Source organism: Sulfitobacter profundi (assembly GCF_042661425.1).
Lineage (GTDB): Bacteria > Pseudomonadota > Alphaproteobacteria > Rhodobacterales > Rhodobacteraceae > Sulfitobacter > Sulfitobacter profundi.
Map to the genome: position 1 here is coordinate 3,315,428 of NZ_JBHSWA010000001.1, position 103,704 is coordinate 3,419,131.

Genomic DNA, 103,704 nt, shown 5'->3' on the forward strand with positions numbered 1-103,704 from the left:
AAGAGATCAAGAAGATCGTGAACGAGAGCGCCGATTTCGCCAAGGAAAGCCCGGAGCCCGCGCTTGATGAGCTCTGGACCGATATCTACGCAACCGAAGTTCCGCAGGAGGCCTGAAGCAATGGCAACCGAAATTCTCATGCCCGCCCTCAGCCCCACCATGGAAGAAGGCACGCTGGCCAAATGGCTGGTCAAGGAGGGCGACGAAGTCTCCTCTGGAGACATTCTGGCTGAAATCGAGACCGACAAGGCCACGATGGAATTTGAAGCCGTCGATGAAGGCACCATCGGCAAGATCCTGATCAGCGAGGGCACCGAAGGCGTCAAGGTGAACACCGCCATCGCCGTGCTGCTGGAAGAAGGCGAAGATGCCTCCGACATCGACACGGCAAAATCCGCCCCCGCCGAGGCCAAAAGCAACGACGCCGAAGCCAAGTCGGGCTACAACGACGACAGCGACCGCGCCACCCCCGCCGAAGGCAAGAAACAGCCCGAGCCCGACACCAGCCCCGACTGGCCCGAAGGCACCGAGATGAAGCAGCAGACCGTCCGCGAAGCGCTGCGTGATGCCATGGCCGAAGAGATGCGCCGCGACGAAGATGTCTTCCTCATGGGCGAAGAAGTCGCGGAGTACCAAGGCGCCTATAAAATCACCCAAGGGATGTTGGACGAATTCGGCCCCAAACGGGTGATCGACACGCCGATCACCGAACATGGCTTTGCCGGGATCGGTGTTGGTGCGGCCTTCGGCGGTCTGCGCCCGATTGTTGAGTTCATGACCTTCAACTTCGCCATGCAAGCGATGGATCAGATCATCAACTCCGCGGCCAAGACGCTCTACATGTCCGGCGGCCAGATGGGCGCGCCCATGGTCTTCCGTGGCCCCAACGGTGCCGCCGCCCGCGTTGGCGCGCAGCACTCTCATGACTATGCCGCGTGGTTCATGCAGATCCCCGGCCTGAAGGTCGCGATGCCCTATTCGGCGAGCGATTATAAAGGCTTGATGAAAACCGCCATCCGTGACCCGAACCCGGTGATCTTCCTTGAAAACGAAATCCTCTATGGCCGCAGCTTCGACGTGCCGGATATTGAGGATTACACCGTGCCCTTCGGCAAGGCTCGCATCTGGCGCGAAGGGTCGGACGTGACCATCGTCAGCTTCGGCATTGGCATGACCTATGCGCTGGAAGCGGCTGAGAAACTGGCCGCAGAGGGCATCGAGGCCGAGGTCATCGACCTGCGCACCCTGCGCCCGATGGACACCGACACGATCCTGAAATCCGTGATGAAGACCAACCGCTGCGTGACGGTCGAAGAAGGCTGGCCGCAAGGCTCGGTCGGCGGCTACATCAGCGGCGTGATCATGCAAGAGGCATTCGATTATCTCGACGCGCCGGTCATCACCTGCACCGGCAAGGACGTGCCCATGCCCTATGCCGCCAACCTTGAAAAACACGCGCTGGTCACCACCGACGAGGTGATCGAAGCCGTGAAATCAGTCACCTACCGGTAAGGAGCGGATCATGCCCATAGAAATTCTCATGCCCGCCCTCAGCCCTACAATGGAAGAAGGCACGCTGGCCAAATGGATAGTCAAGGAAGGCGATACCGTCGCCTCCGGTGACATTCTGGCCGAAATCGAGACCGACAAAGCGACGATGGAGTTTGAAGCGGTAGACGAAGGCACCATTGGCAAAATTTTAATCGAGGAAGGCAGCGAGGGTGTGAAGGTCAACACCCCAATCGCCGTGTTGCTCGAAGAAGGCGAAAGCGCCGACGATATCGAAAGCTCCGGAGGCTCTGCGAAGGAAGAGAAACAGCAGGCTGAAGAAGCGCCCAAAGCCGCAGAGGCCGAGACGCCCGAAGCAGGCTATGGCCGTGGGGCAACGGAAGCGAATGAGGCGAAGGGCAATAGCGACAGCAAAGCCCCCGCCGCCCCGAAAAGCGATAAGGGCGAGCGTATCTTTGCCTCCCCCTCGCCCGCCGGATCGCAGCCGACAAAGGCTTGGACCTGTCGCAGATCGACGGCAGCGGCCCGCGTGGCCGGATCGTCAAAGCAGATGTCGAAAACGCCCAGCCGACAGCGGCAAAAACCGAGAGCTCCGCTCCTGCCAAAGATGCCGCACCGGTCGCCCAAGCGGCTGCCACCGGCCCTTCTGCCGATGTGGTCGCCAAAATGTATGAAGGCCGGGAGTACGAGGAAGTCACCCTCAACGGCATGCGCAAAACCATCGCCGCGCGCCTTACCGAGGCCAAACAAACCGTGCCGCATTTCTACCTGCGCCGCGACATTCAGATCGACGCGCTGCTTTCGTTCCGCAGCGATCTGAACAAGCAGTTGGAATCGCGGAGTGTAAAGCTCTCGGTCAACGACTTCATCATCAAAGCCTGCGCGCTGGCCCTGCAATCGGTGCCGGATGCCAATGCCGTCTGGGCCGGTGATCGCATCCTCAAGCTGAAACCCTCGGATGTGGCCGTGGCCGTGGCGATCGAAGGCGGTCTCTTCACCCCCGTGTTGCAGGACGCCGACACCAAGTCGCTCTCGACCCTCTCGGCGCAGATGAAAGACCTTGCCACCCGCGCCCGCGACCGCAAACTGGCGCCGCATGAGTATCAGGGCGGCAGCTTTGCGATTTCGAATTTGGGAATGTTCGGCATCGACAATTTCGATGCGGTCATCAACCCGCCGCATGGCGCGATCCTTGCCGTGGGCGCTGGTGTCAAAAAGCCGATCATCGGCAAGGATGGTGAGATCACTGCAGCGACGGTCATGTCCGTGACCCTGTCGGTCGACCACCGCGTGATCGACGGTGCCCTCGGTGCGCAGCTGTTGAATGCGATTGTCGAGAACCTCGAAAATCCGATGATCATGCTGGCCTAAAGCCCGCACCCTCGAAACGAAAAAGCCGGGGCATGCCCCGGCTTTTTTATTGCAACGCTGGCGTCTGCGCCTACTCGGCGTCTGGCCCAAAAAGATGGTTCATCGACATCGACGGCTGATCGCAGCCCGCCTCTCCCACGATCCGCGCCGGAATCCCGGCGACAGTTTTGCAGGCAGGCACAGGCTCCAGCACGACCGAGCCCGCGGCGATCCGGCTGCAATGGCCGATGGTGATGTTGCCCAACACCTTTGCGCCTGCGCCAATCAACACGCCGTTCCCGATTTTGGGGTGGCGGTCTTCTTCTTCCTTGCCGGTGCCGCCAAGGGTCACCGAATGCAGCATCGAGACGTTGTCGCCCACCACCGCCGTCTCACCGATGACGATGGAATGCGCGTGGTCGATCATAATGCCCTTGCCCATTTTGGCCGCCGGGTGGATATCCACGCCGAAAATCTCGCTCACCCGCATTTGGATGAAATAGGCCAAATCGCGTTTGCCCTTGGCATAGAGGTAATGACCAACCCGGTAGGCCTGCACGGCCTGATAGCCTTTGAAGTACAGGATCGGCTGCAACAGCCGATGGCAGGCCGGGTCACGGTCATAGATCGCCACCAGATCGGCGCGCGCCGCGGCGACGAGGTCCGGGTCTTCGGCATAGGCTTCCTCGACCATTTCGCGCACGACCATCATCGACATCTCATTCGACGACAGCTTCGCAGCGATGCGATAGGAAAGCGCGTTCTCGATGGATTTATGGTGCAGGATACAGGCGTGAACAAAGCCGCCGATCAGCGGCTCATCACGCACCGCATCCTCAGCTTCTTGCTGAATCTGATCCCAGACCGGGTCCACTTTCGAGATATTTCTGTGTGTCTGCGCCATGGCACGGGCTCCTTCACTCTGCCGCTAGGGTAGCTCATGCAATAGCGTAGGACCATTTGTAAATCCGCACATGCTCAAAATCGTGATAACGCGCGGGCCTATCCGGGCACCACCAAACCTGCGGCAAGCCCCGCGCCGTAGCTGGCAGAGACCTGCGCCACAGTTACCTCAAACGCCCCGGTCAGCGCATCGGCCGCCCGTGCCGCAGTGCTGTAGGTCCACCCGGGCGTATCGAGCAGTACGTCCCGCAGGTGCTGACCGCCTGCAAAAACGCGCAAAAGATACCGCTCACTTTCTTCGCCAAGCGGCACTTCTGGCCCGTCCCAAGCTTCCCCGTCGATCCGCGTGCGTCGGATCCAGCTAAAGGTAATATCACCACCGGGCAGCGCCTCGGCCCGCAGATGGCACGGGTTGTAGGGCCGCAGGCCATTCCCGTCAAACGCATGTACCTGATGCAGATAGGACGGATCATCCACGGGGCGCCGGGCTGGACCTATGCGGTAGTGCTGGGCCACGCGGCGCAGATGCGGGCTGAACTCGACCTGTTGCGGTGTCCCATTCATCAGCACAAAGCGCGACCCCACGGGCCAAACCTCCGGCATCAGCCCATCACTTCCCGCCTGCCCGCGCAGACGTCCCGTCAGCCAATAGGTCGCAGGGGCGACAAGCTGCGCCTCCTGAAATTGAAATAACTCCCATCGGTCCGCGCTTCCATCGCCGATCGCGGCAAGGTTCGCCCCATTCAAAAGCGCCTCTTTGCTGACCGATTCAAGGCTGCCGCTGCTGAGTTTGACTTCCAGCAACGGTCCTGCGTCGATCACCCCGGCCGCGCCGCGCGCAGGGCCGTTTGGGTGACCCCCATGATGGACCGACTGGAAACGACGCCGTTGAGCGCATAATCAGCATCAACCGTAGAGCGATAAGCGGCGACTGACCCCGGCCAAGGGGTTGCCGTCACCGCCAGATGCGGCGCATGGGGCACCTCATCCCCGCGCAAAAGCGGCAAGTCCATGAACTGGGGCAAGACCGGCAGCGGCGGCGCGAAAGGCCGCAGAGACGCCAGTTCTTCTTCAAGCGGCGCGGGGTCATAGACTTCGGGTTCAATCCGTACGGCATCGATCAGCTGGGAACCGGCCTGTTCGACGCGGTCAATGCGGTAGCGCCCAGGCCCCTCCGCGCCATCGCCCGGCAGTTCGATCACATCCCCCGCCCCGATAGCCATCTGCGATGGCGGCAGCGCCAGCCGCAGCGTCTCACGGGCGACACGCGCCTCGGTCAACCAGCGCTCGGCTACTTGCCGCCCCTCGCCCCGGGTCAGGGCCATGTTCAGTTCGGTCCCGGTGACCGCATGGGTCGCCTCATCCGGTAGAACCGCCTCTTCCGCGATTGCGTCGAAATCCGCATCAGCCTGAATGAACCGCAGCCGTACACGGCCCGAGACTTCGGCCTCAGCCTCGCGCTGCTGCTCTGTCAGCCCGCCGAGGTCGGGGTGAATGGCCAGCTTGCCGGGGTCAAGTGGTACCGCATCCGTCCCATCACGCATCCGAAACTGCAAAACCCCATCGCGTTCAATCGCGTCGAACCCATAGCGCAGCATCAAAGGTTGCAAGGCGGCGCGCGCCTCTCCGACCACGTCCACGGTGTAGCCGCGGACATAGCCGAAAAGCTGAGAGGTATCGAAATGCATCACACCCGCACGGCGGCAAATCTCCCCGACCACCGAGGCCAGCGAACGCGCCGAGACCCGTCCGTTCAGCCAATGACCCCGGCTGTAATTCTCCCCATCGCTCCATAGATCGACATTGTTGGGAAAGAAGGGAAAGGGCCGCGTGTCCCAAGCCCAAACGAAGGCGCGCGACATATCCAGCATTGGAGCGCTATATTCGTCCGAGATCGGGTTGCGCGCTGGATCACGCCAATATTCCGACAGCGCGCACAGATATTGCATCTGCATCAAATCGTCCCGTGCGCCGGAGGAATGATGCGGCAAGGCGCTTTCCGAGCTTTTCAGATCGAGGAACTTGTTGGGTTGGTTCGCGCCTTTGTCGATGGCGGCACAGCCGTATTCCGTGAACCAGATCGGCTTGGACATGGGCTGCCATTCCGTGGGTGCTGCCTGCCGCTCTCCACCGATGCGCGGATGGTGATGGTTCTGCCACCAACGGCGCAGGTCTTTGTAACGATAGACCCAAGGTTCATCATGGGCGCCATCAGTGATCGGCGTTCGGATCTGTGCCGCACGGGCTTCGGGCGAATGGTAGTACCAGTCATACCCCTCACCGCCTTCGATGTTGGATTTTAGATAGCCGACATCGTAAATCGCGGGCCAGTCTTCCCCATCGACATGCCCCTCCTCATCGCGCCAATCGGCCAGCGGCATGTAGTTGTCGATCCCGATGAAATCGATCTGCGGATCGGCCCACAGCGGATCGAGGTGAAAGTAAACATCACCACTGCCATCCTGCGGCTGATAGCCAAAATACTCTGACCAATCAGCGGCATAGCTGATCTTCGCATCCGGCCCGAGCAAGCCACGCACCTCTCCGGCCAAGGCCCGCAGCGCGGTGACCGCAGGGAAGCTATTCCCCGCCGCGCGTATCTGGGTCAGGCCTCGCATTTCAGAAGAGATGCAAAAGGCTTCGACCCCGCCCGCCGCGGCGCAGAGTGCGGCGTAGTGCAGGATGAACCGCGACAGGGTCCATTCCGCTGGGCCATCGTAGCTCACCGCGCCCTCGGTCACCGTGAAATCCGCCGCAGTGGCTGTGCCGAAAAACGCGGCAACTTCTGCCGCCGCCGCCGCTGACCCATCCGGGCTGCCCGGCTGCCCCGGTGCGACCGAAAGGGTGATTCGCCCGCGCCACGGCAAGCGGGGTTGATCCTCGGCATCGCTATAGGGGTCCGGCAAGCCGTTGCCTTCGGTCTGATCCATCAAGATGAACGGGTAGAACATCACCGCCTTGCCCGCCGCCTTCAGCGCGTGAATGGCCTCAACCACCGCGGCATCGGCTGGCGTGCCGCCATAGATCGGGCGCGCGCCGTGCTGGGTGATGACCTCGGCCGTGCCGCGCGTCACCCCAGACACCCGCCACGGCATGTTCTCCCCGTCAATGTCCGGATCTTCCACCTTGGGGCGCAGGCGGCAATCGCCACAGCGCAGATCGCTGCCGAACCATGACACAACGAGAGAGGCCGCTTCTAGCCGGGGCAGTTCCTCTGTCAGTGTCTCCAGCGACACCGAGAAATCAGTCTTGGCCGCCGGTGAATTCACATTCGCGCTCCAGCGGCTGCCGGGGCCATCGGTATAATGGACCGGCGTGGTCGCCAGCGCATATTCTCCCGTGCCGGGGATCAAGGCGACCCCCTGCACACCAAAGGCAGGCGCATGTTCCCACCCCGGGGCCTGCGGCTGTTCGGGGCGCATAACCTCGAAAGAGAACTGCGGCACGCGGTTGCCGAACTGCGCCAAGGCGAGGTCTTCCATCACCACATAAGCCGTGCCGCGATAGGCTGGCACCCGGTCCGCGCCCTCAATCGCGGCGATGGTCGGGTCGGGCTGCTGATCCGCCTCGCCCCTGTAGACGCGCATGTTCAGATCGTCCGGGGCAATCTCTTCCCCATCCGCCCAGATGCGCCCGACGCTGGTGATCTCCCCTTCGCAAAGCGCGATGGCAAGGCTGACGGTATAGCTGTACTCGGTCGTCTTTGGCGTCGGGGGACCGCCCTTGCCGCCCCCGCTGACATGGGTGACCTCTTGGAACTGCGACGCCCAGATGACATGCCCAGCCAGTCGCATCCGGCCATAAAGCTGCGAGATCGCCGCCCCCTCGCCCGAGCCCGTCAGCCGAAAGCGATCGACCTTGCCGGTCTCGACCGCCTGCCCACCTTGGCCCAGCAAGCGTTGATCGACCAGTCGCCCAAGGCTCGCCCCCACCGCCCGGCCCACTGCGACAGAAGACAGCCCCGCCAGCGTGCCCCCGATGGAGCCACCAACCGCGGCACCCGCTGCCGAAAGAACAATCGTCGCCATCAGGAGACCTCCTCAGGAAATATAAATCGCGCCACGATGCGCCGCTGCCATGGCAGGCTAAGGGGCTTTCAACGACCCCGTGCCGTGCATAGGCGTGAATAAAACTGGGACTGGCGCCGATGCGCGCCTGCAACCCAAGGTGTTTTGCCACAGCGCCGTGGCGCATTCGGAATAGCAGCACATCACCGGGCGCGGGCGCACCGCTGTTCTTCACCGCCATATGCCGCAGCGCCGCCGCCCAAAGCTGTTCCTCCCCCTGCGGCTCGGACCAGTCCATCGAATAGGGCGGCACCGCCTCGGGTTCAGCCCCCATCCGTTCACGCCAAAGCCCCCGGATGAGGCCGAGGCAGTCGCAGCCCGCCCCCTTCGCCGCAGCCTGATGCACATAAGGCGTGCCGATCCACCCGCGCGCCGCATGCAGCAACGGTTCCCCCCGGCGCTCATCTGCGCGACCCGCCCGCGTTCGCACCGTCTGAGCGCGGGACGGCCATCATCCAATCCTCACCCGGCAGATCCGGAAAACCTTGATAGTTCAGCAGGTTGTTGAATTTTAGCCGGCAGGTCTCCATCCGCTTGTCGCAGCCTGCCGTAAGCCGCACGCGGGTGCCCTCCGCCACCGCCCCACGGATCGGCTCCCAAAGCTCGATCACCCGCTGCCCGTCCTCATGGTAGTCACGTTTGACTATGCCCCAGAGCCCCGCCGCCGGGCCATCCAACACGTCAAGCCGCCCACGGGCGAACCAGCCCTCATCATATCCCGGGAATGCGGCCCAGCGGAAACACTGCGCCTCTGCCACAGTCTCAACCGCGCGTTCCTCGGCATAGCCCGGCGTGGTGAGATCGAAGCGGCAATCGCCATCCCCCAGAACCGCCGAACAGGGCTTTTGAAAGACCCGTCCCAAGGGGCGGTTCAGCGGCTCCGTCAGCCCGCGCAGTTCAGCACGAAAGCTGCCGCCCGTGCGGTGCAACTCGCCGATCGATCCACGAAACTGCAGCACCCGCTGCGCAGGCTCCGCCCAGTTCACCAACCACGCCTGAACCTCGGCCCCATCGAAACGTCCCTGCTCGATCTCATCCTCGCGGATCGCATCATCGCTTAGCGCGCCAAGCGCCTCGGTGTTGTCGACCGACAGCCCGCTGGTTTGGGCCAGCGCCCGCGCACTCAGCCCCGTATCAGCGCGAAACGCGACCCCCGCGAATGCCAGCGGCATATCGTGATCGGTAAAGGCAAACACCGCCCCATCCGCCCGCGTCACCTGCCAGCAATGGCAAAGCGTTGTCACACCGGGCGCAATATGGTTTGCAAACCCTGTATTGAGCCCCGCCATCAGACCCGCACCTCGATTACCGGCACGTCGGGCACCTGCCCGGCCTGAAAACTCTCGACCGAGATAAGAATGCGGTCCGTGTCAAAGCGCACGGGCACGTCGAACTCGAAGCCCGCGAAGATCTCCATCTCAGGGTCCGGCGGATGGGCAAATGTTACAATCCCCGTGCTTGCGTCGATCTCGTATTCGACACCCTCGCGCAGCTCGTCTTGCTCCACCCCCACACGCACCGTTCCGGCCACGGGTTTGGTGATCGGACGCCGGTAGGAATGCGCGCCGGAGCGGTAAGTCTTGGTCAGCTGAAACGCCGCCCGAACCCCGTCTCCATAACCGATGCTCTGGTCGTCAAAGGCCACCTGAAGCGCCGTCTTGCCCGTTTTATAGTCGGCCCAGTCCTTCCAGCGAAACCCGTACATCTGCCCCAGTCGCGCTTCGAAAAAAGCAATCAGCAACTGAAGGTCATCGATAGAGCGCATCCCCAGCCCCGCATCATAGACCCGCCGAGAATGGGCCCAAGGCGTGTTGCGTTCCTCATAACCGTTGGCCAGCGTGACCACATCCGTCTGCCGCTGCGGCCCCCGACTGATCCAAAGCTCAGCGAAGGCGGAAATCTGACATCGTGAAATTGCATGATCTGCTCCTTTAACCGCCGCGCGGCTTATCGGTTGCGGTTGCCCGTGCTGAGAGCGCGGCTTAGTTGAGCGGCAATCTGGCTTTGGCTGCGCTGAAACCCCTGCACATCGGGCGTGGTGATGTTCATCACGATGGTGGTCGCACCCCCGCCATTGCCGCGCACCCACAGCTTGCCATCCGCCCCCGGGCCAGCGGCATGATCGCCTCTGGCCCGGCCTCTCCCATCAGCCCCGTGCCGCCGCGCATCGGAAACGCGGTGGCCGAAGTCACCACCCCGCCCTGCGCAAACGGCATGACCTTGCCTTGGGAAAAGGGTGCGCCATTGGCGAAGGGCAAAATGCCTTCCACAACACTGCCCACCCCATCGCTGATCAGCCCGCCGAAGTGATCCGTCACCGGGCGCATCGCGGCGTTGTAGGTCGTACGGATCATCGATTGCGCCAAGTCGCTCAGCGCGTCCGACAGTTTGGCGCCGTCAAAAACTACCCCGTCGAACGCCCGGCGCAGCCCTCGGCTCAGCCCTTTTTCGAGGGTCGCCACATCTTTGCCCGTCGCGGAAAGCGCACTGCGCATGCGCCGCAACTCACCGTCGAACCCGGCAACCAAACCGCTGGTTTGAGCCAGCGTCTCATTCAGCCCGTCAGCGCGGCTCTCAAGGTTCTCGAAATCATCAAAGTCAGCCATCATCGGCCCCTTTCATCTCGTCTGGATAGGCGGCCATCAGCGCGGCGAGGCCCTCACTCAGCAGCGGCGCTGCCGCGGACGGTGGGCCCAGCATCAACTGCAACTCCGCCGGCGTCAGCGCCCAGAATTGATCCGGCGGCAGGCGCAATCGTGACAGGCCCATCCGCAGCAGGGCGGGCCAGTCAAAGCCCTGCGCCGTGCTCACGCCTGCACCGTAAAGGCCCGCGCCAGCAATTCCGCCGCCGCTCGTGCCGCCGCCATTGGCCCGCCCTCAATCTGCGCATGTTCAAGCGTTGCGGCGTCCATCACCGCTCCGCCCCCGCGCAGCCCGGCAAGCAGCAGGGCCAGCACATCGCGACTGGAAAAGCGATTGCTTTCAAACCGCTCCACCAAGGCCACAAGGCTGTCGGCCTCCAACGTCGCCTCCAACTCGGCCAAGGCGCCAAGGGTCAGCCGCGCCTGATGCCGCTTGCCATCGATCACCAGGCTCACCTCGCCGCGCCATGGGTTTGCCATGGTCACACCACCACGTCGGGGGTAAAGACCAGCTCTCCCGCAGATTGCAGGCTCAACTCAAACGTGGCCTCCCCATTCAGGGACCCCGCGTATTCAAGGGCAGAGACCTGAAACGGCCCCTGCACCACACCGAAATCCGGGATGATGACCTGAAAATCCGGCGTCAGCCCGTTAAAGAACAACTGCCGCGCCCGTTCATCCGTGCCCGCATCGCGAAACACCCCCGAGCCACTGATCGCGGCCGAGCGTACCCCCGCGCCCGCCAGCAACTCCCGCCAACCCCCGCTTGAATCGAGCGAGGTCACATCCACCGTTTCGGCGTTGAAACTCACCCGCTTGGCCCTCAGCCCGGCGATCGTCTCGAACTGACCATCGCTGGTCATATCCACTTTGACCAAAAGGTCTTTGCCCGCTTGCACTGCCATCTCTATCTCCTCGCACCAATCTAGAATCTGAAGTCTTACGCATCCGCGACCCGGGCGCGGAATTGCAGGTCGATCTGCCGCCCCGCGGCCCCGTCGATCCGCCGTGCCGTCGCTTTGAGAAAGGCCATATCCACCACATGCCCGCGGCTAAGCGCTGGCTGCGCCCCATGCAGCAAATCGCAGATCACAGCCGCGCAGCCCTTCGCCGTGCTGAACCCAGGCGCGCTGGTGATCACCGACAGGGTGAGGCGGTGGTCCGCGCCCGCGCCCTCGGGGTCAGACGCATCCTTCGCCATCTCCTGCCCAAGCAGAACGTAGGTCTCGGGCAAGCTCCCCCGGCACCGCGTCATAGACCGCATCGCCGATCATGGCCGTGAGCCCCGGATCACTCTGCAACAGGTCATAGACCGCCGCCTGCAAAGCCCCTGAAAGCGCGTAGGTCATACCGCCACCTCCTCATCGGCAAAGCAGGTCAGATACCGCCCGCCTGCATCGCTCTCGGCCACCGCCCGGATCACGAAAACCCGCGTGCCTTCCCGAAACCGCTGATCCGGCGTCGGCCTGTCGGGCGCGCCCTGCGGTGCCGCGCGGACCGTGATCTTGAGCCCCATCCGGCTGACGGCCACCCCGCCTGCGGTGGTTTCCCGCCCCGTCCGCGCGCGAACCTCTGCCCAAAGGGTGCCCAAAGTCTGCCAGACTTCGGTATGCCCCCCGCGCCATCGCTCACCCGTTCTGGGGCTTCCAAGACCAACGGGCGGTTCAAATTCGGGCGGCTCATGCCGCACCACCAAAGCCGACACGTACGCGGCGGTAGCGCTCAATCAGGCTGCTGACACCAAAGGGCATGCACCCTTCGCCAAGCGCCGTATCGTCGCGGTATTCATAATAATGTGCCGCCAGCAGCATCACCGCTTGGGCCAGATCATCCGGCAGTCCGGCCCAATCGGCGGCCATGCCTGCGTCGAAACTGATCAGCGCGGCCCCGGCACTCGGGATGCGGGGCAAGGCGGCTGTGCTGGCGCGCAACCGCGGCGCTTGCGCATCGCGCTCCAGCCAATAGCGGTCGGGGTCAACCAGCGTCTCTGCCCCATCACGCGCGACCAATGCCACCCGCGCGACCTCCTGCACGGGCGCCACCGGCAAAACCTGCGCCGCCGCATCGCGCCAAAAGGTCAGCGACAGGGCAAAACGCCGGGTGATCAACACCTTCCCCGTCCGCGCCTCCACCGCCGCGATTGCCGCGCGCAGGAAACTGCGCAACATCGGATCCTGAAGGCCGTCCTGCCCAAAACCGCTGCCAAGGCGCAGATGCATTCTGAAGGCCTCAACCGGCAAGACCGCATCCGGCACATTTGTCTCTTCGATCAACATCATCGAAAGTCTCCAAAATTCGCTCCCTCGCCCCATGGGGCCATGCGCTTATTCCCGGACGCGCACCGGTTGCATTGCTCGGTCGGAGGGGAGCAGCTAGACAACACAACCTTGCAGGCGCACGTCCGGACCGGGGCCAAGTTGCCCCGGCCCCGGCTTCGGCACCGGCTTACGCCAGGCCGAATTTCATCAGCTTGATCGCCGCGAAATCGCTCACGTCACCGCCGACACGTTTGGTCGCATAGAACAGCACATGCGGCTTGGCGCTGAAGGGATCGCGCAGGATCCGCAGATCGGGGCGCTCAGCCACCGTGTACCCGGCCGAGAAGTCACCAAATGCAATAGCCATCGCATCCGTCGCCGGGTCGGGCATATCCTCGGCCACCAGCACCGGATATCCCATCAACCGCGCAGGCTCTCCCGCGGCCAGCCCATCCGACCACAGAAAGCGCCCGTCGGTGTCTTTCAACTTGCGCACCTTGGCCGTGGTCTTGGAGTTCATCACGAAGACCGCGTTCTTGCGGTAAGCCGCGCCAAGGGCGTAGACCAATTCAATGATCGCATCCGCCTCGGGATTGGCGTTGGTGCCGCTGGGGACATAGCCCAGATTGCCCCAGCTCCAGACGTCGTTATCGACCGCCGGATGGCTCAAAAACCGGTCGGTTTGTCGATCCCATCACCGCTGACAAAGGCCGCCGCCTCGGCCCGTGCGAATTTGTCGGCGATGCGGCCCGCCAGCCAGCCTTCGATATCAAAGGCGCTGTCGTCCAGCAGCCGTTGGCTTGCCTTGGGCAGGGCGCTCAACTCATGCAGCGGCACGGTGATCCGGTCGATCTGCGGCGTGTCCGTCTCGGCCTGCGCACCACTTTCGGTGGCCCAGCCCGCCCCCACATCGGCATGATCGACCAGCACGTCATAAGACGTGGCCTCGACCTGCACCACCGCCGCAATCGCGCGGATCGATGCGCCGGAATTCAGCACCGATTGCACCCGCTCCGATGTCTGCGGATCCACCAGATAGCCGCCATCCGAGTTCACCGCCGTCGACATCGATTTGCCGTCCAGTTCCAGCCCCCGCAGCCCATCGTCATCGCCATTGCGCAGATAGGCGTCAAAGGCTTTCTTATGCGGTGCATCTTGCTCAATCGCGCCGCCCAAAGGGCTGCGGGCAGGCAGGGTCATCTTGCGGTCCATCATGGCAATTCGCTCTTCTGATTGTTGAAGTTTCGTATTGATCTCGGCCCGAAAGCCGTTGAAGTCACTGACAAAACCGCTCACGGCCTGCCGCACTTCCTCCGCCGGGGACAGGTCTTCGCCCGCCTTTGTGCTCATCTCGCTCTTGGTCATTGCTTTTCCTCTGATCTTGCTCAGTCAAACTCAGGCTCAGCCGCGCGCCATATCGCGCCGCGCCGCGTCAAAGGCCGCCGCCATGTCCCGCAGAACATCAACCACAGCCTTGAAATCCCCCTTGGACCCCACCCGCGCCGAGGGCAGCATCGGAAAGGTCACCAAAGACACCTCCCAAAGCTCCAACTCCGTCAGCAGCCGTTGCCCCTTGGTATTCTTGCCCGCCTTCACGGTGCGGTAGCCGATGCTGAGCCCGTCGATGGCTCCCGCCTCAATCAACGCGGCCGCTTCCCGCCCCTTGGCAACACTGCTCAGGATGCGCCCCTTGACCCACAGGCCCCGGCCATCTTCATGCACCTCGTCCCAGACCCCGATGGGCTGGCCGGGATCATGCTGCCACAGCATTTTGACGCTGCGCCCGGCTTTCGTGACTTGGGCAAGGCTCGCCGCATAGGCGCCGGCTTCCACCACGTCGCCCCCTGATCCACCGCACCAAAAAGGCTGGCGTATCCGCTGATCTCCAGCCCGCCTTCCACCTCAGCCACCGTGCCGAAACGGGCGAACTTATGTTCCAAAGCGGCCCCAGCACACAGACCTTCCCCGTTCTCCGGCAAAGCGCCGAAGTTCATCATCTGATAACCCATTGTTATTTCCTCTTTTTCAGCCCGCTACGGCGCCACCACCAGAAAAGATTGCACCGCCTGCGCCAAGATCACCGCGACCACGCCGTAAACCGTCAACCACAAGCGCCGTTCCAGCCGTTCCATCATCTGCTCGATCCGGTCGAGACGCTTTTGCATGTTCTCGCGGTGTACCGCGCTCAGCGTCTCATGCGCCTGAAGCCGCAATCCCGGCGCGCATTCGAACCGCTCGATCTCGCGCAATTCAGGCATCATTCGCCACCGCAGGCAGCCCCAACAGGGCGCGCTTTTCCGCATCGCTCAAGAACGCCGCTGCCGAGACCCGCGACCATTGCGCATCCCTCTCGGCCGCCAAGGCCGGCACTTGGTCCAAGTCCGGCTTCAAACTCACCGTCTCGCCCAGATACCCGCTTAACCACTCCGCCAGCGCAGCCGTCACCCGTGTCGCCAGCGGCAGAACGGTCAGACGATAGAATGCCCGGTGCGCCTCCTGATAATTGGCATAGGTCGCATCCCCCTGCACCCCGATCAGCATCGGCGGCACCCCAAAGGCGAGCGCAATTTCACGCGCCGCACTCTCCTTGGTTTTCTGAAACTCCATGTCCGAGGGCGAAAACCCCATCGGCTTCCAATCAAGCCCACCTTCCAGCAACATCGGTCGCCCCGCATTGCGCGCGCCCTGATGATGGCTTTCCATCTCGCTCACCAGCCGATCATACTGATCCTCACTCAGCTTGCCCTGCCCCTCGGCCCCGCAATAGACAATCGCCCCCGATGGCCGCGCCGCGTTATCGAGCAGCGCCTTCGACCAACGGCTCGCGGCGTTATGCACATCCATCGCCATCGCCGCCGCCTGCATCGGGCTAAAGCCATAGTGATCGTCCTGCGGGTGAAAATTCCGAATATGACAAACTGGCGTCACCGTCCCGCTGGCGTCAAAGCGATGCTTGCGCCCGCCCACCGCATATTCATAAGCCACCGGCCAACCATCCGCCCCCGGCACCACGCTCATCCGATCTGAGCGCAGCACATGCAGCTCGACCGCCCCCCCCTCGCCGCCCACCGCTTCGACATAGCCATCGCCGCTCAACAGCATCTGACCATACAGCGCCTCAAGCAACTCTGCCCGGCCTTGCCCCGCATTCGGGCGGCGCATCAATTCCATCAGCGGGTGTTCATCATAGCGCCGCGCCGCGTCCTGCACGACCAGCGGCAGCGCCGCCGCCGCCTCGGCAATCAACTTGACCGAGCGAAACCCCACCGGATTGCCGCAAAAGCCCGAGCGCGTCAGGCTCACACTGTCCCGCGGGCTCCAGGCGACACGACCAGAGGTTTGATAGGCCACGACCGGCCCGGTCGCCGAAGCTTTCTGCTCAACGGTCTCAGCCGCGCCGCGCCGTAGAAAATCGAATACCATCTGTCGCTCCTCATTCTGCTCGGCCTTGGCTGCGGCCTGTGCCCCATGCTGCTCGGCGTTGTCAGACTTTCTCAATTAAGTCTTAACGGCCGGGTAACCGACCGCACGCTCCCCTGCGCAACGCCCGCCTTACAGGCTCCGCACCCCCGGGCTGCGCCACTGCGATGCAGGCTCGATCATCAGCTCATGCAGTGCCCAGACCAGCGCATCGACCCGGTCCGGGCTGCCCTTGCCCTCATAGCCCCGCGCGGTCATCAGACACATCTGATCCTCCAATGCATCCAGACCCGGCAAATGGCTCACCCGCCCCTGCTCATAAAGCGCCGCCACCGGCTCTGCCCGCGCGACCTTGCCCCGCGCCGCATGCACCGTCTTAAGCGATACCAGCGGATCAACTTGCCGCAGCACCTCGGAAACCAACTGCCCCCTTGGTTTACCTCGGCCACCAAACGGTCCGCCCCATAGCGCGTCATCGCCGCAATCGCCGCCTGCGCCCAGCCATTGGGCGTGGCCCCCTGCACCGTGCAATCAGCCAAGACCACTGCCCGCCAATCCTGCGGCGGCCCCTTGGTCTGCGCGCCCACCGCAACGATCCCGCACTCATCCGAGCCCGCCCCACTCGTCGTCGCCGGGTCCAAACCCACCACGATCCGGTCCAGATCCGGCACCTCTCGCACCCGCCCCGCCTCCAGCAAAGAAGAGGTCCACAGCGCCCCCTCTGCATCCGCCAGCAAAACCCCATCCAACTCCTGCCGCCCCAGCCGCGTCCCGCGATAGCGCGCCCGCACTTCTTCAAGGAAAGACCCTGCCAAGTTCGCCGCATTCGCTTCGGTCGGCGCATGGGTCGTCACCGTCGAAGGCGCGGCCAAGAGCGCCTTCAACACATCCACATTGCGCGGCGTCGTCGTCACACAGACCTGAGGCCGATCGCCCAAACGCAGCGCAAACTGCAACTGGTCCCAAGCCTCCTGCCCGCGCTTCCATTTCGCCAGTTCATCCACCCAAGCCGCATCAAACTGCGGCCCGCGCAGCCCTTCGGGGTCATGCGCCGTATGCACCGTGGCAATCGCCCCGTTGGGCCAAATCAAGCGCTTGCGCGTCGCCTCCCAATCGGGCCGCCGATCCGGTGGGCTACAGGCCAGTATCCCGCTGTCGCCAAAAATCATCACCTCGCGCACCTGCTCAATGGTCTCCCCCACCAGCGCCACGCGGCTACACGCGCCCGCATCCAACGGACGGCTCCCCTCAACCTTGCTACGCACCCATTCCGCCCCGGCACGGGTCTTGCCCGCACCGCGCCCGCCCATGATCACCCATGTCCGCCAATCCCCCTCAGGCGGCATCTGATGGTCCAAGGCCCAGAACTCGAACAAAAAGGGAGAGCCAGAAGCTCTCCCTCATCTAGGTCATTCAGAAACTGCGCCTGGGTCAGAGCATCGGCGCAGGCGATCCAGCTTGCACCCGATGTCAGCCCGCGCTTTATCCATGTCGAGGGCATAGCCCCCGCGCGCGATTCCAGCTTGTCGGTTTCGACAGTCATTCAGCGTGTTCTCCGCTTTCAGGCAATGCGCCAGCAATCCCGCCACTTTGGACGTGTTGCCAGACACCGCAGTTTCCTTGAGTTCCCCCCGGACCGGGTCTGTTCCGTCAGACCTTCGATTTCCCGACGCAGTGCGCCGATTGCTTCTTGGAGACCGCGCAGAATTTCCGCGCTGTCTTCCGTTTCTTGCTCCGGGGTAATTATCGTCATCGCTTTACCTCTCGTTGGTTTTCCCCAACCGAGCAGGCACAAAAAAACGACCACCGGGTCACCCCGGGGCCGTTCGCCCATGTCTTCTAGCGTGTCATAAGTTCTACGTCAGGCCGTGCGCAAAGTCAAGAAAAACTGTGTTAACAAGACCTTACGCCGCCGCGCGGAGACCCCCATCGGCAAGCAAAAACCCCGCTGTCTCCAGCGGGGTCTCTAGTCGTTTCAGTTACCACCTGTTGAGGCATTCCCCGCCGCTTCCGCGCCGCGCTCCGCCTCGATCTGACGCCAACGCGCCACGTTGCGGTTATGCTCATCCAAGGTCTCGGCAAAAGCGTGCCCCCCGGTGCCATCCGCCACGAAGAAGACGAAATCCGTCTCCGCCGGTTGCGCCGCAGCCATCAAGCTTGCACGGCCTGGGTTGGCAATAGGGGTCGGCGGCAGACCGTTGATTACATAGGTGTTCCACGGCGTCTCTGCCCGCAGCTCAGAGCGGCGCAAACCGCGGCCCAACACGCCCTTACCCTCGGTCACACCATAGATTACCGTCGGGTCCGTTTGCAGACGCATGCCTTGGTTCAGACGGTTCACGAAAACGCTCGCCACCTGCTCACGCTCCGCCGCCACACCGGTTTCCTTTTCGATGATCGAGGCAAGGATCAACAGTTCCTCCGGCGTCTCAATGGGCAGATCAGGGTCGCGCGCTTCAAAGGCCTGCGCCAACAGCACCCGCTGCGCTGCCGTCATCCGCGCGATCACCTCGGCGCGGTCATCACCGGGACGCACTTCATAACTGTCTGGCGCAAGGCTGCCCTCAGCGGGGAGGTCTTCAACCTCACCGGTCAATTGCTCGACCTGTTTCAGCGCTTCGACAACCTGCCAGCTTGTCACGCCCTCGGCCAATGCCACCCGAAACCGCGTGTCGTTCTTGCTAGAGATTTCGGAGTATGCCTCAGGGGTCTCTTCCTCACCCGGCGTGAACTCCGCGCGCTCAACAAACCGGCTTGTGACCGGGTCCAACTCGCGGACCTGCACGCTTACGCGGTTCACGCCCACGCGGTACACAACCTCGGTGCCGCAGGTGCTGGCCCCGCCTTGGGTCACGATATCCACGATCCCCTGCATCGACGTGCCGGGCTGCACAAGAAAGCTGCCCGCTTTCAGGCTGCTCGACTTCTCCTCGTAATCCGCGCCCATGCGAAAGAGCGCGGGCGAAGAGACCGCGCCCTGTTCCTCAAGGCTCTGGCTGACCTGCCGCATGTTCGAGCCGCGCTCGACCTGCACACAGATCGCCTGCTCCAATGGCCCTTCGGAGACATAGGTCGTCTTGCCCCAGAGGATGATCCCCCCAAGCAGAAACAGGCCGACCAACAGAAACGTCACGGCGTTAGAAGCGATATGACGCCACATTTAGCGGACTTTCCCAAACAGTACCGATGCGTTTGTGCCGCCAAAGCCGAACGAATTGCTCAGCGCCACGTCGATCTTGCGCTCGACCTTTTTGTTCGGCGCCAGATCAATCGGTGTCTCAACCGCTGGGTTATCAAGGTTGATGGTCGGCGGTGCCACCTGATCGCGGATCGCGAGCATGCAGAAAATCGCCTCAATCGCGCCAGCAGCCCCCAAAAGGTGTCCTGTCGCGGATTTGGTAGAGGACATGGTGACCTTGTCCGCCGCATCGCCCATCAAACGCTCAACCGCTCCCAACTCGATGGTGTCGGCCATGGTCGAGGTGCCATGCGCGTTGATGTAATCCACATCCGCTGGCTCAAGACCCGCGTTCTTCAGCGCCGCACGCATGGAACGTTCGCCACCTTCGCCGTCTTCCGATGGAGCCGTGATGTGATGCGCGTCGCCCGACAGGCCATAGCCCAGCACTTCGGCATAGATTTTTGCACCGCGCGCCTTGGCGTGCTCATACTCTTCCAGCACCACGATGCCCGCGCCCTCGCCCATAACGAAACCGTCACGGTCTATGTCATAGGGGCGGCTGGCTTTCTTGGGGTCGTCGCCGCGTTTGGTCGACAGCGCCTTACAAGCGTTGAAACCCGCCATCCCAATCTCACAAATCGCCGCCTCTGCGCCGCCTGCAATCATCACATCCGCATCGCCGTATTTAATCAGACGCGCCGCATCACCGATGGCATGCGCCCCGGTGGAGCAGGCGGTCACGACCGAATGGTTCGGCCCCTTGAAACCGTAGCGGATCGAGACCTGACCCGAGATCAGGTTGATCAACGCGCCGGGCACGAAGAACGGGCTCACGCGGCGCGGACCCTTTTCGGCCATCATCACGGCGGTATTGGCAATGGAGTTCAACCCGCCGATGCCCGAGCCGATCAACACGCCGGTGCGCTCTTGATCTTCCTTCTCGGTTGGCAACCAACCCGAATCCTCAACCGCCTGCTGGGCGGCGGCCATGCCGAACAGAATGAAGGTATCTACCTTCCGCTGCTCTTTCGGCTCCATGTATTTGTTTGCGTCAAAGGTGCCATCGCTGCCATCGCCCAAAGGCACTTCGCAGGCGTATTGGGTCACCAATTTGCTGGGATCAAAGCCGGTGATCGGTCCGGCCCCGGATTGCCCATCAAGGATCCGTTTCCAGCTTTCTTCCACGCCGTCCGCGAGGGGGTAACCAAACCCAAACCCGTTACTACAACTCTGCGCATCTTAGTGCCCCTTGCCGATAATCTCTCGGCGAACCTCTTACCCTGCAAAAGCCTGTAGGCACAAGCATATCGGCGGTGGTCCGCAGGCATAGCACAAAAATGCCGATCCTCTGATTCACGCGGCTATTGCCCCGAATGACGGGATTGCGGCAGGCTCACCCCGGCGGGCCGCGCCGGGTTAACAAATGTACAGGGCCGCCCTCAGTGCTTGCCTCACGTAGCGGCTGATATCCAAGCGCGCCCGCGATCCGCAATGCCGCTTCGTTCTTGGCAGAGATCACACAAACCGTCCGCCCCGTGATGACCCGATCAAACCACTCATGCGCCGCCCGCGCTGCTTCAACCCCTAAACGCTGATCCTGTGCCTGTGGGGCCAAGACCAGTCGCGCTTCGGGGTAAGTATCGAAATCCTCACCAAAATTGCGCGAGCCAAAGACGAAACCGGTTTGGCCCAACATCTCTCTCTGCCGATGAAGTTGCACCGCCCACTGCCCAAATCCCGTGATCTGCCAATGGCCTGCATTGCGCAGGAAGGCGTCCCAAGATTGCGCCTTCGCCCGAGGCCGATCAAGTATCCGGTCCGCCACACCTGGCATCGCCCAGATCTCGGCGTAACGCTCAAAATCCTCGGCCCGCATGGCACGCAGGGTCAGTCTGGCTGTGTTGATGGTCGGGATCGTTCGGGACATGGGGTGAATTGCCTTCACACTTGAAACTTCTTGGCGAAGACATGCGGCCTCAGCACCAGAGGGACAAGCCCAGCCCGTTGCGGCAAATAAAAACGGCGTCATTCCGCTAGGAACAACGCCGCTTTCAAATCTCAATTCTGCCGGTTGCCCGGCAAAGCCTTAGGAGGCTTCTTTGATGAACTTGACCGCATCGCCAACGGTCTGGATGTTCTCAGCGGCGTCATCGGGGATCTCGATGCCGAACTCTTCTTCGAACGCCATCACCAGTTCCACTGTGTCAAGGCTGTCAGCGCCGAGATCGTCGATGAACGACGCATTCTCAGTCACTTTGTCCTCTTCCACGCTCAGGTGTTCTACAACGATCTTTTTCACGCGGTCTGCGACGTCGCTCATAATAAGTCCTCATGTCTTCGGGCCATTCAGGCCCCTTTTGGTTTCCGCCCGCCGATGATCAGCGTTTGGAGGATGCCCCAAAAGGGGCGGCTATTTTCCTTGTTCGCACAAGGCGGAGGGGGCAATCAAGCACCCTTCGTTTCGATTCTGCGCCCCCTTTAGCACATGCCGAAGGCTTGGCAAACGCTATTGCAGCGCAGGGTCACAACATGGCCATACCGCCGTTCACATGCAAGGTGGTCCCTGTCACATAAGCGGCCTCGGCACTGGAAAGATAGACCACGGCGGCGGCGATCTCATCCGGATCGCCCATGCGACCGGCGGGAATTTGCCCCATGATTCCAGACTTTTGCTCGTCCGTCAGCTTGTCTGTCATGGCGGTGGTGATAAAGCCCGGTGCCACGGCATTCACCGTGATCCCACGGCTTGCCACCTCATAGGCCAGCGACTTGGACATGCCCACAACACCCGCTTTGGAGGCCGCATAGTTTGCTTGACCGGGGTTGCCCGTGGCCCCCACCACGCTTGAGATATTCACGATCCGGCCCCAACGCGCCTTCATCATCCCGCGCATCACGCCTTTGCACAGCTTAAACGTCGCGGTCAGGTTCACATTCAGCACCGAATTCCATTCATCATCCGACATGCGCATGAACAAGTTATCGCGCGTGATCCCGGCGTTGTTCACCAGAATGTCGACCGAGCCCATCGCCTCAGCCGCTTGTTTCGGCAGGGCATCGACGGCTTCCATGTCGCTCAGGTTACAAGGCAGCACATGCGCCCGCTCGCCCAATTCGGCCTTCAGCGCCTCCAACGGTTCGGTCCGCGTGCCCGACAGCCCGACGGTCGCGCCTTGGGCATGCAATTTGCGGGCGATATCCGCGCCAATGCCGCCCGAAGCGCCAGTGATCAGGGCATTCTTTCCTGTAAGATCGAACATGTCTCTTCCTTTATTCTATCAGTCAGGGCCGCGTCAGCAGCCCGTAGCGGCGAATTTCATCCGCTGTCATCCTGTGTATCCCGTCAGATGGCGCGGCCTGCAAGGTAAACCAGTAAAAGCCGTCATTGCCTAGCATCTCGGCCATATAGCGCCGTGTCATCTGGTGTTTGGGCGATTGCCGTGGGTAGCTGCTGCCTTCGCGGTAACCATTGCGCCAGCTGTGCACGCGCAATGCCGCCGCCGGTGCCATACGCCGTTCAGCCCCGGCGATGAACAACTCAACACCCCCGGAATCAACCACACTATTCGCCCGCAGCTCAGTCGCCAGCCCCGCTGCGCGAATCTGACGCCCCATCCGGTGCGTCGCCTTGGCATCAATCGAGCCGTCGATCTGCCCCAGTACCACCGTATCAATTCGCCGGTTCTCGGCCAGATGGCGCGCGAAAGTCGCAGGCGTACGGCTAGTAATGGTGCCAGAAATTAGCAGATACGGCCCCTGAACCTGCATCCGCGTGCCATCACTGGCGTTTTCAATCGTGCCACAGGCCACGACCGAAAGCAGCAGCGCAAAGGCAGCGATCAGCCGCATCACGCCTCCGCTCCCAAAGGTGTCCGCTCTCCGGCGAGATAGCCCAGCACATCGACCACATCAAAGGCCAGCGAGATCAGCAAAGTCACCAAAATCACGCGAATGATCCAACGCGCGGCAATCGGCATGGCGTCTTTTGCCTGTTTGCGGAACAGATAGACCGCCAGCGGCCCCAGATCAGCAAATGCGGCAGGCCAAGCAGTTTGACGTATCCCATCTGCCGAAACATCCCGTAAACCGCAGCGCCGGTCAGGATGCTCGCCAAAACGGCAATCACCCCGACCCTGCGGCTTTGCGGCCAGATCAGCAGCGCCAGCGGCAAGACGGCCACAGCAAAGACCAACCAGTTGAACCACCAGATCAGCCATTCCGGCAGCAGCGTCAGGGTTTCTTGCATCGTCATCTCGGCCCTCCGGGGCGTTACGCCTCTTTCGCGGCTGTGACCTCATCCGGCGTGCCGATGCTGCGGGTGGCGACGGATTTGTCGATCCGGCGGATCATGCCCGACAGCGCCTTGCCCGCGCCGATCTCCCATGCTTCGGTCACGCCCTGCGCGGCCATCCACTCAACCGAAGACCGCCAGCGCACCCGGCCTGTGACCTGCTCGACCAGCAACTCGCAGATCTTCGCGGCATCGGTGACGGCCTGCGCAGTGACATTGGCGACCAGCGGCACGACGGGATCATTAAACGTAACCTCACCCAAAGCGCGCGCCATCTCATCCGCCGCAGGCCCCATCAACGGGCAATGGAAAGGCGCAGAGACCGGCAGCAGCAACGCGCGTTTGGCGCCAGCATCCTTGGCCATGGCCACGGCACGTTCCACTGCGGCTTTGTGGCCCGACAATACGTTCTGGCTGGGGTCGTTCTCATTGGCGACCTGACAGACCTCGCCTTCGGCGGCGGCTTCGGCCAGTTTCTCGGTCTCTTCGATGCCAAGGCCAAGGATCGCCGCCATGGCCCCCTCACCCACTGGGACAGCGGCCTGCATCGCCTTGCCGCGAATGCGGAGCAGCCGTGCGGTGTCGGCTAGCGACAGCGACCCTGCGGCGCAAAGCGCGGAATATTCGCCAAGACTATGGCCCGCCACAAAGGCCGCTTTGCCAACCTCGATCCCTTCGGCCTTCAGCGCGGCCATCGCCGCCATCGACGTGGCCATCAACGCAGGCTGGGCGTTCTGTGTGAGGGTCAGCGTCTCGATGTCCCCCTCCCAGATCAGGTCAGACAGTTTTTCGCCAAGGGCGTCATCGACTTCTTGGAAAACGGCGCGGGCTTCAGGATAGGCTTCGGCCAGATCGCGGCCCATGCCGATGGTCTGGGCACCCTGGCCCGGGAAAACGAATGCAATGCTCATGGTTGCGGCCTCTCTTATGCGTTTTGCCTGATGTATCCTCTGCGCCCCAGCCGAACAAGCCTTGCCGCAGGCGCTTGGGGCTTGCCGTGCGGCGCAAACCGTGTATACGGGCGCTTCCTTGCAAAGCATATGAACCGCGCAGACTCTCGTGGTGGGGTCGCAAGGATTTTGCCCCGCCTATGAAATGCGCCTTGATATAAATATAGGAGTGCACATGCCGCTATATGAGCATGTTATGATTGCGCGTCAGGACCTGTCCAACACGCAAGCAGAAGGCCTCATCGAACACTTTGGCACCGTCCTCGCGGACAACGACGGCAAGCTCGTCGACAGCGAGTACTGGGGCGTCAAAACGATGGCCTACAAGATCAACAAAAACCGCAAGGGCCACTATGCCTTCCTGCGTTCGGACGCCCCTGCGACCGCCGTGCAGGAAATGGAACGCCTGATGCGCCTGCATGATGACGTGATGCGCGTTCTGACCATCAAAGTTGATGAGCACAAAGAACTGCCGTCCGTACAGATGCAAAAGCGTGACGAGCGGCCCGACCGCCGCGAACGCCGTTGATCAACGCTTGAAGAAAAGGACTTAAATCATGGCTGCAAAACCATTTTTCCGTCGTCGTAAAGTGTGCCCTTTCTCGGGCGACAACGCACCTGCGATTGACTACAAGGACACACGTCTGCTGCAACGCTACATCTCTGAGCGTGGCAAGATCGTTCCTTCCCGTATCACCGCCGTATCGGCCAAGAAGCAACGCGAACTGGCCCGTGCCATCAAACGCGCTCGTTTCCTCGCCCTGCTGCCCTACGCCGTTAAGTAAGGAGAGAGCACATGCAAGTTATCCTTCTGGAACGTGTGGCCAAACTGGGCCAGATGGGCGAAGTCGTCGACGTGAAGTCGGGCTACGCTCGCAACTACCTTCTGCCCCAAGGCAAGGCGCTGTCGGCCTCCAAGGCCAACGTCGAAGCCTTCGAAGGTCAGAAAGCCCAACTTGAGGCGCAAAACCTCGAGACCAAAAAAGAAGCCGAAGCCATGTCGGAAAAGCTGAACGGTCAGCAATTCGTCGTGATTCGCTCTGCTTCCGACGCTGGCGCGCTTTATGGCTCTGTCACCACACGTGACGCCGCCGAAGCTGCAACAGCCGAAGGTTTCTCGGTCGATCGCAAGCAGGTTGTTCTGGGGCAGCCCATCAAAGATCTGGGTGTCCACGAAGTTCAGGTTGTTCTGCACCCCGAAGTGACCGCCACAATCGAGCTGAACGTTGCACGTTCGCCCGAAGAGGCCGAGCTTCAGGCGTCGGGCAAATCGATTCAGGAACTGGCCGCCGAAGAGGAAGCCGCAGCTGAATTCGAGATCTCCGAACTCTTCGACGACATCGGCTCTGCCGCTGACGAAGACGGCGACTCGGACGTGGTGCGCACCCCTGAGGGCGACGCGCAGGACGACAGCAACAGCTGATCCGACCCGATTTGACATGAAACGCCGCGCGGCTTTCCGCGCGGCGTTTTTTTATGCGCTAGCCTGTCGCAAGGCCCGTCTGCACCTCTCGCGCGAAATCCTGTAAAAACAGTCCATTCTGTGCTATGCTACCTCCATTCAGCATGGAGGATGACACATGCGTTACATCACCATCACCACCTGGGAGATCGCCGACGGGGCGGATTACGACGTGGCCCTACGCGCCATCGAAGAAAAGCGCCTGCCCGCCCTCAAAAGCTTTGGCGCTAGCCGCGTTACCGTGGTCCGCACCTCTGAGCGCACCAGTGCCGCAATCACCGAATGGCCCGACAAGGCCACGCGCGACGCTGCCGAACTCAAGATCGACGAGGTTCGCCGCTCGGTGAAGCGCGAAGATCAGACCCGCATGACCGGTGAAATGAAAGGCGAAATCGTCGCCGACGTCTAAGCGTGGCGGAAAGCCGCGCTTTGCGCCCCAACCGCTGGGCAAGGGGCCGCGTATGTTTTGCCGACCCGCTTGCCCGAAAGGCCCGCAGCGGTGATCTTCGCGCCGATATAACAAGCCTCGGTGCATCATGCCTCAGACAACACGCCGCATGTTTCTCTCTTTCATCGCTGCCAGTACGATCACCGCGTGCAGCGCTGCGCCCGAAGTCTCCCCCACGCCCCCGCAGCGCCCGGCCCTGCCCCTGCACCCGAATGAGACACCCGACCTGCGGCGCAAGATCAACCACTGGGCCGACTTCTACGATCTGCCGCGCCCTCTGGTTCATCGTCTGGCCATCCGCGAAAGCACCCATAACCCGCGCGCCCGCAACGGCCCATATTACGGCCTGCTGCAAATCCTGCCCGCCACCGCCCGCTCCATGGGGTTCCAAGGCAGCGCGTCTGACCTTTTGGACGCCGACACCAATCTGAAATACGCCCTGAAATACCTGCGCGGCGCTTGGCTTTTGTCCGACGGAGACCACGGCACCGCCATCAAGTGGTACGCCCGCGGCTATTATTACGAAGCCAAGAAACGCGGTATGCTGGTGGAAACCGGCCTGAGGGGCGGGTGATTAATTTTTAGGCTTGCGCGGCCTCTCGCTTCGCCGCAGGTAGGTGTTAATCACGTTAAGAAGGAACGCCGCATGACCCTCCGCCTCAACCGCCGTCACTTTCTCGCCGGCTCTGCCGGACTGCTGGCCCTTCACCCCTTCTCTCTCCGCGCTGCCGCCAATCAAGCGCACCTGCGACTGATGGAGACGACGGATCTGCATGTGCATGTCTTTCCCTATGACTATTACGCCGACAAAGAGGTCGACACCGTCGGGCTTTCCCGCACCGCCAGCATCGTCAAGTCGATCCGCGCCGAGGCGACCAATACGCTGATGCTCGACAACGGCGACTTCCTGCAGGGCAACCCGATGGGCGACTACATCGCCTATGAGCGCGGCATGAAAGAAGGCGACATGCATCCGGTGATCCAAGCGATGAATACGCTTGGCTTTGACGCCTCGACCTTGGGCAATCATGAATTCAACTACGGGCTTGATTTCTTGATGAAATCCCTCGCCGGGGCCGACTTCCCGGTGGTCAGCGCCAATGTCGTCAAAAAGGTCGGGGCCAAGCCCAGTGACGATGACACGCTGGTCAAACCCTATGTCTTACTGGACCGAATGTTGACCGATGGCGCGGGCGAGGCCCATCCAATCAAGATCGGCATCATCGGCTTTGTCCCGCCGCAGATCATGGCATGGGACCGCCGCCATCTCGAAGGCAAAGTGCAGGCGCGCGACATCCTCGAGACCGCCCGCGCTTGGGTGCCGCAGATGAAAGAGGCTGGCGCCGATATCATCATCGCGCTGTCGCATTCGGGCATTGGGGCCGCCAAAGAAGAAGACATGATGGAGAACGCTTCCGTCCCCCTCGCCGCCGTTGACGGGATCGACGCCATCATGACCGGGCACAGCCACCTCGTCTTCCCCTCGGGCAGCTATGCGGACTATCCCGGCGTGGATGTGAGCGCCGGCACGATCCACGGCAAGCCCGCCACCATGGGCGGCTTCTGGGGCAGCCATCTGGGCCTTATCGACCTGATGTTGGAACGCGACGCGGGCGGTTGGCGCATCGCCAGCCACAGCGCCGAGGCGCGGGCCATTTCGCAGCGCAACGAAGACCGCTCGGTCATGCCGCTGGTGGAAAGCGACGCAGAGGTTCTGGCCTCGGTTCAGCAAGACCACGACGAAACGCTCGCCTATGTCCGCCGCGCCGTGGGCAAGACCGACGCCAATCTACACAGCTATTTCGCGCTGGTGGCCGATGATCCGTCGGTGCAGGTCGTCTCAAACGCGCAGCGCTGGTACATCGCACAGATGCTGAAAGGGACCGAGCATGAGGGGCTGCCGATCCTGTCTGCCGCCGCCCCCTTCAAGGCCGGTGGCCGGGGCGGGCCAGAGTATTACACCGATGTCCCCAAGGGTGATGTGGCGATCAAGAATGTGGCTGACCTCTACCTCTATCCCAACACCGCCCGCGCCGTGCGCGTCACCGGTGCGCAGGTGAAGGATTGGCTTGAGCGGTCAGCGGGCATGTTCAACCAGATCACCCCCGGCGAGGCCAACCAGCCGCTGCTGAACCCAGAGTTCCCCAGCTACAACTTCGATGTGATCGACGGCGTAAGCTATCAGATCGACCTCAGCCAGCCGTCCAAATTCGGCCCCAAGGGAACCGTGGCGGACTCTGAGGCGAACCGGATCGTGAACCTTGAGTTCGAAGGGCAACCGCTTGATCCCAACGCCGAATTTATCATCGCCACCAACAACTACCGCGCCAGCGGTGGCGGCGCATTCCCCGGCGCGAAGGGCGATACCATCGTCTTTGAAGGCCCCGACACCAACCGCGACGTGATTGTGCGCTATATCGTCGAAAAAGGCACCATCAGCCCCCGCGCCGATGGCAACTGGCGCTTTGCCCCCATGGAGGGCACCAGCGTGATGTTCGAAACCGGACCGAAGGCCGCGGATTACGTGGATGAGGTGACCGGCGTGGCGATGGAACAGGTCGGCGATACGGAAAACGGCTTCGCCCAGTTCCGGATCACGTTGTAAGCTGTACGAGTTGGGGGGCGGACTATAGCAGGCCGCCTCTCTCCGCCGCCACTTAAGTTTCGATGTTGCCACAGAGGGCATCACCCTCCCCGTGGGGCGTTGCTACGCTTGGGTTCCCCGGTAATATGCCGAAACCGCTAACGCGCCAACCATCTGACGTTGCAAAATCGCCCTCCGGAGGGAAAGCGATGCCCGGTGTACCACCGGGGCGGGACATCTGTGATCCGTGGCTGATGTTCCTGCCAAGGTTCGGTAAACCTTCTGGCTCAGTCATTGGAGGCGGCAAGAAGGCCAGCAAACCGACTCTCACCACTGCCAAGTTTGGACATAGCGAAACCGCCCTCTGCAACTGAGGGTGATGCCCGCCATCCCGCCGGACGGCCCATTTCAACAACAACACCCCCAAACGAAACAAGGGCGACGGTCGCCCGTCGCCCCTGCCCCGTAATCCGATCCGGTAAGACTTATTCGTCTTCCAGTTCCTCAACAGCCTTCTGCAGCTCTTCTTTCGAGATTTCTTTCTCGGTCACTTTGGCCTGTTCGACCACGTGATCGACAACCTTGTCCTCAAAGATCGGCGCGCGCATCTGCTGCTGCATCTGTTGGTTTTGCTGAACGAATTCAAAGAACTGGCGCTCTTGACCCGGGTACTGACGCGCCTGGTTCATGATCGCTTGGGTCATCTCGGCGTCTGTCACCTGAACGTCGGCCTTCTGGCCCAGTTCGGCCAGCAGCAGGCCAAGACGCACACGGCGCTCGGCCAGTGTCTTGTGCTCGTCTGAGGGCTCGATCTCGGGGTGATCGTGGCCTTCTACGTCAGGGTTTTCCTCGTGCCACAGCTGATGTGCAATCTGCTTTGCTTCGGCGTCAACCAGCGAGGGCGGCAGGTCAAAGCTTACTTCTTTGTCCAGCGCGTCCAGCAGGTTACGCTTCATCACGGCGCGCGAGGCACCGGCGTATTCCGCTTCCAGACGCTCGGCGATCTGACCTTTCAGCGCGTCGAGATCCTCGGCACCGAATTTCTTTGCCATCTCGTCGTTCACTTCAGCAGCGACGGGCTCTTTCACTTCTTTGACGGTGCAAGCGAAGGTCGCTTCCTTACCGGCCAGATGCTCGGCCTGATACTCTTCGGGGAAGTTCACGACGACGGACTTTTCTTCGCCCGCCTTAACGCCGACCAGCTGCTCTTCGAAGCCGGGGATGAAGGAGTTAGAACCCAGAACCAGCGGGTAATCTTCGGCAGCGCCACCTTCGAATTCTTCACCGTCGACGGAGCCTTTGAAGTCGATCACAACCTGATCGCCATCTTCCGCCTTGGCGCCCTCTTTGCGGGCTTTGAAGTCTTGTGCGGTTTCGGCAAGGCTTGCCAGGGCTTCTTCGACGGCGGCGTCATCGGCCTTGACCACCATCTTTTCCAGTTCGATCTTGCTCAGATCAACCTCGGGAATTTCGGGCAGCTTTTCGTAAGCCATGGAGACTTCGACGTCGTCGCCTTCTTTCCAGTCCTCATTGGTCATTTTGACCTCGGGCTGCATCGCGGGGCGGTCGCCGGACGTCTCAAAATGCTCTGCCATGGCGCCATCGATGCTTTCCTGCATCGCTTCGCCCATGATCCGCTGGCCGAACTGCTTTTTCAACAGCGCCATGGGAACCTTGCCCTTGCGGAAGCCCTTCATCTCGACTTCGGGCTGCGCTTCGGCCAGCTTTTCGTTGACCTTGGCTTCGAGTTCGGCGGCAGTCACGGTGATGTTGTAACCGCGTTTCAGACCTTCGTTCAGCGTCTCGTTGACCTGCATGTGTGCTCCATAGGGTAAGGCCGCGCGGCGGGGGCGCGGGCGAAAATTTGTGCCCTTCTATGGGGGTTGAACCGCCTGCGCAAGGGGGTCCGCGGCCCATCGCACCACATCCGCAGAAAACGCCCCCGCCCCCACGGCGGAACCCGCCCAGACCTCAGACCAAGAGCACCGCAATATAGCCCGCATAGGCCAATGCAAAGGTCGCCCCCTGACCGCGCGTCACGCGCCCGCCAAAGGCCGCGCAGGCGATCAGCGCCACGCTGGCCCCCAGCATCACCCAGATGTCGAGTGTGGCGATCTGAGCGGCCACATTGACCGGCTGGATCACCGCCGTGACCCCCAGCACACCAAGGATGTTAAAGATATTGGAGCCGACCACGTTGCCCAAAGCCACATCGCTCTGCCCGCGCCGGGCGGCGATGACCGATGTGACCAATTCCGGCATCGAAGTCCCCACTGCCACGATGGTCAACCCGATCACCGCCTCAGAGAGCCCCACGGCCTGCGCCAAGGCGACCGATCCCGTGACCAAAAAGCGAGCCGAGACGATGGTTAGAACCAGCCCACCCAACAACCACAATAACGCCAGCCCGATCCGTGCTTGATCCGGCAAAGGCTCCGCCGCCTGCTGGCTGTTTCGATCACTGCGAAAGGTATAAATCAGATAGGTCGCCAACCCCACGAGGGCCAAAATCCCCGCCAGCCGGTCGATGCGGCCCAGCATCACGAGGCCCAGACAAAGCAAGCTTGCCGCCAGCATCACTGTCCCGTCGCGCGCAAAGCTGCGCCGCGCGATGCCAATCGGCGCGATCAGTGCGGCAAGGCCGAGAATCAGCAGAATATTCGCGATGTTCGACCCGACGACATTGCCAAGCGCGATGTCCGGTGCCCCCAGCAAAGCCGCCTGAACAGAAGTCACCAATTCAGGCGCCGAAGTGCCAAACCCCACGACCGTCAGACCGATCACCAGTGGCGATAGCCCAACCCGCTGCGCCAGCGCCACCGCACCGCGCACCAGATACTCACCACCGAGCACGAGCCCCAGCAAACCGCCAAGGACAAACAAAATGTTCACGAGAAAAACTCACCGGTCTCAGACCATCGGGCGTCGCGGAGACCGCGCAGACGCCCGATGCAAATGGGCACGGGTGACCGGCATTCAAGGCCGCGCGGAAAATTCAGTTCCGCTGCGGCCGGGCGCTCACATGCCCAAGGCTTCTTTATACATCTCCATCACCGCTTCTTCTTCGGCGATGTCGTCCTTGTCACGCTTGCGCAGGGCGATCACCTTGCGCAGCACTTTGGTGTCGTAGCCACGCGATTTCGCTTCGGACATCACCTCTTTTTGCTGCTCGGCGAGGTCTTTCTTTTCGGCGTCCAAACGCTCGATCCGCTCGACGAACTGGCGCAGCTCATTGGCGGTGACCCGGTAGGTCGCATCGCCTTGGGATTCGACGACATCGGGGTTGGTGCTGGTATCGCTCATGGAAAGTCCTCACGGATTGGCTGGCTCTGGCGGGTGTGACTACAGGCTGGATGCCCAGCCCGCAAGCGGGACTTGCCCCCTTGGCGGTTTGGCGTAGCTCTGCCGCCATGGAAAGCGCAAACACATCTATTTTCGATCTCATGGTCTGGGGCGGCGCGGGTCTGTCCCTTCTGGGATTGCTCGGTCTTGGCTGGTGCATCGTCAAAGTGAGCCGTGCCAAACGCGCGCAGCTGGACGATGAGGCGATGCGCGTTGTATTGCGCAAAGTGGTGCCGTTGAACATGGGCGCGCTGTTTCTATCCGTCATCGGCCTGATGATGGTGATTTTGGGCATCTCTCTGGGCTGATCGAGGCGGCTGATCGGCGGGCGGTCGCGGCGGGTCTTAGCCGTCTCTGGACAGGGCCGCTGCATCTGCTTAAATCGACGCATGGATATTCGCCAAATCACCCCCGCTATTTCGTCGCCCCGCAGATCGAGCCCGATGACATGGAAAACCTGCGCGCCCAAGGCATCACCCGCATTCTGTGCAACCGCCCCGATGCGGAAGTGCCGCCCAGCCACCAAGCCGCCGCCATGCGCGAGGCGGCCGAGGCCGCAGGCATCGCCTTTGCCGAACAGCCGCTGACCCATCAAACCATGACCCCCGATGTCATTGCCAACAACCGCGCGCTTGGGGTTGAAACGGATGACACCGTGCTGGCCTATTGCGCCTCTGGCACCCGTTCGACCATCGCTTGGGCGTTGGGTCAGGCCGGGGAGATGGACAGCGACGCGATCATCGAAGCGGCGCGTCAGGGGGCTATGACCTTGAGAACATGCGCCCGATGCTGGGCCAGAGCTACAGCTAAGACCGCGTATCGGCCCCGACCACGGGGCCGACTACTGGGCCGGTGTCCTTTGCAGGCGGTGTCAGGACGCTCTGCGGCAATTGCACCCGGAACGCCGTGCCGGGCACATTCCCCAAAAAGCTGATCTCGCCGCCCAAGCGGCACATGATCTCGCGACAGATGGCAAGGCCAAGCCCCGCGCCATCGCCCTCTCCGGTGATGCGCGAAAATTTCTCGAAAATCAGCGCCTCTGAGCCCGCGTCGATCCCGTGGCCGTTGTCGACGAAATCGATCACCAGCCCCTGCGCCGTGACCTGTGCCGAGATCACCAGTTGCGGCTGATCTGCAGCGCAGTATTTGCGCGCATTGGTAACAAGGTTGATGAACACCTGCACCAGCCGGTCGAGGTCGCTGGTCAGGGTGATATCCTCAGCCTGCGGATCGCGCAGCACTTTAAGCGGTCGCGTGGCCCCGGCCTGCGCAGTGGTCACCGCCAGATCAAGCAGATCGCGCAGCTTGCCCTCCCGCTGGTTCAGCGTCACCTGCCCGTTCTCCAGCACAGACAGGTCCAGCAGATCGTCCAAGAGCCGGGTCAGGCGGATCGTCTCGCTGTGGATGATCGTGGCGTAGCGATTCTTATCCGCGTCCGTGAGACCCGGCGCGTCGCGTAGAATCTCCGAAAATGATCGGATCGACGTCATCGGCGTGCGCAATTCATGGCTGATTTGGCTCAGAAAACTGTCCTTTTGCAGCGACAGTTGAGTGAGCTTTTCATTCGCCGCGCGCAGCTGCGCCGCCGTTTCGGTCAACTCGCGCGATTTGGTTTCAAGCTGGCTGGAATACTCCAACATCTGCGCGGATTCGTCGGCCACGGCGAGCAGGTCTTGCACCGAAACAGACGCCCCGCCGACGATCTGCGCCACCATCGCATGGGCCGTCGCCGCCCCGACCGAAGCCGCCAACTCCCGCTCCAACGCCTGCACGAATCGCGGTGTGGGTTCCGGCAAGCGTTGCCCCTGCCCCTGCCGCTCGGCCTCACGGGTGAAAAACGCCTGCGCCTCCCGCGCGCCCAAGATCCGCTGCGCCATGATCATCAGGTCTTCGCTGCCCGCGACCGATGCCGTCCACCCCCGCGCCGGGCCGGAGTGGTCAAAGACATTGACGAATTGCGCGCCCTGAAGCCGCTCCAGCGGCGCGGGGAAACTGAAAAGTGAGACGACCACAAAAACCAGCGTGTTCAGCGCAAGGCTCCAGACCACCGCATGCACGGTCGGATCGATCCCGGCGATGCCGAACAGCGCCTCGGGGCGCAGCCATGCCAGCCCCCAAAGCCCGCTCTCCAAGGTCGCGCTCGACAATGCCACATCCGCGCCGAAACTGGGCAGCAGCATGGTGAAAACCCAGAGCACAAAACCCGTGCCCAGCCCACAAAGCGCGCCTGCCCGCGTGGCACCGCGCCAGAGCACGCCGCCCAGCATCGCTGGCAAAAACTGCGCCACCCCGCCGAAAGAGATCGTGCCAATCGCCGCCAGCGCCCCACTGCCGCCCGAGGCGCGGTAGTAAAGATAGCCCAAGCCCACCACGCAAAAGATCGACAGCCGCCGCGCGAGGATCACGATGTTGCGCACATCTCCCGATTGCGTCGCCCCATCGCGCCGCAAGGCCAGCCAGATCGGCATGACGATATGGTTGCTGACCATCGTTGATAGCGCCAGCGTGGCGACGATCACCATCGACGTGGCCGAGGAAAAACCGCCCAAGAAGGACAGCATCGCCAGCCCGTTCTGCCCTTGGCTAAGCGGCAGACTGAGGACAAACAGATCGGGGTTCGCGCCTTCAGGCATCAAGTCCAGCCCCACAACCGCGATTGGCACGACGAAAAGGCTCATCAGCATCAGATAAAGCGGGAAGGCCCAACTGGCGATCTGCAACTGGCGCTCGTCGTCATTCTCAACGACCATCACCTGAAACATGCGCGGCAGGCACAAAAGCGCGGCCCCCGAAAGGACCGTCAGCGCGGCCCAACGGCTGCCCTGCACCTCCCACTGGCCAATGGCCGAGGCATCGATCCGCGCCAAGGTCTCACCCAAGCCTCCGGCAAGACCCCAGATCACGTAGATACCGACCGCCACCAGCGCCAGCAGCTTGACCACAGCCTCCACCGCGATGGCGATGACAACGCCGTGGTGCCGCTCGTTCACGTTCAGGTTCCGTGTGCCGAAAAGCACCGTAAACAGCGTCAGCCCCGCCGCCACCCACAGGGCGGCCTGCCCGCGGTTGATGACATCGCCCCCGCCTCGGCCAGCGGCACATCGGGGGCGGCAAAAATCGACAGAGACAAGATAACTGATTGCAATTGCAGCGCAATATAGGGCGTTACGCCGATCACGGCCATGACCGTCACCACGATCGCCAGCGTGTTGGATTTGCCGTAGCGCGAAGAAATCAGGTCGGCGATAGAGGTCACACGATGGCTTCGTCCGATGCGCACCAAACGCCGCAGCCCCCACCACCAACCGATCATCACCAGCGACGGGCCAAGGTAGATCGTCACATATTCCAATCCCGACCGCGCGGCATAGCCGACCGCGCCATAAAAGGTCCAAGCGGTGCAATAGATCGACAGCGACAGGGTATAGACCAACGGCGAGCGCAGCAGCCAGCCGCCCTGCCCGCGCAGGGCCGCGCGTTCGGCGGCAAAGGCCACGATGAACAGCCCCGCGACATACATCAGACAGACCGCGACCAACTGGTTGAGCGACACCATCAGCGCGGCCCGTCTTTGGTATCGGCACCCCCGTCCGACGCCACATCGCGCGTGCGCCGCCAGAGCGCCCATGTCGCCAAGATCAGCAACGCCCAAACCCCAAAGAGATAGCGCAGCGCCACGCTCATCGCGATTGTCGGCTCACTGGGTTCGAGGGTGGCGTCAGGCAGGATCTCTGGCACGGGCCACAGCAACGGCACCATCCAAAGCATCAGCCCCAGAAACGGCAGCAACCGCACCGCATCCATCATGCGCCGCTGGCGGTAGCCGCGTTTTTCCAAAAAGATCGGAGGGCGTGGCATGGTGGGTTAACTGGCGATCAGGTCGCGCACCGCGTCCAGCATCTCTGAGTTCGAAAACGGCTTGGTCATAAAGCGGCTGACCCCGGCCTTCTCGGCCATGGCGCGGTCCCGGCTTTGGCCGCGCGCGGTCAGCATCAGAACCGGCAATTCCCCCATCGCCGGGTCGCCGCGCAGCTCATCGAGTATTTCAAACCCGCTTTTGCCCGGCAGCATGACATCCAGCATCACCAAATCGGGCGATGCCTTGCGGATCACCTCTACCGCACCCGATCCATTGGCCAGCGTCTCCACCCGCCAGCCCTCTTGGCCCAACAAAAAGCGGATGGCCTCGGCGATATTCACCTCGTCCTCCACCAGAACTACGAGTTTGCTCATCGGCAAAAAATCTCCCCCTCGGTGTACGTTCGCCCCGTCTTGTTGCGGGGTCACGCGCACCGGGGCGAGCATGCATCGGTTTGGCAGCGCTGTCAAAAACTGCCTGAACCCCTGCTAGATTCCGTCGCGCAGGATCGACGGCTCACGCCGCGCGCGGCATCCTTCCACCGGACAAATGCGGCAGGTTGCGCCCACGGGCTGCGCGGGGGCCGCCCCTGATGGCACCGGCAAAAGCAACATGACCGATTGGCTCAAGGGCGGCGTATTGTAGGCGGCAGCGGCTTGAACCTCGCAGGTCGCGATCGCTTCGAACTGCGCCTGACCCCGGCCCATCTGCATGACGCGGGATTTCACCACCAGCCCCGGCTGGCCCTGCACCGCAAAAAGAGGCCAAAGCGGGCAACAGGCTCCAAAACGCGGCACGGTGAACCCTTCGATCGACTTGGCAAAGGTCACACTGCCCGACCGGTCACAAACCACCAGCCCCGCGCCCAGATCGGGCAGTGAGGCCAAGCGACGCAGCACCCGGCCCATCGGCTGGTCCAACCGGCGCGCCAATTCGGCTGGGTCATGGCCCGTCTCCTCAACGGTCCGCTCCAAACGCGCCAAGGGCAACGCCGCCGCGTCCCGCGCGATCTGCTGCAACACCCCCGTCGCGATATGCTGCGCGGCCTTGGTCTTGAGCGCATCGGCCTGCGCCACAAGCGCCGCGATTGCCTCTTGCGGGGCGCGGGCCTGCTCCAACGGGTCAAAGCGGTAGTCATGCGCGGCGAGGAAGGTTTCCACCTCCGCCTGCGGGGAATGGGCCACCTCACGGGTCTCGGCGGCATTGTCGAAATAGGTGACCAGCGCCTGCGCGCTGTCGGACAGGCGGCGGCTGTCTTGGTGGATATTCGTGTGAAACCTGTCGCGCCATTCGGGTTGCAGACTGTCCGTCTCTGCCAAGATAGAGGCGGTCGAGCGGATGGCGGCGGCCGTACTCAGCAATTCATGCATCGACGTGGCAAGCTGCGGGTCATGGGCCAAACGGTCAGACAGCGCCTCAACCGTCTGCTCTAGGGCCGCGATGCGACGCTGGCTGCTGGCAAGCACCTTGGCCCAGCCCGGAAACCGCCCGGCAAATTCATCCGCCCGGTCACTCTCGGGCCCGGTAAGCGCTGCATCCTCTGCCGCTTCGCGCAGTGTGGCGATCAGCGCGGCTTCGGCCCCTTCGGTCAACGCCTGCGGCTCGACACCAAGCGCATGGGCGATATTGAGCAACAGCTTCCCGCCGATTCTGCGCCGGTTGTGTTCGATGAGGTTCAGATAGCTGGCCGAGATCCCGCTTTGTTGTGCCAGTTCGGCCTGTTTCAGCCCCGCCATCACGCGCCGCTCACGGATGCGGCTGCCGGTCAGCCCCTCACGCATGGGACCGCGCCGCCCGATAATTCATGCGTTGTTTCAAGGTCTTTCTGCGGCGCAACATCATATTCTTTACAAACCTCCCTGGACGGTTGCGAATATATTTACAAAAAAATCGTTTCGATCAAGCGCCTTATTGATCGGTTTTCAGTTTCCGCGCCATAGTTTCTTTGCACTATTGCGTGTTGTGGCATCGGGGGAGGTTCCGGTGCCGCGACTTACAAAAATGGGAGGACTTCATGTCGTTTACGAAACTGACACGCCGCGGGCTGATTCAGACCGGCGCGGTTGCCGGTGCAGGGTTGGCGCTGCCGACCTATCTGCGCGCCGAGGCGCACGCGGGCTTTACCAATGCCCCCACGGGCAGCACGGTCACGCTGGGCTTTAACGTGCCCCAGACCGGCCCCTATGCCGAAGAAGGGCTGGACGAGTTGCGCGCCCAAGAGCTTGCGGTCGAGCACCTTAATGGCGGGGGCGACGGCGGCATGATGAACACCTTCAGCTCCAAGGCGCTGAAAGGGAACGGCATTCTGGGCAAGAAGGTCGAATATGTCACTGGTGACACCCAGACCAAATCCGACGCCGCCCGCGCATCCGCCAAGGCGATGATCGAAAAAGACGGCGCTGTGATGATCAACGGCGGCTCGTCCTCAGGCGTGGCCGTGGCGGTTCAGGGCCTGTGTCAGGAAGCGGGCGTGATCTTCATGGCCGGTCTGACACACTCCAACGACACCACGGGCAAAGACAAAAAGGCCAATGGTTTCCGTCACTTCTTTAACGGTTACATGTCCGCCGCCGCCCTCGCGCCGGTGCTGAAAAACGCTTACGGCGAGGACCGCCGCGCGTACCATCTGACAGCCGACTACACATGGGGCTGGACCCAGCAGGAATCCATCGCCGCCGCGACCGAAGCGATGGGCTGGGAGACCGTGAACAACGTGCTGACGCCGCTGGCGAGCACGGATTTCAGCTCCTACATTGCGCCGGTTCTGAACTCCGGTGCCGATGTGCTGGTGCTGAACCACTACGGCGGAAACATGGTGAACTCGCTCACCAACGCGGTGCAGTTCGGCCTGCTGGACAAAGAAGTGAACGGCAAGAAATTCGAGATCGTCGTGCCGCTTTATTCCGAGCTTATGGCCGCGGGTGCCGGTGCCAACGTGCAAGGTGTTATCGGCTCGATGAACTGGAACTGGCAGTTACAGGATGAAGGCTCCAAAGCCTTTGTGAAATCCTTTGGTGAGAAATATGGCCGTCCGCCTTCCAACTCCGCACACACCTGCTACGTGCAGACGCTGCTCTATGCGGATGCGGTGGAACGTGCGGGCACCTTCAACCCCTGCGGTGTCGTTGAAGCGCTCGAAGATTTCGAGTTCGACGGTCTGGGCAACGGTCCGGTGCTGTATCGTGGCGACGACCACCAGTGTTTCAAAGACGTGCTGGTCATGAAAGGCAAGGAAAACCCGACCAACGAATATGACACGCTGGAGATCGTCGAGGTCACCCCGCGTGCACAGGTCGAATACGCCCCGGATCACCCCATGTTCGCCGGCGGCGAATTGGGCAAGTGCAACCCGGGCGCCTGATCCACTGAACCTTTGGGGGCGCATCGGCCTTGCGCCGCGCGCCCCTTTTCTCACCACATGGGGCGCGCCCTCATGTGAACGCATCCCTTACAGGTGGGGTCCATGGACGCTGTTCTTCTGCAAATACTTAACGGGCTCGACAAGGGCTCGGCCTATGCGCTGATCGCGCTTGGGCTCACATTGATCTTCGGCACGCTTGGCGTGGTTAACTTCGCTCATGGGGCGCTGTTCATGATCGGGGCCTTCTGCTCGGTCACGCTGCAACGGCTACTGACGCTGAGTTTCGATACCATCGACGAGACCCAGAAAGATTTTCTGGGCAACCCGCTCAAGGTCAAAACCCCTATGTCGAGAATTGGTTTGGTACGGAGACGGGACAGGCCATAATCGATTGGTCGGTGCCGCTGGCGATCCTCTTTGCGATCCCGGTGATGCTGCTGATCGGCTTCATCATGGAACGCGGGCTGATTAAGCATTTCTATAAACGTCCCCATGCAGATCAGATCCTTGTGACCTTTGGCCTCGCCATCGTGCTGCAGGAAGTGGTCAAGTATTTCTACGGTGCCAACCCAATTCCCACACCCGCGCCCGAAGTGTTCAAAGGCAGCTTTGACTTCGCGCCGCTCTTGGGCTTGGACACGTCGCTGGCCTACCCCTACTGGCGTCTGGTCTATTTCGGCTTTTCCACGGTTATCATCGCCGCCGTCTTTGCTTTCTTGCAATTCACCACCTTCGGCATGGTTGTCCGCGCCGGCATGGCAGACCGCGAAACCGTTGGGCTTTTGGGCATCGACATCGACCGCCGCTTTACCATCATGTTCGGCATCGCCGCCGCCGTGGCGGGGCTTGCGGGCGTGATGTATGCGCCGATCAACTCACCCAATTATCACATGGGCATGGACTTTCTGGTGCTGAGCTTCGTCGTCGTCGTGGTCGGCGGCATGGGCTCTCTGCCCGGCGCGGTGCTGGCGGGGTTCCTGCTGGGAATCCTCGAAAGTCTCGCCTCCATGAATGAAATCAAAAGCATCATCTACGGTATCGACCAGATCATCATCTACGTCGTTGCCATCGTGATCCTGCTGGTCCGCCCGCGCGGTCTGATGGGTCGCCGCGGCGTGATGGAGGAATAAGACATGTTCGGACTGGAAAAACGCGATACGCTTCTCTTGGGGGTCGTGGTCGTTCTCACGCTCTTTGCCCCCTTCATCCTCAACCCCTTTCCGGCGGATTCGGGCCTTGCGCAATTTAACGCAGGCTACCCCGACCTGATGCAACGCTTTGTGATCTTTGGCATCTTTGCGATCGGGTTTAACATCCTCTTTGGGCTGACCGGCTATCTCTCCTTTGGTCACGCGGCCTTTCTGGGTGTCGGTTCTTACTCTGCCGTCTGGATGTTCAAACTGCTCAGCTACAATGTCGTGCCCGCGCTGGTACTGGCCGTCATCATGGCGGGGCTGTTCTCGGCGCTCATCGGCTTTATCAGCCTGCGGCGGTCGGGCATCTACTTCTCCATCCTGACGCTGGCCTTTGCGCAGATGTCGTTCAACCTCGCCTATTCGGTGCTGACACCGATCACCAATGGCGAGACGGGATTGCAGATCTACAACTCTGATCCGCAGTATCTTCAGTCTGTCGATGCACCGTCATTCCCCAACCTTTTCGGCGCGGCGATGAACTCTTCGACGACGCTGTTCTTCGGCGGATGGACCTTTACCTTTTCCGTTGGCTACTACTTCTGCGCAATCTTCCTGATCCTCGCCTTCTATCTGGCGATCCGCATCTTCCGCTCGCCCTTTGGGATGATGCTGCGGGCGGTGAAGTCCAACCAGCAGCGGATGAACTACACGGGCCTGAACACCCGGCCCTACACGCTGGCGGCATTTGTGATCTCTGGCATGTATGCCGGGCTGGCCGGTGGCCTGCTGGCCGCGATGGACCCGCTTGCCGGGGCTGAGCGGATGCAGTGGACGGCCTCAGGCGAAGTGGTGCTGATGACCATCCTTGGCGGCGCGGGCACCTTGATCGGGCCGGTGCTGGGCGCAGGGTTCATCAAGTACTTTGAAAACATCTTTGCCAAGATCAACGACAACGTGCTGCACGGCTGGTTTGCCTTCATGCCCGACGGGATCGAAGACGCGATGGTTGCGATCATCCACCCCTTCGTCGGCAAGGGCTGGCACCTCACGCTGGGCTTGCTGTTCATGCTGGTCGTGATCTTCCTGCCCGGTGGGCTGGTCGAAGGTGGCCAACGTCTGGGCCGTGTCTTCCGCCGCCGGGACAAGAATGCAGGCTCGGTCGAGGCCGACGCCGCCCAACGCCGCAGCGAAGCCGCAGAATAGGAGAGACATCATGTCCATTCTCGAAGTCAAAAATGTCGGCAAACGCTTTGGCGGTCTGCAGGCGCTGAGCGATGTGAACCTGAGCGTGGCAGAGAACTCTGTCCATGCGATCATCGGCCCCAACGGGGCAGGCAAATCCACCCTGCTGAACTGTCTGGTGGGCAAGCTTATCCCCGATACCGGCTCGGTCATGTTCGACGGCCAGTCGGTGCTGGGGCGCAAACCCTATGAGATCAACCAGATGGGCATCAGCCGCGTATTCCAAACGCCTGAAATTTTTGGCGATCTCACGGTGATGGAGAACATGCTGATCCCCTGCCTTGCCAAACGCGACGGGGCATTCCAACTCAACGGTTGGTCGCGCGTCGTGGGCCAGCAAGATGTGATCGACAAGGCCGAGGAAATGCTGCGCGACATGAACATGATCGACAAGCGGCATATGCATGCGGCGTCCCTCTCGCGGGGGACAAACGGCGGCTGGAGATCGCGATGTGCCTTGCCCAAGATCCGCGCCTGCTGCTGCTGGACGAACCTACCGCGGGGATGGCGCGGGCCGATACCAACAATACGATCGACCTGCTGAAACAGATCAAGGACGAACGCGACATTACCATCGCAATCATTGAACACGACATGCATGTGGTCTTTTCGCTGGCCGAGCGGATCACCGTGCTGGCCCAAGGCACGCCGCTGGTCGAAGACACCCCCGACCGGATCAAGGGCCACCCCAAGGTCCGCGAAGCCTATCTGGGCGAGAGCCAAGACGCCGCCTGATCTATCCTGTTGCCGAACCCCAAGGACACCCCGATGAGCACCGACACGCTAGACAAAAACGCCAACCACGCCCAAACCGCCCCGGCCTTCCTCTCGGTCTGGGACATTCACGCCTATTACGGCGAGAGCTATATCGTGCAGGGGGTGAGCTTTAACGTCCACGAAGGCGAAATTCTCGCGCTGCTGGGCCGCAACGGCGCGGGCAAGACCTCAACCCTGCGGGCCATCTCAAGGGTCAGCGACCCGGAACTCAAGCGCGGCGAGATTTGGCTTGATCATCAACCGCTGCACAATATGGCCAGCCACCAAGCCTCGGCTGCGGGGCTGGCGCTGGTGCCCGAAGATCGGCGCATCATTTCTGGCCTCACGGTCGAAGAGAACCTCAAGCTGGCCCAGATCGCCCCGCCCATCGGCTGGTCACTCGACCGGCTCTATGACCTCTTCCCGCGCCTGCGCGAACGGCGGAACCAAGAGGGGTGACCCTTTCGGGCGGGGAGCAACAGATGCTCGCCATCGCCCGCGCCTTGGCCCGCGACATTAAGGTGCTGCTGCTGGATGAACCCTACGAAGGTCTTGCCCCGGTGATCGTAGATGAGATCGAAAAGACGCTGGGGCTGATCAAGGCGCAGGGCATCACCACCATTCTGGTTGAGCAGAACGCCGTGCGCGCCCTGAAACTGGCCGACCGTGCGGTGATCCTTGATACCGGCGGCGTGGTCTTTGACGGCACCGCGGCAGAGGTGTTGGACAACGCGGAACTGCGGGCGGAATACCTCGCGATCTGACCCTAGGTGACCTTGACCCGGTGCGCGAAGATGTGGCGCGGCCTCATTCTTGCGCCCCGGGGGCCATTGCGCGGCAAAAAACCGATCCTACCCCTAGACAACAGTTGGCTTTTCATGGCTTTGCCCATGCCCTATAAGCGAGCCAATCAATCGCGCAGCGACGGGCTGCCGGCCTGTCGAAATCTTCGAGGATCCAATGACAAAAAACACCCATGACAGTGACGTGGCCTTCATCAAGGCCCTCGCCGAGCTGCTGAACGAAAACGACCTGACCGAGCTTCAGGTGAAACGCGACTATGCCGAGGATGACAGCCTGAACGTGCGCGTCAGCCGCAAGCCGCCGCAGCAGGTCATGGCCGCCCCCAGCAGCAGTATCAAGCCGCCCCCGCGCCTGCCGCTGCACCGGCCCCCGCCGCTGCTGCCTCCGCAGCCGCCGCACCTGCCGCTGACGCCGATCCGGCTGATCACCCGGGTGCTGTGACATCGCCCATGGTCGGCACCGTCTACCTGCAGGGTGAGCCGGGCGCGCCTGCGTTCATCTCCGTTGGCGCTTCGGTTTCCGAAGGCGACACGCTGCTCATCGTCGAGGCGATGAAAACCATGAACCACATCCCCGCGCCCCGCGCCGGCACCGTCAAGCGCATCCTCGTCGGCGACGGCGATGCCGTTGAATTCGGTGCCCCGCTGGTGATCCTGGAATAAGGGCCGGACATGTTCAGCAAAATCCTAGTCGCCAACCGGGGAGAGATCGCGCTGCGCGTCATCCGCGCGGCCCGCGAGATGGGCATCCAGACTGTCGCGGTGCATTCCACCGCCGACAGCGACGCGATGCATGTGCGCATGGCCGACGAATCCGTCTGCATCGGCCCGCCCTCCTCCACCCAATCCTACCTCTCGATCCCCGCGATCATCGCGGCCTGTGAAATCACCGGGGCCGAAGCGATTCACCCCGGCTACGGTTTCCTGTCGGAAAACGCAGGATTTGTGCAGGTGATCGAAGACCACGGTCTGACCTTCATCGGCCCCACCGCCGAACACATCCGCGTCATGGGTGACAAGATCACCGCCAAGGACACGATGAAAAAGCTCGGCGTGCCTTGCGTGCCCGGCTCGGATGGTGGCGTCGCATCGCTCGAAGACGCCAAGCGCTTGGGCGAAGAAATCGGCTATCCGGTCATTATCAAGGCCACGGCAGGCGGCGGCGGCAAGGGCATGAAAGTCGCCCAAACCGCCAAAGACATGGAAAAAGCCTTCCAGACTGCGCGGGCCGAGGGGAAATCGAACTTCGGCAATGACGAAGTCTATATTGAAAAATACCTCACCACCCCCGCCACATCGAGATTCAGGTCTTTGGGGATGGCAAGGGCAACGCGGTCCATCTGGGCGAGCGCGACTGCTCGCTTCAGCGCCGCCACCAGAAGGTTTTCGAAGAGGCCCCCGGCCCCTCGATCACCGAAGAGGAACGCGCGCGGATCGGTAAGGTCTGCGCCGACGCCGTGGCCAATATCAACTACATCGGCGCGGGCACGATCGAATTCCTCTATGAGAATGGCGAGTTCTATTTCATCGAAATGAACACCCGTCTTCAGGTGGAACATCCCGTGACCGAGGCGATCTTTGGTGTCGATCTGGTGCGCGAACAGATTCGCGTGGCCGAAGGGCTGCCGATGTCCTTTACCCAAGACGATCTGACCATCAATGGCCATGCCATCGAAGTCCGCATCAACGCCGAAAAACTGCCGAATTTCGCGCCCTGCCCGGGCAAAATCACGCAGTATCACGCCCCCGGCGGGCTTGGCGTGCGGATGGATTCGGCGCTTTATGACGGCTATTCGATCCCGCCCTATTACGACAGTCTCATCGGTAAGCTGATCGTGCATGGCCGCGACCGCCCCGAAGCGCTGGCGCGTCTTGGTCGGGCCTTGGGTGAGCTGATCGTGGATGGTGTCGATACCACCGTGCCGCTGTTCCACGCGCTGCTGGCCGAAGAAGACATCCAGTCGGGTGGCTACAACATCCACTGGCTTGAGCATTGGCTGGAAACCAACCTCGGTAACGCCTGACACCGATGTCGGATCTGACACCAGAGATCCTGCTCCACGGCTATTCCATCGGGATATTCCCCATGGCCGAACACCGCGACGACCCAGAGATTTTCTGGGTCGATCCGCGGCGTCGGGGGTGATGCCGCTCAATGGTTTCCACATCTCGCGCTCGCTCACCCGCGCCATGCGACGCAGCACTTTTCACCACACGATCAACCGCGATTTCGATGGTGTCGTCGCCGGCTGCGCAGACCGCGAAGACACATGGATCAACGCCGAGATCACCGCCCTCTACACCGCGCTGCACCACGCAGGCCACGCCCATTCGCTTGAGGTTTGGGAGGGCACAGCACTGGTGGGCGGGGTCTATGGCGTAACGCTGGGCCGCGCGTTTTTCGGCGAAAGCATGTTCTCCCGCCGGACCAACGCCTCAAAAATGGCGCTGGCGGCGCTGGTGGATCGGCTTCGCCATGCGAGTTTTACCCTCTTTGACACGCAGTTTCTGACCGATCACCTTGCCTCTCTCGGGGCGCAAGAGATCAGCCGCGCGGAATATCACGCGCAGCTCGATGTGGCCAAACGCGGCACTGCACGGTTCGACGCGGGGGTTAGTCAGTTTTCAGGACGTGCTGCAGCGCATGACCCAGATGTCATAGCGAAAATGCTCCAGCGCGTGCAGCGCCGGGGCCGAAGCGATCATCCAGCCAGAAAAAAGCGCGCCGCTGCTGCCCTCTTCGGTGATCTCAAGCGCGGCATAGGCATTGGCCGCCGGATCGCCCGCCGGATAGCGGCAATCGACCATGGAGATCTGCAAATTGCCCAAAGAAAGGCTGTCGCCCTTGGCAATCTCCAGATCGATCGTATCGCCGGAAATCTTGTCCAAAGCGCGCAAAACGCCACCCGTGGCACTGGCGATCTGTGCGCCCTCTTGGGCATGCAGCGGCGCGGCCAGCAAAAGCGCGGCCAAGAGAAGCTTTTTCATTCATCCACCCGGATTGCGTGAAACTTGGGGCCGCACCTCAGGCGCGGCCAACCGATCATTCAGGCTGCCAGGCCTCATAGTCCTTACGCTCGACAGGTTCGGCGCGGCGCAGCGACCCGGCGGGCGCATAGGCCATGGCGGTGCCGGTGCGATTCTCGACATGCGCCTTTTCCCACGGTTTGTGGATCAGCGGCTTGTCGGTTGGCGGCTCGTCCCATGTGCGGTGCAGCCAGCCATGCCAATCGGGGCTCACGCGGCTGGCCTCGGCCTCACCGTTGAAGATGACCCAGCGTTTGCTGTCATCGGCGTTGCGGTAATAGATATTGCCCTGCGCGTCTTCGCCCACCTTGCTGCCCTTGCGCCAAGTGAAAAGCTGGGTGTTCAGCGTCTGGCCGTTCCACCAAGTGACGCCGCGCAGAAGTGAATTGAGAATGCCCATCGAGGTCTCCGTTCCTGTTGTCCGTTATATGCACCATGGAGGCTTTGGCGTCCAGCCTCGCCGCAAAGGAGCTTGGCGCGCGGGCGACCTCTGGCTAGGGTTAGAAAAACGAAAGAGGGCAGCGATGACTGAGGCAAGAGGGGCCGCACCGGCAGCGGCGAAATGTCATGGCATCAATGTGCCCCAGTCGCCCTTTCTGAACGAGACGCGCATCCAGCGGATCAATGCAGGCCGCTACGAGCGCCAAGAGATCGATGGCGCGTTGGCGGTCGTCCGCCCCGGTGACCGGGTGCTTGAGATGGGCGCGGGTCTGGGGCTGGTGGGTGCGATCGTCGCCAAAAAGGCCGCGCCCGAAGCGGTGCTCTCGTTCGAAGCAAACCCAAACTTGATCCCCCACATCCGCGCGCTCTATGCGCTCAACGGACTTCAAGAAAAAATCACTCTTCGAAATCAGGTGGTGATCTCTGCCCCCGACCGGCCAGAAACCCTGCCGTTTCACCTGCGCAACTCTTTCCTCGGCTCCTCTCTCATCGACAGCGACATGCGTGAGACGACGGAGGTTCAGGTGCCCACCGCAAGCTTTGATGACATCCGCCGCAGCTTTAAACCCGACGTGCTGTTGATGGATATCGAAGGCGGCGAGTTAGAGTTTCTGCGCCATGCCGCGCTCGACGGGCTGCGCGCCGTGGTGATGGAATTCCACCCCGAGGCCTATGGCCGCGAGGGGATGCGCGAATGCAAACGCATCCTTGAGCGCGCCGGATTTCGCAAATCACCCGGGCATTGCACCCGGCAGGTTTGGGCCTGTACTTTTGATCCCGCCGAGCGCCCGCCCGTCCCCGAGGGGGCTGGTCGACCGAGATCACGACCTTAGATAATGCGCTGGTCATCCTGCCTGAGGACAGCGGGTTGGTGCAGCCCGCCGGGGTGTTGCACAGCGATGGCCGCCCCTGCCCTCAAGCCGCACTTTGGCGCAACGGTCGCGCGCTGACCACGCCGCCAGAAGCACCGCAGGGCAAGGTGGCTGAGCGCAGGGGCACATGGCTTTGGGGTGGTGTCCTCTGGCTGCATTTCGGGCATTTCTTGGTTGAAAGCACCGCGCGTCTTTGGGCGCTGGATCACCTTGAAGAAGAGATCGACGGCATTCTCTTTATCCCCAAACGCCCCCGAAACGGCGGAGAGGTGGCAGGGTATCAGCGTGATTTCCTTGCCCTTCTGGGCTGCGATAAGCCGCTGGTGAGTTTAGACGCGCCAGCGCAGGTCGAGCGGTTGATCGTACCGGGGCAAGGCTTTGGCCTGGGAAGTTTGATCACCGGCACAGAACCCTACCGCAACACCATCGCCAATCGGTTCGCGCAAGAGATCGCGCCCGAGGGGCCAGAGAAGCTCTATATCAGCCGCAGTAAATTGCCCGCAGGGCGCGGCAATCTGATCGGTGAAGAGGCGCTGGAAACCTATCTGGCGGCGCAGGGCTACACCGTCTTTCACCCCGAGAAACACGGGCTGCGTGAACAGATCGCGGTCTATAAGGCGGCAAGGCAGATCATCGCCGCCGAAGGGTCGGCCTTGCATCTCTTGGGAATGGTCGCCCGGCCCGCGCAGCAAGTGGCCATCGTCGTGCGCCGCCCGTCCTCTGCCACGCGCGGGTTGGAACAGCACCTGCAGAGTTTTGCGGGGATCACCACCGCCACGCTCTGCCACCTTACCCGCTCGTGGAAACCGCTCGGAAAGGCCAAGGCGCGGCTTTGGATGGGGGAGCTTGATATGCCCGCGTTGCAGGATAGCCTACGGGAGACGGGTTTTATCGACGACAGCGGGCCGCTTTGGGCAAACCTTGATCCCGCAGAGGTGCGCGCCCGGCTGGGGGATGACTTTGAACTGGTGCCCGAGAAAGACTAGCCTTCTACCCCCGTGCGCAGCATCGCGGTGACTTCGATCTCAATGCGGTATTTGGGGTCAATCAGCCCGCATTCGATCATCGTCGCCGCAGGCGGGGTCGCGCCAAATGCCGCGCGCAAAAGCGGCCAGCAAGGTTCAAACTCCGTAGCGTCGGGCAGCATGTAGGTGACGCGGACCACATGGGCGAAATCACTGCCCGCCTCTGCCAGTGCCCGCTCAATCGTCGCCAATGCGGCTGCGCATTGCGCTTTGACATCAGCCCCTTCACCGACGCAGCCCGAAACATAGACCATGCCGCCCGCCATCACGGCGCGGCTGTAGCCGATCTTTTCCTCATAGGCGCCGCCCGATGAAATCCGCTTCATGATCATCCCTTTCATGCAAAAGGGCGGACCCTTTGGCCCGCCCTCTATCTTTCTGCCTAGCGTCGCGTCTTAGCCCGCGCTGGCTGGCTCTTTGCTTTCGCTGTCGGCGTGGATCATCAGCGGCTTGGCCTCGGATGTGACGGCCTCTTCGTTGACGACCACCTCGGTCACCGTCTCCAACCCCGGCAGTTCGAACATCGTGTCGAGCAGGATGTCTTCGAGGATGGAGCGCAGGCCCCGCGCGCCAGTTTTCCGTTCAATCGCGCGTTTGGCAATCGCCTGTAGCGCGTCATCGGTGAAGGTCAGCTGCGTGTCTTCCAGTTCGAACAGACGCTGGTATTGCTTGACCAAAGCGTTCTTCGGCTCGGTCAGAATGGTGACCAGCGCGTCTTCGTCCAGATCTTCGAGGGTCGCCAGAACCGGCAGACGACCGACGAATTCCGGGATCAGACCGAACTTCAACAGGTCTTCCGGCTCAAGATCGGTGAAAATCTCACCGATGCCGCGCGCGTCATTGTCACGCACGTCAGCGCCAAAGCCCATGGCTGAACCCTTGCCCCGCGCCGCGATGATTTTGTCGAGGCCCGCAAAGGCACCACCGCAGATAAAGAGGATGTTGGTCGTGTCCACCTGCAGGAATTCCTGCTGTGGATGCTTGCGCCCGCCTTGCGGGGGCACAGAGGCCACGGTGCCTTCCATCAGTTTCAGCAGCGCCTGCTGCACGCCCTCGCCCGAGACATCACGGGTGATGCTGGGGTTTTCGGACTTGCGCGTGATCTTGTCGACCTCGTCGATATAGACGATGCCGCGCTGCGCACGTTCCACGTTGTATTCAGACGATTGCAGCAGCTTGAGGATGATGTTCTCCACATCCTCGCCCACATAACCGGCTTCGGTCAGCGTGGTCGCATCGGCCATGGTGAAAGGCACATCCAGAATGCGCGCCAGCGTTTGGGCCAGCAACGTCTTGCCGCAGCCGGTGGGGCCGATCAGCAGGATGTTGGATTTCGCCAATTCGATATCACCGCCCTTCTGGGCGTGGTTCAACCGTTTGTAGTGGTTGTGGACCGCCACCGAGAGCACGCGTTTGGCCATCGCCTGACCGATCACGTAATCATCCAGCACGCCGCAGATGTCGCGGGGTGTCGGCACGCCGTCGGTCGCCTTGAGGCCCGAGGCTTTGGTCTCTTCTCGGATGATGTCCATGCACAGCTCGACGCATTCGTCACAGATGAACACGGTCGGCCCCGCAATCAGCTTGCGCACCTCGTGCTGGCTCTTGCCGCAGAAGCTACAGTAGAGCGTATTTTTGCTGTCGTTGCCGGAATTATTCGCCATCTCAAACCTTTCAGGTCTGTCGTGTATGTTCGCCCCGAACGTGAGGCTGCGAGATTTGGCCTCAAGCTTAGGCCAGTGACCCCGGCGCTACAATCGCAAAATATGCAGCGCCGGGCCCCTCTATTACTTGTCTTTCTTGTCTTTGCCGCTGGCGGCGGCATCATCGGCCTTGCCACGGCTTTCGACGATCTCATCCAAGTGGCCCCATTCTTTGGCTTCTTCGGGGGTCATCCACAGGTCACGGTCGAGCGCTTTTTGAACGGTTTCCAGCGGCTGGCCGGAATGTTTGACGTAAAGCTGGTACATCCGCTCGCGGGTCCGCTCGATATGGCGGGCCGAGATCAGGATGTCTTCGGCCATGCCCTGCGAGCCGCCCGACGGCTGGTGGATCATCACTTCGGCATTGGGCAGCGCGAAACGCATGCCTTTTTCGCCGCCAATCGCAATGACCGACCCCATGGAGGCTGCCATGCCGCAGATCAGGGTCGAGACCTTGGGTTTGATGTATTGCATCGTGTCATAGATCGACAGACCCGCCGTCACCTCGCCACCGGGCGAGTTGATGTACATGCTGATTTCCTTGGTCGGGTTCTCCGCCTCAAGGTGCAGAAGCTGGGCGACGACCAGATGGCTCATCCCGCTGTGGATCGGGCCGTTGACGAAAATGATCCGCTCTTTCAGCAAACGCGAGAAGATGTCGTAGGACCGCTCGCCCCGGCTGGTCTGCTCAACCACCATCGGGACAAGCGTATTCATATAGGTGTTGATCGGATCGTTCATGCGTGCCTGCCTCAGTTCCTGTTCGCGGGACCATACCCGCAAAACTGTTACCCAGAGATTAGTCCCCCCGGTATGGGGGTTCAAGGGGGCAGGCACGTCAGTTTTCTCTAATCGCCGCAATCACTCCGACGCATCACGCAGGTAGGCGATCAGCGCGTCGATGTCTTCTTCTTTGCGCACACCGGGGAAAGACATTTTCGTGCCTTTCATATAGCCTTTGGGGCTGGCCAAAAACGCGCTCAGCTCACTTTCGGTCCAGACCAGCCCGGCCTCGGCGGCGGCGGCCATCGGCTTGGAATACCGGAACCCATCGACCGCGCCCGCCGGGCCATCCACGATGCCGTTCAGCACCGGGCCGACCCGGTTTTTGGCCTTGGCGCCGATCTGGTGGCAGGATTTGCATTTGCGGAACACCTTTTCGCCGGCTTTGATAAGCGCCGGGTCGGCGGCAGGAGCCTCGGCGACCTCAACCGCCGGTGCCTCGGCGGGCGGCGCTTCGGGGGTGGGTTCGGCGGCTTGTGCCTCTTCGGCCTTGGCGGCGGCTTTGGCGGCGGTTTCTTCGGGCGTCACATCCAACACGGCGGCGCGCATGGTGATTTCGACCGATGGTTTGCAGTCGCTCATGCAGGGCTCTTCTTTAAAGGCCGCAAACTCCACCTCTGCCCGGTCATCGGGTTTGAAGGCCTCCTCATTCGGCAGACGCGCTTCGGCAAAGTTGTCCGAAGAAAGCACGAAATCCTCGTCCACCTCATCGTTGAGATAGAGCAGATAGGCCGTGATGGCATAGACCTCATCATCGGTCAGCGACTGCGCGTTGCCAAAGGGCATCGCCCGATTCACATAGTCGTAAACCGTTGAGAGATATGGCCAATAGCTGCCGATCGTCTTGACGGGACGTGCATCGGACAGGCTGCCCTGCCCGCCCGCCAGCACCGGCCAGCGGCCTGTGCCTTCCCCAAAGACCCCGTGACAGGCCGAGCATTTCTCGGTGTAGATTTTATCTCCGGTCAGCACATCGCCGCTGCCCGCAGGCAGGCCCAGACCGTCGGGGCGCACGTCGATGTCCCAAAGGGCGATTTCCTCGGGCGTGGCGGCGCGACCTAGGCCCAGAGGCTCGGCGGCAATGGGGCTGGCCATGGCGCTGGCCAGCAGCGCAAGTTTAAGAAATCTCGACATTTTCGGCCTTTCCGTCAGCGTCAACAGCCCAAGTTTGGATGCCATTGTTGTGGTAGATCGAATTCTCACCCCGGATCTCGCGCAGGGCATTTTTGGTGGGCTGGACATAACCGGTGCTGTCATGCGCACGGCTTTGCAAAAGCAGCGGTTTTCCGTCCCATTCGAAATCATAGTAGAAACGGTGCAGCGCCTTGGGCGTGCTTGGCCCGTCCATCCGCGCCTGATGCCATGTAATACCGCCATCAAGGGTCACATCAACGCGCGGAATGGTGCCGCGACCCGACCACGCCAGACCGGTGAGCACGGTCGGCCCCGGTCCGTGGGTGATCGGCGCCTGTGGGCTGGGACTGGTGACGACGGATTTCGCATCCATCTCCCAAGTGAAGCGCCGCGCCACGCCATCGGCCATGAGGTCGGTGTATTTGCTGGTTTCTTCACGGTGGTGCCAAGGTTGATCGCCCACTTCGAGGCGGCGCAGCCATTTGACCCACATGTTGCCTTCCCAGCCGGGCACAACCAGCCGCACCGGGTAGCCCTGTTCGGGGCGCAGCGCCTCGCCGTTCATCTTGAAGGCGACAAGGCAATCGTCGAGCGCCTTCTCCATCGGGATCGAGCGGGTCATGGCGGCGGCATCGGCCCCTTCGGCAAGCAGCCACTTGCCCTCGGGCTTGATTCCCGCCTCTTCCAGCACCAGCCGCAGCGGCACGCCGGTGTACATGACGTTATGGATCATGCCGTGGGTAAACTGGCAGCCATTAAGCTGTGAGCCGCGCCACTCCATCCCGGAATTCGCCGCGCATTCAAGGAAGTAGACGTGGTTCTGCCGGGGAAAACGTTTGAGGTCTTCCATGGTCAGCACCAAGGGCTTGTCGACCAACCCGTGGATCATCAACCGATGCTGGGCCGGATCAACGCGGGCAACGCCCGAGTGGTGACGTTCAAAACACAGACCATTGGGGGTGATCGTCCCGTCGAGGTCATGCAGCGGCGTGAAATTGATCGAGCTTACCGGATCGGCAGTAAGCCACTCCACTGTGCGGCGTTTCACATCCGCCTCATGCGGTGATGGCATCCCGTAAGGCGCGGCATCAACGCCGTCGCCCAATTCCTGCATCCACGGATGAATGGCAATTGCCGGGTCCGTCTGGGCGCTGGCGCGGCCCGCCAGCGTCCCTGCGGCCACCGCCCCTGCCCCTGTCAGAAAGGCACGGCGCGATGGCCCAGTTTGGTTTTCGTCGGTCATGTCGTGGCCCTCACATATTCAAATTCATTTTATTGAATTTGTTGGTGCGTGAGAACCCCTATTCTGCTTTTTCTCAGTCTGGCAGAACGATTTCCACTGGCGTGCGTGCGCCATCGGAAACCGTTCCCAATTTAGCGATATGGCTTTCGACCACATCCCAAATCGGCGGCCCTTCGGTGCCCTCGTTGACAGAGGCCCATCCGGCGACGACATAGTTCCGCTGCGGGTCAATCGGCTCACCGGAACTGAGCAAGGTCATGTCGCTGATCCGCTCACCCTGCGGCTTGGCGATGTCCATCTTAAAGCCCATGCCGCCGACGCGCACCATGTCGCCGCCCTGCTGGTAATAGGGGTCGGGGTTGAACAGGTTATCGCCCACGTCTTCCAGTACGACCTTCAGAAACTCCCCTGTCATTTCCGTGCGATAGGCATTGGGATAGGTCATCGAGGTAACGTTAAAGATATCTTCGCGCGTGATGTCTTGGCCCGGCATGATCGACGGCCCCCACCGCACACCGGGGCTCAGCGCGATCTCGGCATCGCGTTCGCTCAGCAGGGCGTCGCAGATGAGGTCATCCCACGTGCCGTTGAAGTTACCCCGGCGGTAGAGCAGCGCGTCGCTTTGCCCCACCACATGTGTCAACTCATCCAGATAAGGCGCGCGCTGCGCGTCGATCAGTTTGGCCACCTCTTGATCGGGGGTGATGAGGTCCGAGAAAATTGGGATCAGCTTGTGCCGGATGCCCATCATTTTGCCATCGCGCACGTCCAGATCCACGCGGGAAACGAATTTCCCGTTCGAGCCAGAGGCGATGATATGCGTCTGCCCCACCAACACCGGTTCGGGCAGCGCGTCATGGGTGTGACCCGACAGGATCACGTCGATCCCCTTGACGATCCCGGCCATCTTCTTGTCGACATCAAAGCCATTGTGGCTGAGGCAGACGACCAGTTCGGCGCCTTGCGCGCGGACCTCGTCGACCATCTCCTGCATATGCTCATCGCGGATGCCAAAGGAATATTCGGGGAACATCCAGCCAGGGTTGGCGATGGGCATGTAGGGGAAAGCCTGCCCGATCACGGCGATCTTCACGCCGCCGCGCTCGAAAAACTCGTAGGGTTTGAACAGTTCCGCAGGCTCGTCCCATTCGCGGTCAAAGATGTTCTGGCCAAGGGCGGCAAAGGGCAGCCCCTCGACAATCTCCTGCACCCGTTCGGAGCCCAACGTAAACTCCCAATGGAAGGTCATCGCGTCGGGCTTCAGCGCGTTCATCACGTTGACCATGTCCTGCCCTTGGGTCTTAAGACAGGTCATCGAGCCGTGCCACGTATCCCCGCCGTCCAAAAGCAGCGCATCAGGCCGGTCGGCGCGGATCGCGTTGAGCACGGTCGCCACGCGGTCAAGCCCGCCCACCTTGCCGTAGGCCTGCGCCTGGGCGACGAAATCATCATAGGTCAGCGCGTAATCCAGCGGCGTGCCGCCGCCGATGCCATAGCGAATGCGGAAATCCTCGCCGGTGATATGGGGCACCTTGCCGCGGTTATCGCCGACGCCGATGTTGACCGAGGGCTCGCGGAAATAGATCGGCTTCAGCTGCGCGTGGATGTCGGTCACATGCATCAGGGTGACATTGCCGAACTTCTCGAATTCCAGAAGCGCGTCCTGATCGAAACGGTCCTGCGCCGCCAGCCGCGCCCAGTTGCCGAAGCCCGAGCCGCCGTAGATGGAGGCCGCAGCCATAGACATTTGCAGAAAATCACGGCGAGACAGCATGTTACGCTCCATCACTTGAAAACAGGGAAAAGTCCCGCCCCCTCGTGAGGGGCGGGATCAGGCCAGGCAAAACGCCCGAATATGATATCAGTTACGCACCGAAGGCGCTTCGACCGACAGGCCGTTGCCGCGGCTGGCGACGTAAAGCTCAAGCGCCACGAACTCGGGGCTGCCGGGGCTAAAAGTCTCGGCTCGGGTGTCACGCACGCAACCCTTGAAACGCGCGTGGCTGCTGTTGAGCTTGGTGTTTTTCAGGCGGTACACCGGAAAGCCGTTGATCTGACCTTGGCTCAGGTGGTCGGCGCGGATCATGTTGCCGTAGTTGTCTTCGTGACAATTGGCGCAGCTCAGCTCAAGTTGACCGTAGCGGGTGTAGTACATCTCTTTGCCCTGTTCCCAAGTGCTTTGGGCCGGGCCGTCGATCGCCACATTGACCGGCATGCCGCGTGACTGGACCGAGATCAGCGCCTCCATCGCGGTCATGTCGTTGCCAGTGTATTTATAAGGCTCTGCGCCCATCTGGTTCTCGCGGCAGTCGTTGATCTGCATCGCAAGCGTGCGTACTTCGCCCGCCTCTTCGTTCCATTTTGGATAGACCGCGCGGACGCCTTCCATCGATTCCACGTCATTGTGACACGACGCGCAGGACTTGCCCTCGCTGCCCTCTGCCGTGTCCCAAGCCGCTTGGGCTTGGTCGACAAAGATCATGCCGGGGTTGTCGAAGTCGTCCATCTGCGTTTGCTGGGTCTCTGCCGAACGAAAGCGCCAGCCAGACATGATTTCCGGCAAAACCCCCTCAAGATGTGCGGGCGCATCGGTCTTGGTCACCATCTCGATCTCGCCGTTGACGACAAGCTCGGCCTCCTCATCGGCCATCCCCAGCATGGGGGCGGCCACCAAAAGCGCCGCGACAGCGGTCATTGCCTTGAATTTCATGTCTTTCCTCCCTGTTCCACGCATGGTGCTGGCTGATGCGGGATCAGCCGACCGTGATGGATTTGACTTCTTCGTAGACAGAACCGTCGTCATCGTACCACGTGAATTTGAAGTCGCCGGCCTCTGGCACGGTGGCGTCAAATTCGAAATAGGGTTGGTCGACATCGCCGGTTCCATCTTCACGTCGATCACGCTCTCGCCGTTGAACTCGGCGGTGAAGCGGTTGATGATCGAACGCGGGATGACGTTGCCGTCGCCGTCTTTGCGCTGGCCCGATTCCATCGGGTGGCTGATAAGGGTCTTGATCGTGATGACCTCACCTGTCTCGGCTTTTTTCGGCACTTTGACGCGAGGGGTTACACCTTCTGCCATTTTGAAAACTCCTGAAAATTGGGGCGCGCGGGCTTAGCCGCCGCAGCCGCCGATTGTGACTTTGATCTCTGCGCTGGTGCGGGCGAATGTGCCGTCTTCCAGCTTGGCGATGGCAACAACGTCTTGGGTCGTGGCCAAACGAATGCGGGTGGAGGCGCTGCGGCTCCCTGCCAAGGGGCCGAAGTTAAAGGTGCCGACGGGCGGTGTCGGGTTGCCAGTGGCCAGCACCATGATCGCGGAAGCACCCGGCGCTTCGACCGAGATTGGCACGGTGTTGCCGTTCTCAGCGATTTCGGGCGCAGTCAGGGTCACGCCGGTGTCGGCCATATCGGCTCCGCCTGTGAATTCCGCGATCAGCTCGTCGACCGTGGCGGCAGAGGCCCCCACGGGCAGCATGGTCAGCGCCACGGCACCAAGGCCGAGGCCGAAAGTTTCACGTCTTGAGAAGTTCATCTCTCATCTCCTTATGCGTCAACGGCGCTCTGCGCCGTTATTCCATTGCCGCGGTGCGCTGACCGCGATGATCTGTCGAGCCTTCCGCCGCCCCTTGGCCGCGACGGGCCCCGCGTTACTCTTTCAACGTGACCAAGAACGCCACGATATCTTCGATCTGCTGGGCGTCCAACAGAGGTGGCAGCGGCTCAGACCCGGCCTTGCCGGTGAAACCATCGCCGGGGCGGATGTACCCGCTTGTCTTGTAGTAAGACGGCATCATCGAGCCTTCGAAGGTCATTTTGCTGTTGGCAACGATGCCGCGCAGCTCTGCCTCGGTCCAGCGGTCGCCCGCCCCGTCAAGCATCGGGCCGATCTCACCTTGGAAAGGCACATCGCTGAGCGCGCCGATCTGATGGCAGGCCACGCAGTTGCCCGCCTTTTTGTTGCCGACGATGGCGGCACCGCTGGCGGCGTCTCCGGCCGTGCCGGTCAAGGATTGTTCAACCGAACCATAGTCATCATAGGTCACGTCGGCAGGTGCCACGGTTTCAGCGGCGGCCAGAACGGGCGCGCCCGACACAATTGCGGCGGCGATCCATCTCATCATCGAAAACTTCCTCCCAGTGCCGATCACGGTGATGTGTGATCCGGTTTACCTGACCCTAAGACAGGGATGCGGCGCGGCGCAACAACAAATTCAAACTTTTGAATAGCTTTACCCGCGCAGCGCCGCTTTTCATCGGTCAATCCGTGCTGCCGTTGTTGCGCTCTTGGATCATCCGCGCGTGGTAGCGTTGGAAATCCTCAGCCCCCTCAAGGGCGTAGCGTTCCTCATTGACCCACGTCAGCATATCCAGCGTCGTGCCCTTGCCAAAGGCACCCGGCATCACTGCCACCGCGGCTTGCGGCGCTGTCGCGCCTTCGGCCACCTCAGGCGGGAGGAACATCATCGTCGGGGTAAAGAGAATCCCCCATTTCCGCGCCATCTGCTTTTCCGAGAGGGTCTCGCCATCGAAATCGGTCACTTCGATATCGCCATGCAAGTTTAGCTGCACAACGAAGTAGTTTTCTTCGATGTAATCGGCGATCTCAGCGGCGGGAAAGACTTCCTCATGCATTTTTGTGCAGTAGATACAGCCGCGCTGCTCGAACATCAGCATCAAGCGCTTGTCCTCGGCCCCGGCCTCCTCCAGATCCTCGCGAAGGTCTTTGAAGGTGTCACGGATCCATGCCGTCTTGTGCAGCCCGTCGTCGCCCAGTTCCGCCGCGGCCAATGGCCAAGCCAGCATCGCTGCCGCCACTGCGGCCCCTATCCTTGAGATAATCATCTTGGCGTCCTCCTCCTTGTTGCGGTTACCCTAACGTCGTGAAGCTGGGGAACCAACGGATCATCGCATCCGCGATCAATTGCACCCCGCCCGTCACGATCAGCACGGCAAAGAGGATCAGCATGACCCCCATCGCCTTTTCGACCTTTTGCACCAGCGCCATATGCCGCGCGGCCCAGTTGAGGAACGGCTTGGCAAAGAGGGCCGCCACCACGAAGGGCGCGGTCATCCCGACGCCATAGGCGAACAACAACAGCCCCCATGCGTGATGTCCCCCATGCCCGACGCTATCATCAAGATCGCCGCCAGCGCCGGGCCCACGCAAGGTGTCCAGCCAAAGCCAAAGGCCAGCCCCATCACATAGGCACCCCAGATCGACGTGGGCTTGCCGCCCCCTCTAACCGCGCTTCGCGGTAGAGCAGCGGCACCTTGATGACGCCCAGAAAATGCAGGCCAAAGACCAACAAGATCGCCGCCGCCACCCAGCTGAGCGGCTCAAGGTATTGCGTAAACACCTGCCCCAAGGCCGTGGCCCCCATGCCCAAGAGCACAAAGATCGTCGAGACCCCAAGCGCAAAGAGCACCGAAGACAGCACCAACCGCCGCTGCGCCCCCGGCGCAATCGCGCCATCGCCGCGCAACTCGGTCACGCTGAGCCCCGCCATATAGCTGAGGTAGAACGGCACCATAGGCAGAATGCAGGGCGTAAAGAAGCTGAGCAGCCCCGCCAGAAGCGCACCTGCATAGGTGATGTCGAACATGTTACCCCCTGCCCGCGCCGACACATGCCGCCGCGCTTGAACAATTCACATATTCAAATTACGTTGAGTGTTGTCCAAACGTCAATCAGGCAAGCCAATGATCCGCACAGTGACCGCCCTGAGCCTCGCGGCCTTTACCGCCCTGCCCGTTTGGGCGGTGGAACTGGTCATGGTCGAACAGCCCGGCTGCATCTATTGCGAACGCTGGGACAAAGAGATCGCCCCCGCCTATCCCAAAACCGCCGAAGGGGAGTTTGCTCCGCTGCGCCGCGTTGATATTTCTGTCGTCGAAGACAGCGTCACCCCCCAGCGCGCGGTGGTCTTTACGCCGACCTTCCTGCTGGTTGAAGATGACACCGAACTGGGCCGGCTCGAAGGCTACCCCGGCGCGGAATTTTTCTGGCCCATGCTGAACATGCTATTGCGCGACAAGACCGATTTCGAGGAACCAACCGAATGACAGCCCTGCCCGTGATGACACCCGACATGTCTGAAGAAGACATGGACCGGATGCTGACCAATGCCGTGACCGCATCGAATTTCCTCAAAGCGATTAGCCATGAGGGGCGCTTGATGATCCTGTGTCACCTTGTTTCGGGTGAGAAATCGGTGAGCGAGTTGGAAGCCCTGCTCTCGACCCGGCAGGCGGCGGTATCGCAGCAACTCTCGCGGCTCAGGCTCGAAGGTTTGGTGACACCGCGGCGCGACGGTAAAACGATTTACTACCGTCTGGCCGATGATCGGCCCCGCAAAATGCTGGAACTGGTCTACGAATTATTCTGCAAGGATGATTGAACTTCTGGGCCAGCCGCTGACCGCCGCCGTCTTGGGTGGATTGGGCGGCGTATTGCTGGGCCTTGCCGCACGTTTGGGGCGGTTCTGTACAATGGGCGCCATCGAAGACCTGCTCTATGGTGGCTCCAGCCACCGGATGCGCATGTGGGGCTTGGCGATCGGTGTGGCGATGCTGGGCAGTTTCACCCTCGGCGGGCTTGGGCTGATCAACATCGACCGCGCCTTTCACCTGACCATCGCTTTCTCTTGGGCGCCCGCGATCTTTGGCGGGCTGATCTTCGGCTACGGCATGGCACTGGCGGGCACCTGCGGCTTTGGCGCATTGGCGCGGCTTGGTGGCGGTGATCTGCGCGCCTTCGTCATTGTCGTGGTCATGGGGCTGGCAGCCTTTGCTGTGCTTTCCGGCCCCCTCGCCCCGGCGCGTGTGTTTCTCTTCCCCCGCCAGTTGAGCGTGGGCCCGCCCGATGGCATTGCCCATACGCTTTCTGCGCTCACGGGCGGGTCGGTGCCAATGATCGGTGTGGCTCTGGGCCTCGTGATCTGCGCCCTCATGCTGAGCGCCCGCAGCTTTCGCAGTGATTTCCGTATGGTCTTTTGGGGCATAATCGCCGGTCTCGCCATCGTCTCAGGCTGGGCGGGCACGGCGTGGCTGGCGCAAACCGGCTTTGGCGCACAGACGCTCATGTCTCACAGCTATGCCGCCCCCGTGGGAGAGACACTGCTCTACGCCATGCAAGGCTCTGTCCGCCCTCTGAGCTTTGGCATTGGCTCTGTCTCGGGCGTCTGGGTCGGCGCTTTCCTCGGCTCTCTCTGGCAAGGGCATTTCCGTTGGGAGGCCTGCGAAGACCCGCGCGAGCTGCGCCGCCAGATATTCGGCGCGGGGCTTATGGGCGCTGGCGCAGTGATCGCCATGGGCTGCACCATCGGGCAAGGCATCTCGGCCATATCGGTCTTGGCCTTCAGCGGACCTGTTACCTTGGCGTCGATCTTTGCCGGGGCTGCGATTGGTCTGCGTCAACTCATCGTCGGATTTCGCAACAACCCGATCTAGCGCGTCATAAAACCGTGACAGTCATCGTGCAGATGGGGGCCAGCCAAGTCACCAGAGGAAGCATGATGACCCGCCGCGAAATTCTCAACGACCCCGCCATCGGCAACAAGGCCGAAGCCTTTGAGGCCTTTGACGACATCCCCACGAACGCGAACCTTTCGCGCACCATCGGTGATGTGATCAACGCCCGCTATGGCCGCCGCGACATCCTGCGCGGCATGCTTGGGGTTTCCGCCACCACAGCACTTTTCGGCACCGCTGCCGCCATCGCCCCGTCCAAGGCCAATGCCGCCACCAGCCGCTATGTCTTTGATGAACTGGCATGGGGCAATGATGAGACCCACCATGTCGCCCCCGGCTATGACGCGCAGATCCTGCTGCGGTGGGGCGATCCGATCACCGCCAACGCGCCCGAGTTCGACGTGATGAACCAGACCGCCGCCGCGCAGCTACAACAATTCGGCTACAACAACGACTACGTGGGCTTTGTGCCCCTAAACGAAGACGGCAGCCGTGGCCTCCTGTGCGTGAACCATGAATACACCAACGAAGAGGTCATGTTCCCCGGCCTTGGCCGTCAGGACAAAGTCGACTTCAAAGGCATGACGCCTGAGTTGATCGACATTGAGATGGCCGCCCACGGCGGCTCGGTCGTCGAGATCGCCCGCGATGAGGTAGGCAAGTGGCAGGTGGTGCGTGATGGCAAGATGAACCGTCGTATCACCCCGCTCGACACCGCGATGACGCTGAGCGGCCCTGCGGCTGGTCACGCGCGGATGAAGACCAATGACGATCCCAGCGGCACCCACGTCATCGGCACTCTCAACAACTGCGCGGGCGGCCTCACCCCATGGGGCACATGGCTCATGGCCGAAGAGAACTTCCACGGCTATTTCTGGACCGACAAGCTGGATGCCGATGGCAATCCCGACATCAGCGGTGCCGCGGAAGAGAAATCTTGGGACCGCTACGGCGTACCGGGCATGTGGTACGCTTGGGGCCAAAAGCACGACCGCTTCAACGTGGATGCCGAACCCAACATGCCCAACAAATTCGGCTGGGTTGTCGAGGTCGACCCAATGGACCCGACCTCAACCCCCGTCAAACGCACCGCTCTGGGCCGTTTCCGCCACGAAGGTGCCGAGACCACGGTCAGCAAAGATGGCAAGCTGGTGGTCTATATGGGCGACGACAACCGCTTTGACTATCAGTACAAATACGTCTCCGAAGGCACCGTTTCCGATGATCCGGCGGCCAATGGCGCTCTGCTGGACGAGGGTACGCTCTATGTCGCGCGCTTTGAGGAGGATGGCACGATCAATTGGCTGCCGCTGGTGCATGGCGCCGGCCCGCTGACCGCCGAAAACGGCTTCAACGATCAAGGCGACGTGATGATCGACACCCGTCTGGCCGCCGACCTGCTGGGTGCCACCCCCATGGACCGCCCCGAAGACGCGCAGCCGCGCGGCGATGGCACGGCCTATATCCTGCTGACCAACAACACCAAGCGCAAGGAAGGCGACACCAACGCCGCCAACCCGCGCCCCGACAGCAGCTTTGGCCATATCATCGAGATCAAAGAGGCCGACGCCGACCACGCCGCCACCAGCGGCACTTGGTCGATCCTCGTGCAATGCGGTGACCCAAAGGTTGCCGAGGTCGGCGCGCAGTGGAACCCTGAGACGTCCGAAAACGGCTGGTTCGGCAGCCCCGACAACGCCGCGATGGACGCCGACGGGCGGCTCTGGATCAGCACCGATCAGGGCAGCAGCTGGGGCAAGACAGGCAAATCCGACGGGCTTTACGCGCTAGAGACCGAAGGCGAGGCGCGCGGGACCTCAAAGCTCTTCTTCCGTTGCCCCGTGGGCGGTGAGATGTGCGGCCCCTACTTCACCGAGGATGGCGAGACGCTTTTCGTCGCGGTGCAGCACCCCGGTACGGACGGAACCAAGGACATCCCCGGCTTTGAGCGGGAAAGCACGTTCGAAGACCCAGCCACCCGGTGGCCCGACTTCGACCCCAAGATGCCTCCGCGCCCGGCGGTGGTTGTCATCACCAAAGAGGGCGGCGGTAAAATCGCCGTCTGATCAGAATTCTATAAAAGTTATTTCAGCATGTAAGATGTGGTGCAGCTTCCCCGGCTGCACCACTTTTTCGTTTCGGCGCTAGGCTCAATCCGACAGGCAAGCGGCCATGTTCTCTGCCATGCCGCGCAGCAGATCGGCATAGAGCGCAGCGCCCGGTTCCAGATCAGCCCCCAGCGGATCGAGCGTGCCGGTCCCGGTGCCCTGCCCTTCGGTCACGGCGGCGATTAGGCCGGGGTTGAACTGCGGCTCGGCAAAGACGCATTTCGCGCCGCTTTCGGCCACCAAGTCGCGCAGTTCAGAAACCCGCGCCGCGCCGGGCGCGCGGGCGTCATTCTCGCTGATGGCGCCGCGTGCTTCGATGTCAAAACGCGCTTCGAAATAGTGGTAGGCATCATGGAAAACGATGAAGGGGCGGTTTTTAACCGGCGCGAGGGTTTCGGCGATGTCCTCTTCCAAGGCGGCAAGCTCGGCCTGCGCCGCGGCGGCGTTCTCACGGTACTGTGCGGCGTTGTCGGGGTCTAGCTCGGCCAGCGCCTCGGCGATCTGGCCCAGCCAAAGCTGACCGTTCTGCGGATCAAGCCAGACGTGGGGGTCAACGCCGCTATGCGCATGAGCCTCATCATGCCCGCGATCGTCATGGTCTTCGTCAGGCGCTGGCGCGTCATGTTCTGCGTTGTCATGCCCTTCGTGGTCATGCTCCTCATCGTCACGCTTCTCGTGGTCATGCTCCTCATGCGCCTCGTCACCATGCGCGTCGTGACCATGCGCTTCGTGATCATCCCCCTTTTCGGCATGCTCCTCCGCCCCGTGGTCTTCATCTCCCTCATCGCCGTGATCATGGGCTTCGAATGTCGCCCCCTCACGGAACGCCAAGACGCGGGTGCCCGGCTGCTCCAGCAAAGCCAGATGGCTCGCGCTGCTGGCCAGAGATTCCAGCGGATCGGCCAGCCAAGGGGTCAGCAACGGGCCGACCCAGACGACCAAGTCCGCCCCGCTCAGCGCCCGCGCCTCGGAAGGGCGCATCGCATAGCCATGTGGTGAACTGCGCGGCGGCACGATGAGGTCAGGCGTGCCAACCCCTTCCATCACCTGAGACACCAGCGCATGGACCGGCGCGATATCCGTGGCGACGGCAGGCACCTCCGCCCAAAGCGGCGATGCGGCAGAGGCAAGAATGGCAGCGGGGAGCGTGAAACGATACATGGCAGACCTTCAAATGTTATAGTATCACCTTGCTAACACCGCTGTTATAACATATCAATACCCAAACGAATTGAGGTCCCCCATGAGCGCCATCGAATTCCGCGATCACGACCATGCCGCCTGTATGCGCAGCACCATGCAGGCCGCCGAAGCACAATGCGCCGCGCGCGGGCTGCGGCTGACGCCCGTACGCCGCCGCGCGTTGGAAATCCTGCTGGCCGAACACCGCGCCTTGGGCGCCTACGACCTCTTGGCCCATCTCTCGGCCGAAGGCTTGGGCGCGCAGCCCCTGTGGCCTATCGCGCGCTGGATTTTCTTGTCAAAGCCGGGCTAGCCCATAAGATCGAAGCGCTCAACGCCTATGTGGGCTGCGTACATCCGGGCGAAGACCACGCGCCCGCCTTTCTGATCTGCCGCAGCTGCCGGTCGGTGGCAGAGGCCGAAACCTCACCCACGAAAAGCCGCCTTGGCGATGCCGCCCGGGCCGCAGGCTTCCGCATTGAGCGCAGCGTGGTCGAGGCCGAGGGTCTTTGCCCCGCCTGTCAGGAGACCGGCGCATGAGCCTGATTGAGACCCGTGGCCTTACCCTGCGCCACGACAGACAAGTCGCCCTGCGCGATGTGAACTTCAACATCGAACCGGGGGAGATTGTCACCATCGTCGGCCCCAACGGGTCGGGCAAATCCAGCCTGCTTCGGGCGCTGATCGGGGCGCTGAAACCGGCGGCGGGCAAGGTGTCCCGCAAACCGGGGCTGCGCATCGGCTATGTGCCGCAGAAGTTGCAGATCGACGCGACCCTGCCGCTGACCGTGCGCCGTTTCGTCAACCTGCCGCGCCGCCAAACGCCCGAAGCGATCCGCGATGCCCTTGCCACCGCCGGTGTGCCGGAATTGGCCGAGCGGCAGATGGTCGACCTCTCTGGCGGGCAGTTCCAGCGCGTGCTTCTGGCCCGCGCCCTGCTGGAGAAGCCCGACCTGTTGATCCTTGACGAGGCGACCCAAGGGCTCGACCAACCCGGTTCTGCTGCGTTTTACCGCCAGATTGAGGCCGTACGCCAAGATTTGGGCTGCGCCGTGCTGATGGTCAGCCATGATCTGCATGTGGTCATGGCGGCGAGCGACCGGGTGCTTTGCCTCAACGGTCATGTCTGCTGCGAAGGCACACCCGAGACCGTGGCCGATGCGCCGGAATACCGCGCATTGTTCGGCAGTGGCACCCAAGGAGCTCTGGCCCTTTACCGCCATGACCATGATCACCACCACCACCATCACGGCGACGCCTGTGAAGGCCACCACCAAGAGACTGAGAATGCTTGACGATTTTATTCTGCGCGCAGCGCTTGCCGGGCTTGGCGTGGCACTGGCCGCCGCGCCGTTGGGCTGTTTCGTAATCTGGCGGCGCATGGCTTATTTCGGCGATGCCACGAGCCACGCGGCCTTGCTGGGCGTGGCCTTGGCGCTGGCGACCGATTTGCCGATCACCGCGGGCGTGCTTTTGGTGGCGCTGGTCATGGCGCTGGTGATCAGCACGCTTTCGGGCCGCAATGTCAGCGCCGATGCGCTTTTGGGCGTTATGGCCCATTCCGCGCTGGCGCTTGGGTTGGTGGCCGTGTCCCTGCTGCCGGGGCAGCGGGTTGATCTGTCGTCCTACCTTTTTGGGGAAATCCTCGCCGTCACCCGATTTGACCTTGCCGTCATTTGGGGCGGTGCGCTGGCCGTGGCGCTGCTGTTGGCGTGGCGCTGGTCGGCGCTGCTGGCCGCCACGCTGAACCCCGATCTTGCCCAAGCCTCTGGCGGGAACCCGAAACGCGAGCAATTGATCCTGACATTGGCACTGGCGATCATGGTCGCCGTGGCCATCAAGGTCGTAGGCGCCCTGCTCATCGCCGCCATGCTGATCATCCCCGCCGCCACCGCCCGCCCCTTTGCCCGCACGCCTGAGACTATGGCGATTTGGGCGATGGGACTGGGCGCTCTGGCGGCGTTGGGCGGGCTGATGGCATCACTGGAATTCGACACGCCGACGGGGCCCAGCATCGTCAGCATCGCGGCAGGTCTCTTTGCGCTGTCCTCGGCCTTTTCGGCGGCGCTTCCGGCGCTGCGCCGCCGGGGCTGACCCCGGCGGCGGGATCGCTTAGCGGTTGATCACCGCATCGGCTTCGATCTCAAGCTTGGCGGCATCCTCGACCAATCCGGCGACGACCACCATCGCCATGGCCGGGAAATGCTTGCCCATGACCTCACGATAGGCACGGCCCACGTCCTTTTGCGCGGCAAGATATTCTTTCTTATCCGTCACATACCACGTCAGACGGGTGATGTCTTCGGGCGTGCCGCCAGCGGCTTCGACCACCTCGCGGATGTTTTGCAACGCCTGTTTCATCTGGCCGATAAAGTCATGGCAATCGAACTTCTGCTCGGCGGTCCAGCCGATCTGACCGCCGACGAACAGGTGACCATCCGCGCTCAGCACGCCGTTTGCATAGCCCTTCGCGGGGCCCAGCCCTTGGGCTGAATGATTTGATGCGACATGTCGTGTTCCTTTTTGTTAACAGTCACACGCCGAGAAATTGATCGGCGATTTGGGAATCGAGCGCGGGCATCGGGCCAGACCAGACCGAGCGGCCACGTTCGAGAATGACGGCGTGATCGGCCACGCGGCGCAGCTCGGCGAGGGATTTGTCCACCACCAAAAGCGCCAGCCCGCTGTCGCGTTTAAGCTGCGCCACAGCGGCCCAGATTTCTTGGCGCACCACGGGGGCCAAGCCCTCGGTCGCTTCATCCAGCAGCAGCAATTTCGGGTTGGTCATCAACGCACGGCCAATTGCCAGCATCTGCTGCTCCCCGCCCGAAAGCGAGCCGGCCGCCTGATCGCGCCGCTCCCCCAGCCGTGGGAAAAGCGCCGTGACCCGCGCCTCGTCCCATGCACCGGGGCGAGCGGCGGCGATGAGGTTTTCGTGCACCGTCAGCGGCGCGAAACAGCGCCGACCCTCGGGCACCAGACCCACCCCGGCCTGCGCGGCCCGGAAACTGGGCAGGCCCGCGATGTCGCGCCCGTCAAAGCGCAGCCCACCGCCATCGTGTTTCAGCATCCGGCAGATCACCTTGATGGTCGAGGATTTGCCCATCCCGTTGCGCCCCATCAGCGCGCAGACCTCGCCCGCCTCCAGCGACAGATCGACGCCAAAAAGCGCCTGCGTCGGCCCGTAGGAGGCGGTGATGTCGTTCAACTCCAGCAAGCTCATGCTGCGTCCTCCTCGCCCAGATAGGCCACCCGGACCTGCGGATCGGCCTTGATCTCGGCCGCCGTGCCGCTGGCGATGATCTGGCCATAGACCAGCACCGAAATGCGGTCCGCCAGTGCGAAAACCGCGTCCATGTCATGTTCCACCAGCAGGATCGGCGCCTCGCGGCGCAGCCCGTCGAGAAAGCCTGTCATCTCCTTAGAGCCGCTGGCCCCGAGCCCCGCCATCGGTTCATCCATCAGAAACACCTTGGGCCGTAGGGTCAGCGCCACGGCGACCTCAAGCTGGCGACGTTGCCCATGCGACAGGTCCGCGGTGCGCTTGGCCGCGTGATCCGCGAGCCCTACCAACTCCAAGGCGCGCATCGCCTCTTCCCGCAACTTCTGCTGCCGCATCACTGGCGCGAAAAAGCGCATCACCCGGCCCGATTGGCCAAGCGCGCCCAGCACCGCGTTTTGCAGCACCGTGTATTCCATCGCCAGCGACGAAATCTGGAACGTTCGCCCCAGCCCCGCCCGCGCCCGCTGCACGGTGGTCATCGGTGTCACGTCCTGCCCGGCAAAATGGACCGACCCGCTGTCCGAGCGCAGCCCGCCCGCAATCTGCTTGATCAGCGTCGACTTGCCCGCCCCGTTGGGGCCGATAAGCGCGTGGATTTCGCCCGTCCGCAGGGTGAGGGAGACATCATCAGTCGCCTTCAACGCGCCAAAGCTTTTGTGCAGGTTGCGCACGTCCAACAGCACATCTGTCATCCCTTCAGTCATGGGCCACCTCCCGTCCGGCAACGAGGCCGATCATGCCGCCGCGCGCAAAGAGCACCACCAGCAACAGCAACAGCCCCAGATAGATGTGCCAGAACTCCGATAGCCCGCCCAAGACATGCTCAAGCAAGATGAATAGCGCCGCCCCGGCCACCGGGCCAAAGAGCCGCCCAACCCCGCCAAGGATCACGAAGATCATGATCTCACCAGAGGTCTGCCACGAGAACATCGTCGGGCTGACGAAACGGTTGAGATCGGCAAAAAGCGCGCCCGCCAGCCCCGTCACCGCTCCCGAGATGACAAAGGCCACCAGCCGCAGCCGGAAGGGCGCGAGGCCCACGGCTTCGACCCGCTCGGCGTTCTGCCGCGCCGCCGACAGCCCAAGGCCGAAAGGAGCCCGCGCCAGACGCCCTGCAAACAGCAGCACCAGCGCCAGCACCGCAAAGGTGATGGCAAAGAAAGTCAGCGGATCAAGCGTGTTGAGCCCCGGAAAGCCGTTGCGCACATAGATCGACAGCCCGTCCTCGCCGCCATATGCGGGCCATGAGATCGAGAAGTAGAACAGCATCTGCCCGAAGGCGAGCGTGACCATGATGAAATAGACGCCCGAGGTGCGCAAAGACAGCGCCCCGATCAGCAGCGCAGCAAGGCCAGAGACCACAATCGCCACCAGCCAGATCACCGGCATCGACTTGGTGCCTTCGATCAGAAATGGGCTCTCCATGATCGGTGTGTAGCTCTGCGCATGGGCGGCGAGAATGCCCATGGCATAGCCGCCGATCCCAAAGAATGCTGCATGACCAAAGCTCACCAGCCCGCCGAGGCCGAGCGCGATGTTCAGCCCCACGCCCGCAAGGGCGAGGATCGCCGCCTTGGTGGCCAGCGTGATGATGAATGGCTCGTCCAACGCGAAAGCCGCCAACGCCGTCACCGGCAGCAGCAGGAAGAGAAAGAGGTTTACGAGTTTTTCGCGCATCATGGCTCAGGCCTCCCCAAAGAGGCCGGTGGGTTTGAACAGCAAGACCCCCGCCATCAGAATGTAAATCGACATGGAGGCGAGCGAGGAGCCGACGGACGTGGCCGCCGAGGCCTCCATGAAATTCGCAAAAAGAGCGGCAGCAGGACCGATCCCAGCGTGTCCGTCAGCCCCACCAGTAGCGCCCCGATCAGCGCGCCCTTGATTGAGCCGATGCCGCCGATAACGATCACCACAAAGGCAAGGATCAGCACCGGCTCCCCCATGCCCACCTGCACCGACTGGATCGCGCCCACCAGCGCACCGGCGAGACCCGCAAGGGCGGCCCCAAGGGCGAAGATCAGCGTGTAGAGTTTGGCGATATCGACGCCAAGCGCCCCGATCATTTCGCGGTCAGCCTCACCTGCGCGGATCTGGATGCCGATGCGCGTGCGGGCGATCAGCAGGAACAGACCTGCAGCAATTACCAGACCGACGCCGATGATCACGAGCCGGTAGAGCGGATACTGGATGCCCCCGGCAGGGTCACCGGGCCGGACAGGGCCGCCGGAATGTCGAGAAACAGCGGGAAGGAGCCAAAGAGAAACCGTGTGCCTTCTGAGAAAATCAGGATCAGCGCAAAGGTCGCCAGCACTTGGTCGAGGTGGTCGCGGTCATAGAGCCTGCGGATCACCGTCATCTCGATCAAGCAGCCCGCCAGCGCCGCCGCGGCCAAGGCCGCCACCAGCGCCAAGAGAAACGACCCCGTCGCCGCCGCAACCGCCGCGGCGGCAAAGGCACCGACCATGTAGAGCGAACCATGGGCGAGGTTAATGAGCCCCATGACCCCGAAGATCAGCGTGAGCCCCGCGGCCATCAAAAACAGCATGACCCCGGATTGGACTCCGTTCAGCACCTGTTCAATCAGCAGGATGAGTGACATTTGGCAAAGCCTCCCGGCGCGCCGGTCGCGAGGACCGGCGTGAAAGCGTTGATACGTCGGCCCCGGCGCGCCAAATCGGCGCCCGGGGCCGCGCGGGATTACATTTTGCAGTCAGCCGCGTAGGCATCAGCGTGATCGGTCAACGAGGGGCCGATCAGCTTGTTGGTATAGACATCACCCTCTTTGACCACTTCGCGCACGTAGTAGTCTTGGATCGGGTGGTTGTTGTTACCAAACGAGAATTTGCCCCGCACGCTGTCGAAATCAGCCTCTTTCAGCGCCGCGCCAAAGGCTTCGGCATCCGACACATCCGCCTTCTCCATCGCGCTTAGCAGCAGGTTCGCGGTATCATAACCCTGACTTGCATAGAGCGACGGCAGACGGTCGTATTCCTCCTGAAAGGCCTCGACGAAGGTCTTGTTGGCTTCGTTATCGAGATCCTTGTTCCATTGGCTGGTGTTCTTGATCCCAAGAGCGGCCTCACCCACGGCCTGAAGGATGCCTTGATCAAAGCTGAAGGCCGGGCCGACAACAGGCAGGTCCACGCCCGAGTTGGCATATTGCTTGAGGAAGGAAATCCCCATCCCGCCGGGCAAGAAGAAGAACACGCTGTCAGCGCCCGAGGCACGGATCTGCGCGATCTCGGCGGCATAGTCGGTTTGACCCAGATCAGTATAGACCTCGCCCGCCGCTGCGCCATCATAGGTCCGTTTGTAGCCCGTCAGCGCGTCCTTGCCCGCCGGGTAGTTCGGCGCCAGCATGAAGGTGTTTTCATAGCCCGTGTCATTGGCATAAGCGCCCGCCGCTTCGTGCAGGTTGTCGTTCTGCCATGCCACGTTGAAGTAAAGCGGGTTGCAGCCTTTGCCCGCCAGCGCCGAAGGGCCTGCGTTGGGTGAGAGGTAGAATTTGCCCTGCGCCGTCGCCGCGGGCACCACGGCCATGGCGAGGTTGGACCAGATGATGCCGGTCATCACGTCGACCTTCTCGGACTGGATCATCTTGTCGGCCAGTTGCACTGCAATCTCGGGCTTGCGCTGGTCGTCTTCGACCACGACCTCTAGGTTCTCGTTCCCGGCCATCTTTGTGGCCAGCATAAAGCCATCGCGCACGTCGATGCCAAGGCCCGCGCCGCCGCCCGAGAGGGTGGTGATCATGCCGACCTTCACCTTTCCCTCTTCGGCCCATGCGCCGCCTGCCGCCAGTGCCGCGACCGAGGCCGCCATCACAAGTGATTTCATCTTCATTTCAGTCTCCCTTGGTTGGTTTGGGCCTCTTTACCGGGCCCGTTCAATTGGGTCGTCTTGCCAGCTTAGCGCCTGCGCCTGATGCTGTCAGGTCACCCGCGCGCGGGTCTTGTATTTTTCGTTATCCCAGAGACGGTTCTCCATCACATCGCGGATAATCGCGACCGCTTTGGAGACATCTTCGGCGTCGATATAAAGCGGCGTGAAGCCAAAACGCATGATGTCAGGCGCGCGGAAATCGCCGATCACGCCGCGGTCGATCACGGCCTGCATCGCGGCATAGCCTTCGTCAAAGCGGAACGACACCTGACTGCCCCGCTCGGCGCTGTTGCGCGGGCTGGCCAGGGTCAGCTGCGGCACGTCGCGCTCGATCTCTTTGATAAACTGCTCTTGCAGCGCGATAGAGGCCGCGCGCAGTTCTTGCATGTCCACATCCGCCCAAAGCTCCATCGCCACTTCAAGCGCGGTCAACTGGATCACCGGCGGGGTGCCGACGCGCATCCGCTCGATCCCCTGTCCGGGCTGGTAGCTCTGCTCAAAAGCGAATGGCTGGCGGTGCCCCAGCCAACCGGCCAGCGCCGGTTGCACTTCGTCGGCCAGATCGGGGCGGACGTAGATGAAGCCCGGCGCACCCGGCCCGCCGTTGAGATACTTGTAGGTACAGCCCACCGCGAACTCGCAGTTGCTGCCCGCAAGGTCCACCGGAAGCGCGCCCGCTGAATGGGCCAGATCCCAGATCATCACCGCGCCATTGGCATGGGCCAATTCGGTGATCGCCTTCATGTCGTGCTTGCGGCCAGTGCGGTAGTCGACCTCGGTCAGCATCACCGCGGCGATATCCTCGCCGATGGCCCCCGTCACCTCTTCTGGCGCCACGGTGCGCAGCTCATAGCCCTGCTCCAAAAGCCCCACCAGCCCCTCGGCCATGTAGAGGTCCGACGGGAAGTTGCCGCTGTCCGACAGGATCACCTTGCGGTTCGGGCGCAGCTTCAGCGCCGAGGCCAGCGCCTGAAAAACCTTGATCGACAGGGTGTCGCCCATAACGACCGAACCTTCCGGCGCGCCAACGATCCCGGCCACCATATTGCCAACGCGGGCGGGCTGTTCCATCCAACCGGCTTGGTTCCAGCCTCGGATCAACATCTCACCCCATTCCGCAGTGATCATCTCCTGCACCCGCGCGGCGGCGGCCTTGGACAATGGCCCCAGCGAATTGCCGTCGAGGTAGATGACGCCCTCCGGTAGGATGAACTGATCTTTTTTCAAAACAGACACTTACAGTGCTCCTCTCACATGCCAAAGCTCAGGGAAAAGCTCCACCTCAAGCATTTTGCGCAGATAGGTCACCCCAGCGGTGCCCCCGGTGCCGCGCTTGAAACCAATGATACGTTCCACGGTGGTCACGTGGTTGAACCGCCAACGCCGGAAGTAGTCTTCGAGATCGACCAGTTTTTCCGCCAATTCGTAGAGTTCCCAATGAGTTGTCGGGTCTTCATAAACCTGTTTCCACAGGGCTTGAACCTCGGCCTTCGGCTGCCAAGCTTGCGGCTCGGGGCTGCCGGCAAGCGACGGCTCCCCCAGCCGCGTGCAAAGCAGATCAATCGCCACCTGATAGAGGCTCGGCTGCTGCATCTCCGCCACCAGCGCCGCATGGGGTTCGGGCGTATGTTCATGCAGTTTGGTCAGCGCCGCGATCCGGTTGCCCAGCAGGTATTCGATCAGACGGTACTGGTAGGACTGAAACCCAGAAGAGGCACCAAGGTGCGGACGGAACTGGGTATATTCGCTCGGCGTCATAGTCCGTAACACATCCCAAGCCGAATTAAGCTGCTCGAAAATCCGTGCCACACGGGTCAACATCTTGAAACTCTGGCGCAATTCCCCTGCCTGAAGCGCCTTTCGGCAGGCGGTCAACTCATGGATCGCCAGTTTCATCCATAGCTCCGAGGTCTGGTGCTGGATGATAAAAAGCAGCCCATCATGCGCCATGTCGAGCGGGTTCTCGGTGGTCAGGATTTGGTCCAGCCCAAGGTAATCGCCATAGGACTTGTCCTTGGCGAAATTCATCTTGGCGCCTTTGGAGGCTTCGTCGAAACTGCTCATGTATCCTCTCTCAGCGCGAAACGCTGGATCTTGCCGGTCGCGGTTTTGGGCAGTTCTTTGATGAAACGAATGTCGCGCGGGTATTTATAGGGTGCGATGGTCGCTTTAACATGATCCTGCAATAGATTGATAGTATTGGCGTCTTCTGGAGTTCCGTCAACCAGAACCACATGCGCCTGAACGATAGAGCCGCGCGCGTCATCCGCGGCGGCCACCACCCCACATTCGCTGACACAAGGATGGCTCAACAGCGCCGCCTCGACCTCCGGCCCGGCGATATTGTAGCCAGAACTGATGATCATATCGTCGTTGCGGGCGGCGAAATGCAGATAGCCATCCTCGTCCATGGTGAAACTGTCGCCGGTGATGTTCCACCCGTCCTTGACATAATCCGCCTGCCGCTTGTCGCCCAAATAGCGGCAGCCGATTGGACCCCGCACGGCCAGACGGCCTACCTCGCCGCGCGGCACCTCGTTTCCGTCCGCATCAATCACCCGCGCCTCATAGCCCGTGACGGGCTTGCCGGTGCAAGCGGCGCGGTGGTCGTCGAAGCGGTTCGAGATGAAGATATGGAGCATTTCCGTCGCGCCGATGCCGTCAAGCATGGGTTTACCGGTCTTTTCCTGCCACTCGTGATAAACCGGTGCAGGCAGCGTCTCTCCGGCGGAAACGGCGGCACGCAGGCTGCTGAGGTCCGCGCCCTCTTCCATCGCCTGCAACATCGCGCGATAGGCGGTGGGCGCGGTGAAACAGACGGTGGCTTTGTACTTCTCGATGATCTCGATCATGTTGGGCGGGCTGGCGGTCTCCAAAAGCGTCGCGGCGGCCCCGAAGCGCAGCGGGAAAACCGCGAGGCCACCAAGGCCAAAGGTAAAGGCCAAGGGCGGCGAGCCGACGAAAACATCCCTTGGCGTGACGTTCAGCACTTCGCGCGCATAGCCATCTGCGATGATCAGAAGATCGCGATGAAAATGCATTGTTGCCTTAGGGTTACCGGTGGTTCCTGAGGTAAAACCCAAGAGCGCCACATCGTCCTGCGCGGTGTCCACCGGCTCGAACTGCACCGGTTTTTCCAGCGCCAACCGGTCCAACTCGGCGTCGTGGTTGCTGGTGCCGTCAAAACCCGCGACCGTTTTGAGGAATTTGGAGGTTTTGGCGCAGGCCGTCATCTCATCCATTAACCGCGTGTCGCAGAGCGCGTGGGTGATCTCGGCCTTGTCGACGATGGCCGCAAGCTCGCCCGCGCGCAGCATCGGCATGGTGTTGACCACAACCGCCCCCGCCTTGGTCGCCGCCAACCAGCAGGCCACCATCGCAGGATTGTTGGCCGAGCGGATCAACACCCGGTTGCCGGGTTTCACCCCCAAATCCTCGACCAGCGCGGAAGCCAGACGGTTGGTCCAGTCAGCCAGTTCCTTATAGGTTCGACGCCGCCCGTTGCCGATCAGTGCGGTGTGGTCGCCAAACCCTTTTTCCACCATCTTGTCAGTGAGTTCGACGCCGACGTTCAGGCGATCGGGATAGTCGAAGCGGTCCAACAGCAAGTCCGGCCACTGGTCGAAGGGCGGCAGGTTTTCACGGGCGAAGGTGTCTTCATGTCCGGTCGGGTGCAGCTTCATGACATGGCTCCCAAAGTCTGGCGGGCGATGACAATACGTTGCACGTCCGACGCGCCCTCGTAAATGCGCAAGGCCCTGATTTCGCGGTAAAGTCGCTCCACTGCCTCGCCATTGCGCACGCCGTCGCCACCGTGCAATTGAACGGCCTTATCGATCACCTTTTGCGCCTGATCCGTGGCGAAAAGCTTGGCCATCGCCGCCTCGCGGGTGACGCGCGGCGCGCCGCTGTCTTTGGTCCAAGCGGCGCGGTAAACCAGCAAAGCGGCGGCATCGACGTCAAGCGCCATGTCCGCGATATGGCCCTGCACCAGTTGCAATTCGCTCAGCGGCGCGCCCTGCACCTGACGGCTGGTGACGCGCAAAAGCGCCTCGTCCAGCGCACGGCGGGCAAAGCCGAGGGCGGCGGCGGCGACGGTGGAGCGGAAGACATCCAGCACCGACATGGCAATGGCAAAGCCGCGCCCCGCCTCACCCAGAAGCGCCGAGCCGGGTAGTTTCACGCCATCGAAATGCAAGGTGGCCAGTGGATGCGGCGCCATAACCTCTAGCCGTTCCTCGACCCTAAGCCCCGGTGTGTCGGCGGGCACGATGAAGGCCGACAACCCCTTGGCGCCCGGTGCCTCTCCGGTGCGGGCGAAGACGGTGTAGACATCCGCGATGCCGCCGTTGGAAATCCACGTCTTGCGCCCGTCGAGCACATAGCCGTTGCCGTCTGACGTGGCTGTCATGGTGGAGTTTGCCACGTCTGAGCCGGACTGCGGCTCGGTTAGGGCAAAGGCCGAAATCGCCTGTCCCGAACGGGTCTTGGGGAGCCATTCGGCCTTTTGCTCATCACTCCCGAAAAGTGAGATCGCGCCGGTGCCAAGCCCTTGCATAGCAAAGGCAAAATCCGCCAACCCGTCATGGCGCGCCAGCGTTTCGCGGATCAGGCAAAGGCTGCGCACATCAAGCACCTCGTCCCCCTCCGCGCCGCTGTGGCGCAGCCAGCCGTCTTGGCCCATCATCGTCACCAGATCGCGGCAGGCCCCATCGGTGTCGCCGTGATCCACGTTCTTCAACTCGCGTGCCGCCCACTCGTCCAGAGCCAGCGCCAACTCCTTGTGGCGCGGCTCAAAAAAGGCCAGTCGAGAAAACTTTTGTCAGCCATGGTTTACGCCTCCCCGCGTGTTTATCTTTTGGCTATTCGTATCTCAGTCCCCTTCGAAGACCGGGCGTTCCTTGGCGACGAAAGCGTTGTAGGCGCGTTCAAAATCGCCCGTTTGCATGCAGATCGCCTGTGCTTGCGCCTCGGCTTCGATCGCTTGTTCGATGGACATCGCCCATTCTTGGGCCAGCATCGTCTTGGTCATCATATGCGCGAAATTCGGGCCGGCTTGGATTTTCTGCGCCAGTTTAAGCGCCTCATCTTCCAGCGTCTCACCTGTCACCAGCCGGTTGTAGAAACCCCAGCGTTCCCCTTCTTCGGCAGACATGGCGCGCCCGGTGTAGAGCAGTTCGGCCGCCCGTGTCTGGCCGATGATGCGCGGCAGGATCGCGCAGGCGCCCATGTCGCAGCCCGCAAGGCCTACGCGGGTGAACAAAAAGGCGGTCTTGGCCTCTGCCGTTGCCAGCCGCAGGTCCGAGGCCATGGCGATGATCGCGCCCGCGCCCACGCAGACACCATCGACGGCGGCAATGACCGGCTTGCCACAGTTCACGATGGCCTTGACCAAATCGCCGGTCATACGGGTGAAACGCAGCAGTTCCTTCATGTTCATGCGGGTCAACGGACCAATGATATCATGCACATCTCCGCCAGAGCTAAAGTTACCGCCATTGGAGCCGAAGATCACCACATCGACATCATCGGCATAGACCAGATCGCGGAACCAGTCGCGCAGCTCGGCGTAGCTGTCGAAGGTCAGCGGGTTCTTGCGGTCAGGCCGGTCAAGCCGCACGGTGGCGATCCGGTCTTTGATTTCACATTGGAAATGCGTCACATCACTGCGCATTGGCTTTTTCCTTTTCTTCCGTTTGGGCGGCGAAAGCCTGCAGGCGGGCCGCCATGGCGCGGGCTTCCTCGGAGGAGATTCCGCGCAGTTTTTCGTTGATCCAGTCTTCATGCGCCTGCGCTTGGCGGGCGAATTGCGCCGTGCCCGCGGGGGTCAAGCGCAGCATCATCGCGCGGCGGTCGCCGGGGACCGGGATGCGTTCGACCAGCCCCTCCTCGCTCAGACGATCGGCGATGCCGGTGACATTGCCGTTGGACACGCGCAGCACGCCCGAAAGCTGGCTCATCTTCAGCCCTTCGGGATGGCGCGAGAGGGCCGACATCACGTCGAACCGCGGCAGCGTCGTGTTATGCTCACGCCGCAGCGTATCGCGCAATTCCTGCTCCAACCCGCGCACGACTTTCAGCAGCCGCAGCCAGAGGCGCACGCGATCCTTGGCCACGTCGCTCATACTTCGCCCCCCGATAGCGCCAGCGCGTGGCCGTTGACCGAAGCCGCGGCGTCCGACAGCAGGTAGAGCACGGCACCGGCGACCTCGGAGGTTTCGACAAAGCGGTTCTGCGGGCTGGCGCGTTTCAGCAAGGCGCGGGCCTCCTCGGCGCTTTTGCCGGTGGTGGCGGTAATATTCTCGACCGAGCGTTCCAAGAGCGGCGTGTCGATGAAGCCCGGGCAAATCGCGTTCACGGTGATGCCCGTGCGCGCCAGTTCCAACGCCAGCGCGCGGGTCAGACCGACGACCCCATGTTTCGCCGCGACATAGCCCGCAACGTAAGGATAGCCCTTGAGCCCCGCGGTGGAGGCCACGGCGATCAAACGCCCCTGCCCGGCGTCTTTCATCTCCGACAGCGCGGCCTGCCAGACGTTAAAGACGCCGGTAACGTTCACCGCCATCATATCACTCATGTCCTGCGCTGTGATCTTGTGGAAAGGCGCGGAATGCGCCGCCCCCGCATTGGCGATGACGCCGGTGATCGGGCCATTCTCGGCGCGGGCGGCGGCGAAGGCCGCTTGTACGGCATCCGCATCGGTCACGTCGCAGGTCTGAAACGGCAGGCCCTGCTCGCGCAGGGGTGCTTCGCGGCGGCCCATGATCGTGACCTTGGCGCCGGTCCCGGCCACCGTATGGGCGATCTCGGCCCCTACGCCGGTGCCGCCGCCGGTGATGACGATATGGCTCATACTTTCTCCATCTCCGCCGCGCGGTCTGCCAGACGCCATGCCTGATCGCGGCCCGGGCCGTAAGGCAGCGGCCAAGCGGCGTGGCGGTCGCCGATGGCGGCGGCGGCGTGCAAGGTCCAATAGGGATCGGCCAGATGTGGCCGGGCAAGGCAGACCAGATCGGCACGCCCCGCCATCAGGATCGAGTTGACGTGGTCGGCCTCATAGATGTTGCCCACGGCCATGGTCTTGATGCCGCCATCGTTGCGGATGCGGTCGCTGAACGGGGTCTGGAACATGCGGCCATAGACGGGCTTGGCCTGTTTCGAGGTCTGGCCTGCCGAGACGTCGATGATATCGGCCCCCGCGTCGCTGAACATACGGGCGATTTCAACGGCTTCGTCGGGGGTCACGCCGTCTTCTTCGACCCAATCGTTGGCCGAGATGCGCACCGCCATCGGCTTGCCCCCGGGCCAAGCGTCGCGCATCGCTTTGAAGACCTCAAGCGGGTAGCGCATGCGGTTTTCAAGACTGCCGCCATAGGCATCCTCGCGCTGGTTCGACAGCGGCGAGATGAAGGACGAGATCAAGTAGCCGTGCGCGGCATGCAGTTCGACCATGTCGAAGTTGGCCCGCTCGGCCATGCGGGTGGCTGCGACGAATTCGTCGCGGATCGCGTCCATGTCTGCGCGTGTCGCCGCTTTGGGCAGGGCATTGTTTTCCGACCACGGGATCGCGGAAGCCGAGATGATGTCCCAGTTGCCCGCCTTGAGCGGCGCGTCCATCTCTTCCCAACCCAGTTGGGTGGAGCCCTTGCGGCCCGAGTGGCCAATCTGGCAGCAAATCTTCGCCTCGGTTTCGGCATGAACGAAATCGGTCAGGCGCATCCACGCGGCCTCGTGCTCGGGTGCATAAAGGCCCGGACAGCCCGGCGTGATGCGGCCCTCGGGCGAGACGCAGGTCATCTCGGTATAGACCAGCCCCGCGCCGCCCTTGGCGCGTTCGGCGTAATGCACGAAATGCCAGTCGGTCGGGCAGCCATCGACGGCCTTGTACTGCGCCATCGGCGAGACGACGATGCGGTTTTCAAGCTTCATGTCACGCAGTTGAAACGGCGCGAACATCGGCGCGCGGACGGGGCCATTGCTGTCGGCACCCGCTTGGTCGAGGAACCATTTCTCGGCTCCTTCCAGCCACTTGGGGTCACGCTCGCGCAGGTTTTCGTGGCTGATCCGCTGGCTGCGGGTCAGCATGGAATAGTTCAACTGCACCGGGTCCAGATCGAGGTAACGCTCAACATCCTCAAACCATTCGACCGAGTTGCGCGCCGCCGATTGCAGACGCAGCACTTCAAGGCGGCGGGCTTCTTCGTATTTCTCGAACGCCGTGGTCAGGTCTTTGTCGTCGCTGACATGTTTCGCCAGCGAGATCGCAGATTCCAGCGCCAGTTTCGTCCCCGACCCGATCGAGAAATGCGCCGTGGCCGAGGCATCGCCCAGAAGCACGACATTCTCGTGGCTCCACTTTTCGCAAAGCACGCGGGGGAACTTGATCCAAGCCGAGCCGCGGATGTGGCTGGCGTTGGTCATCAGTTTGTGGCCGTCGAGGTGGTCCTTGAAGATCTCTTCGCAGATCGCGATGGTCTCTTCTTGGGTCTTTTCACCAAATCCATAGGCGTCAAAGGTGTCTTGGCTACATTCGACGATGAAAGTCGCCGTGTCTTTGTCGAACTGATAGGCGTGGACCCAGATCCAGCCTTTGTCTGTCTTTTCAAAGATGAAGGTAAAAGCGTTGTCGAATTTCTGATGCGTGCCGAGCCAGACGAAGGGGCAGCGGCGCACGTCGATGTCTGGTTTAAAGGTTTCTTCGAATTCCATCCGGGTTCTGGAGTTCAGACCGTCGGAGGCGACCACCAGATCGTAGTCATCCATGTATTCGGAGGCATCCTTGACCTCGGTCTCGAACTGCAGGTTCACGCCCAACGCGCGCGCCCGCTCTTGCAAGATCAGCAGCAGCCGCTTGCGCCCAATACCGCAGAAACCATGGCCGGTGCTGTGGATCACGTTGCCCTTGTGGTGCAGGGCGATATCGTCCCAATAGGCGAAATGGCTGCGGATTTCGCGTGCCGAGACGGGGTCGTTAACCTCAAGATTATCCAGCGTTTCATCCGACAGCACAACGCCCCAGCCGAAGGTATCATCGGCGCGGTTGCGTTCCAGCACCGTCACATCGGCCTCGGGCTGGCGCAGTTTCAGCGAAATCGCGAAGTACAGCCCCGCAGGACCGCCGCCAAGACAGATTGCACGCATCGAAATTCCCCTCTGGTTCGCTTTGGAACGGAGCCTAGGCTGAGTCGCTTTTTCATTCAAGGATAAATATTTTATGCTTGAAGTAATCGGGCAGTCGCACGGCTGACAGGGCATCGGACGCATTGAACCCGCAGCCCACAGGGCCTATGCCAGACGGAAATTCACGACGAGAGGCGGTGCGATGACCGATGTAAGCAAAGCAGACTGGCTGGCGGTTGAGGTCCAAGACGCGCGGTTGCAGGTCTGGGCGATGCAGGGCGGATCGGCGCTAGAGACCGCCACGGCGGAGTGCGACCCGGCGGGCCTGACCAGCGCCTCGGCCTTTGACGCCGCGCTCAAGACACTCACCGCGCCGTGGCAATTGCCGCGTTTGCCGGTCTTCGTGGCGGGCCTGCCCGTAGGCTGGACCGACGCCGCGCCCCGCATGGTGCCCTGCACCGCCACTGCCGAAGGTGCGACGCCTCTCCCCACGGATAACTTCGACCTTCAGGTCATCCCCGCCCTGCGGCAGCAAAGCCCCAGCGGGCTGCTACGAGGGGCCGAGACACAGATCGCGGGCTTTCTGAGCCTCAACAAAGACTGGGACGGGGTGATCTGCTTGCCAGGCGCGACTTCGGTCTGGGCGCAGATCAGCGCGGGCGAAGTGGTGAGCTTTCAGACTTTCCTGACCGGGGAATTGCTGGACCTTTTGGGCGACGGCACCCCAGCCGAGGGCACGGCGCTGGACGACACGGCCTTTGACGATGCGCTCAGCGATGGGCTGTCGCGGCCCGAGCGGCTGGCGGGGCGTTTGGCCTCCATCCGGGCTGATCTGGCTTTGAACGATATCCCGCCGCCCACGGCAGAGGCGCGGTTGGCTGGCACGCTGATCGGCGCGGAACTTGCGGCGGCACGGGCCTATTGGCTGGGGCAAACGCTGGCGGTGATCGGCACGGGCGGCGCGGCGCAGCTTTACCTGCGGGCCCTGACCCAGCAGGGCGCCCCGGCGACAGAGTCCGAGGGCAGCCGCATGGCGCTGGCCGGAATTTGCGCGGTGCGGCGGGCAGCAAAGGGGGCTAACCCCTACGCGTCAGTCTTTCTTTGGCCCGTCGGTCTTTTTCTGCATGTCCAGATTGACGAGGTCTTCGAGCATATCCAGCAGGTCTTCCATCCGCTGCTTGCCGAAACGGGCCTCGAAATCGGAAAACAGCGCCGCGGCATCGCCCGCGTGGTCTTGTAAAATCTGTTGGCCCTGATCGGTGATCGTGACGATGGACTTGCGCCCGTCGTCCGGATCGCTGGCACGGCTCAGCAGCCCCTCTTCCTCCATCGCGCGCAACATGCGTGTCAAGCTCGGCAGCAGCAGACAGGCTTGCTGCGCCAGTGCTGTCTGCTCCATCGGGCCAGATTCCTCGACGACGCGCAACACGCGAAACTTCTGTTCCGAGATGCCGCTTTCGTTCAGGATTTCCCGGATCGGCCCCATCACCCTTTCCCGCGCGCGCAAAAGCGCAATCGGAAGGGAGCGGGCAGTGCGGCGCAGGGGGCATTGTGGCCATTCTTGACGGTTTCCTGATCGCTACTTACCAAGTCAAAGAGCGCCCAAAAGGGCGTGACGATCACCATAACCGCTGCGGCATCATTCTTGAAGAGGCCAAGCCGCGCGGAACAACAGTGAGACAATACAACAACATGGGGCACAGATCACGTATGACAACCAAGATTATAGGCCAAAGGAGCCGCGGATGAACTGGGAGGATTTCCGCCAGTGGGGCCGCCGTGCGGCCGATTGGGCCGCAGACTACCACGCGGGCCTGCGCAATGAACCCGTCCGCGCACAGGTCGCCCCCGGTGCCGTGCTCTCTGCCCTGCCCGACGCCCCGCCCGAAGGGGCCGAGGCGATGCAGGCGATTTTCGACGATTTTGAGCAGACCATCATGCCCGGCATGACCCATTGGCAGCACCCCGGTTCTTTGCGTATTTCCCGGCCAATGCCGCGCCTGTCTCGGTGCTGGCGGAATATTTCGTCTCTGCCATCGCGGCGCAGTGCATGCTGTGGCAAACCTCTCCGGCGGCGACAGAGCTGGAAACCCGCGTCTGCGATTGGATGCGCCAAGCGATCGGTCTGCCCGATGGGTTCACCGGCGTGATCCAAGACAGCGCCAGTTCCGCCACGCTTTGCGCCGTGCTGACGATGCGTGAGCGGGCATTGGATTGGCAGGGCAACAAGGCAGGTCTGTCGGGCCAGCCGCGCCTGCGGGTCTATTGCTCGGCAGAGGTGCACACCTCGGTCGACCGCGCCATTTGGATTGCGGGGCTGGGCGAAGAGAACCTTGTGCGTATCCCTACCCACGGCCCAACCCGCGCGATGGATGCCGATGCCTTGCGCGCCGCCATCGCTGCCGACCGCGCGGCGGGGCATCTGCCGGCGGGGATCATCGCCTGCACCGGCGGCACCAGCGCGGGTGCCAGCGATGACATCGCCGCCGTGATGGATGTGGCCGAGGCCGAAGGGCTCTACACCCATGTCGATGCCGCATGGGCCGGATCAGCGATGATCTGTCCAGAGTTCCGCGCCCTTTGGGCCGGGGTCGAACGCGCCGATTCCGTGGTAATGAACCCGCATAAATGGCTGGGCGCGCAGTTTGATTGCACCACGCATTTTCTGCGCAATCCTGACGATCTGGTCCGCACGCTGGCGATCCAGCCGGAGTATCTGAAGACCCACGGCGCGGATGGGATTGTGAACTATTCCGAATGGTCGGTGCCTTTGGGCCGCCGCTTCCGGGCACTGAAACTATGGTTCCTGATCCGTGCCCATGGGCTGGAAGGGCTGCGCGAGATGATCCGCAACCATGTGACATGGGCGCAGGACTTGGCCGCACGGCTGGAGGCGACGGAAGGGTTCGAGATCGTGACCCCGCCAATGCTCTCCTCTTCACCTTCCGCCATTTGGCGACCGCAGACCTTGAGGCGCATAACCAAAAGTTGCTCAATCGGATCAACGACGATGGGCGGATCTACCTGACCCAGACCCGCATCGACGGGGCTTTGGTGATCCGCTTTCAGGCAGGCGCCTTCACCGCCACAGCCGAGGATGTGGCCATGGCCTATGACGTGATCACCAAACTGGCTGAAGCCAATGTTTAAGGCGCGATCAGGCTGACGCACGGCATGGCGCGGATGACTTCGACATCCGCGTCATAAAGCGCCGTCATCCGCTCGACCAATTCCTCGGTCCAGCCGGGCATGTCGAGTTCTTCCTCGATCTCTTCTTCCAGCGCGTATTTGTCGAGAAACGCTGTGATTACCCTCCGTTTCTGCGCCTCGGACATCTCTGGATGGGTGTCGAGATAGCTGCGGAACCGCCGCATCCCCTCTTCGGACATGATGGCGTGCAGCAGATCAAAGCCGCCTTTGATCTTGGTCTCCGGCTCCAATCCGGCCATCTCGCGGATGATCTGCGCCCAGATCAGCGGCGTGTCTTCGTTGCACCAGACCGTGATCGGAATGCCCGGCGCCGCTTCGCGCAATTGGGCAATCGTCTCAGACCAGCGCAGGTCTTCCGGCCCCCGCTCCCCCAGAAGGCCGCCGAAGTCTTGTCGGCCGCTTTGTCATAGAGCACCGGCACCAGCGACGCGGGGTTTCGGATCGCCATAAAGATGCGATCTCGTCCTCGGGGAACAGCTGCGCCATGCGCAACATCCGAACGGCGGCGGCGGGATAGAGCACCCCCTCTTGCAACGCCGTGGCGGGCGAGCGAAAGAAATTCGCATCCGACAGGATCACCCGGCTGGCTGTGCCCTCATCAAGAATCGCATCAAGCAGAACATCCCGCGCCACCTCAGAAGGCTCTGCCTTGTGCATCGCGTTGAGCGTATCGCGAAACAGATTGCGATAGGTGCTGGGCCCGGGCACTTTGACGCCGGTTTTGGCAAAATCATCCTGATTGCGCAGCAGGCATTTCAGCAGCCGCTCGTCTTCCGTGAAATGAACACCTGTGTGCAAAACGAGTTGCATGATACTCCGCTCAACCTTGAAAATCTTGGCGATGAATAGCCCGTCCCGCGCCGCGTGTAAAATCCGAAAGAAACTCTCATTTCCCCTCTTGCACCCCCCGCGCCATTTCTCTAAATGAGCCCTCAGTGCCCCTATAGCTCAGCTGGTAGAGCAACTGATTTGTAATCAGTAGGTCCGCGGTTCGAGTCCGTGTGGGGGCACCACTTAATCCTTAAAATTCAGACCTTTGGCGCTTCGTCCGAATTTGGCCGTCCGACCGTCCGAACCCGTCCGAGTCGGACGGCGGCCATTCATATCGCCAGCATCCCAGTTGCCAGCTGTCGACAGGGTCGACACATGCGATGATGTGGGCCTTCGGATTTGAATGCAGTCCGGCAGGTGATGCACGGCCGCTGGGATAACTTCTCGTCGCGTGTGAGACGATTAATGAATGCAAAAGCCCGCTCTTCAGTTTTATAAACACTGCCTACAGGTCGCCCATTCTTATGCACCTGCCAACCTTCACCGCATCCAATTACGTCAAACATGAGTTCCTCCAATAAAGCTATCAGGCTCGCCCGCTACGTTCGTGCTGTGGAGCTGGTTTTCCGAAAGGATCAGGCCATTGCGGATCGACGCCAGTCTGCCCCTTGATGACAAGAGACACTGCATCGCGCATGAGCGCCATGAAAATCTGCTTCGCACTCTCGTCTTGGACGAATGCCATCTGGATCGAGCCCAAAAACAGCGCGCCATCCATGGTCTTTGGCAATGCGTAGTATGCGACCCATAGATCACCTTCGACACGCATCGCCAGCCTGCCCATTTCCTGTTTCTGGTTCATGCTTTTTTCCTCAGGCTTAGTTGGTTTTAAATAGATGGGGATGGATTTGGCGCGCTGACCGTTCGATCCATGGGGCTCGATGCGTGATACAAATGCGCCAAATCTGCCAGCGGATGAAATTCGCGCACCTGAACCGTGCGAAATATGGCTTGCGATAGTATCCACCGTTTTCAATAGAAATTAGCCTCGCCGTGGGCAGCTTCTTTCTGATGCTTTTAGGGATCATGGTGCCTCCGGGGCGGGTCCAGACGGGTCGAAAATCTCGGCAATCGCCATGTGCTCGGTAGCTTGGCGTTCAAAGGTCGCCAACTCCTCGGCCGTCGCGTCGGCTGGGGCGGTGCCTTTGATATAGCGCCGCCAATCGGCCGCATGGTTTCTAAGAGCATTTGCGACGATTTGTGCCTGTTCTGGTTCTAGGCTGAATTGGGTCATGCTTTTTCCTCTTGGTTTCAGCTGGCCGCTGGATTGATGCCACCGCACGCGCGGCCGTGTGGAATGAGGGTGGCATGTAGATTTCGCCCAGCTGCGGATCGAGCGCGGCCGAGTTGCCCAGGACATCACCGACATCCTCTTTTGTGCTGCCGCCGGCGCGGGACCAAACCCCGAAGATTCGACGCAGATCTCGGAATTGGAGACTTGCGAGACCTGGCACAGACTTGGACGCCAGTGCGCGTATCGCGGCCCAGCGTTTTCGGAAGAGATCGCCAGAATAGGGTTGCCCGGTCGCCTCATCGATCAGCAGGTAAGTGCGATCTTCACCTTCGACTGGTAGCTGCATGCGCAAGTAAGGCTGCGCCTCGGGGTGTATTGGCATCACGCCATAGTTCTCGCGCTTGGATCGGATCAATTCCCAGATCATCACCGGCGCATCGATGCCCGCCACCTCAACCTCACGGAAATGAGCAACCTTGGCATTGATGACGTCAGTCTGACGTTGCGCCTGGAGGGTCGCCAGAACAATTCCGCAGGCAACGGCATGATAACCCAAAGACTGCGCAGCCTGCACCAGAGCATCAAACTCTGCCCAGGTGGCCGTGCGGTGCCGCTTGCGGACCGCTTTCATCTTCAGCTTGAAACAAGGGTTGGTATTTTCGGCACGCCAGCCCCGCACTTCGGCGTGGCTCATGAGGATCGAAAACATGCGGATCAAGGCTAAGGCCTGCGCCGGACCCGAAGCAGAATATACGGTCTCGTACCAAGTGCGGAGGATCGGCTTGGAGAAGTCCACGACGTTGCTTGGACCCCACTTTGTTTCGATCACGGCCAAATTGATGGCGTAGCTGCGCCGGGTCGCATCGGAGAGTTCCTTGAACGCTACGGAATGCCGATAGTCGGCTATCAGAGCATCAATCGTCCTGCCGCCGCTGCCGCGCGCTGGCGCGGTGTCACCGCGGCGCCTCCGATCAACGTCATCATTCAGGCGCTTGGCCTCACGGGCTGACCAGGTCGGACGATCGCCATTGAGCTCGACAGGCTGAAAGCCAAGTTTCCGAGCGGATGCATTCGGCTCCCACCACACCCGCCACCCGCCATCGGCGCGACGGCGCTGGCGCAGGCTGGCGATCTTGTCGGTGATGGGTGCCGCGCCACTCATGCCCGACGCGCCTCCTCAAGCAGCACCACATTTGGTCCGCCCACGAAGGGATCGTCGGAAGTCGGCCGGCATTGCAGATCAACCCAAGACGTCACCGCATCCTTGCGCCATTTCAACGGCCGCAAGCAGGTTGGCATAGGCAGTGGAAAATCGTGGTCACGCTCAAGACGCGGACGCGCTTGTAGGAATGCAGCGCCGTCGGAGAACCCGGTAAGCGCCGCGACATCAGCGGCGGTTATGAAAGTCACTGCCCCTTCCTTTCCTGAACATCGCCCCAGCGTTGCAGCGAGACCGAAAAGTCGTCTTGCGTTTCCGGGTGGTTGCGTGGCTGGGGGCGCCGAGGTGGCACCAGCAGGAGAACCACGGCCAGCGCGGCCGACAAGACTGTCACCCCGCCGATCGCTGTCAGTATGTCTCGAATGAGTTCCATGTCTTTGCCTGATGGTTTACCGGACAGTGTCGCCAGCCTGTCGGGCTTGTGGGTTGTGAGGGCGGTCGAGCAGACCCGCTGGCGACCCCCGGCAGAAAGTCTATGCAGACGCCTGACGCTTCATTGCGTCGGCAAGCCCTTGCGCGAAGCGGGCAGAATTCTGCATTTGAAGGCTAAGGGGAATGTCGAGGTCGGCGCCCCGAAGCGTCGGGGCTTTCTCTTCGATCTGCCCCGCCCAGTTGTGCATCACGTCGCAGGCATAAAGGAAGCCGCGCCGCTCTTCGGGCGCCATGGATCGGATCATGTCCGCAGGATCAGCAAGATCAGCCATTGTCGCGGACCGAGGGCATAAACGTGACGTTGTCGAGTTCGGTCATATCGGCGATGACGCCCATCGCGCGGCGGCGATGCAGCAGTTCCGTAGCGATCTGAGGGATAGTGAGGATGATCAACGCCGCATCGGCGTCGGAAAGCCCAGTACATTTCTGCGCGGTTGTGCCGGCGCAGATGACCTGTTCGAGCATTTTGTCGGTGATCGGCCCAGCCATAGCATTCGGGACCGTGGGAAGGTTGGCAACCTGTGTCATGTCAGCTCCTGTATGATGTCTTCACACAAGAGTTAGGAGTTGATACCCGCAACTGTCAACTGACTTTTATAGTTTTACTATATTTTTATTTTAGGTTGGCCGTCACACAACTCGCCAGCTACCTATGATTTTGCCCCTTATAAGAACATTGGAGCCATCTACAACGTCAACGCGGCGATCCGCCGCTTCAGGACTTGCGGCAACCAAGACAGGAGGTTCATACCTGCGAAGCAACATCCGAGATGCACCGGTCTTGCCGTCATACTTCTGCGCGATCACCACATCGCCGGCCTTGCAGAGCTCTGATTGATGGGTGTCGAGCAAGATCATATCACCAGGGAAATAGCCCATAAGGCTCAGCGCGCCCCTTTCTATCTGCCAAACGTCAACACCCGGCCTGGCGCCGCCCAACGCAGCAGCGATATTGTATACACCATCACTGCTATTGCCCTTGTCGCCCCAGGGTGCCGCATCACTATCTGCAAACTCGGGCGTGACCCGGCGCGCCTCAACAGGCTTCAACACTCCTGCGCGCTTCAAGACCTCATCGATAGGAACCTGTAGCACTTCAGCAAATGCCCGAGCCCATTCCAGCGACATTTTTTGACGGCCAGTATAGATATTCGAAACGTTCGCGCGCGTGCGACCCATTTTTTGCGCGATATCTTCGGCTGTCGCACCGACGCGTTTCTGCTGCTGCTTGAACCACTTGTCATCCATTTGTCAGCAAGTAGCTACTCACAACTATAATTTCACGATACAAATTCTGTATTTTATAGTTGCCAAGATATACGTCCCGCAGCTAGATGTCGTGTCATGAGTAGCAACCTGACACCACTGGAAGTATGTGAGCGCCTTATCGCCCCCATTGGCGAGTTGGGGCGGATCGTCGATATGGGCGAAAAAGCCGGTTATGGCTGGCGGCGCGCATCTCAATATCGTGATGCCGGCGACATGCCGCCCCGCGTCAATCGCAAGCTTCTTAAATATGCCAGACGCCAAGGCATTCCCTTGGCCGAAAAACATCTGATCTGGGGCGCAAGCCGCGCCGAGATCGAAGCACTGCTGGAGAATATGTCCGCGCAAGAGATTGCAGCGGAATGAGAGTTGCCCGGCACCTCCTCCCTACCGGACAACCGGATTGCTATTGGCCCATGAGGTACAGCGCCGCTAGGTGCGCCGCGATCCGGACTTGCGTGCAGGCCGCCGTGGGCGCGGACGGTCTGCACGCTTTTTTACCGGAGGTGCGCAATGGGCTTTGATCTGCGCAAGTCCGTCCGCCTTGAGGCTCTGTCGATCGGGATGCGGGCACGGTGCAATGATCTGAGCCGCGACGATGTCGATGCCATGGTTACCCGCGCTGAAGAGGCCATGTCTTCTGACGAACCGCTGTTTCGTGCCATCACCGACTTTGCCGTCCAGTACGAGGAATGCCGGTTCGATCGAGAACGCCTGGTCGCGATCGGCCAGACACTGACTGACGCGATCCGGACGCTGGTCCAGCACGAACCTGTCGATGCCGGGAGGGCTGATATCTATGGCTGATCCGGTAGGCATCGATGCACGGTTTTCGGCGGCAGACCAAACGCTCGCATTTGCGCTCACGTGGTTCGCGACCGAACGCGTGGTGTCGCAGCCCAATCAGAGGATGTGGATGGAGATCCTCCGGGATGTCCTGCCGCTGGTCACCGAGGATCATCCAATCGTGGCGCCGATGGTGGCTGCGGCAAAGCAGGTCATCGTGTCTGTCGATTTTAGCGGGGAGCTCTCGTTTCGAGCGCACCTCGATGCCAACACGGCCGTCGCGAAATTCGCGGCATGGCGGGCGGGTCGTTCCTACGAGGTTTTTAAAGAGCTGCGCGCCGACACCTGAAACCCAATCCAACGAATGGAGCATTCTGATGCAGACGTTTTTCGGAACTAAGCAGATCAAGGCCACCGCCATGACCCGGCAAGCCTATAACAACTATCGTGGCTGGACCCTTCCTGCTGATGAGGACGGTGCGGATCACGGCTATTTGGTCGAATACATCGACGGTGGCGCATCGAACCATCCTGACCATGCGGGCTATATCAGCTGGTCGCCGGCTGATGTATTTGCCCGGGCTTATCAGCCTCAGGACGCGATGTCGTTTGGCCACGCGATTATGGCCATGAAGTCTGGCGCCAAAGTCGCTCGGGCAGGTTGGAACGGCAAAGGGATGTGGGTCGCGCTGACGCCGGGATCGGCCTTTCCCGCGAAGCATGCCAAATGTGGTCACGCAGCTGCGAAGCGTGCTGTTGAGATCGATGACCCGGAGGGTGAGATCGAACTGTTGCCGCACATCGATATGCGCGCAGCAGATGGCGCTATGGTGGTGGGCTGGCTTGCATCGCAAACAGACATGCTCGCTGACGATTGGCAGATCGTCCCGGACTGATCATGTCCCAGCGCCCCACATACTCTCTGGATGAGATCAAATCCATGCTGCTGGACCAGCTCGACGGCGTGGTGGCGCAATACGCGCCGCCGGCCAAAGGCTCCTACACAGCGTTTGGCAAGTATTTCACCCTAAACCCCGGCCGCGCAGATCGCTCGGTCGGAAGCTTCTGCGTCACAATGACAGGAGCGGATGCGGGGCGCTGGAATGACTATGCCGTGGGCAGCGTACCCGGAAAAGGATATGGCGACGTGCTGGATCTGATCGCCCTGTCGCTGGACTGTGACCTTGCCCAGGCGGTGCGCGAAGCCCGTTCGTTTCTCGGCCTACGCTCCGACAGCCCCGAGGACTTCGCGCGGCGGAAAGAAGCGGCGCGCAAAGCCGCCGTGCGCCGATCCAAAGCTGAAGCAGAAGATCGAGCGCGCAAAAGGGCTCGCAGCGCCCAGGCGCAAGCGATCTGGCTGGGCGGTCAAGAGCGCATCGCCGACACGCCTGTGGAGTTCTATCTGCGCGACCAGCGCTGCATCGATCTGCGGGCGCTAGGCCGCCAGCCGCGGGTTCTGCGTTTTGTGCCCGAGTGCAGCTATTACCACGAGGATCCAAAAACCGGCGAGGTGTTCGAAGGCAGCTATCCTGCAATGGTAGCGATGGCCACAAACCAACGCGGCGAGAACGTGGCCGTCCACCGCACCTATCTGGCACGCGATGCCCAGGGCCGCTGGAACAAAGCGCCCGTGCCGGCCGCGAAGAAGGTGCTGGGTGAATACCACGGCTCGGCGATCCACATCTGGAAAGGCATTGGCCCCCGTGGCGGCAAGCCGGTCGGCCTGCGCCATGCGCCTGCGGGCACCCATCTGTTCATGGCTGAAGGCATCGAGGACGCATTGTCGATCGTGATGCTGAAGCCCGAGGCCCGCGTTCTGGCGGCGATCTCCTCGGAAACCTCGGCTTTGTCGCCCTGCCCGACACGGTGACCGATCTCACCTTGGTCGCTGACCTCGACGACAACGACACGGCCCGCGAGCAGCTGGAGCGCGCCGTCGCGCAGCACCAGAAGGCTGGCCGCCGGGTGAAGCTGTTTCAGAACCGCTGGGGCGGCAAGGATTTGAACGACGCTCTGCGCGCCTCGGCCGCAGGGCATGAGCAAGGAAAGGAAGCCGGATGACCCAAGCTGAAATCAAAAGCGATGCGCGCGATCGGATTGGCGAAACCTTAGATTTGGCGCTCCGTATGCGCACGGCAATGTTGAAAAAGAACAAGCGCCGTGCCTGGACAAAATGCCCGGTTTGCGGGTCGAAAATCCGTGCCTATTTGGCTGGTTCCAAAGCGCATTTGCACATGGCCTGTGAGAGCAAAGGCTGCATCTGGGTGATGCAATGAATGCCCTCTTAGCAGCCGACACACTCGAGGTCGGAAACTGCGGCCCAGACTGCGACTGCCAGTCCATCCACTTGGTCATGAACGACGCGGGCGGCGATGGTTTCGCGGCTGCCTCGATGCAGCCTGAGACCGCGCGCCGTGTGGCGGCCGATCTTCTGAAATGTGCTGACATTGCCGAAGCGCAGCAGCTCAAAAATCACGGGCGGATCACATGAATTTTCGCACTGAAATCCGCCTCGGCCGCTACGGCGTCGCCTTTGGACACGGCAGCTGGGCCGGGATCGATCATCTCGGCCTGCTGCATCCGCACTTCAAGGAGAAGGATGTCCTCGATCGCCAGTTCTACGCCAGCGCCATAGGCCTGCTGGACAAAGCCTTGCAGGCGTCTCGCACCCTCGCACCCGGCCCTTACGGGGAAAAGAAGAGCGCCCGCCGGCGCAAGTTTTGCGATCGCGTTGCCTCGGTCGCCAATGAATTGGAGGCACAACAGACGTGACAGAGCAGGCAAGCAACGACGCGTGGCTTGGAAATCAGGATCGCGCCAGCTACCGCAAGGCCCCAAACCGTCCCACCAAGGACGAGCTGCGCGATGCTTTGGACAATGCGCCGGAGGCCCCACGAGCGGATGACAGCGCAGGTGGCGGTGGTGACGCCCCTCCCCGCCGGGACAGCCCCCGGAGGACGGAGATCGCAGCTATCGCGGCCGCCCCAAAGGAGAAATCTACGATGGCTGCCCTGTTACGCCGTTGGGCGTGCGCGGAGATCATCATTACTTTCTCGATGTGCTGGGTCAGATGCGTGGCGCCAAGAAGCTGGAAGGCCAGTTCATGCAGTCGCTGTTCGGCCATCAGATCCCCAAGCTGTGCTTCAATTTCGCCCAGTGGGAATACAAGGGCGACAGCTGGGTGCGCAAACCCGGCCGCTTCGATGCCTACAAGGCCAGCATGGCGATGTACGAGGCGACGTCGGAGCTGGGCGTCTTCAACCCGCTGCACGACGTGCGCGGTGTGGGTGCCTGGACGGATGACGACGGCCGGCTGATCTATCACGCCGGTGACGCGGTGCTGGTGCGCGGCGAGAAGAAACGCCCCGGCAAGGTGGGCAAGCATATCTATCCCGCACAACCCCCAATCCCCCACCCTGACGAGGCTGATGAAGCCCCGGACCCCGTGCCCGAGATATTGAAAACCATTGAGACCTGGAACTGGGCGGTGCCGGATGTGCACCCATTCATATCTCTGGGCATGATCGCGACGCAGATGCTTTGCGGTGCCCTCGATTGGCGGCCGGTCTTCTGGTTGGTTGCGCCGGCTGCCTCAGGCAAGTCTGAGTTCCAGAAGTTGATCAAGTTGCTGCACGGCGACGACGGCCTTGTGCAGACCACCGACGCCACCAAATCCGGCATCACGTCCAAGCTGGGGCAGTCGAGCTTGCCAGTGGCCGTCGACGAGCTCGAACCCGGCGATGAGCGGTCAACCAAGGAACGGGACATCATCGCGCTGGCGCGGGTCGCGGCATCGGGTGGAGAATGGTTTCGCGGGTCGGCCGACCAGACAGGCGTGGGCGGCAAGGTCTATTCGGCTTTCCTCTTCAGCTCGATCCTGATCCCGGGCGTAATGAAAACACAGGACGTTCAGCGTCTGATCCGGTTGGAGATGAAACCGCTCGATAAGGGCGCGGCCAAGCTGAACTTGCAGCCCCGCACATGGCGGGCACGCGGCGCACGTCTGAAGAAGCTGCTCATCGATCGGTGGGAGAGCTGGCCGGACCGCATGTCCGCGTGGCGTCACGCACTGGAGCATGAAGGTGTTATGGGCCGCGATGCCGACAACTGGGGCACAGTCCTCGCAATGGCGGATATGGCGAGCCAAGCGGATATCGCGACAGAAGATGTCATGGCCAGCTGGGCCAAGAAGATCGCCTTCATCGCCAACGCCGATCGCGAAGACACGGTGAACGATGCCGATGCCATGCTGTTGCACCTTATGGGTCAGCAGTATGATCCCTACCGAAAGGGTCAGCAGTACAACATCGCCCAGTGGGTGATGGGCGCGGCTGGCCTGCCTGGCACACCAGAGGGGCTCCGACACCCGGACGATGAGGGCCACAGCAGCCTGCGCATCACCCAGCAGCGATGTAACACCCAGCTGGCCAGCGTCGGCCTGCGGGTCAGCGGCACGGGCGAAGAGGCGCAGCTGTTCATCGCCAACCAGCAGCTTCAGCAGCTGAAGGACCTGTTCCGGAACTCGGACTGGGCCGGTGGTGTCTGGAAGCAATCAGCGTCCCGCGTTCCGGGTGCCACACCAACCCCGCACCCTCTCACCTTGGCCGGTATTCGATCACGCGGCTACCTGATGCCGATCAAGTCGATCCCGGGCCTGACCAGCTTCCCGATGGACCGTGAGCGCGCCGATGACGTTGTGGGCACACCGGTCTCCAAGCATGACGTCGAGGATTGGGGCTAAGATGATGAACGCTGTGATCAACTACCTGAATTCGCGTTATTCTTTGCGCTTCCCCCGCACCCGCTGGGATGCCATTATCTACGCGCGACGAGGGCCGCAGACCATGGGTCAGGGGCACAACGGCGCACAAAATGAAAACCCCAGCGTTGTGCCCTCTGTTGTGGGCAAAAGACGTTTAACTACAGCGGGTTACTCTCTACCCACAACGCCACAACGCCAAACTGGCCCCCTCTCGTGTGTGTGCACGCACGCGTGCGCGCGTACGAGAGCAACTCCGTTTTTCCGTTGTGGCGTTGTGACTAAACCTTATGACATTGATATATATAGAGAAAGAGGCACAACGCTACCCACAACGCTAGGCCAAAAGGGCCAAAAACCGTTGTGGGTAGCGTTGTGGGCAGCACTTAACCCCCTGTTATCTAATAAAAAAGGGGTTTTTGAGCATGGCTAAGCCCAAGAATTCCTTCGAAGTCATGGCTCGCACCGCTGCTGAGCGGTTGGACAAGGTCCGCGAAGCTGGTGAGCAGCTGACCTTCCTCCCCGATGAGCAGGGCAACGCGGTCGATCTGGTCGAGGACAAGCCAGTCGGCCGTCCGAAGGGTGCCAAGGGCAAGGTGAACAACCAGATGCGCGACTGGCTCGCCGCTCAGGGCTATTCCATGCCAGAGGACGTTCTGGCGCAGATGGCTGGGCTGGCGTCGAGCGGCGATGCCGTGATGGCAGCCATGGAGCGCGCGGAGCTGGTCCTCGCCTGGGCCTTCGACGGTGCGACCCAGAAGGTGAAGGGTGGCGGCACCAAGCCTGCCGTGCCCGGTGCTGGCACGCGGCTGTCGACGTTCATCCAGCTCTACACGATCCAGCTGCGCGCAGCCGACGCACTGCTGCCCTATGGCGCGCCCAAAGCGACACCGGACGTCAGCGTCCAGCAGTCGGTCTTCGTCAACGTTCCCTCCGCCCCGAGCACCGCCCATCCGGGCGACAATGCCCGCGTGATCAGCGGTCGATCGGGCGGTCGGATGGTGCCTGCGGACGTGGCCTACAAAGACCAGCAAAAACAAGAGGTTACCGAAGCGGACAATTCAGCTTCGGACGATGAAAGTCGGACGGAATGAACAACGGGTTGAAACAAAAGGGAAAAGCGGTGCCTGTATCACTGATTGAAAATCATTTGGACAGCATCCCGGCCGGTCCGATCTGCGGGTGTCCCGCGCTGCTGGGCGCGGCCGCCGCGACCCCCGGGGGAGGTCCCGCGCTCCGTCTCTATGGCCCTGTTTCCGACCCCATTCAGCCTTTTGGTCCTTCCGGAGGTTTCAGAATGAGCGCGATTGTTGGATTTGATGGATGGGGTTGGGGGAGAACCTATTCCTCTGCCCATGAAGGGGTTGGGGGAATGCACCTCTTTCGGGTGCAAAGCTCGGACTGACAGATGAACAGATTGCCGCCCTGGCGGGGCAGTCGGCGAAAGAGGCAATTGACAGCCTAGAGGGCGAATTCGCCACTGGCAACCTGCCGGATGTCGAGACGGTCACTTTTCCCGGACCGATCTCCGAGGCGTTCTACTGGTCCAATGCCGATGTCTGCGGCATCCAGGGCCCGGTAGGCTCGGGCAAGACCACCACGCTGATGAAATCGCGCCTGCGTCGCGCGATTGAGATGCCACGGTCCACAATCGACGGTGTGCGGCGCTACAAGGTGCTCTTCATCCGCGAAACCTATCGCCAGTTGTGGTCGACCTCGATCCCATCCTATCTGGAAACCTTTCCAAAGGAGCTCGGGAAATGGTCAGGCGGCCGCGGCGACCCGGTGACCCACGTGATCCACTTCGAAGATGATCATGGGCCGATCGAATTCGTCGCTGAGTTCATGGCGTTTGGTGACGACATCGTCGCCTCGATGCGCGGGGTGCAGACCACCGATATCGTGCTGAACGAAAGCGATACCATGCCGGTGGAAATTTTGACTGTTGGTATTGGCCGGATCGACCGCTGGCCTGCCCGCCAGCACTTCGAAGGCCTGCCGGTGCATCTGCGCGGCTACGGTCAGATCGTGGGGGACTTCAACGCCCCGGATGAGGACAACTGGACCTTTGAGGTTTTCCACGACGAAGAAAAGCGACGGTTGTTGCTGGATGCGCTGTCGGCCGATCTGCCAGAGGGCGCAAAACAAATCGAGATCAAGTTCTACAACCAGCCCGGCTACGGCATGGACGGCTGCGAGAACATGCAGAACCTCTCGCCGACCTATTACCAGCGTCAGATCGCGACACAGCGACTGGCTGGGCGTGGGGATATGGTCGACCGGCTGGTGTACAACAAGGTTACCTATCTGCGCGTGGGCGATCCGGTCTGGAAACGTGAGTTCAGCCGCAGAGTGCACGTCAGTGACACCCCGTTGCAGCCAGTCCAAGGCGTTCCTCTGCGCATCGGCCTCGATCAGGGCTTCAAGGGCGCGGCAGTGATCGCGCAATGTCTTGAGGATTACCGCTGGCGCATCTACGCCGAGCTGCATTTTCCCGAAGAGCGGCTGATGGCGGCGGTCTTTGGCAATCGCCTCGCGGACCTCCTCGATGAACGGTTCAACGGCTTCCGTGTCGAGGCGGGCTGGGGCGACATGGCGGGCGAGCACGGTGCCTCCCAGGCGGCGGACGAGAACGCGACTTGGAACCTGATGGTCGGCAAGGCTGCGGGTTTCTACATCCGGCCTCAGCGGATCGGCACCAACCGGATCACACCGCGTCTTGAGGCGGTTCGCGCAGCGCTGGAAGCCCCTCTGACGCGCGGTGAGCCCGGTCTGCTGATCGACCCCTCCTGCAAGTTCCTAATCCGTGGTTTTGCGGCCCGCTACGTGTGGACCGAAGAGACCAACAAGAGCGGCGACAAGCGGAAGGTCCCCGACAAGAGCTTCACCGAAGCCAACGTGCATGACGGGCTGCAGTACCTGCTCCTGAGCGAACACCAGGCGGACGGCACCAGCCCCTACGCCAAGAAAATGCCCGACACCGACAGACGTGGCCAGATGGGCCACAACGGAGGGCCGCCCCTGTCGGGGAATACCGGCGGCCTGCAAACCGGTTGGGATATCACCAACCCCTATGGAGCGTGAGAGCATGAGCAAGACGGACCAAAAGGCATCCGACGCCAAAATCGACCAAGAAAAGAAGGCGGCTGATGAAAAGGCCTCAGTCGAAGCGAAGGCGACCGAGGACAAAAAGGTAGCTGATGAAAAGGCTCCGGCGGAGGCGAAAGCATCCGAAGACAAGAAGGCGGCTGATGAAAAAGCGGCGGCCGAGGCGCAGCCAACCGAAGAGCCGGTGCAAATCGACAAGCAGCGCGTCAAAGACCTGATCGAACAGGTCGAAAACCGCCATGGCCACCGGATCATGGACCTGGTCCACCGGTTCGAGCGCGAAGAAGGTATGCAGATGGCGGAAGGGGACGAGACCGCAGCACCGAAGATGACGATGGCTGGTGTTTCCTGTCGCTTGCGTGCTGGTCCCGACCAGACCTTGGAAAACTGGGCCAACGCAGCGCGGCGCGCCTTGCTGAAGGCAGCATAGGCCATGAGAGCTACACCACCCGTGCTGGTCCAGCCCTACAGCGATCATGCGGCCATGAACGTTTTGTCGCGGTTGGACGTGATGGATCACATCGAGGCCGAGCAGATGCGCGGTCGCCCCATCTCGCACCTCGAACTGTTCGCTGACTGGCGCGCGATCGAGCCAGCACGGGTGGTGTCTTTGGTGCTCAGCACCGGATCCGAAGCTGCGCCGCGCCCCTTCGCGGTCCTCGGGCTTTCCAACACTGGCCAGGCCGGTGTTGCGCAAGCGGCACTCCTCGCCCGCGACCACAAGAAGTTCCGGGGGCGCTGATCGGTGCCGCCCGGCACATCCGCGCCCAGATGCCCGTGTTCTGCGCTGAAAACGGCATCTACCGCATCGAAGCCCGCAGTTGGGCAGGTCACCCCCGTGCCGCCCAGTTTCTGCGCGCTTGTGGCTTTGTCCACGAAACAGACATGCCCGGTTTCGGCGGGGCAGCCGCCACCATGTTTAGCCAATTCGCCTGGACCCACCCCACCCCCGAGAAGGAAACCTGAACCATGTGTTTTGCACCGAAATCCCCGAGCATTGCGGCCCCTCGTATCGCGGCAGCTGACAACCGTGAAGCCACCCAGCAAGCCGACATCGAGGCTCGCCTGCGCAAACGACGCGCCGGCGCCGCGGCAAACGTCCTCACCAGCAGTGTCGGCATCCCCTCGACCCCGCGTCTAGGTCAGTCCGCATGAAGCCGGACACCGTGATCGAGAATGATCCCCGCGCCGAAGAGGCGATCCGGCGTTGGGATGAGCTGAAAAGCAGCCGAAGCCGTCACGAGCAGGATTGGGAGGATATTGCCAACCTGATGCGGCCGCAGCGCGGCGGTTTTGGTCTCTATGACCACAAGCGGCGGCAGCAGGAAAAGCCGCTGTCCAGTGAGCCAATCATGGCTTTGGGCAGTTTTGCAGCAGGCATGTACGCCGCGCTGACGAACCCGGCCAACCGTTGGGGCGGTTTTGAGACACCGGATCAGGAGCTGAACCAGTGGCGGCCGATGGCCGAGTGGAATGATTTAGTGACCAACCGCGTGCTGGCCAGCTTCAGCCCGTCGGTGTCCGGCTTCTATGGCGCGACTTTCCAAGCCTATTCCGACCTTGCGGGGTTCGGCAACGCGGCGGGCTATGACCAGATCGACACCGTCAACCGAAAGTTCATCGATGTCACGATGTCGCTGGCCGAAGTGGTGGTGGAGATCGACGCCCATGGCCGCGTCGTGGAAATGGTGCGCAAGTTCACCCTGAAACCGCGTGCAGCGGTTCGCGAGTACGGGGCAAAGATGCTGCCGAAAAAAGTCAATGAGATGGCGGACAAGGGCAGCTCCGACGATGTGACCTTCTACTACCACATTCTGAACAACGACCAGTTCGTCAAAGGCAAGCTCGGGCCACGTGGTAAGCCTTGGCTGGGCATCACTGCCTGCGAGGAGGGGCGCTCTCTGGTGAAAATGGCTGGGCACGAAGACATGCCGGCCTATTACCCCCGATGGGACGTCGACAGCGGGATGACCTATGGCACGGGGCCCGGCATGATCGCCCTACCCTCCGCGCGCATGGTCAATTTGATGGATGGCGCTACGATCCGAGCAGCACAGCAGGCCGCAGACCCCACACGGCTTGCACCTGACCGTCAAGCGGTGCCACTGAACGGGACATTCCGGCCCGGATCGGTGGTCTATGGCGCGGTGGACATGCGGGGCAATCCGCTGATCCGGAACCTCGAACAGGCTGGAAATATCGGCCTCACGATCGAGGAAAAACGCGCAAAGACCGAGGCGGTCAAGGAAGCGTTTCACTATGCGGTGATGTCGTTGTCCGGCCGAACCGGGGTCACCGAGGAAGAAACCCGGATCATGGAAGAAGCGCGGCTGCGCAACTGGGCCCCACACGCCGATCGCATCATGGAGGAATATGCGGCGCGCAAATTTGAGCGGCGTTTCCGCCTGCTTTGGCGCGCCGGACAATTGCCGCCACCGCCGCCCGAGGCCAGCGGCATGCCCCTGCGGGTGCGGTACCAGTCAGCCGCGGCAATGGCGATGCGCGCGCGCGAAGGCACCGCAATCCGCCAATTCATCGGCGATCTCGGCCCCCTCGCCCAGTTGAACCGGCGTTATGTCGACCGTTTGGAGCCCGACGCTATTGCCGAAGCCTTGCATGACGCCAGCCCATCGCTGCCGGCACGGATCCTCCGCTCGCGGGAGGATGCCGACGAGATTGCGAAGGCCCGTGCAGAGAAAGAGCAGCAGGCTGAACAGATGCAAATGGCTGAAGCCGCCGGTGGCGTGGCCAAGGACTTGGGCGTCACGCTCGGAAACGGAGGGATCCAATGATCTGGCAGCGCCTCCCCATCATCCGCAGCTTCTTCGGTGGGCCGAGCCCGGAGGTGGACCCGGCCGGCGCTGCGGCGGCGGACGATGCCGCCAGCCTGGTTGCACAACGGTGGCGCCGCGCTTTCGCGCGCGATCCGGAGCTCGCTGAAGATCTGATCCGGCAATCGGGCCTCATGGCCTTGCAGCCGATCGACATGGTGGATGGCTATCCCCAGCCGACCCCCATCGACCCCTACCGCCTTGCATATGACGCTGGGCGACGCGACCTCGCCCTGCTGCTGCTGGCACAGGGCAATATTTCCCACCACGAATTGAGCCAACTGATGGAGAGCCTCGATGTACGTTAAATTTTTCCTCAAACCCCTGATCTGTTTTGCGCCCGAAGGCGACGCCGGTGGCGGCGCTGGCGGTGAAGGTGGCGCTGCCGGCGTGGGGGACGATACAGTGTCCGCCGGCGCGGGCGATGACACCGTCAATGGCGGTGCCGGGGCCGATACCCTCACCGGCGGCGGCAACGATACCCTCACACGTGGTGACGGTGGCTCAGCCAAATGGTGGGAGGGCGACAAGTTCAAAGACCATCGCGACATGCTCGAAGCCACCGGCCTGACCGTCGACGATCCTTTGGACGCTGTGATCAAACTGGCCAAGATGGAAAAATCTGCCCAGACCAAACTTGGCAAGCCAGCCGATCAGCTGCTCACCAAGCCCGGCAAGGACGAAAGCGTCACCGACTGGATGAAGACCAACGCTGATATTTTCGGGATCCCCGAAAGCGCCGACAAATACGACATCAAGAAACCCGAGGCTTGGCCGAAGGATGCCAAGTGGGATGAGGGCCTTGAGGGTAAGGTGCGCGAACTGGGGCTCGAGAAAGGCATGTCGAACGACGCGGTCAACGCAATGGTCGGTCTCTACGCAGAGAACATCATGGCCCTCGATAAGAATTCGGCGGACGATCTGGCCAAAGCCAACAGCGAGATGATGGCCGATCTGCAAAAGGACTGGGGGCAACAAACCGAAGCCAAGCTCACGCTGGCCAGCCAGGCCGCGTCGGTCATCGCCGAAAAAGCGGGGTTGGATCAAACCGCAATGCAGAACCTTGCCGAGAGCCTAAAGCCGAAGATTGGCGACGCGGGGACCATGCGCATCTTTGCCGCGATCGGCGAGATGATGGGCGATGATCAGATGGTGATGGGCAATGGTGGCACGTCGCTGAGCACCACGCCGGCCGAAGCGCGTGCGGAGTTATCGAAGATGCAAAGCCCCGGTGGCGAATATTATGAGGCCACCAGCAAGCGCGACGCTGCCACAATCGCCCGACTGAAGCCGCAGATCGATCGCCTGACCAAAATTGCCACTGGCTAACCCTTGCCTGCTTGACGCCCACGACGCCCCTGCTAGCAGGGGCGTCCTTTCAACACGCGGATTATGCTTAGGTATGGTAGAATCAACAGTGATCTGAAAGCCTCGCGACTATTGCCGAGGAGACATTATGATTACTGAAACATTACGGTCTATGGAAAAACGGATGTCTTGGACCAACGGGCGGAAAATGCTGGCCCTTGCGGGCATTTCGCCAAGCGTAGGTTGGCAGCGGACGATCGAAAAATACTCTGGTGACGATAAAGCCCTCCCTGTTGGAGAGTTGCAGGATGCTTTGACCGAACATAATTTGTGCGGCGACAAATTTACCAAGCTTTACCGGTTCAATGAGGATGCTAGAGACCGCCTATATGCGTTCTTTACTCAATGCGAAGTGACCGAGAGCAAAGCAACTGAAGCTTTCCCGAACACCGTTTCTGATGACGAACTTGACGAGTTGGGTAGTGATTTCGAGATCGTCAATGTCACCAGCAATGAAGATGGCATCGGTATGGTCTTGAGCAGCGTGTTTACTTATACGAAACGAGAAAGCATCGAATTTAGTGTATTCGATGAGCCGTCAGAGATGCGGAACAAATACGAAGAGGTCGTTGGTCTAAAAAACGTCCGCACGCAGCTCCTTCACGTCATCTGGCTACCACATCATCGCGATTACCTAGAAATACGTGTCGATTACCCCAAAGGCATGAAAGAGGTGGAGGCGCACGGGTTTCATTCAATACTCAAACGCAAAGTTAACGATTGGGGTATCGTTGCCTTAGAGAGGCCAATAAATCTGTTTCCTGCTGTGCGTGCGCTCTATGACGACGAAGACGAGGGTACCGTAACCGAAATCACCTTTGCCACACCAACCTCAGCGATCAAGAACGAGAAAATGTTACGTCGAAATCGACAGTATCTAGATCAGCGAAAGGAAGTGTACCATCTCGCAGGGAAGAAGGGACTTGGCGACGACGCCGAAATTATAGTGTACAAGGTCACTGTGGAATGGCCGCGTCCAGAGGAAGGCATCGACTATGTTCCCTCGGTCGCACTGTCAGCATCCGGTCCCTCTGGGAACGGGCCTGGTAACATGCCAACGATCTCAGGGGCCTCAATTGCAAACTGTATCCGCGCCGCTGATTATGAATTTGTCATCGAACGCTTGGGTGAGAAAGCCAAACTAGAGGAGCTCGCAGGTCACTGACGCAGATCAGAATAGATCAGACACTAGACGATCTGGGGTCGGCGAACCTGCCGCCTGGCCTCTATGAAGCATGCGTAGCAATTGCCGAACATCTGCAGCGTTTAGATGAAGGTACGCTGCATTTTATGCCCGCGAGCTATTTCTATTCAAAACTGGGTGACGAGGCGGATCTTCAGTACATTCTGCCAGCATTAAACCTCTTGACCACGATAGAGCATGCTCTGTTGAAGGCGCATGGATATCTCCAGTTTTCCAACGAAGACCCCCGGCCGCTTGACGACGAAGACTTTCACGAATTGTTGGTCACTGGAGAGCTGGTCGACGACGAGAGCGGTGAATTGATCGAAAATCCTTGGACTAAGGTGCACCTTTACTATTCTGCACGGGAAAATGCCTTTGTCTGAGCGTTCACCTGCCTCTTCTGCCTTTGAAGACCTTTTCAAGTTCAATCCTGAACCACAGCTGCGGCTGACATTGGCCTATGCCACGGCGCCAAATTACGAGGCTCGGTTTGAGGCATTAGAAAAGCTGATCGACAAATGCTACCGCACCCTTGTTGATGGCCGGGCGGAGAACCGGGAAGAAAGCGAAGACCAGCTGAGCCAGCGTATAGTTGACATGCTCAAGTTCGCGTCGGTCAACGCCGAGCATGATA

98 protein-coding genes, 1 tRNA gene and 26 pseudogenes (1 of these 125 running past the window's edge) are annotated in these 103,704 nt (G+C 61.6%); 51 read left to right on the top strand and 74 right to left on the bottom strand.

The window, feature by feature from the left end; all coding sequences use genetic code 11:
- The 3 genes and pseudogenes from pdhA to ACFQAU_RS17205 form a co-directional block, all read left to right on the top strand.
- Nucleotides 1–116: pseudogene (gene pdhA, locus ACFQAU_RS17195) on the top strand (pyruvate dehydrogenase (acetyl-transferring) E1 component subunit alpha); it begins 891 nt to the left of the window's first position.
- 4 nt (nt 117–120) lie between these two features.
- Nucleotides 121–1,512 (top strand): pyruvate dehydrogenase complex E1 component subunit beta, encoded by a 1,392-nt coding sequence (locus ACFQAU_RS17200; RefSeq protein WP_132443547.1) that lies wholly within the window; start codon nt 121–123, stop codon nt 1,510–1,512.
- A gap of 10 nt (nt 1,513–1,522) precedes the next feature.
- Nucleotides 1,523–2,880 (top strand): annotated as a pseudogene (locus ACFQAU_RS17205) (pyruvate dehydrogenase complex dihydrolipoamide acetyltransferase).
- A gap of 70 nt (nt 2,881–2,950) precedes the next feature.
- Here the strand turns inward: ACFQAU_RS17205 and cysE are convergent.
- The 27 genes and pseudogenes from cysE to fabD all read right to left on the bottom strand — a co-directional run bounded on the left by cysE (nt 2,951) and on the right by fabD (nt 24,532).
- Nucleotides 2,951–3,763 (bottom strand): serine O-acetyltransferase, encoded by an 813-nt coding sequence (gene cysE / locus ACFQAU_RS17210; RefSeq protein ID WP_120350884.1) that lies wholly within the window; start codon nt 3,761–3,763, stop codon nt 2,951–2,953.
- Nucleotides 3,764–3,861: 98 nt separating this feature from the next.
- Nucleotides 3,862–7,790, bottom strand: a pseudogene (locus tag ACFQAU_RS17215) (baseplate multidomain protein megatron).
- Nucleotides 7,790–8,214 (bottom strand): annotated as a pseudogene (locus ACFQAU_RS17220) (NlpC/P60 family protein). The pseudogenes ACFQAU_RS17215 and ACFQAU_RS17220 overlap by 1 nt, the downstream one beginning before the upstream one ends.
- A 16-nt stretch (nt 8,215–8,230) precedes the next feature.
- Nucleotides 8,231–9,118, bottom strand: coding sequence for a DUF2163 domain-containing protein (locus ACFQAU_RS17225; RefSeq protein ID WP_132443550.1), 888 nt, complete (start codon nt 9,116–9,118; stop codon nt 8,231–8,233).
- Nucleotides 9,118–9,749, bottom strand: a pseudogene (locus tag ACFQAU_RS17230) (phage distal tail protein, Rcc01695 family). Before ACFQAU_RS17230 ends, ACFQAU_RS17225 begins: the two are co-directional and overlap by 1 nt.
- A 27-nt stretch (nt 9,750–9,776) precedes the next feature.
- A pseudogene (locus ACFQAU_RS17235) lies at nt 9,777–10,435 on the bottom strand (phage tail tape measure protein).
- Nucleotides 10,428–10,640 carry a rcc01693 family protein gene (locus ACFQAU_RS17240; RefSeq protein WP_132443553.1) on the bottom strand — a complete coding sequence of 71 codons (213 nt, stop codon included), beginning with the start codon at nt 10,638–10,640 and terminating at the stop codon, nt 10,428–10,430. Before ACFQAU_RS17240 ends, ACFQAU_RS17235 begins: the two are co-directional and overlap by 8 nt.
- A complete protein-coding gene (locus tag ACFQAU_RS17245; protein WP_067938697.1) occupies nt 10,637–10,951 on the bottom strand; it encodes a gene transfer agent family protein in 315 nt (104 codons plus the stop codon). The genes ACFQAU_RS17240 and ACFQAU_RS17245 overlap by 4 nt, the downstream gene beginning before the upstream one ends.
- Before the next feature lie 2 nt (nt 10,952–10,953).
- Complete coding sequence (locus ACFQAU_RS17250) at nt 10,954–11,376, bottom strand: phage major tail protein, TP901-1 family (RefSeq protein ID WP_067624345.1); 423 nt, start codon at nt 11,374–11,376, stop codon at nt 10,954–10,956.
- Nucleotides 11,377–11,411: 35 nt separating this feature from the next.
- Nucleotides 11,412–11,672 (bottom strand): tail completion protein gp17, encoded by a 261-nt coding sequence (gp17, locus tag ACFQAU_RS17255; RefSeq protein ID WP_386283651.1) that lies wholly within the window; start codon nt 11,670–11,672, stop codon nt 11,412–11,414.
- Nucleotides 11,653–11,820 (bottom strand): hypothetical protein, encoded by a 168-nt coding sequence (locus ACFQAU_RS17260; RefSeq protein WP_386283654.1) that lies wholly within the window; start codon nt 11,818–11,820, stop codon nt 11,653–11,655. Before ACFQAU_RS17260 ends, gp17 begins: the two co-directional genes overlap by 20 nt.
- Nucleotides 11,817–12,154 (bottom strand): annotated as a pseudogene (locus ACFQAU_RS17265) (phage head closure protein). Before ACFQAU_RS17265 ends, ACFQAU_RS17260 begins: the two are co-directional and overlap by 4 nt.
- On the bottom strand, nt 12,151–12,750 hold the full coding sequence (locus ACFQAU_RS17270; RefSeq protein ID WP_132443556.1) for a head-tail connector protein: 600 nt from the start codon (nt 12,748–12,750) through the stop codon (nt 12,151–12,153). The pseudogene ACFQAU_RS17265 and the gene ACFQAU_RS17270 overlap by 4 nt, the downstream one beginning before the upstream one ends.
- 166 nt (nt 12,751–12,916) lie before the next feature.
- Nucleotides 12,917–14,094 (bottom strand): annotated as a pseudogene (locus ACFQAU_RS17275) (phage major capsid protein).
- A gap of 36 nt (nt 14,095–14,130) precedes the next feature.
- Nucleotides 14,131–14,723: pseudogene (locus ACFQAU_RS17280) on the bottom strand (HK97 family phage prohead protease).
- Nucleotides 14,724–14,762: 39 nt separating this feature from the next.
- Nucleotides 14,763–14,990 (bottom strand): GTA head formation protein, RCAP_rcc01685 family, encoded by a 228-nt coding sequence (locus ACFQAU_RS17285; RefSeq protein WP_386283658.1) that lies wholly within the window; start codon nt 14,988–14,990, stop codon nt 14,763–14,765.
- Entirely contained in the window at nt 14,980–16,152 is a 1,173-nt protein-coding gene (locus ACFQAU_RS17290) for a phage portal protein (RefSeq protein ID WP_386283661.1), read from the bottom strand. The genes ACFQAU_RS17285 and ACFQAU_RS17290 overlap by 11 nt, the downstream gene beginning before the upstream one ends.
- Before the next feature lie 129 nt (nt 16,153–16,281).
- Nucleotides 16,282–17,650 (bottom strand): annotated as a pseudogene (locus ACFQAU_RS17295) (DNA-packaging protein).
- The gene (locus ACFQAU_RS17300) at nt 17,559–17,759 is read right to left on the bottom strand and encodes a hypothetical protein (protein WP_386283664.1); all 201 of its coding nucleotides are present in this window, start codon (nt 17,757–17,759) and stop codon (nt 17,559–17,561) included. The pseudogene ACFQAU_RS17295 and the gene ACFQAU_RS17300 overlap by 92 nt, the downstream one beginning before the upstream one ends.
- Before the next feature lie 365 nt (nt 17,760–18,124).
- Complete coding sequence (gene mltG / locus ACFQAU_RS17305) at nt 18,125–19,309, bottom strand: endolytic transglycosylase MltG (protein ID WP_132443559.1); 1,185 nt, start codon at nt 19,307–19,309, stop codon at nt 18,125–18,127.
- Nucleotides 19,310–20,568 (bottom strand): annotated as a pseudogene (gene fabF / locus ACFQAU_RS17310) (beta-ketoacyl-ACP synthase II).
- Between the two features lie 155 nt (nt 20,569–20,723).
- Nucleotides 20,724–21,257, bottom strand: a complete 534-nt coding sequence (locus tag ACFQAU_RS17315; protein ID WP_132443561.1) for a GNAT family N-acetyltransferase — start codon at nt 21,255–21,257, stop codon at nt 20,724–20,726.
- A 159-nt stretch (nt 21,258–21,416) separates the two neighbouring features.
- Nucleotides 21,417–21,650, bottom strand: coding sequence for an acyl carrier protein (locus ACFQAU_RS17320; RefSeq protein ID WP_067261852.1), 234 nt, complete (start codon nt 21,648–21,650; stop codon nt 21,417–21,419).
- 202 nt (nt 21,651–21,852) lie between these two features.
- Nucleotides 21,853–22,590: a 3-oxoacyl-[acyl-carrier-protein] reductase gene (fabG, locus tag ACFQAU_RS17325; RefSeq protein ID WP_067626654.1), complete on the bottom strand. Its 738-nt coding sequence runs from the start codon at nt 22,588–22,590 to the stop codon at nt 21,853–21,855.
- 22 nt (nt 22,591–22,612) lie between these two features.
- Nucleotides 22,613–23,179, bottom strand: a complete 567-nt coding sequence (locus ACFQAU_RS17330; protein ID WP_132443562.1) for a hypothetical protein — start codon at nt 23,177–23,179, stop codon at nt 22,613–22,615.
- Nucleotides 23,180–23,273: 94 nt separating this feature from the next.
- Nucleotides 23,274–23,582 carry a hypothetical protein gene (locus ACFQAU_RS17335; RefSeq protein WP_386283672.1) on the bottom strand — a complete coding sequence of 103 codons (309 nt, stop codon included), beginning with the start codon at nt 23,580–23,582 and terminating at the stop codon, nt 23,274–23,276.
- A gap of 17 nt (nt 23,583–23,599) precedes the next feature.
- Entirely contained in the window at nt 23,600–24,532 is a 933-nt protein-coding gene (fabD, locus tag ACFQAU_RS17340; protein WP_386283675.1) for an ACP S-malonyltransferase, read from the bottom strand.
- Between the two features lie 214 nt (nt 24,533–24,746).
- Between fabD and rpsF the strand changes: the two genes are divergently transcribed.
- From rpsF to ACFQAU_RS17370, 6 genes are all read left to right on the top strand, one after another.
- Nucleotides 24,747–25,100 (top strand): 30S ribosomal protein S6, encoded by a 354-nt coding sequence (gene rpsF, locus ACFQAU_RS17345; protein WP_007119975.1) that lies wholly within the window; start codon nt 24,747–24,749, stop codon nt 25,098–25,100.
- 28 nt (nt 25,101–25,128) lie between these two features.
- Complete coding sequence (gene rpsR, locus ACFQAU_RS17350) at nt 25,129–25,356, top strand: 30S ribosomal protein S18 (protein ID WP_005852865.1); 228 nt, start codon at nt 25,129–25,131, stop codon at nt 25,354–25,356.
- A gap of 11 nt (nt 25,357–25,367) precedes the next feature.
- The gene (gene rplI, locus ACFQAU_RS17355) at nt 25,368–25,994 is read left to right on the top strand and encodes a 50S ribosomal protein L9 (RefSeq protein ID WP_120350864.1); all 627 of its coding nucleotides are present in this window, start codon (nt 25,368–25,370) and stop codon (nt 25,992–25,994) included.
- Between the two features lie 157 nt (nt 25,995–26,151).
- Complete coding sequence (locus tag ACFQAU_RS17360) at nt 26,152–26,442, top strand: hypothetical protein (RefSeq protein WP_067626666.1); 291 nt, start codon at nt 26,152–26,154, stop codon at nt 26,440–26,442.
- 127 nt (nt 26,443–26,569) lie between these two features.
- Nucleotides 26,570–27,055 carry a lytic transglycosylase domain-containing protein gene (locus ACFQAU_RS17365; protein WP_240791532.1) on the top strand — a complete coding sequence of 162 codons (486 nt, stop codon included), beginning with the start codon at nt 26,570–26,572 and terminating at the stop codon, nt 27,053–27,055.
- A gap of 72 nt (nt 27,056–27,127) precedes the next feature.
- Entirely contained in the window at nt 27,128–29,086 is a 1,959-nt protein-coding gene (locus ACFQAU_RS17370; RefSeq protein WP_132443565.1) for a bifunctional 2',3'-cyclic-nucleotide 2'-phosphodiesterase/3'-nucleotidase, read from the top strand.
- A 464-nt stretch (nt 29,087–29,550) separates the two neighbouring features.
- On the opposite strand, the gene tig is transcribed toward ACFQAU_RS17370, so the two are convergent.
- From tig to ACFQAU_RS17385, 3 genes are all read right to left on the bottom strand, one after another.
- Entirely contained in the window at nt 29,551–30,882 is a 1,332-nt protein-coding gene (gene tig / locus ACFQAU_RS17375; RefSeq protein ID WP_120350861.1) for a trigger factor, read from the bottom strand.
- A 154-nt stretch (nt 30,883–31,036) separates the two neighbouring features.
- Nucleotides 31,037–31,957 carry a calcium/sodium antiporter gene (locus ACFQAU_RS17380; protein WP_132443566.1) on the bottom strand — a complete coding sequence of 307 codons (921 nt, stop codon included), beginning with the start codon at nt 31,955–31,957 and terminating at the stop codon, nt 31,037–31,039.
- 126 nt (nt 31,958–32,083) lie between these two features.
- Nucleotides 32,084–32,368 (bottom strand): DUF2312 domain-containing protein, encoded by a 285-nt coding sequence (locus tag ACFQAU_RS17385; protein ID WP_067938722.1) that lies wholly within the window; start codon nt 32,366–32,368, stop codon nt 32,084–32,086.
- A gap of 107 nt (nt 32,369–32,475) precedes the next feature.
- Here ACFQAU_RS17385 and ACFQAU_RS17390 point away from each other — a divergent pair, with 107 nt between their 5' ends.
- Nucleotides 32,476–32,715, top strand: a complete 240-nt coding sequence (locus tag ACFQAU_RS17390) for a hypothetical protein (protein ID WP_205570913.1) — start codon at nt 32,476–32,478, stop codon at nt 32,713–32,715.
- Between the two features lie 140 nt (nt 32,716–32,855).
- Entirely contained in the window at nt 32,856–33,341 is a 486-nt protein-coding gene (locus ACFQAU_RS17395; RefSeq protein WP_386283687.1) for a TIGR01244 family sulfur transferase, read from the top strand.
- Here ACFQAU_RS17395 and ACFQAU_RS17400 read toward each other — a convergent pair.
- The 4 genes and pseudogenes from ACFQAU_RS17400 to ACFQAU_RS17415 form a co-directional block, all read right to left on the bottom strand.
- Nucleotides 33,292–35,963 (bottom strand): annotated as a pseudogene (locus ACFQAU_RS17400) (ATP-binding protein); the annotation flags it as partial. The gene ACFQAU_RS17395 and the pseudogene ACFQAU_RS17400 overlap by 50 nt on opposite strands.
- Nucleotides 35,963–36,265, bottom strand: coding sequence for a hypothetical protein (locus ACFQAU_RS17405; protein ID WP_132443568.1), 303 nt, complete (start codon nt 36,263–36,265; stop codon nt 35,963–35,965). The pseudogene ACFQAU_RS17400 and the gene ACFQAU_RS17405, both read right to left, overlap by 1 nt.
- A 6-nt stretch (nt 36,266–36,271) precedes the next feature.
- Complete coding sequence (locus tag ACFQAU_RS17410; RefSeq protein ID WP_067628389.1) at nt 36,272–36,640, bottom strand: response regulator transcription factor; 369 nt, start codon at nt 36,638–36,640, stop codon at nt 36,272–36,274.
- Nucleotides 36,641–36,754: 114 nt separating this feature from the next.
- Nucleotides 36,755–38,047: a helix-turn-helix domain-containing protein gene (locus ACFQAU_RS17415; protein WP_132443569.1), complete on the bottom strand. Its 1,293-nt coding sequence runs from the start codon at nt 38,045–38,047 to the stop codon at nt 36,755–36,757.
- Nucleotides 38,048–38,280: 233 nt separating this feature from the next.
- Here ACFQAU_RS17415 and ACFQAU_RS17420 point away from each other — a divergent pair, with 233 nt between their 5' ends.
- The 8 genes and pseudogenes from ACFQAU_RS17420 (at nt 38,281) to aat (ending at nt 46,226) form a co-directional block, all read left to right on the top strand.
- Complete coding sequence (locus tag ACFQAU_RS17420) at nt 38,281–39,627, top strand: substrate-binding protein (RefSeq protein ID WP_067628327.1); 1,347 nt, start codon at nt 38,281–38,283, stop codon at nt 39,625–39,627.
- A 102-nt stretch (nt 39,628–39,729) separates the two neighbouring features.
- Nucleotides 39,730–40,757 (top strand): annotated as a pseudogene (locus tag ACFQAU_RS17425) (branched-chain amino acid ABC transporter permease).
- Between the two features lie 3 nt (nt 40,758–40,760).
- A complete protein-coding gene (locus ACFQAU_RS17430; RefSeq protein WP_120350855.1) occupies nt 40,761–41,966 on the top strand; it encodes a branched-chain amino acid ABC transporter permease in 1,206 nt (401 codons plus the stop codon).
- Nucleotides 41,967–41,976: 10 nt separating this feature from the next.
- Nucleotides 41,977–42,740 (top strand): annotated as a pseudogene (locus tag ACFQAU_RS17435) (ABC transporter ATP-binding protein).
- 33 nt (nt 42,741–42,773) lie between these two features.
- Nucleotides 42,774–43,525, top strand: a pseudogene (locus tag ACFQAU_RS17440) (ABC transporter ATP-binding protein).
- 196 nt (nt 43,526–43,721) lie between these two features.
- Nucleotides 43,722–44,227: pseudogene (gene accB / locus ACFQAU_RS17445) on the top strand (acetyl-CoA carboxylase biotin carboxyl carrier protein).
- A gap of 9 nt (nt 44,228–44,236) precedes the next feature.
- Nucleotides 44,237–45,588: pseudogene (gene accC / locus ACFQAU_RS17450) on the top strand (acetyl-CoA carboxylase biotin carboxylase subunit).
- 5 nt (nt 45,589–45,593) lie between these two features.
- Nucleotides 45,594–46,226: pseudogene (gene aat, locus ACFQAU_RS17455) on the top strand (leucyl/phenylalanyl-tRNA--protein transferase).
- Here the strand turns inward: aat and ACFQAU_RS17460 are convergent.
- Entirely contained in the window at nt 46,190–46,552 is a 363-nt protein-coding gene (locus ACFQAU_RS17460; protein ID WP_067628342.1) for a DUF2155 domain-containing protein, read from the bottom strand. The pseudogene aat and the gene ACFQAU_RS17460 sit on opposite strands and share 37 nt — an antisense overlap.
- Nucleotides 46,553–46,607: 55 nt before the next feature.
- Nucleotides 46,608–46,991 carry an NADH:ubiquinone oxidoreductase subunit NDUFA12 gene (locus ACFQAU_RS17465; protein ID WP_067628344.1) on the bottom strand — a complete coding sequence of 128 codons (384 nt, stop codon included), beginning with the start codon at nt 46,989–46,991 and terminating at the stop codon, nt 46,608–46,610.
- A 124-nt stretch (nt 46,992–47,115) separates the two neighbouring features.
- Between ACFQAU_RS17465 and ACFQAU_RS17470 the strand changes: the two genes are divergently transcribed.
- Nucleotides 47,116–47,865 (top strand): FkbM family methyltransferase, encoded by a 750-nt coding sequence (locus ACFQAU_RS17470; RefSeq protein ID WP_386283698.1) that lies wholly within the window; start codon nt 47,116–47,118, stop codon nt 47,863–47,865.
- A 38-nt stretch (nt 47,866–47,903) separates the two neighbouring features.
- Entirely contained in the window at nt 47,904–48,890 is a 987-nt protein-coding gene (locus tag ACFQAU_RS17475) for a glycosyltransferase family 61 protein (protein ID WP_386283995.1), read from the top strand.
- Here ACFQAU_RS17475 and ACFQAU_RS17480 read toward each other — a convergent pair.
- The 12 genes and pseudogenes from ACFQAU_RS17480 to ACFQAU_RS17535 all read right to left on the bottom strand — a co-directional run bounded on the left by ACFQAU_RS17480 (nt 48,887) and on the right by ACFQAU_RS17535 (nt 59,398).
- On the bottom strand, nt 48,887–49,261 hold the full coding sequence (locus ACFQAU_RS17480; RefSeq protein ID WP_132443734.1) for a RidA family protein: 375 nt from the start codon (nt 49,259–49,261) through the stop codon (nt 48,887–48,889). The two genes, ACFQAU_RS17475 and ACFQAU_RS17480, sit on opposite strands and share 4 nt — an antisense overlap.
- Before the next feature lie 63 nt (nt 49,262–49,324).
- The gene (clpX, locus tag ACFQAU_RS17485) at nt 49,325–50,593 is read right to left on the bottom strand and encodes an ATP-dependent Clp protease ATP-binding subunit ClpX (protein ID WP_067939575.1); all 1,269 of its coding nucleotides are present in this window, start codon (nt 50,591–50,593) and stop codon (nt 49,325–49,327) included.
- 123 nt (nt 50,594–50,716) lie between these two features.
- Nucleotides 50,717–51,373, bottom strand: a complete 657-nt coding sequence (locus tag ACFQAU_RS17490; protein ID WP_067939572.1) for an ATP-dependent Clp protease proteolytic subunit — start codon at nt 51,371–51,373, stop codon at nt 50,717–50,719.
- Nucleotides 51,374–51,493: 120 nt separating this feature from the next.
- On the bottom strand, nt 51,494–52,549 hold the full coding sequence (locus ACFQAU_RS17495) for a c-type cytochrome (protein WP_132443573.1): 1,056 nt from the start codon (nt 52,547–52,549) through the stop codon (nt 51,494–51,496).
- Nucleotides 52,533–53,792 (bottom strand): sulfite dehydrogenase, encoded by a 1,260-nt coding sequence (gene soxC / locus ACFQAU_RS17500; RefSeq protein ID WP_132443574.1) that lies wholly within the window; start codon nt 53,790–53,792, stop codon nt 52,533–52,535. Before soxC ends, ACFQAU_RS17495 begins: the two co-directional genes overlap by 17 nt.
- A gap of 73 nt (nt 53,793–53,865) precedes the next feature.
- A complete protein-coding gene (gene soxB, locus ACFQAU_RS17505; protein WP_132443575.1) occupies nt 53,866–55,566 on the bottom strand; it encodes a thiosulfohydrolase SoxB in 1,701 nt (566 codons plus the stop codon).
- Between the two features lie 87 nt (nt 55,567–55,653).
- Nucleotides 55,654–56,502 (bottom strand): sulfur oxidation c-type cytochrome SoxA, encoded by an 849-nt coding sequence (gene soxA / locus ACFQAU_RS17510; protein WP_132443576.1) that lies wholly within the window; start codon nt 56,500–56,502, stop codon nt 55,654–55,656.
- Between the two features lie 43 nt (nt 56,503–56,545).
- Nucleotides 56,546–56,874, bottom strand: a pseudogene (gene soxZ, locus ACFQAU_RS17515) (thiosulfate oxidation carrier complex protein SoxZ).
- A gap of 33 nt (nt 56,875–56,907) precedes the next feature.
- Nucleotides 56,908–57,327, bottom strand: a complete 420-nt coding sequence (gene soxY / locus ACFQAU_RS17520) for a thiosulfate oxidation carrier protein SoxY (protein WP_067628363.1) — start codon at nt 57,325–57,327, stop codon at nt 56,908–56,910.
- Between the two features lie 115 nt (nt 57,328–57,442).
- Complete coding sequence (soxX, locus tag ACFQAU_RS17525) at nt 57,443–57,916, bottom strand: sulfur oxidation c-type cytochrome SoxX (protein WP_386279657.1); 474 nt, start codon at nt 57,914–57,916, stop codon at nt 57,443–57,445.
- A gap of 136 nt (nt 57,917–58,052) precedes the next feature.
- Nucleotides 58,053–58,637 (bottom strand): thioredoxin family protein, encoded by a 585-nt coding sequence (locus ACFQAU_RS17530; RefSeq protein ID WP_240791534.1) that lies wholly within the window; start codon nt 58,635–58,637, stop codon nt 58,053–58,055.
- Between the two features lie 25 nt (nt 58,638–58,662).
- A pseudogene (locus ACFQAU_RS17535) lies at nt 58,663–59,398 on the bottom strand (cytochrome c biogenesis CcdA family protein).
- Between the two features lie 97 nt (nt 59,399–59,495).
- Here ACFQAU_RS17535 and ACFQAU_RS17540 point away from each other — a divergent pair.
- The 4 genes from ACFQAU_RS17540 (at nt 59,496) to ACFQAU_RS17555 (ending at nt 63,331) form a co-directional block, all read left to right on the top strand.
- Entirely contained in the window at nt 59,496–59,858 is a 363-nt protein-coding gene (locus ACFQAU_RS17540; protein WP_132443577.1) for a thioredoxin domain-containing protein, read from the top strand.
- Nucleotides 59,855–60,193: an ArsR/SmtB family transcription factor gene (locus ACFQAU_RS17545; protein ID WP_067628371.1), complete on the top strand. Its 339-nt coding sequence runs from the start codon at nt 59,855–59,857 to the stop codon at nt 60,191–60,193. Before ACFQAU_RS17540 ends, ACFQAU_RS17545 begins: the two co-directional genes overlap by 4 nt.
- Nucleotides 60,186–61,244 (top strand): YeeE/YedE family protein, encoded by a 1,059-nt coding sequence (locus ACFQAU_RS17550; RefSeq protein WP_132443578.1) that lies wholly within the window; start codon nt 60,186–60,188, stop codon nt 61,242–61,244. The genes ACFQAU_RS17545 and ACFQAU_RS17550 overlap by 8 nt, the downstream gene beginning before the upstream one ends.
- Nucleotides 61,245–61,309: 65 nt before the next feature.
- A complete protein-coding gene (locus ACFQAU_RS17555; RefSeq protein WP_132443579.1) occupies nt 61,310–63,331 on the top strand; it encodes a PhoX family protein in 2,022 nt (673 codons plus the stop codon).
- A gap of 84 nt (nt 63,332–63,415) precedes the next feature.
- Here ACFQAU_RS17555 and ACFQAU_RS17560 read toward each other — a convergent pair whose 3' ends face one another.
- Nucleotides 63,416–64,534 carry a zinc ABC transporter substrate-binding protein gene (locus ACFQAU_RS17560; protein ID WP_132443580.1) on the bottom strand — a complete coding sequence of 373 codons (1,119 nt, stop codon included), beginning with the start codon at nt 64,532–64,534 and terminating at the stop codon, nt 63,416–63,418.
- Nucleotides 64,535–64,616: 82 nt separating this feature from the next.
- On the opposite strand from ACFQAU_RS17560, the pseudogene ACFQAU_RS17565 reads away from it, so the two are divergent.
- The 3 genes and pseudogenes from ACFQAU_RS17565 to ACFQAU_RS17575 all read left to right on the top strand — a co-directional run bounded on the left by ACFQAU_RS17565 (nt 64,617) and on the right by ACFQAU_RS17575 (nt 66,649).
- Nucleotides 64,617–65,095: pseudogene (locus ACFQAU_RS17565) on the top strand (Fur family transcriptional regulator).
- Entirely contained in the window at nt 65,092–65,850 is a 759-nt protein-coding gene (locus ACFQAU_RS17570; protein WP_132443582.1) for a metal ABC transporter ATP-binding protein, read from the top strand. Before ACFQAU_RS17565 ends, ACFQAU_RS17570 begins: the two are co-directional and overlap by 4 nt.
- A complete protein-coding gene (locus ACFQAU_RS17575; RefSeq protein WP_205570912.1) occupies nt 65,843–66,649 on the top strand; it encodes a metal ABC transporter permease in 807 nt (268 codons plus the stop codon). Before ACFQAU_RS17570 ends, ACFQAU_RS17575 begins: the two co-directional genes overlap by 8 nt.
- 18 nt (nt 66,650–66,667) lie before the next feature.
- Here the strand turns inward: ACFQAU_RS17575 and ACFQAU_RS17580 are convergent.
- The 14 genes and pseudogenes from ACFQAU_RS17580 to ACFQAU_RS17645 form a co-directional block, all read right to left on the bottom strand.
- Nucleotides 66,668–67,065 (bottom strand): annotated as a pseudogene (locus tag ACFQAU_RS17580) (RidA family protein).
- A 23-nt stretch (nt 67,066–67,088) separates the two neighbouring features.
- The gene (locus tag ACFQAU_RS17585; protein WP_067626269.1) at nt 67,089–67,778 is read right to left on the bottom strand and encodes an ABC transporter ATP-binding protein; all 690 of its coding nucleotides are present in this window, start codon (nt 67,776–67,778) and stop codon (nt 67,089–67,091) included.
- Nucleotides 67,775–68,530, bottom strand: coding sequence for an ABC transporter ATP-binding protein (locus ACFQAU_RS17590; RefSeq protein WP_120350835.1), 756 nt, complete (start codon nt 68,528–68,530; stop codon nt 67,775–67,777). Before ACFQAU_RS17590 ends, ACFQAU_RS17585 begins: the two co-directional genes overlap by 4 nt.
- Nucleotides 68,531–68,534: 4 nt before the next feature.
- A complete protein-coding gene (locus ACFQAU_RS17595; protein ID WP_132443584.1) occupies nt 68,535–69,518 on the bottom strand; it encodes a branched-chain amino acid ABC transporter permease in 984 nt (327 codons plus the stop codon).
- Between the two features lie 3 nt (nt 69,519–69,521).
- A pseudogene (locus tag ACFQAU_RS17600) lies at nt 69,522–70,437 on the bottom strand (branched-chain amino acid ABC transporter permease).
- 98 nt (nt 70,438–70,535) lie between these two features.
- The gene (locus ACFQAU_RS17605) at nt 70,536–71,681 is read right to left on the bottom strand and encodes an ABC transporter substrate-binding protein (RefSeq protein ID WP_067941293.1); all 1,146 of its coding nucleotides are present in this window, start codon (nt 71,679–71,681) and stop codon (nt 70,536–70,538) included.
- Nucleotides 71,682–71,768: 87 nt separating this feature from the next.
- Nucleotides 71,769–72,956, bottom strand: a complete 1,188-nt coding sequence (gene kynU, locus ACFQAU_RS17610; RefSeq protein ID WP_132443586.1) for a kynureninase — start codon at nt 72,954–72,956, stop codon at nt 71,769–71,771.
- Complete coding sequence (locus ACFQAU_RS17615; RefSeq protein ID WP_120350831.1) at nt 72,957–73,784, bottom strand: tryptophan 2,3-dioxygenase; 828 nt, start codon at nt 73,782–73,784, stop codon at nt 72,957–72,959.
- Nucleotides 73,781–75,403, bottom strand: a complete 1,623-nt coding sequence (locus tag ACFQAU_RS17620) for an AMP-binding protein (protein WP_132443587.1) — start codon at nt 75,401–75,403, stop codon at nt 73,781–73,783. The genes ACFQAU_RS17615 and ACFQAU_RS17620 overlap by 4 nt, the downstream gene beginning before the upstream one ends.
- A pseudogene (locus ACFQAU_RS17625) lies at nt 75,400–76,550 on the bottom strand (acyl-CoA dehydrogenase family protein). Before ACFQAU_RS17625 ends, ACFQAU_RS17620 begins: the two are co-directional and overlap by 4 nt.
- A 43-nt stretch (nt 76,551–76,593) precedes the next feature.
- A complete protein-coding gene (locus tag ACFQAU_RS17630; RefSeq protein ID WP_120350828.1) occupies nt 76,594–77,394 on the bottom strand; it encodes an enoyl-CoA hydratase family protein in 801 nt (266 codons plus the stop codon).
- Nucleotides 77,384–77,845, bottom strand: a complete 462-nt coding sequence (locus ACFQAU_RS17635; protein ID WP_067627975.1) for a MarR family winged helix-turn-helix transcriptional regulator — start codon at nt 77,843–77,845, stop codon at nt 77,384–77,386. The genes ACFQAU_RS17630 and ACFQAU_RS17635 overlap by 11 nt, the downstream gene beginning before the upstream one ends.
- Nucleotides 77,842–78,573, bottom strand: a complete 732-nt coding sequence (locus ACFQAU_RS17640) for an SDR family NAD(P)-dependent oxidoreductase (RefSeq protein ID WP_132443589.1) — start codon at nt 78,571–78,573, stop codon at nt 77,842–77,844. The genes ACFQAU_RS17635 and ACFQAU_RS17640 overlap by 4 nt, the downstream gene beginning before the upstream one ends.
- Entirely contained in the window at nt 78,570–80,861 is a 2,292-nt protein-coding gene (locus ACFQAU_RS17645) for a bifunctional salicylyl-CoA 5-hydroxylase/oxidoreductase (RefSeq protein ID WP_132443590.1), read from the bottom strand. Before ACFQAU_RS17645 ends, ACFQAU_RS17640 begins: the two co-directional genes overlap by 4 nt.
- A gap of 181 nt (nt 80,862–81,042) precedes the next feature.
- On the opposite strand from ACFQAU_RS17645, the pseudogene ACFQAU_RS17650 reads away from it, so the two are divergent.
- Nucleotides 81,043–81,882 (top strand): annotated as a pseudogene (locus tag ACFQAU_RS17650) (2-dehydro-3-deoxygalactonokinase); the annotation flags it as partial.
- Between the two features lie 48 nt (nt 81,883–81,930).
- On the opposite strand, the gene ACFQAU_RS17655 reads toward ACFQAU_RS17650, so the two are convergent.
- On the bottom strand, nt 81,931–82,326 hold the full coding sequence (locus ACFQAU_RS17655; RefSeq protein ID WP_386283714.1) for a MarR family transcriptional regulator: 396 nt from the start codon (nt 82,324–82,326) through the stop codon (nt 81,931–81,933).
- Between the two features lie 259 nt (nt 82,327–82,585).
- Between ACFQAU_RS17655 and ACFQAU_RS17660 the strand changes: the two are divergent.
- Nucleotides 82,586–83,990 (top strand): annotated as a pseudogene (locus ACFQAU_RS17660) (pyridoxal phosphate-dependent decarboxylase family protein).
- On the opposite strand, the gene ACFQAU_RS17665 reads toward ACFQAU_RS17660, so the two are convergent.
- Complete coding sequence (locus ACFQAU_RS17665; RefSeq protein ID WP_386279688.1) at nt 83,987–84,373, bottom strand: hypothetical protein; 387 nt, start codon at nt 84,371–84,373, stop codon at nt 83,987–83,989. The pseudogene ACFQAU_RS17660 and the gene ACFQAU_RS17665 sit on opposite strands and share 4 nt — an antisense overlap.
- Before the next feature lie 13 nt (nt 84,374–84,386).
- Nucleotides 84,387–84,860, bottom strand: coding sequence for a hypothetical protein (locus ACFQAU_RS17670; protein WP_386283718.1), 474 nt, complete (start codon nt 84,858–84,860; stop codon nt 84,387–84,389).
- A gap of 127 nt (nt 84,861–84,987) precedes the next feature.
- Between ACFQAU_RS17670 and ACFQAU_RS17675 the strand changes: the two genes are divergently transcribed.
- Nucleotides 84,988–85,063, top strand: a tRNA-Thr gene (locus tag ACFQAU_RS17675).
- Nucleotides 85,064–85,407: 344 nt separating this feature from the next.
- Here the strand turns inward: ACFQAU_RS17675 and ACFQAU_RS17680 are convergent.
- The 7 genes from ACFQAU_RS17680 to ACFQAU_RS17710 all read right to left on the bottom strand — a co-directional run bounded on the left by ACFQAU_RS17680 (nt 85,408) and on the right by ACFQAU_RS17710 (nt 89,014).
- Nucleotides 85,408–85,857 (bottom strand): hypothetical protein, encoded by a 450-nt coding sequence (locus ACFQAU_RS17680; protein ID WP_206054263.1) that lies wholly within the window; start codon nt 85,855–85,857, stop codon nt 85,408–85,410.
- Nucleotides 85,858–86,059: 202 nt separating this feature from the next.
- Entirely contained in the window at nt 86,060–87,277 is a 1,218-nt protein-coding gene (locus ACFQAU_RS17685) for a hypothetical protein (RefSeq protein WP_386283720.1), read from the bottom strand.
- Nucleotides 87,274–87,525, bottom strand: coding sequence for a hypothetical protein (locus tag ACFQAU_RS17690; RefSeq protein ID WP_132443596.1), 252 nt, complete (start codon nt 87,523–87,525; stop codon nt 87,274–87,276). Before ACFQAU_RS17690 ends, ACFQAU_RS17685 begins: the two co-directional genes overlap by 4 nt.
- On the bottom strand, nt 87,522–87,707 hold the full coding sequence (locus tag ACFQAU_RS17695; protein ID WP_132443597.1) for a hypothetical protein: 186 nt from the start codon (nt 87,705–87,707) through the stop codon (nt 87,522–87,524). Before ACFQAU_RS17695 ends, ACFQAU_RS17690 begins: the two co-directional genes overlap by 4 nt.
- 100 nt (nt 87,708–87,807) lie before the next feature.
- Entirely contained in the window at nt 87,808–87,999 is a 192-nt protein-coding gene (locus tag ACFQAU_RS17700) for a hypothetical protein (RefSeq protein ID WP_132443598.1), read from the bottom strand.
- Nucleotides 88,000–88,030: 31 nt separating this feature from the next.
- Nucleotides 88,031–88,294 (bottom strand): hypothetical protein, encoded by a 264-nt coding sequence (locus ACFQAU_RS17705; RefSeq protein ID WP_132443599.1) that lies wholly within the window; start codon nt 88,292–88,294, stop codon nt 88,031–88,033.
- A gap of 102 nt (nt 88,295–88,396) precedes the next feature.
- Nucleotides 88,397–89,014 carry a helix-turn-helix domain-containing protein gene (locus ACFQAU_RS17710; RefSeq protein WP_132443600.1) on the bottom strand — a complete coding sequence of 206 codons (618 nt, stop codon included), beginning with the start codon at nt 89,012–89,014 and terminating at the stop codon, nt 88,397–88,399.
- Nucleotides 89,015–89,110: 96 nt separating this feature from the next.
- Here ACFQAU_RS17710 and ACFQAU_RS17715 point away from each other — a divergent pair, with 96 nt between their 5' ends.
- The 7 genes from ACFQAU_RS17715 to ACFQAU_RS17745 all read left to right on the top strand — a co-directional run bounded on the left by ACFQAU_RS17715 (nt 89,111) and on the right by ACFQAU_RS17745 (nt 92,094).
- On the top strand, nt 89,111–89,398 hold the full coding sequence (locus ACFQAU_RS17715) for a hypothetical protein (protein WP_132443601.1): 288 nt from the start codon (nt 89,111–89,113) through the stop codon (nt 89,396–89,398).
- A gap of 147 nt (nt 89,399–89,545) precedes the next feature.
- Complete coding sequence (locus ACFQAU_RS17720) at nt 89,546–89,839, top strand: hypothetical protein (RefSeq protein WP_132443602.1); 294 nt, start codon at nt 89,546–89,548, stop codon at nt 89,837–89,839.
- Complete coding sequence (locus ACFQAU_RS17725) at nt 89,832–90,167, top strand: hypothetical protein (RefSeq protein ID WP_132443603.1); 336 nt, start codon at nt 89,832–89,834, stop codon at nt 90,165–90,167. The genes ACFQAU_RS17720 and ACFQAU_RS17725 overlap by 8 nt, the downstream gene beginning before the upstream one ends.
- Before the next feature lie 28 nt (nt 90,168–90,195).
- Nucleotides 90,196–90,714 (top strand): DUF2829 domain-containing protein, encoded by a 519-nt coding sequence (locus ACFQAU_RS17730; protein WP_240791535.1) that lies wholly within the window; start codon nt 90,196–90,198, stop codon nt 90,712–90,714.
- 2 nt (nt 90,715–90,716) lie between these two features.
- Nucleotides 90,717–91,688: a DUF7146 domain-containing protein gene (locus tag ACFQAU_RS17735; protein WP_386283722.1), complete on the top strand. Its 972-nt coding sequence runs from the start codon at nt 90,717–90,719 to the stop codon at nt 91,686–91,688.
- Complete coding sequence (locus ACFQAU_RS17740) at nt 91,685–91,879, top strand: hypothetical protein (protein ID WP_386283725.1); 195 nt, start codon at nt 91,685–91,687, stop codon at nt 91,877–91,879. The genes ACFQAU_RS17735 and ACFQAU_RS17740 overlap by 4 nt, the downstream gene beginning before the upstream one ends.
- Nucleotides 91,876–92,094, top strand: coding sequence for a hypothetical protein (locus ACFQAU_RS17745; RefSeq protein WP_132443605.1), 219 nt, complete (start codon nt 91,876–91,878; stop codon nt 92,092–92,094). The genes ACFQAU_RS17740 and ACFQAU_RS17745 overlap by 4 nt, the downstream gene beginning before the upstream one ends.
- Before the next feature lie 8 nt (nt 92,095–92,102).
- Here the strand turns inward: ACFQAU_RS17745 and ACFQAU_RS17750 are convergent, their stop codons facing one another.
- Nucleotides 92,103–92,294, bottom strand: coding sequence for a hypothetical protein (locus ACFQAU_RS17750; protein WP_165935528.1), 192 nt, complete (start codon nt 92,292–92,294; stop codon nt 92,103–92,105).
- Nucleotides 92,295–92,305: 11 nt separating this feature from the next.
- Here ACFQAU_RS17750 and ACFQAU_RS17755 point away from each other — a divergent pair, with 11 nt between their 5' ends.
- The 13 genes from ACFQAU_RS17755 to ACFQAU_RS17815 form a co-directional block, all read left to right on the top strand.
- Complete coding sequence (locus tag ACFQAU_RS17755; protein ID WP_132443607.1) at nt 92,306–92,590, top strand: hypothetical protein; 285 nt, start codon at nt 92,306–92,308, stop codon at nt 92,588–92,590.
- 256 nt (nt 92,591–92,846) lie between these two features.
- Nucleotides 92,847–94,559, top strand: coding sequence for a hypothetical protein (locus ACFQAU_RS17760; RefSeq protein WP_386283728.1), 1,713 nt, complete (start codon nt 92,847–92,849; stop codon nt 94,557–94,559).
- Between the two features lie 443 nt (nt 94,560–95,002).
- A complete protein-coding gene (locus ACFQAU_RS17765) occupies nt 95,003–95,671 on the top strand; it encodes a hypothetical protein (RefSeq protein ID WP_132443609.1) in 669 nt (222 codons plus the stop codon).
- A gap of 541 nt (nt 95,672–96,212) precedes the next feature.
- The gene (locus ACFQAU_RS17770) at nt 96,213–97,661 is read left to right on the top strand and encodes a hypothetical protein (protein ID WP_386279706.1); all 1,449 of its coding nucleotides are present in this window, start codon (nt 96,213–96,215) and stop codon (nt 97,659–97,661) included.
- Nucleotides 97,651–98,115, top strand: a complete 465-nt coding sequence (locus ACFQAU_RS17775) for a hypothetical protein (protein WP_386279709.1) — start codon at nt 97,651–97,653, stop codon at nt 98,113–98,115. The genes ACFQAU_RS17770 and ACFQAU_RS17775 overlap by 11 nt, the downstream gene beginning before the upstream one ends.
- 3 nt (nt 98,116–98,118) lie before the next feature.
- Nucleotides 98,119–98,427, top strand: a complete 309-nt coding sequence (locus ACFQAU_RS17780) for a hypothetical protein (RefSeq protein WP_386279712.1) — start codon at nt 98,119–98,121, stop codon at nt 98,425–98,427.
- 29 nt (nt 98,428–98,456) lie between these two features.
- Nucleotides 98,457–98,651, top strand: coding sequence for a hypothetical protein (locus ACFQAU_RS17785; RefSeq protein WP_386279715.1), 195 nt, complete (start codon nt 98,457–98,459; stop codon nt 98,649–98,651).
- A 185-nt stretch (nt 98,652–98,836) separates the two neighbouring features.
- Complete coding sequence (locus ACFQAU_RS17790) at nt 98,837–100,477, top strand: portal protein (protein WP_132443613.1); 1,641 nt, start codon at nt 98,837–98,839, stop codon at nt 100,475–100,477.
- The gene (locus ACFQAU_RS17795; protein ID WP_132443614.1) at nt 100,474–100,824 is read left to right on the top strand and encodes a hypothetical protein; all 351 of its coding nucleotides are present in this window, start codon (nt 100,474–100,476) and stop codon (nt 100,822–100,824) included. The genes ACFQAU_RS17790 and ACFQAU_RS17795 overlap by 4 nt, the downstream gene beginning before the upstream one ends.
- On the top strand, nt 100,814–101,845 hold the full coding sequence (locus tag ACFQAU_RS17800) for a calcium-binding protein (protein ID WP_132443615.1): 1,032 nt from the start codon (nt 100,814–100,816) through the stop codon (nt 101,843–101,845). Before ACFQAU_RS17795 ends, ACFQAU_RS17800 begins: the two co-directional genes overlap by 11 nt.
- A 127-nt stretch (nt 101,846–101,972) precedes the next feature.
- Nucleotides 101,973–103,049, top strand: a complete 1,077-nt coding sequence (locus ACFQAU_RS17805) for a hypothetical protein (RefSeq protein ID WP_132443616.1) — start codon at nt 101,973–101,975, stop codon at nt 103,047–103,049.
- 125 nt (nt 103,050–103,174) lie between these two features.
- Entirely contained in the window at nt 103,175–103,453 is a 279-nt protein-coding gene (locus tag ACFQAU_RS17810; RefSeq protein WP_132443617.1) for a hypothetical protein, read from the top strand.
- A partial coding sequence (locus ACFQAU_RS17815; protein WP_386283731.1) for a hypothetical protein occupies nt 103,446–103,704 on the top strand: 259 nt, incomplete at its 3' end. The genes ACFQAU_RS17810 and ACFQAU_RS17815, both read left to right, overlap by 8 nt.

Bases quoted from the DNA above. Each gene is read 5' to 3' on its own strand.
- ACFQAU_RS17200 (WP_132443547.1), top strand. From the start codon at position 121: ATGGCAACCGAAATTCTCATGCCCGCCCTCAGCCCCACCATGGAAGAA.
- cysE (WP_120350884.1), bottom strand. From the start codon at position 3,763: ATGGCGCAGACACACAGAAATATCTCGAAAGTGGACCCGGTCTGGGAT.
- ACFQAU_RS17225 (WP_132443550.1), bottom strand. From the start codon at position 9,118: ATGGCGGGGCTCAATACAGGGTTTGCAAACCATATTGCGCCCGGTGTG.
- ACFQAU_RS17245 (WP_067938697.1), bottom strand. From the start codon at position 10,951: ATGGCAAACCCATGGCGCGGCGAGGTGAGCCTGGTGATCGATGGCAAG.
- ACFQAU_RS17250 (WP_067624345.1), bottom strand. From the start codon at position 11,376: ATGGCAGTGCAAGCGGGCAAAGACCTTTTGGTCAAAGTGGATATGACC.
- gp17 (WP_386283651.1), bottom strand. From the start codon at position 11,672: ATGGCGAAGGATGCGTCTGACCCCGAGGGCGCGGGCGCGGACCACCGC.
- ACFQAU_RS17260 (WP_386283654.1), bottom strand. From the start codon at position 11,820: ATGACCTACGCGCTTTCAGGGGCTTTGCAGGCGGCGGTCTATGACCTG.
- ACFQAU_RS17270 (WP_132443556.1), bottom strand. From the start codon at position 12,750: ATGATGTTGATCGAAGAGACAAATGTGCCGGATGCGGTCTTGCCGGTT.
- ACFQAU_RS17285 (WP_386283658.1), bottom strand. From the start codon at position 14,990: ATGATGCCTGAATTGCGCGAGATCGAGCGGTTCGAATGCGCGCCGGGA.
- ACFQAU_RS17290 (WP_386283661.1), bottom strand. From the start codon at position 16,152: ATGGTATTCGATTTTCTACGGCGCGGCGCGGCTGAGACCGTTGAGCAG.
- mltG (WP_132443559.1), bottom strand. From the start codon at position 19,309: ATGTGGCGTCATATCGCTTCTAACGCCGTGACGTTTCTGTTGGTCGGC.
- ACFQAU_RS17315 (WP_132443561.1), bottom strand. From the start codon at position 21,257: ATGTCCCGAACGATCCCGACCATCAACACAGCCAGACTGACCCTGCGT.
- ACFQAU_RS17320 (WP_067261852.1), bottom strand. From the start codon at position 21,650: ATGAGCGACGTCGCAGACCGCGTGAAAAAGATCGTTGTAGAACACCTG.
- fabG (WP_067626654.1), bottom strand. From the start codon at position 22,590: ATGTTCGATCTTACAGGAAAGAATGCCCTGATCACTGGCGCTTCGGGC.
- ACFQAU_RS17330 (WP_132443562.1), bottom strand. From the start codon at position 23,179: ATGCGGCTGATCGCTGCCTTTGCGCTGCTGCTTTCGGTCGTGGCCTGT.
- ACFQAU_RS17335 (WP_386283672.1), bottom strand. From the start codon at position 23,582: ATGACGATGCAAGAAACCCTGACGCTGCTGCCGGAATGGCTGATCTGG.
- fabD (WP_386283675.1), bottom strand. From the start codon at position 24,532: ATGAGCATTGCATTCGTTTTCCCGGGCCAGGGTGCCCAGACCATCGGC.
- rpsF (WP_007119975.1), top strand. From the start codon at position 24,747: ATGCCGCTATATGAGCATGTTATGATTGCGCGTCAGGACCTGTCCAAC.
- rpsR (WP_005852865.1), top strand. From the start codon at position 25,129: ATGGCTGCAAAACCATTTTTCCGTCGTCGTAAAGTGTGCCCTTTCTCG.
- rplI (WP_120350864.1), top strand. From the start codon at position 25,368: ATGCAAGTTATCCTTCTGGAACGTGTGGCCAAACTGGGCCAGATGGGC.
- ACFQAU_RS17360 (WP_067626666.1), top strand. From the start codon at position 26,152: ATGCGTTACATCACCATCACCACCTGGGAGATCGCCGACGGGGCGGAT.
- ACFQAU_RS17365 (WP_240791532.1), top strand. From the start codon at position 26,570: ATGCCTCAGACAACACGCCGCATGTTTCTCTCTTTCATCGCTGCCAGT.
- ACFQAU_RS17370 (WP_132443565.1), top strand. From the start codon at position 27,128: ATGACCCTCCGCCTCAACCGCCGTCACTTTCTCGCCGGCTCTGCCGGA.
- tig (WP_120350861.1), bottom strand. From the start codon at position 30,882: ATGCAGGTCAACGAGACGCTGAACGAAGGTCTGAAACGCGGTTACAAC.
- ACFQAU_RS17385 (WP_067938722.1), bottom strand. From the start codon at position 32,368: ATGAGCGATACCAGCACCAACCCCGATGTCGTCGAATCCCAAGGCGAT.
- ACFQAU_RS17390 (WP_205570913.1), top strand. From the start codon at position 32,476: ATGGAAAGCGCAAACACATCTATTTTCGATCTCATGGTCTGGGGCGGC.
- ACFQAU_RS17395 (WP_386283687.1), top strand. From the start codon at position 32,856: ATGGAAAACCTGCGCGCCCAAGGCATCACCCGCATTCTGTGCAACCGC.
- ACFQAU_RS17405 (WP_132443568.1), bottom strand. From the start codon at position 36,265: ATGCCACGCCCTCCGATCTTTTTGGAAAAACGCGGCTACCGCCAGCGG.
- ACFQAU_RS17410 (WP_067628389.1), bottom strand. From the start codon at position 36,640: ATGAGCAAACTCGTAGTTCTGGTGGAGGACGAGGTGAATATCGCCGAG.
- ACFQAU_RS17415 (WP_132443569.1), bottom strand. From the start codon at position 38,047: ATGCGTGAGGGGCTGACCGGCAGCCGCATCCGTGAGCGGCGCGTGATG.
- ACFQAU_RS17420 (WP_067628327.1), top strand. From the start codon at position 38,281: ATGTCGTTTACGAAACTGACACGCCGCGGGCTGATTCAGACCGGCGCG.
- ACFQAU_RS17430 (WP_120350855.1), top strand. From the start codon at position 40,761: ATGTTCGGACTGGAAAAACGCGATACGCTTCTCTTGGGGGTCGTGGTC.
- ACFQAU_RS17460 (WP_067628342.1), bottom strand. From the start codon at position 46,552: ATGAAAAAGCTTCTCTTGGCCGCGCTTTTGCTGGCCGCGCCGCTGCAT.
- ACFQAU_RS17465 (WP_067628344.1), bottom strand. From the start codon at position 46,991: ATGGGCATTCTCAATTCACTTCTGCGCGGCGTCACTTGGTGGAACGGC.
- ACFQAU_RS17470 (WP_386283698.1), top strand. From the start codon at position 47,116: ATGACTGAGGCAAGAGGGGCCGCACCGGCAGCGGCGAAATGTCATGGC.
- ACFQAU_RS17480 (WP_132443734.1), bottom strand. From the start codon at position 49,261: ATGATCATGAAGCGGATTTCATCGGGCGGCGCCTATGAGGAAAAGATC.
- clpX (WP_067939575.1), bottom strand. From the start codon at position 50,593: ATGGCGAATAATTCCGGCAACGACAGCAAAAATACGCTCTACTGTAGC.
- ACFQAU_RS17490 (WP_067939572.1), bottom strand. From the start codon at position 51,373: ATGAACGATCCGATCAACACCTATATGAATACGCTTGTCCCGATGGTG.
- ACFQAU_RS17495 (WP_132443573.1), bottom strand. From the start codon at position 52,549: ATGTCGAGATTTCTTAAACTTGCGCTGCTGGCCAGCGCCATGGCCAGC.
- soxC (WP_132443574.1), bottom strand. From the start codon at position 53,792: ATGACCGACGAAAACCAAACTGGGCCATCGCGCCGTGCCTTTCTGACA.
- soxB (WP_132443575.1), bottom strand. From the start codon at position 55,566: ATGCTGTCTCGCCGTGATTTTCTGCAAATGTCTATGGCTGCGGCCTCC.
- soxA (WP_132443576.1), bottom strand. From the start codon at position 56,502: ATGAAATTCAAGGCAATGACCGCTGTCGCGGCGCTTTTGGTGGCCGCC.
- soxY (WP_067628363.1), bottom strand. From the start codon at position 57,327: ATGAACTTCTCAAGACGTGAAACTTTCGGCCTCGGCCTTGGTGCCGTG.
- soxX (WP_386279657.1), bottom strand. From the start codon at position 57,916: ATGATGAGATGGATCGCCGCCGCAATTGTGTCGGGCGCGCCCGTTCTG.
- ACFQAU_RS17530 (WP_240791534.1), bottom strand. From the start codon at position 58,637: ATGATTATCTCAAGGATAGGGGCCGCAGTGGCGGCAGCGATGCTGGCT.
- ACFQAU_RS17540 (WP_132443577.1), top strand. From the start codon at position 59,496: ATGATCCGCACAGTGACCGCCCTGAGCCTCGCGGCCTTTACCGCCCTG.
- ACFQAU_RS17545 (WP_067628371.1), top strand. From the start codon at position 59,855: ATGACAGCCCTGCCCGTGATGACACCCGACATGTCTGAAGAAGACATG.
- ACFQAU_RS17550 (WP_132443578.1), top strand. From the start codon at position 60,186: ATGATTGAACTTCTGGGCCAGCCGCTGACCGCCGCCGTCTTGGGTGGA.
- ACFQAU_RS17555 (WP_132443579.1), top strand. From the start codon at position 61,310: ATGACCCGCCGCGAAATTCTCAACGACCCCGCCATCGGCAACAAGGCC.
- ACFQAU_RS17560 (WP_132443580.1), bottom strand. From the start codon at position 64,534: ATGTATCGTTTCACGCTCCCCGCTGCCATTCTTGCCTCTGCCGCATCG.
- ACFQAU_RS17570 (WP_132443582.1), top strand. From the start codon at position 65,092: ATGAGCCTGATTGAGACCCGTGGCCTTACCCTGCGCCACGACAGACAA.
- ACFQAU_RS17575 (WP_205570912.1), top strand. From the start codon at position 65,843: ATGCTTGACGATTTTATTCTGCGCGCAGCGCTTGCCGGGCTTGGCGTG.
- ACFQAU_RS17585 (WP_067626269.1), bottom strand. From the start codon at position 67,778: ATGAGCTTGCTGGAGTTGAACGACATCACCGCCTCCTACGGGCCGACG.
- ACFQAU_RS17590 (WP_120350835.1), bottom strand. From the start codon at position 68,530: ATGACAGATGTGCTGTTGGACGTGCGCAACCTGCACAAAAGCTTTGGC.
- ACFQAU_RS17595 (WP_132443584.1), bottom strand. From the start codon at position 69,518: ATGATGCGCGAAAAACTCGTAAACCTCTTTCTCTTCCTGCTGCTGCCG.
- ACFQAU_RS17605 (WP_067941293.1), bottom strand. From the start codon at position 71,681: ATGAAGATGAAATCACTTGTGATGGCGGCCTCGGTCGCGGCACTGGCG.
- ACFQAU_RS17615 (WP_120350831.1), bottom strand. From the start codon at position 73,784: ATGAGCAGTTTCGACGAAGCCTCCAAAGGCGCCAAGATGAATTTCGCC.
- ACFQAU_RS17620 (WP_132443587.1), bottom strand. From the start codon at position 75,403: ATGAAGCTGCACCCGACCGGACATGAAGACACCTTCGCCCGTGAAAAC.
- ACFQAU_RS17630 (WP_120350828.1), bottom strand. From the start codon at position 77,394: ATGCGCAGTGATGTGACGCATTTCCAATGTGAAATCAAAGACCGGATC.
- ACFQAU_RS17635 (WP_067627975.1), bottom strand. From the start codon at position 77,845: ATGAGCGACGTGGCCAAGGATCGCGTGCGCCTCTGGCTGCGGCTGCTG.
- ACFQAU_RS17640 (WP_132443589.1), bottom strand. From the start codon at position 78,573: ATGAGCCATATCGTCATCACCGGCGGCGGCACCGGCGTAGGGGCCGAG.
- ACFQAU_RS17645 (WP_132443590.1), bottom strand. From the start codon at position 80,861: ATGCGTGCAATCTGTCTTGGCGGCGGTCCTGCGGGGCTGTACTTCGCG.
- ACFQAU_RS17655 (WP_386283714.1), bottom strand. From the start codon at position 82,326: ATGGGGCCGATCCGGGAAATCCTGAACGAAAGCGGCATCTCGGAACAG.
- ACFQAU_RS17670 (WP_386283718.1), bottom strand. From the start codon at position 84,860: ATGCAACTCGTTTTGCACACAGGTGTTCATTTCACGGAAGACGAGCGG.
- ACFQAU_RS17685 (WP_386283720.1), bottom strand. From the start codon at position 87,277: ATGAGTGGCGCGGCACCCATCACCGACAAGATCGCCAGCCTGCGCCAG.
- ACFQAU_RS17695 (WP_132443597.1), bottom strand. From the start codon at position 87,707: ATGGAACTCATTCGAGACATACTGACAGCGATCGGCGGGGTGACAGTC.
- ACFQAU_RS17700 (WP_132443598.1), bottom strand. From the start codon at position 87,999: ATGGCGCCCGAAGAGCGGCGCGGCTTCCTTTATGCCTGCGACGTGATG.
- ACFQAU_RS17705 (WP_132443599.1), bottom strand. From the start codon at position 88,294: ATGACACAGGTTGCCAACCTTCCCACGGTCCCGAATGCTATGGCTGGG.
- ACFQAU_RS17710 (WP_132443600.1), bottom strand. From the start codon at position 89,014: ATGGATGACAAGTGGTTCAAGCAGCAGCAGAAACGCGTCGGTGCGACA.
- ACFQAU_RS17715 (WP_132443601.1), top strand. From the start codon at position 89,111: ATGAGTAGCAACCTGACACCACTGGAAGTATGTGAGCGCCTTATCGCC.
- ACFQAU_RS17720 (WP_132443602.1), top strand. From the start codon at position 89,546: ATGGGCTTTGATCTGCGCAAGTCCGTCCGCCTTGAGGCTCTGTCGATC.
- ACFQAU_RS17725 (WP_132443603.1), top strand. From the start codon at position 89,832: ATGGCTGATCCGGTAGGCATCGATGCACGGTTTTCGGCGGCAGACCAA.
- ACFQAU_RS17730 (WP_240791535.1), top strand. From the start codon at position 90,196: ATGCAGACGTTTTTCGGAACTAAGCAGATCAAGGCCACCGCCATGACC.
- ACFQAU_RS17735 (WP_386283722.1), top strand. From the start codon at position 90,717: ATGTCCCAGCGCCCCACATACTCTCTGGATGAGATCAAATCCATGCTG.
- ACFQAU_RS17745 (WP_132443605.1), top strand. From the start codon at position 91,876: ATGACCCAAGCTGAAATCAAAAGCGATGCGCGCGATCGGATTGGCGAA.
- ACFQAU_RS17755 (WP_132443607.1), top strand. From the start codon at position 92,306: ATGAATTTTCGCACTGAAATCCGCCTCGGCCGCTACGGCGTCGCCTTT.
- ACFQAU_RS17765 (WP_132443609.1), top strand. From the start codon at position 95,003: ATGGCTAAGCCCAAGAATTCCTTCGAAGTCATGGCTCGCACCGCTGCT.
- ACFQAU_RS17770 (WP_386279706.1), top strand. From the start codon at position 96,213: ATGCCACGGTCCACAATCGACGGTGTGCGGCGCTACAAGGTGCTCTTC.
- ACFQAU_RS17775 (WP_386279709.1), top strand. From the start codon at position 97,651: ATGGAGCGTGAGAGCATGAGCAAGACGGACCAAAAGGCATCCGACGCC.
- ACFQAU_RS17780 (WP_386279712.1), top strand. From the start codon at position 98,119: ATGAGAGCTACACCACCCGTGCTGGTCCAGCCCTACAGCGATCATGCG.
- ACFQAU_RS17785 (WP_386279715.1), top strand. From the start codon at position 98,457: ATGCCCGTGTTCTGCGCTGAAAACGGCATCTACCGCATCGAAGCCCGC.
- ACFQAU_RS17790 (WP_132443613.1), top strand. From the start codon at position 98,837: ATGAAGCCGGACACCGTGATCGAGAATGATCCCCGCGCCGAAGAGGCG.
- ACFQAU_RS17795 (WP_132443614.1), top strand. From the start codon at position 100,474: ATGATCTGGCAGCGCCTCCCCATCATCCGCAGCTTCTTCGGTGGGCCG.
- ACFQAU_RS17800 (WP_132443615.1), top strand. From the start codon at position 100,814: ATGTACGTTAAATTTTTCCTCAAACCCCTGATCTGTTTTGCGCCCGAA.
- ACFQAU_RS17805 (WP_132443616.1), top strand. From the start codon at position 101,973: ATGATTACTGAAACATTACGGTCTATGGAAAAACGGATGTCTTGGACC.
- ACFQAU_RS17810 (WP_132443617.1), top strand. From the start codon at position 103,175: ATGCCCGCGAGCTATTTCTATTCAAAACTGGGTGACGAGGCGGATCTT.